Here is a 115,343-nt window from a genome sequence, read left to right as displayed (position 1 = left end):
GCTCCGGTGATTGTTATTCCCAGAGCTTTACCCCGTTCACCAGAAGGAAAAATAGATGCAATGATGGCAAACAGATTTCCAAATATCATGGCACTGCTTGCACCCTGCAAAACCCGAAATACAATGAGCATTTCCACTGAAGAGGACAAAGTAGCCAGAAATGATGCTATGGTGAACATGATTATTCCATAGGTGAAAATCCTTTTTCTCCCATAAATATCTGCTATTCTACCGAATGGTACCAGGCAAACCGCCAGTGCCAGGAGATATGCAGTTGGCACCCATCCTAAAAGTATGGCTGTAGATGTAAATTCAGTTCCAATTGAAGGCAGGGCTATGTTGATGGATGAAGCCACAAATGGAGTTAAAAATGAGGTTAAAATTGCCACAATTAAGGCATATCTTTTGGGGGAAATAAACATGAATAACTACCAAAAAGTTATTTCTTCACTTAAACATAATTATTTAAAGTATTTGTCTTCATTGAGTGATAAAATATATAGAAATTAGATTAAATTATAGAAACCAGATTATGGAAAAAGTAGGATGAATACATGATTTTAAAAAGAGGTGGGGTTCATGGATAATGAAAAGGTGGAGAAAGCCACATTTGGGGCGGGTTGTTTCTGGGGAGTTGAAGATGCATTCAGAAAACTGGATGGAGTGGTTGAAACTGCGGTGGGTTATGCTGGGGGAAATTTTGAGCAACCTTCATATCAAGATGTCTGTACTGGGGTTACAGGCCATGCTGAAGTAGTTGAAGTGACTTATAATCCTACTATCATTTCTTACTCTGATTTACTGGATTTTTTCTGGAATATTCATGATCCCACCACCCGAAACCGGCAAGGTCCGGATGTAGGTGCACAATATCGGTCGGTTATATTTTATCATACTCCTGAGCAGGGGAAATTGGCCCATGAAAGTAAAAAGAACCTGGATTCGTCTGGACGTTACCCTGGGAAGATTGTAACAGAAATTCTGCCAGCACCCCACTTTTGGAAGGCAGAAGAGTACCATCAACAGTACATGGAAAAAACCGGTCAGAAAAGTTGTCGTTTTTAACTTATTGGATCTGATTATTTAAAATCTAGAAATTTAATACTTGGCTAATTCCCTAATCATATGGCTAATTCCTTAATCCTGCAGTTAATTCCCTAATCATATGGTTAATTCCTTAATCCTGCAGTTAATTCCCTAATCATACGGTTAATCCCAATAATTTCTTAAGGTTTCCAATATTATGCTCTTCCTCTATAAAGCGAGGTGGTATACTCCGCTGTATGGAACCTTTTATTCCCAGCAATTCTTCCATTTGAGGCGAAACTGCATGATATCTTCTACCAATTTTATTTATTTTCTTTTGACTGATTAAAATGCCTTTTTCAAGTAATTTACTTTTTCCAGGGTCTCCTACAACCAGTACCATGTCCCTGATATCAACTCGTTTAGGATGGGAGTTGTTGGGGTATTTTTTACGTATGATTCTAACAGAACCAGTTCCCCTCGGTTCATCGATCTTAGCCCAAATCTTCTTGACTGTGAAGTAACCCATAATATAAAGTGCTTCAGGATATCCTGCATCTTTATAAGGTGTTAAACCAGCATAGAACACTAACAAATCTCCCTGGTTAAGTTTACTTAGGTAATTGGCTTTCCTACCTGTATCTCCATAAGTGAAGGTGGTAAACTCTGGATCAAGGTGTACTTTACGATTAGCTAATTTAGTTGGAAGGTAGGTGGAGAGTGGTTTTCCTTTGTGACCAAGTAGGTCATGGTAGGTTCTTATTTCGTTTGAACCATCATCTTTTTCTGATAGAGGGATGTATTCAAAGGTTCCATCTGGGAAGATAGGGGACAGGATTCCGTCACTGGATTTATCAATTCCAACACGAAGTAACATGGCTTTCATAGTTTTGCTCCTTTTTATGAACCATCAGCTGGGATTCTTGATTTGATATTTTATTAGGTTGGCATACTATCCCTTACATGGGAATATTTTGACTCTTGATATCCTTTTTGTGTTTAATTATTCAAGGTACTTTCTCAATGCACACCTTAAAATCATAAAATGTTATAATTAGAACATGTAAATAGTAGATTCAAAGGTTTTTAAAGGTCAGTAATATCCCATTAATATATTATAAACAGAAGGTTAGGTTTTATAATGGAAAAAATCCTTGAATTCTTTGAAAATGACCGTTTCGCTGCTCACAACAACATTGAAGTTGTGGATATCGCCCCGGGAAAAGCCACCACCAGAATGGAAGTCAACGATATTCATCTTAATGGCGTGGGTACTGTGCATGGGGGAGCTCTGTTTACCATGGCTGATTTCACCTTTGCATTGGCTGCCAATTCCCATGGAACAGTTACTGTGGCCATAAATGCCAACATATCTTATCTGAAAGCGGTTAAAAATGGGGTTTTAACTGCAGAAGCCCGCGAACTATCCAGCGGCGGTAGAATAGCTAGTTATACTGTGGACATCTATGATGAATCCCGTGATCTGGTGGCTGTCTTTCAGGGTATGGCTTATCGTAAACGGGAGAATATCAGTGATTTGATGAATGATTTATAATAGTATTTTCATTAAAGATGGTTTGCACTATCCGGAGGTATCAAATTGGATAAACAAGACATAATTGCCATGTTAAATGAGGACTTTGTTGCTGAACTGGAAACCACCATGACCTATGTGTTTAATTCATTTGTGATGGAAGAATGTGACCCTAGCCGGGTTACTGAAGCTATATCTGTGGATGAAATGAGGCACATGTGGTGGTTGGCAGATCTTATAACTAAAAGAGGTGGAAAACCAATCATGGAACATAAAGAACTTAATTTTGGAGGGGAAAGTCTGGAAAAAATGCTCCAAAGGCAGATAGATATGGAATCTGAAGGTATAGATAAATATACCTATCAGATTGGGGTTATTGATGATGAAGAGGTGGTAGGAGTCCTTAAACATATTAGGGATGAGGAAAGACGCCATCGTAAGGAATTCCGTGAACGTCTGGAGAACATTAAATAGATGATTAAAAAAGACTCTTTGAATTATTGACTTGACTGCAAAAATATCATTAAATCCTTTCTTTAATCAAATTGAGGATGCCGGTGAAAATAGTGGATTTAACAAAAAAGGAAATCGAAGAACTTCAGGAAAAACTGATAATTGTCTATCGGTTCGTTTCCCAGCAAAAAAAGCTTAAAAAATTCTTTTATGATGGAATCGAAGTTGAGTATAATTTACTTGATGATAAAGGTTTTTTAAACAAACTCATAGAATTGGATGACTCTGAGGAGCTTTTGAAAAGTTGTATAATTGAATTAGAGGATATGAAGGGTGTTGGAAAATCCTTAAACAACCGAGAATTTCAGGAATTTATGATGAAACAGGATTGGAACAGCCTATATGAAAAGTACAATATGAAAACCATGGATGATGTGAATAAGTTGGACCTTAAAATGTTGATGGAAATATTATAGATGCTTAGATCTCTGTAATTGAATCCGTCCTTACCACCATTTCCGGGGTGACAATCATACTGATCTTTTCATCATGACTTTCAACAGGAACCTGATCAACTATCTGTAACTGATGTACAGGAGTGCAGATTGGTATATCTTCATCAATAGCTTTCTTACTGTATAGGTGTGATATTTCCTGGTCTGCAAATCCTTTTCCTTTACCAAGGCGATTTCCTTTAAGATCAACTGCAAGAGACCCCTCAACTACCAGGTCAATTTGAGGAAAATTCTTGATTTTTTCACCCATCTTCAAAGCACCATTAATGGTTGAAGCAATTTTTTCGCGCCCTGAAACTTTTTTAGGATTTATCAAAATATATCCATTCATGATTTTGGGAGTTGCCATTATGAGTATCTTTTTATCTTCAAGAGCGTGTTCACGCACCTCTCTCAATGCTGAATCTGGACTGGAGAAGATTGTCTGTGAATTTTCCCATTCAAACGTGTTTTTCAATATGAATGCTGCCAGGGAAGCTCCTTTAAAATTTGGAATTCTCCCATAGCATGATTCAGAAGTCCTTATAAGTTCATTCCTTTCTAAAACTCCCCATATTTTCTTCCTAAGTTTTTGCTTATCCCTGTATGTCATTGAATTTAATTTATTGTTTTATATCTTATAAATAATAAAGACATAATGAATAACTGTAAAATACTGATATCTCCAGCCACAACATACATAAGTATATTAACTGGTTTTTGTCTATATTTTATCAAATATTCTTTTTAATATACAGAAGGATAACTAAGAGATATTAGAATATAAACTGATTAACTACAATAGAAAAATCTATATAAAAGCCTATAAATAATTTTGACATGAAATTATAAAAAAAGAATCAAATGTATTAACTAAACGGTTGTGATTTAAAATGGCAGGAATTGTAGGATATGGAGTTTACATACCTTCTTACCGGATAAAAGTTGAAGAGATTGCAAAAGTATGGGGAGACAATGCCCAGGCAGTTTCCCGAGGACTGGTGGTTAATGAAAAATCAGTACCAGCCCCAGATGAAGACACCGCCACTATTTCAGTGGAAGCAGCGCGTAATGCGATGAAAAGGGCAAAAATTGACCCTAAAAAGATTGGTGCTGTATATGTTGGCTCAGAATCACATCCCTATGCAGTGAAACCAACTGCAACCATAGTTGCTGAAGCTGTGGAGGCCAGTCCTGACCTCACCGCAGCAGACCTAGAATTCGCATGTAAAGCTGGAACCGCAGGCATGCAGATATGTATGGGTCTGGTTGACTCTGGCAGTGTGGAGTATGGGCTAGCTATCGGGGCAGATACTGCTCAAGGAGCTCCCAGTGACGCACTGGAATATACTGCATCTGCAGGGGGAGCTGCATATATAATTGGTTCTGAAAACACAGTAGCAGATTTTGAAGATACTTACAGTTTCACTACTGATACTCCGGATTTCTACCGTAGGGAGGGCAAACCATATCCCCGCCATGGAGGGCGTTTTACTGGCGAACCTGCCTATTTCAAACATGTTTTATCAGCTGCTAAGGGAATGTTCGATAAAATGGGTAGTGAGGCTTCAGATTATGATCATGCAGTGTTTCACCAGCCCAATGGTAAATTTTACATAAGGGCTGCCCGAAAACTTGGATTTAATGAAGAACAGTATAAAACTGGACTTTTAACCCCTAATATTGGTAACACCTACTCCGGAGCAACACCTCTAGGTTTAGCAGCCATACTGGACATTGCCCAACCTGGTGAACGTATTTTCGCAGCATCATATGGTTCAGGAGCAGGTAGTGACGCATTCAGTATCGAAGTTACCGATGAAATAGACGAAAAACGTGAACTGGCCCCTAATGTTCAGGACATGATCCAGAACAAAACGTACGTAGATTACGCTATATACACTAAATTTAAAGGAAAATTAAGGATGGCTGGTTTAAGTTAAAGTTAATCAAGAAAACTAATCTATATCACAGGATGAATGGAGGAATATAAATTGAGAGATGTTGCAATTATTGGAGTTTCACAAACTAAATTTGGTGAACTGTGGGATATATCTTTTCGAGATCTGGTTACTGAAGCTGGGCTAAAGGCTGTTGCTGATGCAGATATTGAAGGGGCAGAAATAGAAGCCATGTTCGTTGGAAACATGACTGCCGGATTATTTGTACAGCAGGAGCATATCGCTTCACTCATAGCAGACCATTCAGGGTTAACACCCATGCCCTGCACCAGGGTGGAAGCAGCCTGTGCATCTGGTGGTTTAGCCCTTAGAAGCGGAATAATGGCTGTTGCCTCAGGTTACCATGACGTTGTGATTTCTGCTGGTGTGGAAAAGATGACTGACGTGGTAGATCCTACTCCTGCCATTGCCACAGCTTCTGACCAGGAATGGGAGGCCCAACAAGGAGTTACGTTCCCCTCACTTTATGCAATGATCGCCAAAAGACACATGTACCAATATGGAACCACCAGAGAACAGTTAGCCATGTTCAGTGTGGTTAACCATAAAAATGGAGCTTTAAATCCATTAGCCCAATTCCCAATGGAAATCACTGTGGATCAAGTCTTAAATTCCAGTATGGTAGCTGATCCTTTAAGGCTTCTGGATTGTTCTCCAGTAACTGATGGTGCTGCCGCAGTGATACTTTGCCCTGCAGAAGATGCACGCAAATACACCGACACTCCTATATATGTAAAGGCTTCTGCCCAGGCTTCAGGTACCATTGCACTTCATGACCGCAGGGACATAACCACCATTGATTCTTCTGTACACGCCGCCCGAAGTGCCTATGATATGGCAGGTTTACAACCCAAGGATATTCAGGCAGTGGAAGTACATGACTGTTTCAGTATTAATGGTCTCCTTGCCATTGAAGACCTTGGATTTGTAGAAAAAGGACAAGCTGGACCAGCAGTAGAAGATGGTTTAACTCAGCGGGATGGTAAAATCCCTGTAAATCCTTCTGGCGGACTTAAAGCCCGTGGACATCCATTAGGAGCTACTGGTATTGCCCAGGCTGCCGAAATGGTATGGCAACTCCGTGGAGACGCTGGTAAAAGACAGATCGACGGTATTGAAGTTGGTATGACCCATAACATTGGTGGTACTGGTGGTACTGCTGCAGTACATATCTTCGGTCGTTAGATAAAATAAATAGGTTCAAATAAAAATCAAAGGAAAGTGTCAAAAGGAATCAATTAATGGTTCCAACTTCCTTTTTTTATTAGTTATTTAACATAACTGTATTGTTTTTAACTGTATTGTTACTATAACTTTTTTATAACTGATTTAAATAATTTAAAACTAATTTTGATCATTAAGAATATTCAAATGAAATTTAAATAGTGGGTTGATTTTATTTATTTTACTGGCAGTCCACGGTTTTCCCATCCCATTATTCCGCCAACAATATTATATACATTGATAAAACCTATTTTCATCATTATATCAACACTGGCAGCACTCCTCATTCCAGAGCGGCAGTAAACCAGATAGGTTTTATTTTTATCCAGTTCCTGGACTTTATCACTGAAATCTGGTGATTGGTAGTTAACTAGAATGGATCCTTCAATATGGGATTCATCATACTCTGCAGGAGTTCTAACATCCAGCAGAATGAAGTTAGGATTGTCTTTATTTTTCTGGATCATTTCAAAGGCGGTGCTTGGGTCTAAATCTATTTCAGATTGGAGGGATGATTTTTGTCCTAACATTTTTAAAACCTCTTTAAAAAACCTTTTCAGGATGTTTAATAACTTATCTTTAGATCTTAAAAAATATTTTTATAATCTTCAAATTGAATCAAATTACAAATCGAATTGCTGTAAAATTAAGCAATTAAAGTTCAAAATTCAACTTTTTTTTGGGGTTAATTAACTTTCCCGTTGATAAAAATTCCAATTTAAATGAATTTTTACTTAAAAAAAGACAGGACCCCGATGAAATTAGTGATTTTACTAAAACAGAATCAATTTATTCTAAAAAAAATAGGAAAAAGTGTAAAGTCACTGGGACTTTACATCATTGGTGGCATTCCACCAGGCATTCCGCCCATTCCTTCCATACCACCCATGTCAGGTTCTTTACCTGTACCGGTGGATGCAATGACGTCGTCGATCCTTAGGATCATTTCGGCGGCTTCTGCTGCGGATTGGATTGCTTGTTTTTTAACTCTGTGAGGTTCAATAACTCCGGCACGGTACATGTCGGTTACTTCACCTTTGAATACGTCCAGTCCCATGTATAATGATTTTTCGTGGGCTGCTCGTAGATCTACCAGGGCGTCAATGCTGTCCAGTCCTGCGTTTTCTGCCAGGGTTTTTGGTACAACTTCCAGTGCTTCTGCAAATGCAGAGACTGCTAGCTGTTCACGGCCACTGATACTGTCAGCGTATTCTTTTAATCCTTTGGCTATGGATATTTCAGCTGCTCCTCCACCAGCGACTACTTTACCATCTTCTACTGTAGCAGATACTACGCCGATGGCATCTTCAACTGCTCTTTCGATTTCGTCTACCACGTGTTCGGTGGAGCCTCTGATTAGGAGTGTGACTGATTTTGGGTCTTTGCATTCTTCAACGAAGATCATTTCTTCGCCGGAGATTTTTTTACCAGCTACAGATCCTGCTAATCCCAGATCATCAGGAGTTAAATCTTCGATGTTGGTAACCACAGTGGCACCGGTTGCTCGGGCTAATTTTTCCATGTCTGATTTTTTGATTCTGCGCACTGCCATGATTCCTGCTTTTGCCAGGTAGTGCTGAGCTAGGTCATCGATTCCTTTCTGACAGAATAGTACATTAGCTCCGACATCGTCGATTTTTTCCACCATGTCCTTGATCATCTGTTCTTCCTGTTCAATGAAGGCCTGCATCTGGGCAGGGTCAGTGATACGGATTTCAGCATCTACTTCGGTTTCTTTAACTTCTATAGCGCTGTTTAAAAGAGCTATTTTTGCATCTTCTATTTTTTTGGGCATTCCAGGGTGTACTGGTTCTTTGTCAATGATGACTCCGTTTACGAGTTGGGATGCGTCGATAGTTGCTCCATCTTTCTTCTCAATCTTGATGTGGTCTTTATCGATTTCCCCTTCATCTTCTACCTGTTTGACTGCGCCGACCACCAGTTCTGCCAGTGGTTCTCGTGCTTTTTCAGTTCCCTTACCAGTCATGGCTGTCATTGCCACTTTCATAAGGGTGTCCCTGTCTTCTGCATCTATGGCTATGACGCTTAAGATTTCCTGAGCTTTTTCAGCTGCTTGTCTGTATCCCATAGCCACGATGGTTGGGTGGATGTCCTGGTCCAGCAGGTTTTCTGCTTTTTTGAGGAGTTCACCTGCAATTATAACTGCAGTGGTGGTTCCGTCTCCCACTTCATCTTCCTGGGTTTTGGCTACTTCCACTAGCATTTTAGCTGCAGGGTGTTCGATGTCCATTTCTTTGAGGATGGTTACTCCGTCGTTGGTTACAACTATGTCTCCTAAACCGTCCACGAGCATTTTGTCCATTCCTTTAGGACCTAAAGTGGTCCTTACTGTTTCTGCCAGAACTTTTCCTGCTAAAATGTTCATTCTTTGAGCGTCTCGTCCTAAAAATCTGTTAGTACCTTCCGGTAAAATTAAAACTTGTTGGCCTTGTCCGCCTAATTGTGCCACATTATCACCTCAATTTGTTTATGTAAATGATCAGTGGGTTAGAGGTTATATAAATAGTTTGTGATATGATGGGTCAGATTTAAGAGAAAAATTAATCAATAGCACAGTTAACATTTTAAAGGTATTGAAAACCATGCAATGACTTACCATATAAAAATAATGTAGATGAGTGAATTTCAATCCTTCACTACCTTTTTCCACAAAACAGTACCATTATTGTTCCTTGAACGGAAGTATCCTTTCCTTTCCAGGTTCCGAAGGGCGTGTTCAAAGTTCTGATGTGTCAGTTCATTAAAACCAAGATCAATGATAGAATCAAATAAGTTTTCCAGGTTATCCTCTTTTTCTGGAAGAAGCAGATAAATGTTAGACTGAAAGGATGTTAAATCTTTTTTAGGCTTCTGGGTTAAAAGTTTGAACCTTTCCTTAACTTTCTGGAGGTCTTCTACTTGTTGATCCCTTTCTTCTAATAGTTTGGCCAGGTTCCGGATTTCATCATCCCTTTTTTGAAGTTTTTTCTCCTGGACCACATTCATCTCTTGAAGTTTAACATGTTCGGCAATCATGATTTTAGATGATTCTTTCTGGCATTTTTTAAGTTCAATCTTCAACTTGCTAATTTCCAGGAGACAAGCCTTTACCAGTTGCCTCAACTGTTCCCTCTCTGTATCCTTCAGAATGGCCATGTTATCACTATAAGGTTTACCATAATCTTAAACTAATCCTTAGTTTTAATTGTACTCCCATCCCTTTTAAAAGTTAGGATATAATCCCTATTAAAACATTAATTCCCTAAAAAGAATTTCAAACATTAAAAAATCTTATAATGACTTAAAAAACCATATTTAAATAATAATTACACAAAAATATGAAAATGCTTACACCAAAATATGAAGATCAGTTTTAATTTTAAAAAAAGAAATTGAAAAAATAGAGATAATTAAAAAGGAATCTACATTATCTCCGCAATAAGTTCTGCATTCAATATAGATGCGCCTGCAGCTCCCCTAATAGTGTTATGACCTAAAAGTACATATTTAAGGCTTCTAGGGAAACTTTGATCCTGGCGTAATCTACCCACAGTAACTGCCATTCCTTTTCCTCTCATACGGTCCATGCGGGGTTGGGGTCTGTTATCCTCTTCCCGGACTATGATGGGATTTTTTGGTGCTGAGAAGAGATCTAATTTCTGAGGAATTGCCTGGAATTCCTGCAGAGATTTCTTGATACTATCTAATTCAAAGTCTTCATCCATCTCCATGAAAACCGCTTCTGTATGTCCATCCACCACAGGTACTCGATGGCAGGAAGTGCTGATTCCAAATGAAGCAGGTTCCACAGTTTCACCATCAAAATCACCCAGGAGATAAAGAGTTTCTTCCTCCATTTTCTCTTCCTCTTCTCCTATAAATGGTACCAAGTTATCCAACATGGCCATGGATGGTACTCCGTTGTAGCCTGCTCCGGAAACAGCTTGCATGGTGGATACGTACAAACGATTAATGTCATACTGGTCGTATATGGGTTTCAGGGAGAGTACTAATGCTATGGTGGAACAGTTAGGGTTGGTGACAATGAATCCATCCCATCCTCTCCTTTTTTGCTGGATTTCAATGAGATCCAGGTGTTCTGGGTTCACCTCTGGAATTACCAGGGGAACATCAGGTTCCATACGCATGGCACTGGCATTGGAAGCAACTTTCATGCCTGCTTCAGCAAATTTAGGCTCGACTATAGCCGCATTACTTGCAGGTAGGGCGGAAAAAACGATTTCCACATCTTTAACCTGGCTGGGATCAGTATCCACTACCACAGTGTCCTCAACTGCCTCAGGGATGGGAGTATCCATGTGCCAGGTCACTGCATCCTGATATTTTTTCCCTGCTGAACGCTGGGAAGCTGTGAGGGCTGTGATCTCGAATTTAGGATGATTTTCGAGAAGTTGTATGAACCGTTGTCCTACCATTCCTGTTGCTCCTAAAATACCTACATTTACCATATAATCACCTTCCATATTCCCTTAAACAATACTATTCCATTTCCAATAATCCCTCTTCAATAATTAATCAATCGTGCCATTTTTTTAAAATATTCAAAGATTATATTCCTAAGACATCATCCATGCCACTTATTTTACCCTTATCAGCATTTACCACGTAACGAATGGCTTTAATCACTCCATTGACAAAGGCCTGTCTACTGTTTGCACGGTGGATGATTTCAAGTCGTTCACCATCTCCTGCAAATAGCACAGTATGGTCTCCTACGATGTCTCCTCCACGAACAGCATGGACTCCTATTTCTTCAGCTGTACGTTCACCTACCATTCCATGTCTTCCATAAACTCCAACTTCATCCATTTTACGGTTTAAAGCTTCTGCTATGAGTTCGGCTGCTTTTACAGCGGTGCCAGAAGGTGCGTCTTTTTTGTGTTTGTGATGGGCTTCTATAATTTCCACATCATAATCTGTTAAAATACTTGCCAGTTCCTCTACCACCTTGAAAAAGACATTAACTCCCACTGCCATGTTAGGGGAAATCACTGCCCCCACCTGATTTGCCTCCACAGATTTCTGGTTTTCTGCCATCTGTTCATCAGAAAAACCAGTGGTTCCCACCACCAGGTTGACACCAGACTCTGCTGTTGTTTTAATAGTACCGACTGCTGCGTTTGCAATGGTGAAATCGACCAGAACGTCAGGTTTTTTAGTTTCTAAAACCTGAGAAAGTCTTTCTGCCCCGACTATAGGCACGTTTATGGGTCCGATTCCCATGACTTCACCCACATCTTTTCCTTCCAGGGGAGTGTTGGGGGCTTCTATGGCTGCTACAATTTGCATGTCATCCTGTTGGAGGATGGTGTTGATGATCATGGACCCCATTCTTCCACCAGCCCCGGTTACTGCCACATCTATCATAATTATCATCTCCTGAACTTTAGGTTAACCTGTTAAGTTTGGTTTAATCCTTAAAAAATAAATAAAAAGAAATAGATTAGTTAAAATCCATTAGCTCTGAACAATAGCTGATTATTTAGAAAAATCCACTTAAAAAAAGCGTTTTAGCTTGATTAAGTTCTAAATCAGCTGTAAGTCCAGGAGTACCTTCTTGAGTTTTTCCTGGTTTTCAGTTTTAAGAGGAGCCAGTGGCATCCTAACATGCCCTGATGGTCTGCCCATCATGTTTAGTGCAGTTTTAGCTGGAACGGGATTGGACTCAACAAAAAGGACCTTCATTAAATCATATAACTCATAATGAAGATCTTTTGCTCCTTTGAAGTCTCCTTCCAGGGCTTTTTTCACCATTTCACTCATGCGTGTTGGGTCAACATTACCTACCACACTGATAACTCCTTTACATCCCTGGGATATCATGGGTAGTGTCAGGTTGTCGTTACCAGATAGAACCAGGAAATCGTCCACACCTAACTGGTCAAGTTTGTGAATGATTTGGGATACTTTGTCCATATCTGGATTTGCTTCTTTAAGGGCCACTATGTTATCCAGTTGAGCCACTTTACCAATGGTTTCCACATCTATATCAGTCCCTGTTCTGGATGGGACATTATAAACTATGATAGGAATCTCAGTGGATTCAGTTAACATTTTATAGTGTTCATAAAGCCCATGTGGTTGAGGTTTGTTATAGTAAGGGGTTATTACCAAAGCGTAGTCTGCACCAGCATTTTCAGCATATTTAACCAGGTCTAATGCTTCACTGGAAGAGTTGCTACCTGCTCCGGCCACACAAGCTACCTTTCCCTTCATCTCATCAACCAGGATATCTATCATTTTCTTCTGTTCCTGGTGGGTTATTGTGGCAGACTCGCCGGTTGTTCCGGCGGCCAGTAGGCCATTTACACCGCGTTCTAGGAGATAATTCATGTTCTCCCGCATCCCCTCTTCATCCACGGTGTCTTCGCGGGTGAATGGGGTTACCATAGCAACTGTGGTACCTTCCAATTTCATTCCAAGACTCTCCTTACCAGTTCATAAGCTCTTTTACCATCATTCCAGTCCACAAATATGACAACTGAAGTTTGACTTGATGAGATTTCCACTATGTTAATTTTATTTTTATGCAATGGTTCGGTGATTTTGGTGATTATTCCAGGGGTGTCTATGAAGTCCTGGCTGTTCACACTGATCATTGCAATCTCCCGGCCCAGTGAAAGGGAACTCATTTCCGGATTTTTAACCACTACTTCATGGAGTATTTCATGGGCTTTGTCAGCCATTGCTTTATCAATGAAGAGGGTTATTGAGTTTTGACCAGTAGATATACCATATATATTGACATTATTATTCTTTAGAGTTTGGGTGAGTTCAGCAAGAATTCCCACTTTGGTCAGGAGTTCTTCACCAACCACTGCAAGTACAGAGATGGGTTCGTTACTGAGTGTAGTTGAACGTAACATTTTATCCTTGGATGGTCCCATAATCTCTGTTCCTGGTGCAGATAGATCACCATGTTCGAATCCAATTATTTTGGCGTTAATTTTAGGATCTTTATAACGCAGTGCATGAGGATGCAATACCTGGGCTCCATGGGTTGCCAGATCACGCATTTCCTCCACACTGATCTTTTCCAGTTTCCTGGCAGACTCTAACTTGTTGGGATCAGTGGACATCACTCCCCCAACATCAGTGACAATAATAACCTCTTCTGCATGGAGACAGTGCCCCATCAGAAATGCGGTGATGTCACTGCCACCCCTTCCCAGAGTGGTGATGTTACCTTCAAGGTCCTTTCCCAGGAAACCGCAGAGGACCGGGATCACACCTTGATCCAGGATTTTTAAGATCTCTCTGGATCTGATTTCAGTCTCTGCAAAGTCAATTTTAGCATTTAAATAGTTGCTGTCGGTTATAACTGGCCAAATATCCATATGAGGATCTATATACTCTGATTTGACACCCAAGGATTCTATGGCAGATGAAAAAACTCTTACGCTGGTGATTTCGCCCATGGAGACTATGTCAGCCATTTGTTTCTCAGTTATGGCATCTCCAATAGATTTATTCACAATTTCCAGGATGTTATCGGTGGTCTTGTTGATGGCTGATACTACCACCACCACCTTCTTACCCTGCATGTATTCTTTAACTACTGCACGGGCTGCTTTTTTGATCCTTTTCCCATCTCCGATGGATGTTCCTCCAAACTTGGCCACTATAATCCCCATAGCAACCAACCTTAGAAGTAATTGTTTTTAACCAATCGAGTGACATATCCTGCGATTTTGTTTCGCAAGTGTTTGGTACTTACTGTGGAGAATTCTTGCACTAATTTCTTGTTTTCCTCGAAATCTGTGGTGAATTTACCCGGATAAGTTTCAATCAGCTCTTTGGCTGTTCTTTTAACGAATGATGTTCTAATATTACCCATGCTTATTTACCTCCTTAATAGTTTCTCTTGTTCTTCTTTGCTCAAATCCGTCAGTATCTTAATGATCTGGGTGAGACTGTCTTTATTTATTTCTTGATTGTTAGCTATTTCTCGGATTTTATGGTGAATAACTTCTTCCCTTTCTGGATCATGAATATCCATACCCAGGACCATCTTAGCCCGGGCAATGTCTCCAGCCAGAGAAGTTCTTTCTTTGATGAGTCCTATTATTTCCTCATCCAGTTCATCTATTCTCTTCCGAGAGTTTTTAAGCTGTTTTAAGGCTTCTGCCCTATTCATGGTCAACCACCTCGGTTCCCACATTATCTACTTCAGTAGATATAACTCTGCCTGGGTGCAAACTCCAAACTTCCTCCACGCTATCCATAGCACTGTCTGGAACTATAGCTACAAATGAAGGTCCTGTTCCTGAAAGTCCTGCTGCTAACGCACCAGAATCAAGGGCATCCAGGGCGATTTCTGTATTGAAATTAAGCGCAGCACTATATAAAATCCCGTTAAGGGTCAGAGCATGGTATATGTTACCCCGAAGTGCTTCCTGAAATGCGAGTTTAACCCAGGGGGCCAGGAGTTTCATCCTCGCCACATCAGATTGGGCAGTAAGTGACTTTCTATTGGGCATGTATATTAATATATTTTGCTCCTCCATCTTTTGCATGAGCAAAATATCCCTCTTCTGATTGTGAGTTATGGTCAGACCTCCGAAAAAAGAGGCAGTAGCATCGTCAAAAGCCCCAGTTATGGTAACTCCTGCCTCCAACGAAGCATCTATCGCCATGTTGATTATGTCATGATCATTTAAACTTTCATGAGCCACCAGACCTTCATCAACCAGTGCATGATAGGTAGCCATCACTACAGCATTTGAGGTGGCACTGCTACTGGAAAGTCCAGAAGCCACTGGTAGTGTGGAACTGGTCTGGATCTGGATTCCACTTTCTACATTGAATTTTTCCATAACATTTCTAACGCAAATCTCCATCAATGTGGTGTCAACACCCTTTTCTGTTTTAAATTCCATCTTTGAGGGTTTTAGACTGGCTTCGGCAGTTACATATAATCCTATGCCAAATGCGGATCCGCAACCAGTGGATATGGCATTAATGACAGTGGCAGATCCTGGAGATCGAACAGTTACATTCAAATAATCACCTAAAGAAGAGTTTAACTCCTACATATTATTTCATTCTTTATATTAATAGAAAAACACTAATAAATACATCGATGAAAATTAAATTTGATAATTAATCAATTAATAATGGTCCTGTAAATCTTAAGGGAAATATATGGTTACTTAAAGATAAAATCCATAAAAATTTTACTAACAAATGCATAAAAAAATAATTTTTCATCTAAATTTATAAAAATAAGATTTCTTTGAAAAAGAATTTAAACAATAAACCATGAAAAAGAATTTAAACAATGATATATAAAATTACATGAACATGTCCAATAGAGGTGAAAAATATGGTTGTCAAAGTAGAAGTGTTCACATCTCCTTCATGTCCTTATTGTCCCATGGCTATTGAAGTAGTAAATGAAGTTGAAAAAGACATGCCTGGGGCCCTGGAAGTTGAAAAAATCGATATCATGGTTGACAGGGAAAAAGCCATTGAATATGGTCTCATGGCAGTTCCGGCTATTGCGTTAAATGGAGTGGTCCGTTTTGTTGGTGCTCCTTCCAAAGAAGAATTGGTGAAAGCCATAGAAGATGAGAAGGGTAATGCCTAAAGACACCACCTAAATAAACCTTATGAGTAATTAATGACCATGGAACAAGACCATTCCAGTCAAAAAGACTACACTAATTTTAAACTTAATTCCAAATCTCAGGGGACTGAAACATCCCCACCATCCGTTTCTTTTTCTGTTGAAAGTGATGATTACGGAATCACCACAGGCACTGCAGCCACAGCAGCAGCCTTAGCAGCACTTTTAGCTGTAACCGGAGAAAAATCTTCAAAAAAAGAAACATCCTCAGGAAAAGTACTCCAAAAAAGGAATACCTCCAAGAAAGATACCTCCAAGAAAGATACCTCCAAGAAAGAAAACTCATCAAAAGGGAAAATTTCATCAGTTAACGTCACCACACCACTTGGAGATATAGATGTTTTAATTAAGAAATCCTGTAAAATTGATAACTCCACTGGAAAGGCCTCAGTGGTTAAGATGCCCTACCATGACCCTGATGTGACCATAAACATGGAAGTGCAGGCAGAAGTTCACCTTAAAGACTCACCAGGCATTACCATTAAAGGTGGTGAGGGAGTGGGCAGAGTAACCAAACCAGGATTGCAACTACCCATTGGAGAAGTGGCTATAAACCCGGTGCCCCGTGAGATGATCCGTTCCAATCTGGAAGATGCACTTCCACCAGGTAAAGGTGCAGAAGTGCTCATCGAAGTGCCTGAAGGTAAAAAAATTGCCAAACGAACCATGAATCCCCGATTAGGTATTTTGGAGGGTATTTCCATCCTGGGAACGACTGGTATTGCACGTTCCATGAACACGGAGAGTTTTCAAATGACTAAAAAATGTCAGCTGGATGTGGCACTGGCTGAAGGTTATGATGAACTGGTCTTTGTACCTGGAAATATTGGGGAAAACCTGGCCAGGCAATTGTTAGATGTTGATGATGACCAAATTGTTCAGATGGGTAATCTGGTAGGTTATATGCTGGATGAAGCCCGAAAAAGCAGAATATCCAGTTTAATTATTTTTGGTCATGCTGGTAAACTGGTTAAAATTGCTGGAGGAATCTTCCAAACCGAACATCGCCTAGCAGATGCCAGAAGGGAAATCATAACCGCACACACCGGACTGGTTGGTGGGGACAATAAGTTAATGGAAAAAGTTTTCAATTCAAACACCACTGAAGATATGATTAGTGTCTTGGAGACAGAAAAGCTTACTGAACCTGTTTTCAATTCCATAGCCCAATCTGTTAAAGAACGCTGTCAGGAAAGGTTCGACATAAATCCAGAAGTACTCATTCTAAAAATGGACGGCACCGTCCTTAACAACAACCACCAGGTTAAACTAAAAGCTTAAAACTTCAGTTAAAAAATATATTAATTATTGGAAAATATCTTTAATGAAGAAATGTATTATTGTGAGATATAATGGGACATCTACCATAATTATATGAAAAATATCTCTAATTAAAGAATATGTGTTTAGACTCTTATTCAGGAATGGATTATTAAGGAATAGCTGAGCATTACGGTATTTTACGGTGAAAATCATGCGAGTGTGCATATTAGGACAATATCCCCCCCATATAGGTGGTGTTTCATCCCACACATATCTTCTCTCCCAGGAACTGAAAAAAAGAGGAGATGAAGTTTACATATTAACCTATCCCCACTCTGATATCAAAGATTTAGATGGTATTAAGGTTGAAACTGCATTTGCACCCAACATTAAGGGATTAAGAGGGTTTTTTTTCTTCATATCCTCAATTTTCAAGTTGAACAGTATGGTTCGTCATTACAACATTGAGATCATACATTCCCATTTTCTCCTCCCACCCGGACTTATAGGAGTATTGGTGGGTAAAATTACTGGTATAAAAACTGCAGTCACTGCCCATGGTTCTGATCTTCTCATACAATCCAAAAACCTACTTTTAAGACGTTTAATCAAGTATGTTTTATGTAATGCAGATTATGTGCTAGTAGTCAATAATAAACTAAAAGAAAAGGCTTGTGAACTTGGTGTTGACCCTGAAAATATACATATAACCCCCAATGCAGTTAACATAACAAAATTCAACCCTGAAAACAAGGAACTTCCTTCAGATATCAGGATGAGTCCTGATAAACCAGTTATCCTTTTTGTGGGTAACCTGGTTTTCCAAAAGGGGGTGGAGTATCTTCTAGATGCAAAAAAACTTATGAATTGTGATGCAAAGTTGGTGATTGTTGGTGATGGCCCCTTGCGCAGGAAACTGGAGAAAAAGGTAGAGGAGAATAATATTTCAGATGTGATCTTTGTTGGAGCCCGCAGGGATATTGATAAGATCATGCCATCTGCAGACCTGTTTGTTCTTCCCAGCATTTCAGAAGGATTTCCAATAACCATACTGGAAGCCCTGGCATCCGGTTTACCAGTTGTGGCTACTAATGTGGGAGGGATCAGTGAAGTGGTGGATGATAGTGTGGGTTTAATTGTTAAACCATCAGAACCTCATGAACTGGCTATGGCAATGGATAAAATTTTGGAAAACGGAGAATTAACGAATTTAATGTCAGTTAATGCTCGTAAACATGCCATGAAATATGCTTCCTTTAAAATACCCTACTAAAAATATCTTAAATCCAATCAACTTTAGGTTTAAATTTTCATGTTTATACCGTCATCATTTTAATTTATGCAGATGATCTAATTACAATCAGTTAATTCACCAATCAACATTATCTCATTAAGCCATATTACTTCCCAAGCACTTACCATAATCATTAATTTAACAGATTACTTGAGTATTGAAATATAGGAAGAGAGTTTTAGAAAAGATAGGGAGAGATGAATTTATGGAGAAAAAAGAGTTAACCCATCTCACCAGTAGTGGAGTGCGCATGGTGGAAGTGGGAGATAAACCTGTGGTCCGGCGAACTGCCATAGCCAAAGGCAGAATAAAACTCCAAAAGGAAACCATCGCACTTATCAAGGAAAAAGGAGTTAAAAAGGGCAACGTACTTACTACTGCCCAGATTGCAGCTATCCAGGCTGTGAAAACAACTCCCCAAATGATACCCCTCTGCCATTCTATACCAATAAGTGGGGTGGAAGTAGAATTTGAGGTTGAACATGAACACGTGCAAGTAACCGTCAAGGTGCGCAGCACAGGAAAAACAGGGGTTGAAATGGAAGCCATCACCGGAGTTAGTGTTGCCCTCTTAACCATTTGGGACATGGTTAAAAGTGTTGAAAAGGATGAAAATGGCCAGTATCCTTCTACCTGTATTTCTGATATCGAAGTTATAAAAAAAGAAAAGGAGACCATTTATTAGATGAGTCTTGAATCAATGGACTCTTCAATTGCTAACATAATCAGGAAAGCTTATCCTGAGATTGAAGAGCTTAACCCTGCCCAAGAAGCTGTTTTAGATGCAGGTTTTTTGGATGATCCTGAGAACTTCATTATTGCTATTCCCACTGCCAGTGGGAAAACTCTTTTAGGAGTGATGGCTGCACTAAAAACCATCCTTAATGGTGGAAAAGTGGTTTACGCTGTGCCACTTTTATCCATTCAGAATGAAAAGGTTAAAGAGTTCAAAAAATTTGAAGATCATGGCATTAAAGTGGGTAAACATCCTTCTTCTTCGGATTTGGCAGTGATGGTATTTGAATCCTATGATGCACTCACTCGTTTCAGTTGGAACACTTTATCTGAGTTAGATCTGCTTATTGTGGATGAATTTCACATGATTGGAGAGTATAGCCGAGGACCTACCATTGAATGTGCAATAACACGTTCGCGCATGTTAAATGAGGGTATGAGGATCGTTGCCTTATCTGCAACTCTCCAAAACATGGAGGAACTTTCCACTTGGCTGGGAGCCAGAGTTGTGGAGCATGATTTTCGTCCAGTGCCCCTTTTTAAAGATGTTCTCAATGCTGAGGAGTACGGAACCAAGAATAAAAATGATGTCATTCTCCAAATACTAAAAGAATCCATGGATGAATCCAGCCAGGCCCTGGTTTTTGTTTCCACCCGTCGCTTCACAGAATCTCTGGCTAACTATTTGGCGGGTAAAATTAAAAGAAACTTGCCTCCTGAGAAAAAAAAATCCTTCAAATCTGTAGCTGAAAAGATACTGGATGTTCCCAGACGGAGAGGGTCCTTACCTACAGAGGTATGTTTGAAACTGGCAGAATGTGCTGAAAATGGTATGGCTTTCCACCATGCTGGATTGTTTGACCGGCAAAAAGAGATCATAGAAGAGGAATTCCGTGCCGGGAATCTGTTGATGATCACCGCCACACCCAGCCTGATGTATGGGGTTAACTTACCATCCAAAAATGTGGTTATCAGGGATTACACCCGTTGGACCAGCCAAGGTCCTCAACCCATACCAGTATTTGATTATTTGCAGATGTCGGGAAGGGCCGGGCGGCCGGGATATGACAAGGAGGGTTATTCCTATCTTATTGCCAAAACACTGCCTGAAGCTGAACAGTTACAGTATCAGTATATTTATGGAGATGTTGAAGCCACTAATTCCCGTCTTTTAGAAAACAGGGATGCAGTTTATCGGCAAATCATATCCCAGGTAGCAGCGGGTATGGCAAAAAATCCTGATGAATTGATGGAATTTTTCAAAGACACTTTTTCTGGGTTTCAGATGAATCACTCTGAATATTCATCCCTTTTTGCATCTGACACCATGGAATATCAGATAAAAGAAGCCCTGGATTTTTTAACAGAACATGGTATGATTCAAGCTGTTCCAGACGGACTGCGGGCAACTGCCTTTGGTATGTTAATTGCCAAGAGTAACTATGCAGTGCAGACTGCGGTTCGTCTTAAGGAATTTGCCCGTTCTGGAGGTGAGTTTGACCTGTCCCGTTTGATCTATGAGATATGCCGCACCCCTGATCTTATACCCATCTCTTTTAAGGGTCGGAAAAGCAGGGATCCAGTTAGGGATAAGCTTAACCGTGCTGGTTTATTTGTGGTTGATGTGGGTAATGAAGAGGCCACTGCTGCCACACTTATGGAGTGGATGGATGAAAGGAGTGAATATGAAATTGAAAATGCCTTCAATGTTTATGCTGCATCCACCCGCAGGGCTGCCTATGAAGCATCTTTGCTGGTGAAGTTTCACCGTGAGATCTGTCAGGTTCTGGGAATCTACACTGGACTGGATTTAATGGAAATATTGGCAGCCCGTCTTTACTACGGTGTGAAGGAGGAACTCTTACCACTGGTAGTGGGAATCAAACGATTAGGACGTCGAAGAGCCAGGGCATTGGTGGATGCCTTTGGAAGTGATCTTCGATACGTTTCCCGGGAGGAACTCCTGAGGATTGAGGGTATTGGTCCAAAAACCGCGGATAATATAATGAAAAAATATCATGCCCATGACTAAACTAACTTTGAACGCAGGATGAGTCATTAAATGATTATAAAAGACTTGGATTTATCAGGGAAAATAAAGAAAAATGATCTCTTAATGGCACTGAAGGGGGAAGCCAACCAGTTACACATCAACGACTTTATCAAAACCTGCAGTTTCCTCAAAAAGAGCATGGAACATGTGCACCCCCATTACCAGGAAGAATACATAAAAATGTACACTGAGGGCTATTTAATGGGATATAAGGATGTTAAAAATGATAAAACGTCTTATCAAGGATACGTTGATGGTGAAAAACTGGGAGAATCTATAGAACTTCTGGAAAACCAGGAAAAAAGGATGGAAGAAGAATTTGGTAAACAAAATCGATCTTTTAAACCTTACTTGGTCATGTCACTTTATACAACTTTTATTCTGGAGGAACCAGTACATCCAGTGGGTACGCCTTTCCCTGGAGGTTTGAAGGTTCGCAAAGATAAAGGGATTTATTACTGTCCTGTAAAGGATAACAATGAAAATAATCCATTGGCTGTTTGTGGTTTCTGCATTGCTCAGCAAGAACCTGATATGTGAATAATAATTTGGAGAATACTACATGGAAACTAAACTTACTGAACTGGATTTTGACTGTAAGATTAGTAAAATGGATCTCATGAAAGTTTTGAAAAATGAAGCAAGATCCATACATATTCTGGATATAATGAAAGCTTCCAATTTCCTGAGGGATGATGCCAAGTTCATGCCTACGAAGGAGCGTGATGATTATATTACCAGGTTCACCAGGGCCTTTTTCACCAGGATTAAGGATATAAAAGATGACCAGTTAAAATATTCTGGAGATGTGAATCCCGGGAAACTCATGGAGTTTCTAAAAGTGCAATATGAACAGTCAAAAAACTCCCATAATGAAGATGAGTTATGTTTCCATCACATAGCTCGAGTAGTTTCCACTTACACTACATTTATACGTGAAGAATCCATCCATCCGGTGGGAACCAGATTTCCCGGTGGTTTCACCCTGCGTTATGTTAATGGACTTTACATGTGCCCAGTTAAAGATAAACAGAAGGATACTCCCAGTGCACTGTGCAGATTCTGTGTTTCGGTTCAGGATGAAAGTGTAGAAAGTTGAAAAAAAAACATTACTCTAGTTCATCCAAAAATTTTTATTTTTATTTTAATATAATAAACACTGAAGAAATTTATCTTAAAGAAGATTGATCCTCATTTAAATTAAATTTTATCTTAATATTTGGTGAGTTCAGGATGGAACCTGCATCAGTAATAATCGTGGAAGATGAGAAGATCACTGCCATGGAACTCAAACAGAAACTGGTTGAAGCCGGTTACTTAGTGCCAGCCATAGTGTCCAACGGAAAAGAAGCCATCAATACTGTGGCTGAAATAAGACCGGACCTGGTGCTTATGGACATTGTGCTCCCGGGAAATACTGATGGGATACAGGCCGCTCAAAAAATCAGTTCACTGGACATTCCTGTAGTATTCTTAACTGCTTATTCTGATAAAGATACCCTGCAAAGAGCTAAATCCACTTCTCCTTATGGTTACATCATTAAACCTTACTCTGACAAAGAGTTGCAGTTAGTAATAGGAACTACTCTCCAAAAACATGAAGAATATCGCAAAAAAGTTGAAAGTATTCGGAATAAGGGATTGGGAAGGGGTGTGCCCTCAAAAAGCCCGGCTGAAGAGGTTTCGTGGGAGGAACGTCCTCGAATACTTATAGTGGAAGATGAGATTATCACTGCCATGGATTTGGCTGCAGAATTGGGAGAAATGGGATATCTGGTTGTAGACACCGTGGGCACTGGTTACGAAGCCATTCGAAAGGCAGAGTTATTCCGTCCGGATCTGATTCTGATGGATATTGTATTGGGTGGTGAATTGGATGGTATCGAGGTGGCAGAACAGCTCCGTGACCTGGATATTCCTGTAGTTTATCTGAGTGCTTACACAGATGATGTTACTGTGGAAAAAGTCAAAAAAACTTTCCCCTATGGTTATCTTCCTAAACCATACCAGATTGATGAACTTTACAGTACCCTGGAAACTGCTCTACAACAACATAAATCAGAGACAGAGAAAATAGTAAAAATAGATCATAAAATCACTGTTAAAGAAGAAGAATTGAAAATAGAAAAAAAGGCTGTATTCTTTATAAGTGCAGTGATTCTTTCATTAATTATTTATGGAGTGGTTACTCAAAATATGACCTGGCTCATGTATTTACTATTCATTCCTGCAATTTACAACCTTTTTATAGTCATAGTGAGCCTTAAAAGTCAGTCAGTCCCAGTTGAATGCAGGAATATGCCTTTTGTCAGCATACTTATCCCTGCTCATAATGAGGAGTTCACGATTGAGAGTTGTGTTCGTTCCCTGGCAGAACTGGATTATTATCATGGTGATGAACGTAATTATGAAATAATTGTTATCAATGATGGTTCAACTGATGGAACTGGTCCTCTTTTGACGGGACTAAAGAAAGAATTTGATTTTTTACAGATAATAACCCGAAAACCTCCTAGAGCGAGTAAAGGAAAAGGATATGTCTTGAATGATGGTATAAAAATCTGTCAAGGAGATGTTGTTGCTGTTTTTGATGCTGATGCTCGTATTAAACCTGATTTTCTCAGTAAGATAGTTCCTTACATGGATGAGGAAGATGTGGCTGGGGTGCAGGCCAGGGTGCGCATGTACAATGCTGACCGGAATGTTCTCACCAGGATGCAGGAAGTGGAATTTGCCATTTTTGGTAATGTGATTCTTAAAGCTCGGGATATTATGGGCAAATCCAGTTTCCTGGGAGGTAACGGCCAGTTAACTCGCAAAAAATTTGTTGAAGACATTGAATGTTGGGATGGGTTTGCAGTTACTGAAGACCTGAACCTGAGTATCAAACTAATGTTGGATGGTAGTAAAATACGTTACTGTCCTGAAGCAGTGGTTTGGCAGGAAGCTGTGCCAAAATGGAAAGATTTCTTCAGGCAAAGAGTCAGGTGGGCTACGGGGAACCTGGAAACCCTCTTTGTTTACTTGACCCCCATAATAAATGCCAAAATACCATTTTATAAGAAGATAGACTCTATACAGTACCTGGTTTTCCTCCTATTTACCGCCTTTGTAATGTTAGGTTACGTGGTTTTTTTACTGAATCTGGGACAGATCTACAGATTCACCATGGGCGCTCCACTATTTATCGGCCTCATATCCACTGTAGCCTTTTTCCCAGGAGTTATGTTGGGAATCCATCGAGATAAGGTGGGTATTTTAAGGTTATTGATTCTGGCTGTGGCGTACTGGGCTTACTGTCTTTATCTTATTCCCCTCTTTTTCGCAGCATTCATACACATGATAACCCGTAAGGAAAGGCACTGGGCCAAAACCAAACATACAGGGGATTGAAAAATTTAGTTAAAAAATGATTTTTTTAATAAAAGTTTCATAGCGGTCTTTTTAAAGGTTTACAGGGTGAACAATATCCAAAAAAATAACTTCAGTGAAGGTTATTCTGATAAGAATTATCTTAATACTGGATATCCAGTTATTTCCAGGGAATATCATACCCAACTGAATGAAATTCGGGAAAAGGTTAAACAAGGCCATTGTTCTACTTTGAAAGATTGTTTGTTGCTCTTTGAAGATTTGTGGGATGCGTCCCCTGCATATGAAATCATGTTTTCCCATAGGTTTCAGAAGGAAATGGAAAAACTGTCACATAAAGACCCAGAACAGTACAAACATGTTTTGAAAAAAATGGAACAAATCCAAGCCAAACCCTTGCACTACAAACCATTAAGTGGTGATCTTCATGGTGCTAGAAGGGTACACGTAGGTGATTTTGTGTTGATTTATGAATTCAAGGATGATCTGATAATTTTTCATGATTACAAACATCATAATCAGATTTATATGGATACTATAGACTAAGGCACTTCTGAACAAGATACTCCCCATCTAATAATGAAAAGATATGAAGTTTATAATGAAAAGATACTTTGACCTTTGGATCATCACCCTCAGGATATGACTGAGGAGTGCTGTATTTTCATTTGGAAGTGGACTCTTCTCATTTACTCCTACCCCCAGGGCATTTCCTGTACCTTTGAATTTGATGACATCATCAAGGGGAAGTACTTGTATATCATTCCCTTCAAATCATTCCCTTCAAAGAACAACTTATTCACCAACCGGTTCAGGGGAGGTAATTTCTTGCAGACCTTGGCCCGTAAAAATCCAGAATTGAATAAAAATCCAGAATTGAATAAAAATCCAGAATTGAATAAAAATCTGGAATTGAATAAAAATCTGGAATTGGATCTTAACCTGATAATCATTACCATGACAGTGAAAAATTAATTTTTGACATGTCGAGCTGAATTGTTAAAACCCTTTTTTAATTTTCTGATTTATTCGTTGATTTTTTTTAGTTTACTCATCTGGTTTATCCCTTGGTATATTCATTATTTTATCCATTACTCACTGTTATAGGACTATCCCTAAAGTAAAGTGTAACTTTCAGTAGAAATATCCACACTTTCAGTAGGAATATCCACAATATCTAGAAATCAGTTCAATATTCAGCCAGTAAAGTATATATTTGTAATGAAACGTAATTATATACATGACAAAAAAGAAGAGTGTTTACATCCGTCTGGAACCAGAGTATATTGAAAAAATTGACAGGATAGCTAAAAAAGAAGATCGATCAAGGTCATATATTATACGCAGATTGATCATGAATGGACTGGGGAAAAAGTAATACTTATTCATGTATTTTTATGCATTAATAAGGAACTGGAAAATGTAACTAAAATATAACTACCATTTGTATAACTACATATTTGGGTGATTACTAACTAGCCTAACTATCTAAATACCTGATTAACACACCTCTTAACTCCACACCTCTTAACTCTTAAAAATAAAAGATAATCAGCCTAAATTAGGCCTCAATTTACATCAATTAATAAAATCTGCCGCTCCAATTAGATAAAATACTTGATTGTCCTTTTTTTTATGTTTTAATTCGCGTAAAAGGTTTATTTTTTCTTCAAATTCTTCTTTGTAATCATTCTGAAACTTGTTCCACCGTTGGGGATTCTGAGATAACCAACTGGCTGATTCATTATTTTTAGCAGAACCTTTTATTAATAAAATCTGCCGTGATTTCTTATTACATGTTGTTTGTGACCAAAGTTCAGCCACCATCTTCTTGAATTTGTTCTTCCTTTGAGGATAGTTGTGAGAAAGAATATTTTTAACCATGGTAACCCCTTAATCTTATTATAGGGCTTTTTAGTATATTAATTTATGGTTCTGCAGTTGTCAAAAAATTAATTTAAAATTTAGGAACTATCCAAAAATTGGTTTATAAATTAACACCTATCCAAAAAACATTGTGCCATGTTCCGGGTCTTGGGACTTTTACTATTTAACTGAACTTTCACAAAGTCTTCAATTTTTTCTTTATCATCTGCATCAGGATAAATCTTAATGAGTGCTTCAATGGCGTATGCTTTGATAAGTTCCTTCTGTTTTCCCTGGTGGACATCATCAATACTAATTAATATATCAATGATTTTGGATTGTAGCTCAGGTTTGTTGTGTACTATAACACTGGAATTTAAAGCTACATGAGCGGCTGTCATGGTTTTATCCCCGGCCAGTATTCCATAATAATCATTGAATATGTTTTCAAATTTATTATCTTTATCCGCACGGGTTAAACTGGCTAAAATGTAGATAGCAATGAATTTTTGATAATTGTTTGGACTGTAAAGCATCTCCTGGAAATATTCCCATTCCGAGTATAGAAAATCTGCATCATTTTCAGCTATTATTTCCATGATCTTGAAACAGTTTTGTCTAGTGGCATCATCCTTAGAACGAACACCATTTAACAGTTTTTGGAACAGATCTGCATGGTTCAATGCTTTTTGAGCTAATTCTTCCACATCAATATTTTTCTGGTCTAACTGGTATTCTGACACTGAACATAACCCCCTACACAATATAGGTTATTTTCTTTCTTTTTAAATTCTTTATTGATAAAAATTAACTTTAATTTTCTTATGAATCAATGATGATTCGTTGAAATCAAAAAATTTCCATTGTAATTAGGGATGTAATGATAAAAATAAACTTAATTATGAAAATAAATTTAATCCTTAGATATTTTTATAAAAATGATTCATAATGGTGAATTTCATGAAAATGAATCAACATAAAATATTTTTAAATATCGTGATAACACCAAATAGAAAGAGGGGCCAGATTATAAATTCAAAATCTGCAATATAGCACAGATTACCCCATGACCCTGAATCTATGGCTTTTTTGGACATTTTTAAATAATAAAATGTATAAAAATAAAAAGCCAGCAAAGCGAAAGCATATAATGGAAGAACTTTGAAGTAAACCCCTGCTATTATGGGTATGAAAGATATTAAGTTTATAGAATGCAAAAAATTTATGGTATTGTTTTTTCCCAGGAGTACTGGTAACGTTTTCAGCCCCTCAGCAGCATCACTTCTTAAATCCTTTAAGTCAAAAAATATGGCATCCATTATGGCCCTTAATGTTATACATACAAATACAATTAAGAAAGATAGACTTATTTCCAGTGAATAATAAAAGGGAATGAAAAATGTTCCTCCCAATGACCAGGTTAATCCTGTATAAATGTTCTTGAAAACCGGGATTCGTTTAGTCAAACCTTTTAGAGCTGTTGCGTATAACAAACCTCCCCCAGTAAGTATGACAATGAATATTATGAGTTGGTGGCTGGAAAAAATAAATAACAATGAAATCAGCAGAATAACATAAGATATCAGGAAGACTGGATAGTAACGGGCATTTTTCTCTAAATACATAAATCTTTCCGAGTTTACATTATCTTCTTTCCCTACATCTTGATGATAATCATAACTGTAGACTATTAAAGGAAGTAAATAAGAAATACACAATATAGGCCAATCCACCCGGGTACTGGTAACTAACGATGTCGTTAAAACAAAACAAGGTGCTGCTAAGGCCGTTAAATAGCCCCCGTAAATACTTTCATTTATTAATATTGTTAAATGCCTTGAATAGTCATATTTAATGTTCAAATGAGTCAGCACCCCCAATAGAACTAAAAACACCACCCATAAGATATAATTTTAAGTAATACCCATAATAAACTTTGCATATGCCCAATAAGATAATACTACTCAGTACAATAATCTTATTCAAAAATTATATTATTAACTATGAACAACATATTAATAATTATGTTAAAATCTCCACAAATGGGAAATAGATGACAATATTTAAGCGAAAAATATAAAAAAACGTAGTTCAATACTTATTATAAACTAAATCTCACCATCACAGCATAATAGTATTTAATTACATTCCTATGGAGGAACATGAACCCCTACGCATTAATCTCCCTCACTGCATTCATGGTGTGCTTTTTTCTAGGTAATTTTATTTACCATAAAAATCCTAAAAACCAGTTAAATATAATGATTGCACTATTGGCTATATTTGTTGGATTGATGGCATTTGTAGAATTTGAATACAGGCAGGCTATTGATTTTAGTACAGCCTACTTCTGGCTTAAAGTAAGTGTCCTATGGCCAATAGTTCCTCCAATTGTTTTGCATATTGCACTTATTTTCACTGAGAAAACCTACCTTTTAAAAAATAAACTCGCTTATCTTCTAATTTATGGACCTGCATTCATCATGGCTATTTTGGCCTTATACACCAACTGGCTACTGATAGGAATTGTAAAAGAGTACTGGGGTTGGACTTATTTATACCCAGTTAATACCTTATTATTTGATGCAATGACGGTCTGGACAGTAGTTTGCAGCTTAGTAGCAGCAGGATTATGCTTTGCTTATTATATTAAAGCAAAAAATCTAAAAAGATTACAAGCAAAATATGTGATGGTGGGAATTTATCTTCCCCTAATTATAAGTTTGGTCAGTGATCTGGTACTTCCTTCTACAGCCATTAGAGTACCTGAGATGTCAATGACCATGTCCACAATTGGCATAAGCTTTATCAGCTATGGTATTTGGAAGTACAGATTTCCTGCCTTAACCACTGCTGCAGTTGCCGATGATATAGTTTCTACCATGTCCAACTTTCTAATCCTACTTGACCATGAAAATAAAATTATAACTGTTAACCAGGCTACCGTAGATCTTCTGGGGTACAGTGAGAAAGAAATAATAACAAAACCAGTAAGAATCCTCTTTAGTGATATCAACCAATATAACACATTTAGTGACGCTATTTTAAAAAATAATTCTGCAAATAATATTGAAACCTATCTAAAATCCAAAAGTGGCGAAATTATCCCGGTTTTCCTATCAAAATCAGTTATCAGAAGTGATGATTCTAGAATTGTAGGGATCGTCTGTATTGGTAACGATATTGTGGATATTAAGAAAGCTGAAACTAAGATAAAATCATCACTTCAAGAAAAAGAATTATTACTTAGGGAAATACATCATCGTGTTAAAAATAACCTGCAGATTATTTCAAGTCTTTTGAATCTTCAGTCTGAATACGTTAAAGACCAGAAAGATCTTGAACTCTGGCAAGAAAACATAACTCGTATTAAATCAATGGCAATTATCCATGATGAACTCTATCACACCCCTAGTGTTGCCAATATAAATTTAAGAGATTACTTAACTAGCTTCTTAAATTACATCTATTTCCATTATGATGCAAGGAAAATAAAGATGAATATTGATGTGGAAGATATAAAATTAAATGTGGACACTGCAATTCCATGTGGCCTTATTTTAAATGAACTGGTGACTAATTCCATAAAATACGCTTTTCCAGGAGAAACTAAAGGGGAAATACACACCACAGTCCATTCAGAAGATAATGATATCATTTTAACTGTAAAAGACAATGGAATTGGTTTTCCTGATGATGTAGATTTTAGAAATACCGAGACTTTGGGTTTAAAATTAGTAGTTTCCTTAACTTACCAATTAAATGGGAAAATCGAACTGAATAAGGAAGATGGAACTGAATTTACCATAATTTTCCAGGAATTAAAATATAAAAAAAGGATTTGAAGAAGATTTGAGTAGATCTGAATAAGATTGATTATCTTACCTTAATCATGTTACTTCAAAAACTCTTTGGCTTTCACTGCCTGGTATGTTTTACCCTTGTAGTTCACAGGACATGGTATGGCACCTCTGGGGCAGAATGAAGTGCATCTTAAACAGTACTCACAGTTAAACCCATGTTGAGGGTATTCACCTTCTTCCATTTCTATATTGTTCACTGGACACAGTCTGTAACATATGCCACATTTACGACACTCTTCTTCATCTGTTTCCAGACGCAGGAATTTTTGGTTAATATTGCTTTCAGTTAATTTTAAACTTGCCCTAGAGGCATAGTACATGGCATCCGAAAGTACCGGTACTCTTCCCCATTGAGATTTCCCATTTACAATGTCCTGAGCATATTTTTCAGCCTTTTGTATTCCTTCTTCAACCTTTTTTTTACAAGCACCGGCATCCTGAATGAAGAAGATGTTGGGAGGCATCACAATTTCCTTTGCCCCACAGGGGATATAACCCTTATTTTTTAGTATTTCACGTAGTGGGCCAACTATTCCACCTGAAAACCCAGCCAATGTGTCCACCATGAATATTTCTGTGGACAGAGTAGTTTTTGGCAGTGCTTTAATGAAGTTCCATACAAAATTATAGGTGGACATTTCAGCTATGGGAAATCCCAGACCAACAGTATGGTTCAAATTAATATCCTCTGGATTTGATTCCTCGATCTTATGTAAATTCACCCGGATGCCTTCCAGTGTGAAAACATCCCGCATCTTCTGAACCACTAACAGGGTGTTTCCAGTTCCAGAAAAGTAATAGAAATCGATTACGCCTTTAACCATCCCAACACTTCCATATTTCTTTCAAAGTTGCATTTTTCATTTAGTACCTTTTAGATAATCCTATGGTTTTTAGATAATCCTATGGTTTTTAGATAATTTTGACGCTTTCCAATGGTGATTTGTAATGGTGGTTTATTTCAACAGGGGTGATTTTCAATGGGAGTGATGAATTTCTCCTCTAAATTTTTAACCACATCTTCAAGGTTTAAACTCTCATCCAGTAACATGTAACTTAAAATCCCATCCATTGCTGATACCAACATCATGGCACTAACTTTAACATTGTGTTCTTCAAATTCACCACATTGAATTCCCTTTTTAAATGTTTCTTCAAAAAAATGCATATAATCCTGGGTAAACTGGCGGTAGTACTTTAACAGTTCTGGATTATCCAGTATTTTTCCCAGAGAAAGGAACAAAAAGGCAATTTCCTTGGGATGTTCCAGCCAGTAATTGAGATAGTTTTCAATGTAAAATAACAGCCCTTCCCTAACTGAAGCAAATTTTCCAGCATCTTCCAATAATTTTTCAATTTTTGCACTGATTTTTTCATTGGCCATAATCAGGATCATGTCCTTGCTCTGGAAATGATGGTACAAACCTCCTTTACTAATACCTGCTTTCTGGGCAATTGCTTCCATAGTAGTGCTTTCATATCCTTTTTCCAGGAAAACATTAATAGCTGCTTGGGTTATTTCATTTATTCTTTCTTCTCTGGATTTTCGCTTCACCATAGTAATCTCCAAACCGACCGTCGGTATGTTCAATTTATTTGAGTTTTCTGAGATATAAAGATATCTCCCCAAGAAATTCTAAATTAAAAAATAAGATAAACTACCAGAGATCAGGGGTTTTAAGTCAACAATTCCCAAAAAAATCCTTAAAAAACCAATATCCATCAACATTCCATAGTGTACATCATCATCCTTAGCCATTACCTACCACTTGTACCAAATTTAAAACTTTATGCCCTAAAACAAAATATAATCAGGATGTACTACTATAAAATAGTACAAAATGACATTACCTTATCCAACCGGGAAATCCCTTGATTTAAATGAAAGAGAAAGGAAAAATTCTACTTATAGGTGCAGAAGACGAAGAAAATCTGGCTATAAGATATTTGGGGGCGGAATTAAAAAATAAAGAATATTCCGTTAAGATAGCTCCTTGTTCAAATTATAATCAATTTTTGGAAGTTTTAAATGAAGTAAAATCCTTTGATCCTGATATCGTTGCAGTTTCAATGGCATTCCAATCCCTGGCCACCATGTTTCTAGAACTCATCCAGAAAATAAAAAATATCAAAAAAGACGTGCATATTACTGTAGGGGGCCATTTTCCCACCTTTGAATATGAAAAACTGCTTGAATATGAATCTGTTAACTCAGTAATTCGTTTTGAAGGAGAAACCCCAATATCAAAACTGGTTGATGCGGTTTGTACCCACAAAAGATTATCCAACATTCCTAACCTGATCTACAAATCAGAAGAGGGGAGGATAGTAGAAAATTATTCAATTACAGAATTCATGGATCTGAACCAATTAGCATTCCCCTTGCGTGACGAAAAAGCCCATACCAGATTGGGTGAAACCTTCGCCACTCTGGTTACCAGCCGGGGATGTTTCCATTCCCGTTGCATTTACTGTTGCATAGGCGCCTTTCACCATACGAAAACAGGACTCCCCTATGCATTGCGAGCACCAGGAAACGTTGCCATGGAAATGGCAGAACTTTACAAACAAAAAAATGTAAGGTTATTCCAGTTTCATGATGATAATTTTCTCCTACCCTCAAAAGAAGATTCCTATAATCGTTTGAAATCTTTAAAAAAATATTTAATAGAGGAGGGAGTGGAACTGGAAGATATTGCCCTCCTTATTAAGACCCGGCCAGATGGTATTGATGAAGAAATCCTTTTGATCTTAGAAGAACTTGGTACAGTTGGCGTGTTTTTAGGGGTTGAAAATGCAAGTAATACTGGATTAAAACTCCTGGCACGGGCTACAAGTATAGATGAAATTAATAATTCCCTTAAACTACTGGAAAATTTTAATATGGGAGTTACCTTCAATTTGTTGATGTTCCACCCACGCGCAACCCTGGAAGAGATAAATGAAAACATATATTTCATGAACAGGAACATAAACCTGGCTTTTGACTTTGGAAGGGCTGAAATTGTAGCTGGTTCCCCTCTGGAAAGGTTGGTTAAACGTGACGGTCTTTTAAGGGGCCAGTGGCCTCAATGGGATTACAGGATCAAGGATGATGCTGTTGAGAAGATGTTCCGTGTCAATGTCCACACATTTTACCGGGAAAATTCCCATTATCCTGAACTATCTCACCGGATGATAGCCCTATCTTATCGTTCGGGATTGATACAACGTTTTTATCCTGGTAAAAAGGCACAGAAACTTAAGAACCAAACAATAGATCTCATCAGAAAGTGTAACAGATTCACACTGGATTGTCTGCTTAACATTTACAGCATGCTGCCTGAAACCGAAATTGAAGAAAATATATCTAGTTTAGCTCAAGAAATGGACGCTTTTTATGGAAATCATACTAAGAGAGTGGATGAATTAACTGAAAAAATGTGGAGATTTCAAATGGTGGGGAAAAAGTTTCAGGATAGGGGTGTGGATGATTATTTCCAGAACTCAGAAATCCTGGGAAAAATTTTCAGAATTTGATTTATCTCCACTTTATTCTTATACTACTTTAAAAAAGGATATAATAGGGTAGGGTAAAATGATAACATGGTAAATATCAAAGAATTTTTTTATCCCAACAAATTCAAAATAACCTTGTTCTTATTATTATTCATTCCTTCAATCAGTGTAATCATCATTTTATTAGGTCAAAACTATATTGATTCCTATTACACTTATTTTTATGCCCCCTCCAACTTTATTGATCTTCTGCTCTTTCTAATAAGCATTTTCCCATTTATATTATTGGGAGTAATCCTCAGCTATTTCCTAGGATGTTCTATCGACTATTTCATCCCCAACGAGAAAACAAAAATTACGATTGCCATTGTCTCCGGCATTGTATCTTTGATCATTGTTTATATATTTTATAAGATGATTACCGAACCGGTGATTTGTGACCCGGTGCATGTACCCAGTAACAATCAAACAGTTTGCGACCCAGTACACAAACCTTCAGGAAGTTACAGTGCCGTTGTTTTAGGAGAAGAACTGAAAATAGATAAATTTGCAGTTGAAAATTCATTCAAAGAGTGCACCAATAAATTAAATGATTAAATGAAGTTTAAAAACATAAACCGCTTTTTATGACCTTTAAAAGTAAAAAATGATTTAAATAAGGCTAATTAATTAAAAATTACATGTATTATATTAAAGTTAATACTGATCAAAAAAAAGTAAGTTATGGAGGAGTTTTAGCCTCCACCATCACAGAGCTCACTGCTCATGTCCACACCGTCCAGTTTCTGTTTAACTGAATCAATTTTTTTCTTAATAACTTCCTTCTCATCAGCATCTTCATTGAACTTGTTAGATTTCTTCTTGGATTCTCTGTCTTTGATCTTTTTGTATTCTTTTTCATCCAAGAGTTCTAGGTAACGGCTGTTGTACCAAAGCTGAGTAGTATCTACTTTAGCCCAAATACCATCGTCATCACTACGAAGGGCTAAAACCTCACCTGCACTGCCGGTTCCACTGTACCTTACGTGAACGCCAATTAAAAGTTCGTTATCCTCTCGAGTAGCTGTTTCCACAATTTCACCCCCAGTATAATGAATTCATGCCCATGACAATTTAAATTTATATTGTAAGAATATTTCCAAATCAATTGTTATTTATTTTTTAATATCTAATCGTCTTTTTTCAGCTTTTTTGGCTGATTCGACCCTTTCATCCAAGTCTTCCTGTCCAATATTCAATAAAACGTAGTCTCCAACCTCATCAATATCTGAAGTTTCTATCTCCACATCTTTCCGGGTGAGACCAAAATCACTGGTTGATAGAATCATACTGGTTATGATTCCTTCTTTTGGTTCTATCACCATATCCACAACTTTACCAATCTCGTTAGCCTTTTTATCCAAAACTTTCCGCCCGAAGAAATCACTCACTTTCATTTTAACACCACTTGTTACTCTGTTTTTTGATGTATATAATTATTGTCCATTTTAAAGCGATTCATATCCTTTAAACCTTTTAATCCTCCCAGATTTAAATTGGGGATTGACATGGAAAATAACTACCCCTGGTCCTAGGTATAATATTCCACATGATAGTTATGGTCTTATTTCCAGTTTTCCCATGTCATTTTATACCATTGGAAGTCAACTATAATAATATGAATAAAACGGTGTTGAATAAACAGGTGCAACAATGAAGTACTCCTTTAAAATATTCAGTGCCTTTGGCATCCCCGTGGAATTGCATGTTTCATTTCTTCTTTTAATGATCCTGATTTATGCTGTGGCTATACTGAATCTGGCACCTGGAATTGATTTAAATGCAGCTTTGCTCATCACTTTACTATTTGTTACAGTTGTACTCCATGAACTGGCCCATTCTTATGTGGCTCAAAGATACGGAATTGGAATTGAAAAGATAATTCTCCTGCCCATTGGTGGTGTTTCAGCCATGGAAGAGTTACCAGAAGATCCTGGTGAGGAATTGCGAATATCTATTGCTGGGCCAATGGTGAACTTTGTTATAGCATTGATCTGTTATGGGATTTACTTTGCCTTTGCAGGGTCTGGATATTATCCCTACATTTTTGAATTTCTAAATAATTTCGCACTGGTTAACCTCATTCTGGGAGCTTTCAACCTGATCCCAGCTTATCCAATGGATGGTGGGAGGGTTTTAAGAGCAATTCTTGCCAGGCGTATGAGTTATTTGCAGGCTACACAAACTGCAGCTTCTGTGGGTAAGTTTTTGGCCATGTTCATGGCAGTGGTAGGAATCTTCTGGAATTTTTTCCTGATTCTCATTGCATTGTTCATTTACATTGGAGCAGACGCTGAATACAAGGAAATAATGGTTTCAAACATTCTGGAAGGAGTTAAAGTCGAAGATATGATGACCAGGGAAGTTAAAACTGTTAAAATGGAAACAACTGTGGAAGAAATGCTGAAAATCATGTTAGAAAATAAGCATATGGGTTATCCAGTTGTAGATGGGCAGAATCTCTCTGGGATTATCACCTTCCATGATATCTCCCATGCAAAACAGGGTGAAGAAAACAAGTCAATAACTGAATTTATGAGTCGTGATCTGGTGACAGTTAGTCCCAGTGAACTGTTAATCGATGCCATGGCCAAGTTAAAACAGACCGGCGTGGGAAGACTGCCTGTGGTGGAAAATGGACAATTGGTGGGGATAATATCCAGAACAGATATTATGAGAGCCATGGAAATACTTAAACTTAAAAAAAATGGTTAAAGTTATATTAAATATCAAAATTAGAATTTTATGGTGGATTAATAATCAATTGATAGTAAAAAGATAATCACCACAGGTTATCAATGATTTTATCAAAAAAATATTAAATAAATAATTTTTAATGGGATTTTTGGAGAAAAACAAATGGAAAAAGCGGGAAGATCCATAATAAAGGCCATATTGGCAGGGGATATAAAAAACAGGAATGATCTGGAGAAAGCTAAATTCAGAGTATGTCGTGATTACAAACTGGACAGGTTCCCCCGTAATTCAGAAATACTCCAAATGGCCCGTGCAGATGAAATAGAACAAGTGATTCCTATTTTAAAGAAAAAACCCACCAGAACCATTTCTGGTGTGGCCGTGGTGGCAGTGATGTGCCCCCCACATAAATGTCCTCATGGAAGATGCCTATACTGTCCTGAAAGCACTATAGCACCTCCAAGTTACACTGGGGAGGAGCCAGCAGCATTAAGGGCCAGAATGTATGATTTCGATCCATATAAACAGGTTTACAATCGTTTACTCCAACTGGAGAGTATAGGTCACCCCCTGGATAAAGTGGAACTCATCATAATGGGAGGTACTTTTCCCTCCCGATTCCTGTGTTTTCAGGAGTGGTTCATAACCCAATGCTTGCAAGCTATGGTGAATTTTGGAGTTAAAGAAACTAAAATTGTTCCCAGTGCTGATGAAATAAATTCAGAGACTTTGCAGGAATTCAAGTACTTGGAAGACATTCAAAGAGCCAATGAAAACTCCAGTGTACGTTGTGTGGGTATGACCTTCGAAACCAGACCTGACTACTCCAAGAGGGAGGATGTTGATCGGATGCTTCAGATGGGAGTTACCAGAGTGGAGTTAGGTGTGCAAACCATCTATAACTTCATATATCATCGTATCCAGCGTGGGCACAGGGTTGAGGATACTGTAGAGGCCACCCGGATCTTGAAGGATTCTGGAATTAAAGTGGCCATGCACCTCATGCCAGGTCTTTTCTCAGACCAAGAAAGAGATCTGCGGATTTTCAGGAGAATATTTTCTGATGAGCGTTTCAAACCAGACATGCTGAAGATATATCCCTGCCTGGTCACCAAAGGCTCCAAACTCTATGAATTATGGGAAAATGGGGAGTACGAACCTTACTCTACAGAGGAAGCAGTTGACCTTATAGTTAAAGTGAAAAAGATACTTCCCACATGGGTGCGTACCATGCGTATTCAGCGGGATATTCCCTCTCAACTCATAGAAGCTGGAGTTAAGAAGTCCAATCTGGGAGAATTAGTCTACAAACAACTTAAAAAGGAAGGTGTGCAGTGCCAGTGCATCCGCTGCCGGGAAGTGGGACACCAGGCAGCACAGGGAATTAAACCCAATCATGAAAATGTTCAACTCCTGAAAGAAAATTACCTGGCAAGTGAAGGAGAAGAAATATTCATGTCCATGGAAGATGTGAAGTCTGATGTTCTTCTTGGATTTTTAAGGCTGCGTATGCCATCAACCAAGATCCATAGGCCAGAAATAGATCATGACACAGCACTGGTCCGTGAATTACATGTATATGGTCCTATGATACCCTTAGGTGAAAGAGAAGATGAACTATGGCAACACAGAGGTTATGGTGAACAACTCTTAAAAGAAGCAGAAAAAGTGAGCTATGAAGAATATGATAAAAAGAAAATTCTCATAACCAGTGGAATAGGAGTCCGTAATTATTATCGTAAATTTGGGTATGAGCAGGAAGGACCATACATGGCTAAAAAGTTAATTTAAAAAATTTTCCCGGTTTGAACCTATTTGAAAATATTCCTAATTGAACATAGATAAAAAAAAAAATATGAAAAAAAACACAACAAATGGAGGGATTTGATGAGGATATCAATTGAAGAACTGGCAGGTATGATTGATCACACCAATGTACAGAGGGATGCCGTTGATGATGATATTAAATCTCTTTGCCAGGAGGCAGATAACTATGACTTCAACTGTGTCTGTGTAACACCCACCCAGGCAGCCCTAGCATGGGAACTTCTGGAAAATTCAGATACTCAGGTGTGTGTGGTTATAGGATTCCCCTTCGGTGTGCAGACAACCCATGCCAAGGCTTTTGAGGCTGAGGAGGCTGTGGAGAATGGTGCATCTGAACTGGATATGGTGATGAATATCGGAGCCCTTAAATCAGGCCACTACCCCCTGGTCCAATCAGACATAGCAGCAGTGGTGGGAGCAGCCCGAGGACGCATAGTGAAGGTTATACTGGAAACAGGCCTACTAAGCAGGGAAGAAAAAATAACTGCCTGCCAGCTGGCTAGGGAGGCCGGAGCTCATTACGTGAAAACTTCCACTGGATTCGGAGTAGATGGCGCTACAACCGAAGACGTCAGGTTGATGAGGGAAACTGTTGGTATGCAAATGGGTGTTAAAGCCTCCGGAGGTATTCGCAACCTGGAAACAGCACTGGCCATGATCGATGCTGGTGCCAGTAAGATTGGAACATCCACCGGTGTGCAGATAATGGAAGAACTCCTGAATCAAACTGACTAAAACAAGATGAGAAGAGTGTGTCACTTTAATTAAGAGGATAAGAGAGTGTGACTTCAATGAAGATGGAAATTGAGATTGAAATAATAAAAAAAGGAAAACTCACTGCAATCTTAGATGACCGAAACCCGAAAACTGCCCAAAACTTCTACGATAACCTTCCTATGGAGGGTGAGGCCCAGTTATGGCAGGAAGAAATCTACTTCCCCATACCCTTAGATCATGACTATGAAAACCCCTCACCATCCTCAGATAAGGGAGACATATCTTACTGGCCACCAGGAAATGCTTTTTGCATTTTTTTCGGAGATTCCCAGCCTGCCTCTGATGTTAATCATATTGGACTGGTGGTTGAAGGTTTGGAGATTATGGAAAATGTTGAAGAGGGTGATTGGGTGGTTATAAATAAAATCTAGCTCCCCAATCCCAAATCTACCAGCAATAATCAATATTAATAATCAAATTGAAAATTCAATTGAAAACATAGGTTTACTCGCCAGAAGTCTTTACCATGACGATAATCGTTAAAATTCATTTTCATATTGATCAAAACCCCTCCTCTCAATTGCCACAATCATAAATTATTCCCTATATAAAAGAAAAACAACAACAAAAATACATAAAAAGAATATTACAAAAGATTTATTTTTTTATAAAGAGTATCCCTCTCAGCGGGTATCCTGCCTAAATCCCTGATAATGTATTGTAAATGTTCAGGAGGCGTGTAAACACCATGCTGCGCCCCTGCAGATCGGGAAATGTTTTCTTCTCCCAGTGTTCCACCCATATCATTACCACCAGCAGTGAGACATACCTGTGCGAATTTAAATCCCAGTTTCACCCAGGAAACCTGGATGTTAGGAATGAGATCTCCGAACATTAACCTGGACACAGCATAGAGTTTCAGATCCTCGGTTCCAGTGGTTCCAGGGCTGGAAATACCCTGCTTATATATGGGTGCATTTTGATGCATGAATGTAAGTGGCACGAATTCTGTGAATCCTCCAGTTTTTTTCTGTATGTTGCGCAGGATTTCCAGGTGCTCCACCCGGTGTTCTACGCTTTCCACATGACCATACATCATGGTGCAGGTGGTGGGTACGCCAGTTTGGTGAGCAGTTTCAATCACCTGAACCCATTCTTCAGTTGTGAGTTTACCTGGACAGATGACCTTCCGAACATCATCATTAAGGATTTCAGCAGCAGTTCCAGGCATGGAACCCAAACCTGCATCTTTCAACATCTTCAATGTTTCTTTTAAAGTCAATCCTGATTGTGCTGCCCCATAATATATTTCCATGGGAGAAAAAGCATGAATATGTATGTCCGGGATTTCCTCTTTTACAGACAGGAGTATTTTCTCATAAAAGTAGGCATCAACATCAGGATGTAAGCCACCCTGTATGCAGATTTCAATTGCACCATCATCCCAGGCAGTTTTAGCCCTTTGGACTATCTCATCAACATCTAAAAAGTATGCCCCATCCTGCCCAGGGTCTTTGCGGAAGGCACAAAAACCACAGGTTCCAGTGCATATATCAGTGAAATTGATATTCCAATTCTTAATATAAGTAACTTCATCACCAATCAATTCCTGCCTTCGCAAGTCAGCTGCCCTAATTAAGGCCTGATAATCTGAACCAGTAGTTTTAATAAGTTTTAATGCTTCTTCATATGAAATCAAGTCTCGCGTGGCCTTGCATAGTATCTCTTCAATGGTGGGTGCAATGTCCGGAGTATTATACATGAGAATTCCTATGGGACTATGTAACCTTTAAATTTTTGGTAGGTTGATGATCACACTTGGTGAGTGTGCAAGGTAATTACCATGGCTCATCATGTCATGAAAACCGATATCTTTAAATATTATAGAGTCCTAGCTAAAATAGGAGGTGAAAATATGGCTGAATTACCAATTGCTCCAGTTGGAAGGATCATAAAAAATGCTGGTGCTCAAAGGATAAGCGATGATGCAAAGGAGGCTTTAGCCAAAGCTCTGGAAGAAAGTGGCGAAGAGCTGGCCAAAAAAGCCGTAGAACTTGCAAAACACGCTGGAAGAAAGACTGTCAAATCCGAAGACATCGAAATGGCCGTCAAATCAGCATAAATTTTTTTATTTCTTCTTTTTCTTATTTTTTAGGATTGTGTTCGTTTTTTATCCATTCAACTTAAGGTGTGATCTTCTCTAAAGACATTGAATATGATGATTCTCACAATCCCCTATACAACCAACTACTTTAATGTTAGGACTGATTTTTTGATGGTAAAAATTTACAGTTAATACATGAATCTTCAATATACTAACATCATAATAAAGTTGAAATATATCCAAAGATACACTTTTTATGGAGGTAAAAACTATGAGCACCATGGATAATTTAAAAGAGGCATTTGCTGGCGAATCTCAGGCTAACCGTAAATATTTAGCTTTTGCTAAGAAAGCAGATGAAGAAGGATATCTTCAAGTTGCCAAACTCTTCCGTGCAGCTGCAGAAGCTGAAACAGTTCATGCACATAACCATTTAATGGTGATGGATGGAATAAATAGCACTGCTGAGAATTTAAAGGCTGCAATTTCCGGAGAGAATGAAGAATTTGAAGAGATGTATCCGGAATTCATAAAAGAAGCTAAAAGTGAAGGTAACAAAAATGCGGTGTGGACTTTTGATGTGGCCAACCAGGTTGAAGAAATTCACGCTGAATTATACCAGAAAGCCTTAAAATCTTTAGGGAAAAATGAAAAAGTAGATTATTATGTCTGCGACCACTGCGGAAACACTGTAGAAAATGAAGTTCCTGATGTGTGCCCCATCTGTGGAGCATTGAAAAAGGATTTCATGAAAATTGATTAATAAAACCTATTATTGATTTTCCATAATCAATTCCAATTAGTTAACTATTTTTTTTTCTTTGAAAACGATGTGGAAAGTAGTTCCCGGACTCCTTTCAAGTTCCAGTTCCCCACTAATTTGTTGTGTTAGGTTGTTAACTAATTGCAATCCTAATGATTCTGTTTTATCCAGTTGAAGGTCTTGAGGGAATCCTATTCCTGTATCACTGACTTCTAAAATACAGTTTTCTCCATCTTTATTGAATTTAACCTTAATTTCCCCACTAGTATTATCAGGGAAGGCATGTTTCATGGAGTTAGATAAAAGTTCATTTACAATTAGCCCCAAGGGTATAGCGGTGTCAATATCTAACATTATGTCTTCTACTTCCATTTTAAGTTGAATACGTGATGGGTCTTTAACATATGTTCGGAAGAGATCCAAGGCCAAACTGCGGATGTAGTCACCGAAATCCATCTGTTTCAGGTCTGTGGAACGGTAAAGTCGTTCGTGTATGAGGGCCATGGAATGAGCTCGATTTTGGCTTTCTTTGAAGATTCCTTTGGCTTCTTCATCCTGGATATAGCGTGATTGAAGATTCAAAAGACTGGAAATCACCATTAGATTGTTTTTCACCCTATGGTAGATCTCTTTCATCAGCATGTCCTTATCTTTTAAAGCATGTTCAAGTTTCATTTGGGTATTTTTAATGTCAGTAATATCCCTTGAAATTACCTGCACTCGATGAACTTTGTTATCATTACCATAAAGGGGTTGGACGCTTGCACTGTACCATCTCTCCCTTCCAAAGTATTCTACGGGCATTTCAATTTCTACACCTTTTCCTGTGCGAAATACATGTTTGATTAATTCTATTTGCTTTTTTGCAGCATCTGGGAAAAGTTCCCACAGAGAACTGCCCAATAAATCAGCTGGTTCCATGTTTAAACTATTTGCACCTGCCTTATTTGAGAGTAAAATAATTCCATTTTCATCAAACAAAGCAATGGGATCATTAGCAGATTCAATAAGTGATCGGTATTTCTCTTCACTCTCACGAAGGGCATCTTCCATCTCTTTTTGTTGGGTGATATCCCTACTATTACAAACAAAACCATTAACATCACCTTCATCATTAAAAAGAGGGGTTTCAGTTGTCCCAATCCAAATATAACTACCATCGGCCTTTTTGAAACGATATCTGACTGACTGGGATATGCAGCTACCTGCAGCATCCTGTATGCAGGATGTAAGAATATTAACATCTTCAGAGTGTATGAAGTCGAACATAGATTTTCCAATCAATTCATCAGGTTTATAACCCAGTACTGATTCTACAGAGGGGCTTATGTAGATGTAAACACCTTCCTCATTGGTTTGACATATAATATCCGCCATGTTCGTGGTAACCATAGTTAATTGTGCTTCACTTTCCTCAAGAGCTCTTTCAGCCCGTTTTTCCTGGGTTATATCCCTGGCAATGGACGAAACCCCCATTATATTCCCATAAGAATCTTTAATTGGTGAACTGGTAAGGGAAATATCAATTTTCTCACCACTTTTTGTAATGCGGTGAGTATGGTAATGATGAATTGTTTCTCCACGAGAAATGTTATCCTCTATTTGTTCTAATTCATTTGATCCTGGAGGTAATAATATAGAAACTGCTTTTCCTATCATTTCCTCCGCAGTGTAACCGTATATTTCCTCTGCACCTTGATTCCAACTGAATACAATTCCATTCAAATCCTTACCAATTATGGCATCATTGGAGTTTTCCACAAGGGCAGCTAAGGTGGAACGAGTTTCATCAGCCTTAAGTTTATCCGTGATATCTTTTATTATGGCCGTGTAATAGTGTTGGCCTTCTGCTTCCCACATGGATCCTGTAAATTCAAAGGGGAACTCCTGACCATCTCTTCTGAGAGCTCGAATATTGGGGTTACTCATGGTAAACTTGACTCGTTCAGAACTCACAAAAATTTTCATTCCCTCATTGAAATCATCTTTGAACCGGTTGGGCATGATTTTTGTGATGGATTGACCAATAATCTCTTCTTCATCATATCCAAACATATTTTGAGCTTTTTTATTCCAGAATACAACGTTTCTATCAACATCAATTGTGATTATGGCCTCTGCAGCAGATTCAATCACAGAACGGAATTTTTTCTCACTTTCAGCAAGTTTGATCTGGGATTTTTCAATCTTTTCACTTAAAATAACGGTTATTACACTGACTGAAATGAAAATAATGGCTCGGAAAAAATCATCGGCCCAGGGGTCTGCTTTTAAAGGGTTTATGAAGTCTGTGAAGAACAGAACTCCTGCCAGGAAAAAAGGGACCCATAAACCATTTCGTTTCCACCATATAGCAGAAAGAATAATGGGAATGTAATAGAAATGGGTGAATATTATTCCAATTTTTAAAACAAAATGGAAATAATAGGTTAAAATGCATGCTACGGCAACTAAAGTGAGAATAATAATTGTTTCGTATTTAGTTCCTTGTCTACCCAAATCCAAGTTCAACAGAAATCCTCCAAACCCTTATCAAATTAATATATATTCATTCATTGTTAAAATAATCATATAACATTATCTTAAAAGTAAAGTTTACAGGAAAACCTAAAAAGTAGATTTTAGTTTATAGAAGCATAGTTTTACAATTATAGATCAAATTTTATCATCTTTAGCTTCATATCATGTTCATGAACTCTTCAGGGTTTTCAACCTCATCTAAATGGAACATGTACTTCAAATCTCCTTCAACCACAACCAGAGCTACAGGAGAAACTGAGTAAAACTCACTCTGTTGGTGTTTCCAGTGAAAAATCTTTAATATAGGATAGAAAATTCTTCCGTCAATTTTTTTAGGTTTTCCAACCTTGATTTCTTCATCTATCATTTTTTTTATACCAAATTAACTGCGAATTTCCTTTATGAGCTCTCTTACTGGTTTTTTTGTGTAAGCCCTGATTGCCCCCACAACTATCCTGAATAGTTTCAACTTTACATCAATCTGGAGATTACCATCTAAGACTCTTCGGTTAAATTCCGGTGTCACTAACACATGAATAGGAGTCAAAGCAGTGAGAGGATTGGTAAAAGCCCAAATATAACCTGTGAACAAGGCAGTGTCTGCAGGACTTTCCAGACCCATTACTAAGTCCAAGGAGAACTTTTCCAATGAGAACGAATGATAAATAGTAACCAATAATCTGTGAATATGTGGCCATGCATCTAAAAACAAGTTAAGGATCTTTAAAATACCATCAACATCAAACTTTTCTTTTTTATCCTTTTCTTCTTTTTCTTTTTTCTTTTTTTCATCTTCATCTTTTTCTTCTGGTATTTCCCTGGAAAAAACTCTAATGCCCAACCATATCAGGCTGAACTTGCCTTTAATCTGAGAACCATGCTTTTTAAGATTTAAAGATAACTTTAAAGGAATTAAAAGAAAAGACAATAAAATAAGCACCAAAATAAGTATTATGATGCCTATTATAGTATATATCAAATTTAACCCGCTCGTAGGTTATTTATTTATTAAAAATTTATTCTTTGGCTTCTTTCTCTGTTTTTTCACCCTTTTTTTTACCTTTGTCTTTTTTTCCCATTCCCATTTTTCCTGCTTCGGACATGACATCAACTATGGCGGAGCCTGCTTCCCCTATAGCTCGGGATAGTGGGTCGGCTGATTTTAAGGACATTACTTTAACACCTTCAGGCCCTGTCATGCCTTTGAAGACCACCACAACAGCCACAGGTTCTATTCCGGCGCCTCCACCTGCAGCAGCACCAGCCCCACCTTGGGCATCGGGATTTCTTCCTTCACCCATACCTGCTCCGAAGGCCATTCCCATCCGGGTAACAGGTATCATCACTTTATCTTCACTTTCTATTACTTCCCCAATCACATTTTCAATATTTAAGACTTTACGAATCTCTTCTACGGTAGTTTTTATGGGATCATTGATATCCATTTAGTATCACCCCTACGTTTTAGCGGCTTTATATATAGTAAGTAAAGCATATACATTTTACTGAAATATTGAAATAGGTTTTTCAGATTCTTTATTACCTTCACCCTCAAGAGAAAAGGTTTATATAGTAACAGAACTATAATCAGTGAATGCGGGCCCGTGGTCTAGGGGTATGATACCTCCCTGACACGGAGGTGATCACGAGTTCGAATCTCGTCGGGCCCATTAGCCGTGGTAGTTCAGTTGGGAGAACGCCAGACTGAAGATCTGGATGTCGCTGGTTCAAGTCCGGCCCACGGCATTATTTATTTTACTGTTTTATAGATATCCATTGTAAATATACCAGTTAACAAATAAAACCTATGAAGATTTTGTTTTTAATTAATTCAATTCAAAAATATTAAAAAAAAGAATATCAAAAAAAGTGAGCATAAACTGCATTATTAACATTGATTTAAGAATAGTTGAAGTTCTATGTTATTACTAATGATTGAAAAAACATACTTAATGATTGATAAAAACTTGTCTTCATCCCTAGGAACAATTTTTTGCTGACTTATCCGCCTCATAACAGAAGACCTAACACCATTATAGAAACTACTACAAATGTTAAACCGGCAAATACTTTTGGTTTTAACAAGGATTCTTCATTTTTGACCACAATTTCTCTAGCAGGTTTTAATATTTGACCACATCTACTACAGAATGGTGTGTGGATGTCATTTGGATTTCCACAGGATTCACAAAGAATTCTTGGAGATTGAAGTTGATTTTCTTCATCGTATTCTAAAATGTGAAGTTTACCACCACATTCACAGGACTCATAATCATTGGGGGATTCTCCATCCATCAGAAGGTAGTAACCACCACAATTTTCACATACTAAATATTTCATCATATCAATTCTTTCTCTTTTTATTAAGCTATATATGATTTACTATAGGATTTAAAAGAGCTTTTTTTATAAATAAAAAGAATCAGCGGACAAAAGTTTAATTTACTCCCAAAATCAACTATAAATGAGCATTAACGCATGGTGATTATGATAATCATAAATATGTAAAAAAATTACTACCGATGATAATAATGTTGTATGTTGAGAATAAATGTTCAATTTAAAAATATCATTTATCTAAGAATACCCTTTACAAATTAACTTAAAAAAAAAGAAATATGGGACTATAGGATCTTCCCCTTAAGATAAGTGCTGAGTGAGTGTGTAATCTTTACACTATAAAACTTCCCCAAAGTAGCTTCATCCACAACAACTGTTTTATATGAACTTGTGCGGCCAATATACCCCCCCTTACTTCCTTTATCAGTTATCAATATCTTTTGAGTTGTTCCCAATAGTTCTCTGTTGTTTGAAGAAGCTATCTGAGTTTTAAGATCATTTAAACGTCGAGAACGATTTTTCATAGTTTGATGGTCGATTTCATCCATTGATGAGGATAGAGTGCCAGGACGATGATGATATTTAGAGATGTGAAGAAAATCAGGACGTATCCATTTTATAATATCGAGAGTGTCCTGGAAAGCAGTTTCATCCTCAGTAGGGTATCCTACAATGACATCAGTTGCCAGGGAAAGTTGAGGTATTTCTGATTTAAATTTATCCACTATCTTCAGGTATTCAAAAACTGAATGTCCACGATTCATATCAAATAGAACCTGGTTATTTCCACTTTGTAGAGGTAGATGGAGGAAATTATAGACTTTGTCATTTTTAAAGGAGTCAATAACCGATTTAAGGTCATCAATGATGTTTTTAGGGTGCATCATTCCAACCCTCACCTTGAAATCACCAGGTATGCTGGTTATCTCATTTATAAGGTTGGAAAGTTTTTCTCCTGTGTCTTTTCCATAGGCAGCAGTATCTTGAGCAGTTAACTGTATCTCCACACAACCATCAGCAACAGCTTGTTCGGTTTCCCTCTTTAATAGAGATACTGGGTAACTTTGAAGTGATCCCCTTGCAAATCTAGTGCAACAATAACTGCATTTGCCCAAACATCCCTCACAAATCTGAAGGATGTGTATTAATGGATTGAAACGTTTACGAGGAAGACATGTCTTTATCTGATTATCCTGGCCAGTTTCCCTTCTAATATCTCCATTCGCAATTGAATTTGCTACTTCCAGAACGGATTTTATCCTTCGAGCCCCAATCCACCCTGCCTCTGGTGCTAATTTTTCCAACTTCACTGGGTCAATATCCACCATGCACCCGGCAACTAAAAACTTTTTATGAGGGAATTGATCCTGTAATCTCTGAATATGGTTAATAATCTTCTGTTCCGTGGGTAGTTTAACGTAACAAGTATTCAAAAGAACAATATCCGCATTTTCAATTGATTTGACGATTTTAACCCCGTTTTCTTCCAGTAAACCCGCCATTATCTGGGAATCTGCCTGATTGAAGGTGCAACCAAAAGTTTCAATATATAATTTCATTTTTGATCATGATTTAACAAGTTTCAATATTTTTACACTGATCTCATAAAATTTTATTAGATATAATCAGTCTTTTTGATGTTTTTATTAGATTTATTAAAATTTCTGGGTTGATTAATTAAGTATAATAGTTTAATTTATTTAAAGTTGAATTTATAATTTCAATAGGTGTTAATCCTTGGGCCAACCATGTTTTCCAATCATTGGGACAAATGCAACTCCTCCCAGGTCCTGGAACTTGAAATCGTCCTCGGAAATTCGCAACACAGACACCAGTTCCTGGTAATAGTTATGAGAACCCATGGGTATAATCAATTTTCCACCAATTTTTAACTGTTTTTTAAGTGGTTCTGGAATTTGTGGTGCGCTGGCAGTCCCATAGATTCTATCGTAAGGTGCTTTGTCTGGATATCCTAAAGTTCCATCCCCTATTATTACAGTTACCTGATCACCAAAACCTGTGTTTTCAAGGTTTTTTCTTGCCTTCTCTGCCAGGGAAGGTATTCTTTCCACTGTATAAACATGACCATTACTACCAATAATTTCAGACACCACAGCAGCGTTGTATCCAAATCCGGTTCCAATTTCAAGGATATTCATCCCTTCACACAGATCTAATTTTTCAGCTATTATGGCCACCATATGGGGAGCAGATATGGTCTGTCCCTCTCCAATAGGTAAAGGCCTATCCAAGTAGGCATATGGTCTGGTTTCAGGAGGCATAAACTTTTCTCTGGGAACACTACCCATGGCTTTTTTTACTTTTTCAGTTTTAATGTAACCATGGCTTGTGAGTTTTTCCACCAGATCTTCTCTTTTGTCATTCATCAAACCACATATCCTGAATAGAGATATAGTTTATTTAAGGGATAATAATTTGATGTTTTAAGGGATGATAATTTGATGTTTTAAGGGATGATAATTTGATGTTAATGGTTATATTTCATTTTCAACAATTTTAGAGGATAGATCATATTGGAATTTATCATTACGATCTGCAGGTCTTCCATAAACCCTTTTGGTTTGTTCTGCAATGGCACTTCCCCTTCTGATCTTGGAGGTTACAGTTTTCATGGATTTTATACGAAATACTGCGCTTCCCATTTTCACTACATCACCTACTGTGAATAAGAAATCCCTTTCAACTTCAACCTTCTTAGAGAGAATTCTACCCCCATAATCTACAGATACTCCTACCCTTGTGGGTCCTGCCAGTGATGTTGCCCAGATGGTTTCCAGTTCCGAAACCGGGCTTTTTGAAACTCTGCCTCCCCTTTTGTTTTCCAGTGAGGTTATCTGCACTTCCTCTCCATCTACCACCAGAACTTCTCCGACCTGAAGAATTTCATCAGGGTAGATTTTGACCTGGTTTTTTTCCGATTCAGAAAATTTACTGATGATGATTCTACATTCTGTCATCTTAGGGATGTTAACAGTTTCCCTGAAGGTGTTTCCGCATTCATTACACCTTAAAAGGACTTCTTTAGTATTTTTACCCTTAGTCTTTAGTATTTCATGAGATTCAGATTTACAAATTGGGCACTTCATTGTTTTTTTCCTCACACAAATCAAAAATAAGAAAATATTTTAAAAATTCTAAAATTTTGATAAATATTGTTATTATAACATAAATTTTATAAAAACTGTTAAATTATACTTTGTATTGTCCTGGCCTTAAAGTTAATTACAATTGCCCCCGACTCTTTAAGACTAACTTTTTTGCTCTTTTTCATTTAAATAATGTTTAACCAGACCCCCATCCTGGAGTATTTCCAGCATGAAACTATGAAATGGTTGTATGGTAACAGTTTTACCAGTGTTGATATTTTTAATGACACCTTCCTCCAGGTTAATCATTACTTCATCCCCTTTTTCAGCATCTATATCTGCCACTATCAACGGCAGACCTATATTGATAGCGTTACGATAGAAAATACGTGCAAATGACTTGGCAACGATTGCACGTACGCCTGCATGTTTCAAAGCCACTGGTGCTTGTTCTCTGGAAGATCCACAGCCGAAATTCCAGCCTGCCACAATTATATCACCTTTTTGGACATTTTTTGAGAATTCAGGATCTTCTCCTTCCATTACATGGCTGGCAAGCTCATCTAAACTGAAAGTTCTCAGATAACGTCCCGGAATAATTACATCAGTATCTATGCTATCCCTGAATTTCCAAACCTTACCCTTTATGTTACATGTCATTTTAATCACAAGATGATTGATTTAAATGTATACTACCTTTTAGTGGCACCATAATTTTGGGCCGTGGTTTCAATAATATTACCCCCGACCTCATCAAGGGCGTCATGCGCAGCACTTACTATATCCTTAGGACTGTCAGTGATCGCATATATGGTAGGTCCAAATGAACTCATACCCACACCTGGAGCACCGGCATCCCGAAGAATAGTGATTATTTCGGCAATCAAAGGTTTTTGAAGCTGGTTTTCTATTTTTTTAAATCCCACACTTTGTATTGTGTTAACAGTTTCTCCAAATGCATCCAGGTCTTTTTCAAGTACTGCTGGCATCATTTTCATGAGAATAAGATGAGAAAGCTGTTGCACCTCCCTTAACGGTATGGGACAGTACTTCTGGAAAATGTTCACTTCTTTTGTTCCGGAAACATTCTTCATGATATTGGGAATTACCAGGACAACTTTCCAGTCATCAGGAAAATCATACCTAGCAATAATTGGAGGGGGTGATGCTTCTGAAGCAGACGATGGTAAAAATGTGGTTTTTTCTCCATGATGGTGGCCCCCATCAATTATAAAACCTCCCTTATCAAATGATGCTACACCTATCCCAGAAGTGCCCCCACGACCTACAATGTGTGCTATTTGAGGTACTTCCATCTTGTTACCTGTAGAATCGGAAATGAGCTCGCCCGTAGCCAGGGATAGTTGGGTTCCAGAACCCAAACCAGAATGGGATGGGAAATTTTCATGAACAATGAACTTGTAACCCTCTCCATTTAACTGGAGGTGTTCCATCATTAGATGAGCTGAAGTTCTAATTTTTTCTTCGTAGTCATTTAAAGTATCTTTAGAAAGATTCTGAAAATTATTAAATTCCACATCAATTCCACTGCCCTTGTGTTTCATCTCCAAAATTAAACAGGGTTTTTTAAGGGTGAGTCCCACCCCGCCATCTATCCTGCCTAAAGAGCCATTAAGATCCAGTAGAGTTAAATGTAGACGTGAAGGAGTTTCGATTATCAATTCTAAATACCGTTTTTATTTTTTCAGTGGTTTTGCAAATTTCTTTTCTATTTCTTGGCGGTAAATTGTGTTCATAGCACAAAATGGAATTATACGTCCATCTGGGACTGCGTAATGTATCACACACCGTTTAACTCGGTCACAGTCAAAGTTCCAGGGATCCATGAAGTGCATACAGGATATCAGTAGAGTTTTATGGTGGAAATCTCCCAAAGCACTGTATGAACGTTCTTTGAACACCTTGGTTAATATTCCAGTTATATCCAGTGAATCTGGTTTTTTGTCGCGGTCAATGGTTTTGGGTAGTTCCACAGTGGCCCTGCTAATGACTTTAGCCTTACCCACTATTCCTCCATCTTTAATATCATCACTACTTTTAGAAAGGAGGTTGAAAAACCGATCAACATCTACAAACTCAGTTATGGGGATAATCTCATCATTATCAATAAAAATATAGGTAGCAGCACCACAGTGAGGATGACAGGTAAAAGATACCTGATCTTCTCCTTCAATAGCTTCCACAAAATCAGTTATAGGTATAACTGAAGAGGCAGGGTAGAAATCATCACGACCGATATCACCATCAGTCTGTTCTTCCACTAATTTCTCAAATATGGGTATGGTTATTCTACGCTCTTCCACTTCATCAGAAGCTGTTCTGCCTGCAAAGGAAACTGGTTGGAAGTTCACTCCACGGATGATGTCCAGATTTTCAATGGCAAATCTTATGATGTCACCAACTTGATGATCATTGACTCCTTTAACCAGGGTGGGTACAAGAACAATTCCTAGATCTGCCTTACGACAGTTTTCAATGGCTTCTAATTTAGTTGGTAGAAGATTACGGCCCCGGGCTTTGATGTATGGTTCTTCAGTAACTCCATCAAACTGAAGATAAATCGTGTTTAAAGTGGCATCTTTAAGTCTTTGAGCGAATTTGGGATCTTTGGCAAGTTTAATTCCATTGGTAGCTATTTGTGTGTGACTGAATCCTTCTTCACGGGCTAACTTCACCAGCTCTACAATGTCCTTTCGTACAGTGGGTTCACCACCTGCGTACTGAATGGCAGGAGTAGGTACTGGTTGGTTTGCACGAAGATTGCGTAACATTCCACGTATTTCCTCATAACTGGGCTCATATAAATATTTAGACACCGCTGCATTAGCAAAACAGATAGGACAACGAAGATTACAACGATTAGTAACATCAATAAGGCCCAATATGGTTTGACTCTCATGTTCAGGGCACAGACCACAGTTAAGAGGACATTCCTTTTCTATAGTGGTTCTGGGGTTGTCAATACCATCACCCCTGTAATCAAAATCAGCAGCATAATTGTAAGCTTCTGAATTTTGCCAGTAAGTGTTTTCGAATTCACCGTGCTCTGGGCACGTTTTTTTTATCATTACTTTTCCCTGGTCTTCAAAGACTTCTGCATCCACCACGCGAAGACATTCCGGACACAGGCTTTTTGTTTTCTTTATGACCATTATCTCACCTTATTTTAATAATTGAAAATTTAGTTATTATCCAAGTATAATCATTATATATACTTGAGCGATCAATCAGCTTTATAGTATTTTATAGTTGAGTACATAACTATTATCCTGTTTTGAATCGGAGGTAAACTATGGACCCTAGTGTTTTCAGTGTTTTGATTTTATCCGCTTATGCTATATACTTTATGTTACCCGCTTACCTAGCAAATGCCAGTGCCCTTACTTTCGGAGGAGGAACACCCCTCGATATGGGCCGATCCCTAAAAGACGGCCGCAGATTACTTGGAGATGGTGTCACATGGAAAGGAACCATTATAGGCATCTTAATTGGAACGGGAATAGGTCTATTTCAAGGGATCATAACCGGTGATGTTGTACAGAACTTATTGATGATTGGAGATCCAGGAATATTTAAAATGGTTCAAGGAACCATAACCCTCACCATGATACAAGGCATGTTATTGGGCCTTGCACTGAGTAGTGGTGCAATTATAGGAGATGCCTGTGGCAGTTTCGTGAAGAGAAGATTCAAGGTAGAAAGAGGACATCCAGTGCCACTAATGGATCAACTCGATTTTGTGGTGGGTGCCCTGGTATTCGCATCTCTGATAGTAATTATCCCCCTTAATCTAATAATTACAATAATTATAATCAGTGTGTTTCTGCACCTTGGAGCCAATATAATTGCATATTTACTGGGTATGAAGAACGTATGGTACTGATAGTTGTTTTAACAGTTAAATGATAAGTTAAATTTGGATGATAAGCTAAAGATTTATTGGCTAATGTTAATAATTGTTAACTGAGATATCTTCAATTTTTCCATGAATCTTCAATTTTTAAATTCAAATTTTTAATAGGGTTTTCACATAGTGTTCTCCATCACCCAATTATCTGCCCAATTAGTCTCATTCACCATGTCTACCCAATTATCCACATACCACTTTTCTTTTTTTTAACTATTGTTTTCTATCTTTTTGCTAATTTGAAACTTGAAGCACATTAAAACTGGCACTGAATAATTGGTAAGTGTTTATTGCTGCCTCCAGTTGGTTGTTCCATTCTGGAATCTCATAAACGAAAACTGGATATCCTGCATTGGCCAAAGGTCTATCCACTTGGGATATGGAACTACTCTGCGTGCGTCGGGTGGATGAACCAGGATAATAATTGAACTGGGGCAGTAACTGTGATACAGCTTCACCCAGTGTAACTGATTTGGAGTCATGTGTGGGGGTGGCTATGTAATAATCTTCACCATAACCACTTTCATGGTCATGGGCAATAATCACCAGCTCATAATCTGTGGTTTCAATATCCGGAATCACGTATTGGGCAACCAGATCCTGACCATTCTCTCTGCCTACATCAAAGTCCTGTGGTTGATCTGTGACGGTCACATGGTAGTCAACTATCTCCACTTTATTCAAAAGAGCAAAGATTTTCACAACATGAGGTACCAGGTTAGTGGCCAAGTCTTCCCTTGGATGCATTCCCGTCACCACTGCGATCTTTGCATTGGGAGTTCCGTAATGGGAATAAACATCTTTAGTAACATATCCCTGTTGGTTAGAGCCTAAAGTAGAGTGTTGACTATAATTGGCAAAGAGATAAATTCCACCTACTACCAGTATTACAATCAATATAATTGAACTTAGTTTCATGCTTGATGACCTTGTTGGTAAGCTCTATGGACACATTACTGACCCGATAATATTCTAATGGATATTTATGGTCTTTTATACCAGATAATCTTATCTAATTGGGATTAATTTATTTATTGAACTGTTCCCTGAGATAGTTTTCCATTAAAAGAGCAGTTCCCACTGCAGGTGCCACCACACAATCTTGTCGGGTTAGAATCTCGTCCATGGTCTTAACCTCAAGTCCCAGAAGTTCAGCGGCTTTAAATCCAATGGTATTCATTCCTAATCCAGTAGTAACTACTAATTCCAGATTTTCCCTATCTGTAACCTCTTTAAGTGCTTCAGCAACTTGAGCTACTTGTTTTTTGTAAATAAACTGGGCCATTTCCAGAATATCTTCATGACTTAATAAATCCAGATCTCCGCACACTACCCTTGATAATCTTAAAAGGCAATCGTTCAAGGAGGTGCCACAACCATCCGGTGTTTGGGATGTGTAATCTTCTGAGGCGATATTTCCCAGTGCCAAATGCACATCCGCAGTTTGTGCGAAAAGTTCAGATGCCACTCGCACCCATTCTGCCTTCAGTGGCACTTTATCTACAATAGTGGCCACGTTAGTTCTTAAAGTTCCAGTGTATACCAATTCACCTGTTGCCAATCTTTCCAAGTCAGATCTTCCCATTGCAGATTCTTTACCATTTTTAATGGGAATTATATCAGTGGTAGTGCTTCCGGTATCAATCAACACACAATCAGGTGACATGTATGCAGCTAATGGTGCCGTGGCAATCCAGTTGGCAGCGGCCAGATCAAGAGGACTGTTTTTTACTCCTTCGTAATCTATTACACCATTAAGACCCACAAAACCTACTGGAAGGTTAAATGATTCCATGACCATCCCACTAATATCCAATACACCCTCACTTTTGTTTTGGTAGCTGTCAGCAAGTTCTGCTGTCATACAAACACCTACTGCAACTATTTCATCCATATCAGGACATAATAGGTCTATCAAAGTTTGGGATAGTTCTTCCTTTTTCAACCACATGGGAAGGTAACGAAAATCAGTTCTTATATCAAGAATATTCCCCAATTCATCAAATTCTACCACAGCTAAATCGGTGTTTGCTCCCCCAATATCAAAACCAGCAACCTTCAATCTATCACCTTTAATTGCAGATTGTCTGCTTCCTTTTGAAATTCAATTTCACCTTTTATGTTCACTTCCTCGGGAAGGTGACCCTTCACAGATTCCACAATGGCTTCACCTAAATTAAAGTTGAGCATCTGTCTTAGTGCCACATAAGGAGTGGTAATTCTGGAGTTAATCTCCACCAAATAAACCTCATCTCCTAAGATCAAATCCACCCCCACATAACCCTTCAATCCTTTAATGGATTCTACTGCTTTTTTTGCGATTTTTTTGGCTTCATTTTCTTTACTATGATTCATGGGGACTTTTCCACCATCGTATATTATGCTTCCATTATTTTGAGTGTTGTACTGTTTATTTAGACTTAAAGGTATGGCTCTTTTCCCATTGGTGAGCAAACTCACACTGGCACTGGCACCCTCAACATAATCCTGGAGGAGAAAATAAGGAAGATTGGTAACATTCTTCACATGCATTGCAGCATCTCTAAATGATTCAGCAGAATCAACTACCTGTACTGCCAAGCAAGAAACTCCATCAACAGGTTTAACCACATATCTATCGGAAATTCCATTGGCATACTCATCAATCTGTTCCCATAAAACTTTACGAGTGGGAACAACCGGAACTTTCTCTTTGAGAGCCTGATAAGTTAAGAATTTATCTGAACAGATGTTCACAGCATTAGAAGAAGAACCCACAACCTGAACTCCATTTTTCTCAATTAAACTGGTTAATTCAAATAAGATAAAATTTTCTTCAGGAGCTATTGGTAAACAAAGATCATAAAAGGAGATATTATTCTTAAGCCATTTTTTCAAATCCTGTTCTATTTCTACACGGCGACAGTTTCCCCCTTCCACCTGAACAGAATCTTTGGATATTATGAAATTAGTATCCAAACCATCTAAATCATTTGTAATGGCATTAAGCATCGCCTGCCCCTCGGCAGTTAGAGATGGGTCCTTAACACCCAGTGCAGTAGCATACTCAAAAACTAGTAGATTCAAGACCTGCCAACTCCTTTAAACACCACACCTGCCTTCCGGAAGGTTTCCGGGTCAAGTACTGGCCTGGTGCATACCAGCAAACCTTTTTCAATCATTGATGGTTTTATGTCTTTGTAAATATCATGATCCGTTACCAAAACCACGCAATCACAGGAAAGAGCTTTTTCTAAGTCTACTACTTGAGCCCCCCATGCAGTTATAGTATCAGGTGAAACATAAGGATCATTAACGAGAACTTCTGCTTTCTTCTGGAGTAAATCTTTAATCAATGGTTTTGCAGGTGTTTCTCTGGCATCAGCCACATTTCCTTTGTAAGCCACCCCTAAAATTCCAATTTTGGATCCGGCAATGGTTTTCCCCCTATCTTCTAAAGCAGATTCCACGATTTTGGAGACCGCTCTAGGCATTCCTTCATTAACCTCTCTTGAAGCTCTTATTAAAGGTGTTTCCACACCATTTTCCCGGGCAATTTCCACGATGAAGTAGGGATCTATTGAAAGGCAGTGCCCCCCTACACCAGGTCCTGGCGTGTGAATATTAACCCTAGGATGATAGTTGGCAGCCTTGATTGCTTCGATGGCATCTACGCCTAAAGTATCACATACCAAAGCCAATTCATTGGCTAATGCAATGTTAGTATCCCTGTAGGTGTTTTCCATTAATTTAACCATCTCTGCTGTTACCAAGTTCTGCACCATGATGATTTTACCACTGGTAATTCTCCCATAAAGTGAAACAGCCATTTTAGTACTTTCAAGGTCTATTCCACCAATTACTCGTGCATTATGACTCATTTCATATAATGTGTTGTTTGGAAGGGCTCTTTCAGGAGTATAAGCAACTTGGAAATCTTCACCTGCTTTCAGTCCACTTTTCTCCAGTAAAGGAATTATCAAATCCTCACAAGTACCCGGAGGTACAGTACTTTCAATTATAACCAGATCTCCCCTTTTTAAACATTCAGATATTGATTTAGAAGCAGATATAACAGCAGAAAGATCTGATTTTTTGTCATTATCCACAGGGGTAGGGACGATTATCATGATTATTTGCGACTTGGCCACTGCATCATTAGCATCAATGGTGGCAGAAAGAAGACCTTCCTCAACGCTTTTTTTAACCAGTTCATCAAGGCCAGGTTCCATTATTGGAGAGCGACCTGAGTTAACGAATTGGACATTTTCCTTGTTTATGTCCACCCCACACACCTTAAGGCCACTTTGTGCAAGTAGGACCGCCGTTGGCAATCCCATGTGACCCAGACCAAATATTGCTATGGATGAATCTTCTTTAATCATTTAGTTATCTCCTAAAATTAAATTAATATGATACAATTATTGTTTTGCCCTTCAGTGAAATGTTTGGGTGAGGATAAGTGGGAGTATCATCATCAAATACAAGATTAATCATGAATTTTGGATTTTTATTCTCAAATTCAGCCACAGTGATATCCGCATCCACCCTTAACAATTTTTTCGAATGATCTGTTGCTATCTCTTCTGGTGGTTTAATTTCCAGTTTACCCTGATTATATGAATCAAGTATAGCATCGAGAATCTTTTCTGATGTTTTTCCATCACCATAGGGGTTGGGGGCTTCCCTCATCCTACGATACATCTCATGATCATTTAATATTTGGGATACGTTGTTAGTTATCTTTTTAGTATCAGAACCCACTAAAATGTTGCCTCCTGCCTGGACAGTTTCCGGTCTTTCAGTGTTGTATCGGAGGGTTAAACATGGTACATTGAGGGTTATTGCTTCCTCCTGGATTCCTCCAGAATCAGTTATCATCATTTTAGAATGTGATTGAAGTATTAAAAAGTCCAGATACCCCACAGGTTTAATCATTTTAATGTGTGGTGCTTTCTTGAGTTTTGAATACATTCCAAATTCTTTTAGAGTTTTAACTGTACGTGGATGGACTGGAAAAACAATGGTAAGATTTTCAATATTTAAAAGAGCTTCAATGATGTTTTCAAGTCTTTCTTTATCATCAACGTTCTCAGCACGGTGGAGAGTTAAGGATAGAATGTCTCCTTCAAGTCCCAGTTTGGACATGATACTGGAATTTTTTCTGGCAATTTTCAGGTTTCGGTAACAAGCATCCACCACTGTATTGCCTGTGATGAAAATGTCTTTGGGAGATATGCCTTCAAATAATAGGTTAATGGCTGTTTCTTCAGTAGGTACGAAAAAAAGGTTGGTGCATACATCTGCCACCATCCTGTTTATCTCTTCAGGCATGGTTTTATCATATGAACGGAGCCCAGCCTCAACATGTCCAACCGCAATGTGTAATTTGGCTGCTGCCAGGGCACCTGCTAAAACGGCATTTGTGTCTCCCTGTACCAGGACAATATCTGGCTTTTCAGAGGTTAAAACATCTTCAATACCCTTTAACATGGTGGCAGTTTGTTTTCCATGGGAATCTGATCCCACACCTATGTTATAGTCTGGTTCTTTAAGTTCCAGGTCCAGGAAAAACTGTTGTGACATTTCATGATCATAATGTTGTCCAGTATGTACTAAAATGTAATTTATTCCTCTTTTATCCACTTCGTCAATTAAAGGGGACATTTTAATAATTTCAGGCCGGGTGCCTATAATAAATGCTATCTTCATATTTTACTCCCATAAACTTCTTAGATTATCAAATAAAAGCCAATTAATTTAATAAATTATCATGTTTTAAATTGGAATTTATTTCCTTAAATTAACATTAATCCATTAATCTTTTAAGATTTACTCTTTAAAAGAAGATATTGTCCAGTCAATTACTGTATTATCCATTAATTAATATAGCTGAAAATAAAATAGTAAAAGTTCTGTTAAAAATTATTAGATGACCTCTTCCTTTGTGCCTTATAATCATCCATTATTTTTAAAAGTTTATTTCTGTCCTCTTTTTTCTTTTTCTCTTGTTGATTTTTTGCCCATTTATTTATTTCATGGTCAAGATCATTAGTAATGATAACTGCAAAGTCATCGGCCATTTTTAAATCAACATCCTCTTCATCCAATAATGGAACCATATTCCTTTCAAATTCATCTTTAGCATGGTGTGACATTTTATCCACAGTTATAACTGCCTTAACACCCGAATCAACAAGTAAAGCTGCAGTCTGGGACCCGCCTCCTTGGGAACTTCTCAAGAAAACCACGTCCCCTTTTTTTATGTTTCTGGAATTAACAGCTTCCCTGATCCCATCCTTTGAAAAGGAATCTATTATTTTTACTGGTGTTGTCTCCCTGGAAAGTTCCATGACCCTTATTCTTTTTATTGATTTTAGTTGCTCCTCTAAATCTTCCTTTAATTTCTTTTCGTGGTGATATTTCTCCTGAATCCCCCGTATAATAGCTGTTTTAGTAGCGATTTGCCTCTGGTGTAGGATGTTCTGGGAGTACTGATACTGCATCTTATCTATTTTATTTTCCAGTTGAGATATTTCGTTCTGATATTGTCGAATATCCTTTTCTAAAATGCTGTTTTTTTTCTGTAAATTGATAATCTGCTTTTCCTGAGATTTCATTTTATTCCGTAATCTGGAAAATGCTTCCGGAGAAATTTCTGCATCGAAATCATTTAAGGTTTCAGATGACATATCTTCTTCAGAGGATTTTTGTGTATTTAACAACCTTCCCCCAGATACATTACCATGTGAACTATCCTCAAAGGTAGCTGGTGATTCGATGTCATTAGAAGGATTTAATCTGTCCAGGGTTCTGTTGATAGCCTTGGTGATGGGAATTTCATTTATTACCGAAATTTTGATATCATCAACTATTTCTGGTGTTAAGCCGAGATTTTTGGTTCTTCTTTCAATTTGTTCCAGTTTTTTCTGATATTTTTTATAACACTGGATTGCCGCGGCCAGGGCATCTCTTTCATGGGCATTTTGAGGAATTAAATCATTATTATTATCCCGGGATCGGTGCAGGGAAGGGTTTTGATCCTGCTGATAAATGTATTCATCCACCAATTCATTTTTAGCATTTACTGCCATGTCCCGGTCAGGAAAGTATATCCTGGAGTTAAGAGATGCTGCCATCTTTTTCACCATCTTAGGAGTCTGGTGGACATCGGTGGCCACTAAAATTGTCCTACCATAACTGATAATATGTTTGGTTATCTTTGCCCGGGAAGCTTCCTTAAAACTGTTAACATTTAATATTTCACCGGAAAGATCCAGGATAGCTACACCCACAGTCATTCCAGGATCAAGGCCTACAATTATGCCCTTCTGAATTTTAGATGATACTTCCTGCCCATCTGAATTTAAAAATAGTTTTTCTTTAAAATTATGATGGTAACGGTGAACCAGACGATTTCCTCCTTGTGGATACCAGTTCTAATTATTACTTTATATCTTTAATTTGTATCTAGATATTTTTTTTGTATCAGTAACTATTTATTGTTTTCCTTGTCTGTTAAAAGAAATTAAGGTGGTATGAAAAAGTCAAATGATTTAATGTGCCAATTCCAGATTAAGGGGATTGATTCAATCCTCATTCAATTCATTAATCATTTCCCGGGTTGCCAATATAATTCTCTGGTGGTTTAGACATTCTTTGTTTAACGTTTGCAGAAACCTTAATCTGGCGTATTCATCCCCTTTAAACTGCACGTCTTTGTATACGACATCCATCAGGATAAGGCTTTCCGGTGGCAGTGGAGTAATAAATGCCTTGTATTGAGGATCCAAAAATTTTTTAACCTCTTCAACCTCAAATTCACCTTCCCCTACACTTAATAACACTGCCACCATCTTTCGAACCATGTTCCACAGGAAACTTTCACCCACCACATCCACCACCAGGGCCTGATTTTGGGGTTTTACAATGACACTTTCCACTTTGCGCATGGGATTTCTCTCATTTCTCTTGGAAAAATTAATGAAATTATGAGTTCCTTCCATTATATGGGCTGCTTCATGCATTTTCCCAACATCCAATCTTTCCCCTACCCTGTACATTACGTAACGATAATGCCTTCTATGGGCAAATCGGGTTTTAAATCCCATAGGTACCTGAGCAGATCCTAAAATTCTTATATCCTGGGGAAGAATGTCATTGATTTGATTAACTATTGGCATTTTCTCTGTGCGGAAAGAAACCACATTCCCCAGAGCATGAACTCCACGATCAGTGCGTCCGGCGATTGAATAATTGGATCGGCCAATATTGTCAATGGAACCTACTTCTTGTAGGGCTTTTAAAAGTTTTCCCTCCACTGTGCGTAGGTCTGGTTGTCTTTGGAAGCCGTAGAAATCTGTTCCCAAGTATGCCAGCTTCAATGCCACGGTTATCATAACAATCATCCTTATAAATCTAAAGGTATGCGATAATAGGTATGCAATAGATCAAATGTATACAATATTTAATATTTCAGCTTTTACTATAATTCACTATTGTCAATTGTCGCTTTGTTTAGAATAAGATAAATAAATGATTAAAAATCAAATTTAATAAAAATAATTAATATAAATGATTTAAAATGAGAATGGTTAAAGGATTTAAATTGAGAATGGTTAAAGGATTTAAATTGAGAATGATGATATAAATCATTTAAGAAAAAGTTTAATAAAAAGGATCGAAATCATTTAATAAAAAAATCATTTGTAGACCCCAAAAAACTTTTGGAGGTAATGAGATGTTTATTATTCCTGCAGTTGATATAAAAAATGGTAAATGTGTGCAGCTAGTGCAAGGAAAGCCTGGAACAGAACAAATTGTCCTTGATAATCCTGCGAAGGTTGCTCGTAAATGGCAAGGTAAAGGAGCCAGTATCCTACATGTAATTGACCTGGGTGGGGCACTGGAAGAAGGTGGTAATTTAGCAGTAGTGGAGGAAATTCTTAAAGAAGTTTCCATACCTGTTCAAATGGGTGGAGGCATCCGTTCTCTGGACTATGCCACTAAATTACTTGATATGGGTGTTGAAAGGATTATACTTGGAACATTAGCCATCATGAACCCTGAGACCGTGAAAATTTTGTCCAGTGAATTTGGAAGTGAACGTATCATTGTGGCTCTGGATAGTAAGGACTCCCAAGTGGTGGTAAGGGGATGGACTGAAAAAACTGACCAGAATGCTCCTGAACTGGGCAAGATCATGGAAGATAATGGGGCCGGTGGGATATTGTTCACCAATGTAGATCATGAGGGGCTTCTAGGTGGATTTAATATTGAACCTCTTTTAGAGCTTTTAAACGCTGTGAACATACCCATAATTTATTCTGGTGGGGTGAGTACCCTGGAAGATTTATCTATCCTCAGCAAAACAGATGTATATGGAGTAGTTATCGGATCAGCACTTTATAAAGGCACTATAAACTTTGAAGATGCTCTTAATTATGAAAAAATTTCATAACAGAGTAACAATCATTGGTTAATTCTATGGATTATCAAATTCTGTTTCTTTAAAATCAAATTCCATTTTTTAAATTTTTCCCAATTTTCAATCTTTCTCAATCTCAAACATGCCTGGTAAATCCCCGGCTAATTATGGTCTTCTCAGCAATATCTACGACTTTACGTATTTTAAGAATTTGATCGGGGTTGGTTGATATGGAACTGATACCTGAATTCACCAGCCAGCGTACAATTGCAGGATCTGATCCGGCATGGCCACAGATGCAGCTTTCAATTCCTTGCTGGTTGCATTTTTCTATGACCCTTTCAATCATCCGTAAAACTGAGGGATGGGTTAAATCAAAATGTTTGGCCACTTTAACGCCCCTTCGATCCACTGCCAGAGCACACATGGCCATGTCACTCATTCCCAGGGTCACAAAATCCATTCCAACACCAATAAGATCATCTAAAGTAAAAACAGCTGATGGAGTTTCAATGGAGGCTCCTACAGGTAGGTCACGGTGGGGTCTGATTCCTAACTCGCGCATGATATTTTTAGCTTCACTATACTCAGAAACATCCCGCACAAGCGGTATTTTAACACCTAAATTATCATAACCTTTATTTATGAGCTCAGATATGGCTTCAAACTCTGCTTTGAGGATTTCTGGATTTTGAAGATCTTTATGGATGCCCCTCAAACCCATTAATGGATTAGCTTCGTCTGGTTCAATGTTTCCACCATCTAAACGTTTCAGTTCATCAGTAGGTATGTCAAATGTACGGAACCATACTGGTTTCGGGCAAAATGCATCGGCAATGAGCTCAACAGAGTCTTCAATAACTTTACTGAGTTTTCCCTCCTCAAAAAGTACATGGGGATGTTTTCCTGTGCGGATTATGCTGTTTTCAATTCTAATAGATCCCACACCATCAGCCCATGGTGCCACCTTCAAGGCAATTTCAGGAATATTAAGGTTGACCTTGATACTGGTTGCAGGATAATAAAACGCAGCAGAATCATGTTTTTCCTCTTTTTCAATGAAACCTTCATATATGTTGCCTGTTTTTCCATCCACAGTTACAATAGTTCCTTCTTCCAGTTTTTGAGTCCCATTACCAGTCCCTACCACACAGGGGACCTTCATCTCTCTGAGAACAATGGCCACATGGCTGGTGAGACCACCATAATCTGTAACTACTCCTCCAGCTCGGTGAAGGTAAGATAACATGTCCCGGGAAGCATGGGATAAAACTACGATCTCTCCTCCTTTAAGTTGCTGGAGATCTTCATCTGACTCTATCTTCTTAACCTTCCCTACACCAACATAAGGACCGGTTCCAATTCCTCTGATGATAATCATATATTACATATTTCTTGTAATTAATTTCAGAAGTATTTTTGGAACTGCCCTGGAAATGTATTTTAAAATCTAAAAAAGAAGATTTGAAAAGAATTAATGAGCATACTTTTCCAGCAATGAAACTAATTTATCAAACATGGATTTTAATGGGCCTGTTTTACTTCCCAATTGGCGCATAGCCTTTATATCGTTATGTTTAAGGCCTCCGACCAAGATTAAAGCAACTAAATATACAACAACAGCCAATATCATAACTAATAAGAAAACAAGGTAATTCAAAGGTATGGATATCAGTAAAATACTCTTAGGAATTAGTAGAAGTATTCCTCCCATTATTGCCGTTGCTAAAACGATTTTTCCCAAATCTTTGTATTGTAACTTTACATCAGCAACTTGGAGAGTTTTCCAAACTATTGAAACCATTATTAAAAAAGCAGTTATGGCAAGTGAGATTGCAGCACCGTTAATTCCATAAATTGGTACTAAGTATATGCTAACTGCCACATCAAAAATAACTCCCAGAGTTAAAATTGTCATTGGGAGGTACGGTTTTCCCAATCCCTGGGCTATGCTGGAGGAGACTGTGTAAATGGTGAAAAACAACATTCCTATCGCAAGGATCTGTAGTGCTGTTGCCCCATTCATATAAGCTGGATTAATGTAGAGTAATTTCAGTATAGGAGCAGCCAGAACCATAGTTCCCACAGACATTGGGAAAACAACCATGGCAACATACCGGTATGATTGGTTCACGTAGCTGTGGAGAACATTTCTATTGTTTAAACCCATTGCTTCGGCTGTGGCTGGTAATACTGCAGTGGCTACAGCCATGGAAATTATTAAGGGGAGACGGGCAACTGGGGTGGCTGCACCATAATAACCTATGTACTGGCTGGCCATATATGCCCCAACAACATAGTTCCCAATCGCATCAAATAGTAAAATTTCAGCAAGTCCAGTTATGAGAACCGGGAATGCGAAAATAAGGAGCGCCTTAGCCAATGCTAATTCCTCTTTTGTGGTGAAAGTTAACTTCACATTTTTAAGGCGCTTGCCTAGTCCCTTTCGATATAAATAGTATCCTGCCAGAAGAGAGAAGATAAAACCTATAGATGTTCCAATCACTGCTCCGGCAACGTAAAAACCCAGCAAAATAAGGACGATGGCACTGGAGATCATGAATATTTGTTCAAAGGCTTTGGTGATGACAATGTTCCCCATCTGGAAAACACCCTGAAATGCACCCCTGAAAACACCCACCAAAATACTGAAAGGAGTTATTAAAGCCACAAGCTTTAAAGGAAGTGCTGCTTCAGGTTTATGAAAAACGTTGTATGCTAAAGGATCTGCAAGTAGGAAGATCGCTACACTGATAAACAATCCCATTACAACTACGATTTTAATCGAAGTATGGATTACCTGTTTCACCATCTCATCTTCGCCTTTCGCAGAATATTCGGAGACGTGTTTGGCAATAGCGGGTGGCATGCCAGCAGCTGCTATTTGAATCAATATCCCCTGCGTAGGAAGGGCCAAATTGAGTATACCGAATCCCACCGGACCCAATAGAAATGCAGTGGCAAATCTGTATAAATATCCCCCAATACGGAATATAAAATACCCAATCATCATAATTAGGCTTCCTCTGGCGATTTTAGAACTCATATTAATTACCACAACATATCGGTCTTTAGATAGAAATTGTCTGGACTTAACTATCTGGACTAAAACTTCCCACACATAGAAAAATTTCAGTACATGAGAAAATTATTTTTTTTTTATCTAGAGATTCAATTCACTAATTCCTTATTTATAAAACTAACGTTATTAAATCCCACCCCGGACTGTGCCATAGTCCATAAAAATTATACTTTTTTCATGATACACAAACAACCTATTTAAAATGGAAAAATGAATAATATGTGAATAGTTTTTTATCTGCAAAAGAACATTTAATTAATGAGAAAATCAATGGGATCTCCTTAAATTTAACCAATGATTCACAGTTTATATTATATTTCACAAGAGGTGTTACTATTACAACTATAATGGCAACCGGAACATTCGATCTAATACATCCTGGTCATGGATATTACCTTGAAGAATCAAAAAAGCTGGGAGGGAAAGATGCCCGTCTGGTGGTGGTGGTGGCCAGAGAGTCCACAGTACGTGCCAGGAAAAGGGTACCTATTGTACCTGAAAAACAACGCCTGGAAGTTGTTCAGATGCTCAAACCAGTTGACGAAGCTGTGTTGGGAAGCGAAATTGACATGTTCATCACTGTTGAGAAGATTAAACCCGATGTTATCACAATAGGCCCAGATCAGAAATTTGATCTGGATTGGCTGCGGGAAGAACTCAATAAAAGAGGTCTTAAGTCAGAAGTGGTAAAAATAAATGGTTATCATCATACTTCCCTAGACAGCTCCTGCAAAATCATTAAAAAGATTAAAGAATCCGATTTTCCGTCAGGGAGCTTCAAACACTGCTGATAAAATCATTTACGAGTTAACTTTTATGAGTTAATAATAGTTTATGAATCAATTTCTTTTATGATTCAATTTTAAAATTTTTTTTTTAATTCTAAACTTTTTTTTACAATTCCAAATCGAAACATCATACCATTCTAAATTGAATCAACATAGCTCCAGCTAAGGGAATTAAAAAAAAAGAAAAAAAGAAAGGGTTAAAATGGCAGCTCAGCATATCTGCCTTTAAGTGTCCACGAGCTTGTGTCCCAGTTTTTAATTGTCCCTAAGGAATTTCGGTAACTGACTGCATCTGCAGTATACCATTTCCCATCGACGTATATTTCAGCCCATACATGACCATACCAGGCTTTACTGGTAGTAAAGTAACAGTATCCGTGCACATATCTTGTTGGAAGTCCAGCCGCTCTACAAAGGGCCACGAGTAGATGTGAATGGTCGCAGCAATTTCCACTCTTGGAAGAAAGCGTTTTAACGGCTCCTTTCTGAGTGTTGTAGTAGTATGAATATTCAAGGTTGTCTCGCACCCAGTTATAGATGCTTTGGGCCTTTGTGTAGGTGGTTGTTGCACCGGAAGTTAGGTTATTGGCCAACGCAACTATAGCAGCGTTGGTAACCTGGCAGTTGTCAGTTGTTTGCAGGTAAACTTGCAGGCTACTCGGTATCGTTGACGAACTACTAGAGCTCGTTGATGAACTACTAGAGCTAATTACGGTTGTCCATGGTTTCATCACCGCATAGTTTGGTAAATACGAATTGTCTCCATAGAAAGCCATCACCCTGCTGTAGAGGTAGATCAGTGATTCGTAACGAATTTTCCCTAGAGTAGTTGACCCATAATTAGGGGCCACGCCATTTGAATCCATAAAGGACTTTATACGGCTGGCCAGGTCAAGATACCCTGCTTTGTCTAAGTTACCACTGGTCATGCTCTCATAAGGATTGGTGGCTACCGTGGGGTTTCCCAACGCTATAGGAGTGGTGATTCCATTTTTTAACTGCAACGTGCCGGTTACGAGTAACTTCAGGAACTGGGGCATGGTGATTTTCACTGATCCCATCAACACATAATTAGGAAGAGTATGATAAGTCTCCACATACGTTTTAACTCTTCCTGCTGCGTCAATGATGTCAGCAAGAGTGTACTTAGTTGGTGAGGTAGTAGTTGTATTGTTAGTTGTAGTCGAGTTAGTGGTACTTGTAGATGTGTTGGTGGTTGTATTGATTGCCTGGTTGAAGAAGGCTTTATCAACCAATCCATATCTAAACAGAGCATATCCTGATGCTCCATTGGACATGGCAGATTGTATATCTTCAACAAGTTCAGATGCCGACAGTTCTTCCACGTTACTATCACTCTCATAAACCTGCAAACCAACCACTACTGGCTTGGTTGAATGTGCAACAATCCATTGGGTGGTGGTTCCGATCCATGATGTATCCTTGTTGTAGTTTCCCTTGTAAACCATAGGAACAAGGAAATCAAGGTATTCTGAGAGCGCCGCATAATCCTGACCATAATAATAACCATTAACACTACACTCCGGCATGAGAGCAGCTGAAAGGGCTATTTTCGGGCTGATGGAGTACAATTTTTCATCCACCGTCTTTACAAAGTTGGTGATGGCATCTGTTCCACCAGAATGCAAGTAAGCAGTTCCAGGATAACGCACGTAATCCAGGTGGATTCCGTCAATATCGTAATCTGTGGCGAGTTTTGCAATATATTTTACCAGTGCATCGTTGAAATTTGTGTCTGTTGATGTTACAGTCGTTGTGGTATAGTATGTGCTGGTTTTGTAACTGTAGGACCAGTAATATTTCCAGGAATACTTCCAACTATATTTCCAACTATATTTCCAGTAGGATTTCCAGTAGGATTTCCAGTAATATTTCCAAACCCCACGAGATTTATACCAGGATTTATACCATTTTTTATACCAGACCTTATACCAATTTTTATACCAGCTTTTATACCAGCTTTTATACCAGTTTTTAGTGGCTACTTTCACTGTTTTGGTGTGGGGTACCTTTACCGTGGTGGTGGTAACCTCTCCTAGAGGATCAACCCAATTCCCATCTTCATCTATGAAGCAGGAAACCCAGGCATGTACCCTTATTCCAGTTCCATTTAAGGTACTTAGTAGGGCTGTCAGGACAGTATCATAATTGGGAGAAGAGAAGCGATTCGTCTTAACGAATACGTCCGTTATTCCAGCATTTAATAATTCGCTAAGATTCACACTTGAAGCTTCATCCGCACTGATCCATAATGCGTGGACATTTTGGTATCCATCTGATGCTGCCGCAGTGTAATTTTGAATAGTTTCTGTTTCATTACTGTCATCGGATGAACTATTCTCGGTGTTATTGTAAGTTTCTGTAGTCTGGTTTTCTTGCTGATTAATATCTGAATCATTAACCACCATGGTGGTTGTATTTTGAATGGTAGATGTGTTGGTGTTGTTTTCTGCTATTTCACTGACATTGGTTGTGTTCGTGAAATTTTCTGTTGCTGACTGGTTTGGGGTGGCATAGTTTATACTAGGGGCCAACATTGCAACTCCAATTAGGAGCAGCATAGCTAGCAGCGTTTGTTGCTTAATTAGTATGCCCCCTCATTGTCTGCATGTCAGTTGAACACAGATAGATGTTCCTGACACATTAAGATCGTCCTTTTGAGCATATAAATGTTTTCATAGATTCCTAGCAAAAAAAACCTTTAAATAGCCTTTTTTAGACAAAAAACCCTTAAAATATAGATTTTTCATCATGATTCACTGTGATGATATCTTATTACTGACAACTCCCCCACCCAACTCGTGATACACCATACCTGGAAAGATTTCAAGTTAAGATGTGAATATCATCACATCCTAAAACTCCACTTGGATTTAGGTCTGACTTATTTTTCTATTTTAAGAAAGATAATAGCACTGATTAGCAAACATTTCCTTAAAAATTAACAAGTCTTTGATCAAAATTATATTAAAATTAATGTAAAATTTATACATTTGAAAAAAAATGTCAAGACTTTGCACTTAGAGGGTCTTTTATACATTTTCAATATTTGATCTGGATAAGATAAATCGATGAAAATATCGAAACAAGTTTAATCCATCTAATAAGTATAAATAGGCTTAAATTATCCGTGTTTATAACCAAGATTAATATGTGGATTAATGGGCTTAAGAAAAGTTAAGATGGATTTTTTAGGTAGGAATATTTGGTATACCAAAATTTATATTCAACTGCAGTTAAAATCTTCTTGTATGATTATAGAGAAGCTTGAGATGGCTGTTAAGATTCTGGAACAGTCCCCTGAATTTGCAGAAATAATCCCAGAAGTCCGTAGCAACATTGTAATGGCTCGAAAAAACGCCCAAACAATACAGGATGTTGCAGGAATACCGGGACGAATAACTACCTTGAATGGTTTGCCCAAAGCCGTTGCCCGACCAGATTATGGTGCTTCATCTCATATGGCCCGCCTGGTTTTAAGTATGATGAAACACGATTCAAAGATGCGCAGTGCTATTAACATAAAATACCATCCCCAACTAGTGGAGATTTGTAAAAAACTGGGTTTAATAGTTTCCAGCTATGATCGCAACCATGAACCCGAAAATATCAAAATTAAAGAGGGTAGTAGTATATCATGGGGTGTTGAAATGGCGTTGGCAAGTTGTGGAACAATTCCTGATGTTATATATCACACTGGTGGTTGGGGGAAGGAACCTATGATTGTACTGGTGGGAACCGATCCAGAAGAAGTGGCTCAAATGGCCATATGCTTGGCTAAACTTTTTATAACTTCAAAAAAATGAAATACCGTATCTAAATTAATTTCCAGATAAAATCAATGATAATTTTATATTTAATAAGTACTTAAGTATCTACTAAAAGATCCAGACAATAAATTTCACTTACAGCAGGAATACTAAAGAATTAAAGAGAAACTAAAGAGAATACATTTAACAAATAGATAAAAATTAAAGAATAAAAAATTAAAAAGATAAAAAAAACTAATATTAATTAGAAAACTGAAATAGGATATAACTGTAAATCTTATAATATTATTAAGGATAGGATAACTTTTTTACTACGAATTCACTGAATATTGAGGGATAAAATGCATTATAAAATGTATGAAGAGATGATGGAACAGCCTCGATCTTTAAAAGATACCCTAAAGATGGAAAAATCTCACATGGAACAGATAAGTGAGAAATTTAAAGAATTTGATAAAATATATTTGGTGGGGTGTGGTAGTTCCCTATCAACATGTTTTTCAGCTATTGATGCTATGAAAATGGTTTCTAACCGTAACTTGGAAGTTTTCACAGGTTATGAATTTTTTTACCATAAAAAACTAGATGAGAAAAATACCGGGGTGATTTTAACCTCTCAATCTGGAGAAACAGCTGACACCCTGGCTGCCCTTAGAAAAGCCCAGGATAAAGGTATGTGCACTGTTTCCATTGTTAATGAAATGGAAAGTACCATGATGAATGAAGCTGATGATGCAGTTCTAACCCGTTGTGAACGGGAAACTGCTATACTGGGTACCAAAACCTATATGACCCAGTTAATGAGCCTTTACCAAATATTATTCCGCTTGGAAGATTCTCCTGACGCCCAGAATGTCATTAATGATCTGGGAAAAATCCCCTCACTCACTGAAGACCTTCTAAAGAAAACTGAACATGAAAATAAAGTTTTAGCCAAAAACTATGCAGACTACGATATATTTTACGCCATGGGAAGTGGTCCTAACTATGGACTGGCCTACAAACTGGCCATGACCATGTTCATGGAAGGAGCTCTTAAACACTCCTGCCCCCTTTATTCCGGAGAATTTCGCCATGGACTCATCGAAAGAGTGGAAAAAAATATTCCTGTGGTTTTTTTAGATGCAGGCTACCCTGGAGATGAATTAACCAATAAATCAATAGAATTCTCCAATAAAATTGGTGCAAAAAACATAGTATACCGAATGCAGGATTATGCGAAGGTTAACCCACTTTTATCACCATTTATACTGGTGGTGCCGCTGGAATGGTTGATTTACTACCTGGCTCATTACAATGGAGAGGATCCAGGCAGCACCAGACATATTGGAAAGGTTAGGTACTGAATTTCTTTTTTTTACCCAAATTTTCCATATTTCACAATAACCTAAAAAAAATGAACCAACTAAAAAAAATGAATAAAATAAATAATTTAATCCTTTAAAAAAATAATATTATCTGGGAAGAGTAAAAAGAAGAGTAAATATTCCCAGATCTATTTAATTTCCAGTTTTTGAGACTCTGCAACTTTTTTAGGCAGTTTTACTGTTAATATTGAACCTTCAAAGTTGGCTATGGCTGCTTTTATTTTAATCTCATCCGGTAGTTCAATAGTTCGTGAGACTTCACCAAAACCTCTTTCCCTTTTTATGTAATTAACATCTTCACCATCCATACCCTCTGGGAACGATACGCTTATGGTTACAGAATTCTGAGTGATGTCAACCGAGACTTTGTCTTTTTCAACACCAGGAAGATCCGCGAGAACAATGAATTCAGAGTTTGTATCAATTAAATCCACGTAGGGTGTTGTTGGGGCAGTGTATTCAGTTATGGTCTTTCCTATGTCTTCATGTTTTTCGCGTAATGTTGATAACATGTCATTAACCATTTTTTCAGCAGTAGAACGCAGTTCTTCGGTTCTTTCGGTTGCATTTTCTTTGAATTCTTTACTCCGATCAGAGACTGTATCTTTAGCTTCAGAAGCTTTTTGTTTTACTTCTTCACTTTTCTCAGAAACTGAGCCCTTTACATCATCAGCTTTGGACATAAGTTCTTCTGCGGTACTTTTCTTTTTGGATTCCAGTCTTGCTTTTTTTTCGTCCATCAAATCCCTCACATCTAACTATCAACAAATCACGTTAAAATATTTATTGAATCATAAATTTTTTACATGAAAATCGATTATTTCTAAATTTAATAAGATATTATGGCTGAATTTAGTTAAATTCATATACTTATGGAATTAGTATAGATCATCACCACAATAATCTTTTATTATTTTTTTAACTCCGATAAGATGTCGATTATCTGTGTTATGCCACTACCATCTGAAGCAGAGACCATAAGAGGTTTATCACCTTTATTTATATGTTCTTCAATGTACTTAACATTTTCTTCATCTTCCACCAGATCCATTTTATTGAATACTGACTGGACAGTTGTGTGGCTGAATATTTTTTTTATCTCCCAGTAAAGGTTAACCTGGTTTTCAACTGGAAATCCAGAAGTTTGTGATGGATCGAAAATGAACAGTATCAGATCAGCCAGATGCTCCAGTGCTACCATGGCATTGAGCTCGATCTGATTCATCTCTTGCACCGGACGATCCAGGAGACCGGGGGTGTCGATTATCTGGTATTTCTGCCAGCGCTTCTCATAGTGTCCAATTTGGATTCCTTTGGTAGTGAATGGATAATCAGCAACTTCTGGTTCAGCATTAGTTATCTGTCGAAGCAGGGTGGATTTTCCTACATTGGGAAATCCGGCAATCACTGCAGTGATGGCTTCAGGATCTACAGTAGGCACGTTACGCAGCATCTGCCTGGAATAATTTAAAAAATCAAGTTCATCCCCTATACGGTTCACCACCGAAGCTATTCGGCCAAATGCTGCTTTTCTGATTTGTGCAGCGTTTTCTGGAGGTGATCTTCTGATACGGTGAGTGTACTGGTTTTGCAGTTTTTCCAAAACTCCATTAGCCCAGTTCAGTGCTCCCATGGATTTCTTAAACTGATCAACACCCACAGCCACGTCAATATAATCCTGGTAGAACATAGGTAGTTCTTCCACATGGGGTGTTTCCTCCAAAATGCCCTCGAAGGTTTCTCGGATAACCTGACATGCAGTCTGGACTCTTACTTCTTCTATTCTTTTTGATTTCTGCTGGCGGTGGATTTTGGACGTGCGGACCCTGGCCGCAGCCTTTTTAGCCCTACGAAATCCCTTGTCAAGCACTTCATCCGGGGTTGGTATATTAGGTAAAAACATTAAATCACATTTTTTATAATTTTGTTTGCAAGTAACATAACAGAGTAAATTTATTCAGTATCTGTATTATTATTCTCCAGATATCTTTAATTACTATTCTCCAGAGATCTCTAATTACTAATTCTTCAGAGATCTCTAATTACTATTCTTCAAATATTTGGGATTGGAAGCTGTAAATTTTAACTTCTTTCTGTAACCAACAATCGGGTGATAAACCTGCTTTCATACAAGTGTTAGCCAGGAACTCTTCAATATCCCATTTCCATTCAATAGGGACTTGTGGGAGGAGTAAACCTCGATAGATTCCCATTTCCACAATAAGACCATCTTTTCCCACTTCAATCTTTTCCAGGTACTCGGCAGGGTTTTGAACTTCAACCAATTCAGGTTTGCTGAGCACACTAACTTCCACACGAATATTATCCAATTCTGATGGCGTTACAGAGGGGAAACGTGGATCTCTAGTAGCTGCACTTATAGCCACTTCGATCACTGCTTGAGCCAGTGGTTTCACTGGTTCGGGATAACCAATACAGCCCCTTAAATCTCCATCAAGGTTTAGTGTTACAAATGCACCCATTTCCTCTTTTAAAATGGGGTTAACATCATCAGGGACATTTATAACCTTGCCCTCCTTAAGGTAGGTTTCTATAGATTTTCTTGCAAGTTTTACCAGGAATTCTCCTTCTTCTTTGCTTATTATCAATCTGCACCCCCCACTGTTGCCTCACTGACTCGGGTGTGTGGTCCTCCATCACCTACAGGTGCGGTTTGACCTGCTTTACCACAGAATCCAACTCCCAGATGGAAATCAGAACCCACAGCATCCACTTTTTGCAGGATCTCCAGAATGTTACCTGAAAGGGAAACATCACGAAGTGGGTCTTTAATCTCACCATTGCCAATGATAAATGATTCAGCAGCATTAAACTGGAAAACACCTTTGCCTGTGTCCACCTGACCGCCTCTTGAGCCTTTAAGGTATATTCCATTACTTATATCTTCAATTAACTCTTCAAAAGTCATTTCTCCAGGTTTAAGATAGGTGTTACTCATTCTAACTATGGGCTGGTCACCAATTCCGGAACGGGCGTTTCCACTGGAACTTATGTCAAGTTTAGCAGCAGTTTCCCTGGAGCTTAAAAGTGAAACCAGAACACCATCTTCCACTAAAACATTCTTTTTGGTTTTTACACCCTCTGCATCGTATGCATAGTAGCCAAATGCATCCATACTGGCATCATCAATTATGGTTACCAGAGATGATCCTATCTGAGCATTCATTTTTCCCTTGAGAATAGAATCATTCTGCAGTATAAGGTCCGCCTCTGAAGCATGACCTAATGCCTCGTGGATGAAAACTCCAGTAAGTTCAGAGTCCATTACTATGGGGAAACGTCCAGATGGGGGTGGACTTGCATCTAATAACCGAACTGCCTTAGTGGCAGCAGTTCGCCCCAGTAGTTCCAGGTCTTCTTTTTCAATAACTTCAAAACCTTTAGCCCCACCCGTACTTTTGTGTCCAAATTGGATTCCGGTTTCAGAGGCTGCCACTGCATTTAAAAAGAGTGCAACCCTGTTTTCTTCCATGGTTATGGAGGACCCTTCTGAGTTCATGAAAAGGGTGGTGCCCTCACCATCAACGTAGTTTACCGTGGTGCTTATCACTTTATCCAGGTTAGCTGCATCTTCAACCTCACACATGGCTGTTTTTTTATCTTCTAATGATACATCAGATAATTTGATCCTGGCATTGGATTTTACCTTATCAGATCTTGTTTCTACAGGGGCTAATTTCACATCACTGGAAAGATTATCTGCAAGTTTAATGGCAGATTCAACCATGTGATCCATGCGGTCTAACTGATTAGTGTAGGAAAATCCCCATGCACCTTTTTTCAAAACACGGATGCATACCCCGGTATCCAGACCCGATCTGATTTCCTGGATTTTGCCATCTTTCATGACGATAACAGTGTTTTCACTCTCATGAGCCCTTATATCAGCATAATCCACGTATTTTTCCACTGATCTCAGTGTTTTTTCCAGTAATCCCAGATCTAAATCCTCTTTCATGTTATCTCCACTTTTTAATATGATCTTCCTGACATATACATTTTAAAGATTAATTAATTTAGGGATTTAAAATATAAATAAACCGTGAAATGATAAGAAAATGGTGTATGGATTGATCGAAAACAAGACAACTGCAATTATCATGGCAGTTTTAACATTCATATTAACAATAGCAGTATTTATTGGTGTTATATTCTATTTTGCAGGATATTCAATTTCATCAGTTTCTGAACATCAATTATACGTGTTTTCTGCAGTTTTAATAGCTGCGGTGCTTGCTTCTATGGTTTATGGCCGTGGTAGCAATGAAAGAGCAGTGAAGGCAAAAAGATGTGTGGAAGAATCACTGGGAGTACAAGTCAAAACCACGGATATGTGGAGAATACTGCGGGGTGTTGAGCAACTACCCCCTTTTGTAATAGAAGATTATGTCAAACAGAATATAAATGGAGTAGAAGCTTACGAAGAGGGAATAAAAGAATTTAAAAAGAAATTATCTGATGAAAATCTGTCAGAAATAAGAAGAATAATTAACCAACCAGTTCCAGAACTTCAGAATCTACTAGGTGAACTTTACCTAGAAACCGATTTAAAACAGTTCAAAATATTGGCAGAACCCAGTGCAGAGGATTTAATAAGATTGAACTTAAAAGAACTTAAAAGAGTTCTATTTAAAGAAGATCCTTAATTGAATTTGTTATGTTAAATAGGAAAATTTTCCGCCTACTAGTATTTACTAGATTTTAGCATTTATATGGGAAAATAGATATATAATGTTCTGGTTAAATAGCTTAGAAATTATTATTCCTTTCCAATGAAAACTAATTTATTATCATTTCCAATGAAACTGATCAAACAATAACAAAAAGCACCGGATGTGAAAAAATTGAAGACCATAGAAGAAATAAACCAAAAAATTAGAGACGGGGACGCAGTAGTGGTCACTGCTGGTGAGATGACCCGTATTGTGCAGGAAAATGGTGTAGAAGAAGCTGCAAAAGAGGTGGATGTTGTAACCACCGGTACATTTGGTGCTATGTGTTCTTCCGGTGCATTCATCAACTTCGGACATTCTGACCCACCCATTAGGATGAGTCGAGCTTACCTGAATGGTGTGGAAGTATATTCTGGCCTGGCTGCTGTTGACGCCTACATTGGAGCCACACAAGCCCACCGAAACCCTGACATTGGGACTGATTATGGTGGAGCCCATTTATTGGAAGATCTTGTGAGGGGAAAAGAAGTGGAACTTGTGGCGGAATCTTTTGGAACCGATTGTTACCCACGTACAGAAGTTAACACTTTCATAAGCCTGGAAAGTGTAAACCAGGCCGTCATGGTTAATCCACGGAACTGTTACCAGAACTATGCTGCAGCTACCAATTCCACTGAAGAAACCATTTACACCTACCTGGGCACCCTGTTGCCTCAGATGGGTAATGTGGGTTATTCCAGTGCTGGGGAACTCAGTCCACTTTTAAATGATCCCTACTTCCAGACCATTGGTGTTGGCACCAGGATTTTCCTGTGCGGAAGTCAGGGTTATATTCTGGGGGAGGGAACTCAACATGCAACTGATGGTGAGCGCAAGAATGGTGTTCCTGTGGGTTCTGCCGGTACCCTGATGCTACAGGGTAACCTTAAAAATATGGATGCTAAATTCCTGCGTGGGGCAACCATGCCCAAGTATGGATCCACCCTATATGTGGGTGCTGGTATCCCTATTCCTATCCTCAATGAAGAAATAGCCCAACGTACTGGTATCAGTAATCATGACATCCACTGTAACATTTATGATTATGGTGTTCCCCGACGTAGCCGGCCAGTAATTATGGAAACCAATTATCAGGAGCTTCGGAGCGGAAAAATTGAGATTAATGGAAGGGAAGTTCAAACATCCCCACTTTCATCTCTTAAAAAGGCATTGGAAGTTGCTGAAGAACTTAAAAAGTGGATTGATAAGGGAGACTTCCTTTTAACCAACCCGGTTCAGAATATTCCCAATAAAGGTTGTACTGTAAAGCCACTTAAGATCATAAGACCATCCATACTGGTTAAAGACCTGAAAATTAAGCCAATCATCACTGCTCGGGCAGAAGAGGATATTTCTGGTGTTGCCCGTAAAATGGTGGATAACAATATCAACCATTTACCAGTGGTGGACCATGCTGGTCGATTGATGGGTATTGTAACCAGCTGGGATATTGCCCATGCTGTGGCCCAGGATAGTCAGAAACTGACTGAGGTTATGACCAAAAAGGTGATTGTAGCCCTGGAAGATGAACCCGTAGAGCTTATTGCCCGGCGCATAGATAAACATGAGATATCAGGAGTTCCCATAGTTAACCGCGAAAACCGGGTCAGGGGTATGATTACTGCTGAAGATATCTCTCGACTTATTTGCTCCCAAAATAACAAGGAAGGTGATTCACAATGAAAGCATGGCTCAACTTCTCTCCCAGCATAGTAAATAAAACTGTGATTTCAGATCTTATCAAACATTACGATGTGAGCTTTAACATTCTAAGAGCAGATATCACCCCCAAGGGTGGTAAAATGCTCATTGATATCAGTGGCGATGAAGCAGATAAGGGCATAGAATACCTGGAAAAAGAGGGAATCCAACTTAACCCCATTAAAAAAGTGGTTAAAAAGGATGAAGAAAAATGTATGGACTGTGGTGAGTGTGTCAGCCTCTGCCCTGTGGAAGCCATCACCATAGACGAAGACTGGACCATCAACCTGGATGACCAGAAATGTATTGGCTGTGGATTCTGCACATCATCCTGCCCTACCAAGGCCATTAAAATCGCTGATTAAAAAAACCCCTCTTTTTCATTTTTTTATTTTAACTTCTTTTTTAACAAATCCGCATGGTTTTTCACTAAATCTAAATTGGAGATAAGTTGAATGGTTAAATGTAAACATTGCACCAGTGAAAATGAAGATAATGCAACCCATTGCCAAAATTGTGGGAAAAAACTCCCTAATAAGACTAAAAAAGGGATCAACAAAATCGTTTTAGTTGGAGTCGGAATACTGATACTGATGGGAGTGGTAATGGCCATGCTAATGTTTACTGGCACTTCAGGGGTTTCTGAATTTGACCAGGAACTAATTAATTCAGTTAGAAATGATGAGTCCAGTGAAAGCCTTATTGTGGAAATAAAAGAATATTCTGAGCTTAACCAGCAAGGTTCAAAAGAAGCATATGAACACATTGTTTCTGGAAACCAATCCCATGATAATTCAGCATTCAAAGAGGAAGCTAAAGTCAATTATGAAAAAGAACTTGCATATATCCAGAAAATCGAGGATCTGCAAATAAGATTTGCAAAAAGAGAAATAAATGAAGAAACATTTATCACAGAACTTAAAAAGTTATACCAGCAACAGCCAGAGCTTGATTACTAAATCCTCTTTTTTTAAATAAATCTTCATCTGATTATTATATAATTTTTTTAAAAAATATTGTAAAAATTTACTATAACGATTTATTATCCTTAATTTTATCCGTTATTTTATCTTTAGCCTCGTTTACTGTGAGGGGGTATGATCTTCCAAATGATATTTCGTCTTCTTTATGGAGCCTCTCGAAAAGGTGGGCTATGTGTGGGAGTCTCAAATTTGCATCCCTAATGGTTTGAACATCTTCAAATATTTCATGAGGACTTCCTTCTTTAATGATCTCTCCTTTACTTATAGCGTAAACTTTATGGGCATAGATAGGCACGATATCCACATCATGAGTGGCTATGACAATGGTCATACCCTCTCTGTTAAGTTCAATGAGGAGTTTCATGATCTGGAAAGCTCCCTTGGGATCCAGTCCACTGGTGGGTTCATCCAGGACCATGATCTCCGGACGCATGGCCAGGATACCTGCTATGGACACCCGTTTCTTCTGACCTCCGCTAAGGTGGTGTGGTGGTTTATCTTCATATCCTGCCATACCTACCTTCTCCAGGGATTCAGAAACTCTTTTTTGCACCTCTTCTGGATGGAGACCTATGTTTAGGGGTCCGAAAGCCACATCTTCTGAGACTGTGGGAGCGAATAACTGGTCATCAGGATTCTGGAACACCAGACCCACTTTCTGACGAACCTGCACTAACCCATTTTTATCATAATTCATGGGTTTACCATCAACCACAACTGTTCCTGAGGATGGTTTGAGTATTCCATTAAAATGGAGGAATAGAGTTGATTTACCCGCACCATTAGGACCCAAAAGGGCTATGATTTCTCCTTTAGGTGCCTGGAACTTGACCTTATTTAAGGCCAGTGTGCCATCGGGATACTGGTAACTGACATCTTTAGTTTCTATGACGTTCGTGGATATTTCCCCTTTTAATTTTTTTAAAAACGCAATGCAATCAAATGAGCAAATATGACTAAATTTTTTTTGTTAATATGGATATTTAAGAGTTTTACACATATAACCTTTGGGCTGGACTAATTAACTGGACTTTTTATTATCGTGACATTATTACCATGAAATTTCACGATATCACGAAAATTCACATCACCATAACACTTTACACCTTGAAATAAATTTTTGCCCAAAAAAAAGGTTAGTGATAAAATATAAATCAAGCCTTCACCATAAATAATAAAGGAGATACCGTTGGTATTGTTAATTTTAAAGTTTCACCAATCTCTATGATTACCATCGGATTCCCCATGTAAATTATTGGATGTTTGATAACATAAATTCAATAATGGATTTGGAAAAAAGGGTTGAAAACCTTCGTGTAACGGATGCAACCGCCTATTCTACCTTTAAACGAATTTACAGATTTGATTCTGGATTAGGATCTCAAATAATTCCTGATTCTTTTAAGGCTAAAACATTAAAATATTTTGGACGGCGTGACTCCACTGGAAAGATCATTGAATCTGCTGAGGAAACAGTAGCCAGAATTGAACATCAAAAAATAATAAATATTCACAACCAATGGACGGGTGAAAGTACTCTTTTCAATTCCCTAAGGGCTGACCGACCTGGAATTAAAGGAAAAGATCTCAAAAAAGAAAAAAAATACATTTCCAAGTTGGTCGCAGAATCAGAAAATGGATGTGATTTCTGCCAACCGGAAAAATACACTCCTGAAGATGTTTTTGGACGCCTAGTGGGAGAACATTCCATTACTGCGGCTAATCTGGCAAAATATGATGTTTGGAGCAGTTTAGTTATATTCAACAATCATAACCCACTCAAATTCACTCTGAAAGAATTATCAGATTACATAGACACAAGTTTTGCCTGGTTTGAAGCTGTAAACAATCATAGCCCTCAATTTGAATTTCCATTTTTTGTCTGGAATTGTCTGCCTCGGGCTGGAGCATCCCAGATACACGGGCACTGCCAGATCCTGATGAGTAAAGAACCATATGCAAGAGTAAAAACTCTCATGGAAACATACCAAAAATATAAAAAAGAATATGGTGCCGATTACTTCCAGGATATTTACCTAGTTCACCATTCCATGGGACTTTCTGCCCAGCATGGAGATATCAATTTTTTTGCAAGTATCACCCCCATCAAAGAAAAAGAAGTTATAATTATATCACCCAGAAACCCATCAGATGATATCATGGCGAAAGATACTATTTTCAGAGTATTAAGGTGTTTTATTGATACCCTTGGAGTTTTTAGTTTTAATCTATCCATATCTATCCCTCCTTATTATAAAAAAGGAGGTTTTCCCTACATAATTCGGATTGTGGATCGTGGAAGCCTCTTGAAGTCCACTGCAGATATGGGTGGTATGGAACTTTATGGAAGTTCAGTTGTGGCAGATGATCCATACAAAACAGTCGATGCTTTGAAAAGTGTTTTTTAACTCATATGACGAGTACCATGGTGTTAATAAGCAGAAAGGCTGTTATATTAAGTTTCTGGATGGAGTTGGAGGTTTTTATGTGACAAAATATCTTTTTAATAATCTCAAAGATCTTGAAACCTTTAAGAATGATCCTTCTACTGCTTTATTGACTGATATAGATGGAACCATTAGTGAAATAGCCCCAACACCGGAAACCGCTGTAGTAACTAATTCTGTGCGGGAAAAACTGGTTCAATTAAAGGAAAAGTTCTCATTAGTGGCGGTGATCAGTGGTAGATCTGTAAAAAACGCCAGGGAAATGGTGGGGGTTGAAGGACTCCTTTACGTTGGAAACCATGGAATGGAATTTTTAAAGGATAATCATCTCATTAGAAATCCTGAAGCAGAAAAATATCGTTTTCAAATCAAAAAAGTAGGTAAAAAGGTCAAAAATAGTGATTTATCCCATATAAATGGTTTGATATTTGAAGATAAAGGAATTTGTTATTCCATTCATTACCGACTCTCTAATCCCTCAGAAAATCCTCGGGATAAAATATTAAACTCACTCCATAATGATCCAGAATGCAGGGAACTGGAAATATCAGAGGGACGCCAGTTAGTAGAGCTTAAACCCCCTGTTAGCTGTGATAAAGGTACCATAATCAATAATATTATCGAACAATATAATTTGCAAAAAGTTATCTATTTAGGTGATGATATCACTGATTCAGATGCCTTTAATAAACTGAACGAACTGGAAAAGAAAAGAAAAATTAAGAGTGCAAGTGTTTTGGTACTCTCCAGTGAAATACCTTCCTATGTTAAGAAAGGATCATCTTTTTTTGTCAACGGAGTAGATGATGTGCTTAAATTTTTTCAATGGTTGTTAAACTAATCCAGCTATTTTTATGCATTAAAAAAGGGAAAAACAGCTTAGAATCAACTTTTCACCACCTACTATATCTACTATAAAAAATATAATTACAGTGGTATAGGCACCTATAGCGTGGCTAAGAGTGATATAATATGATAAAAGCAGTTTTGATGGCAGGAGGCAAAGGAAGTAGAATTCGCCCATTGACATTATCCAGACCAAAACCCATGATTCCTGTGGCTAACCGACCCATGATAGAATACATAGTCGAAAAAGTGAAAAAAGCAGGGTATGATGAATTAATAGTAACTTTAAGCTATTTAAAAAGCCAGATAAAAAATTTACTTGAAGAAGACTACCCTGATATGAACATACTTTATTCAGTAGAACAAAAACCATTAGGAACCGCGGGAGGGGTTAAAAAAGCAGCTAAATATATTGATGATACTTTTTTTGTTTTAAGTGGAGACGTGTTAGTTGATGTGGACTTAAATGAACTTCTACGCTTTCATAAGGAAAATAAGGCCCTTGCCACACTGGTGCTGACACCAGTTGACAATCCCAGTCATTTTGGTATCGCAGTACTGGATGATGAAAATCAGATCATTAAATTTTTAGAAAAACCATCTCCCCAGGAAGTTTTCAGTAAAATGGCCAACACTGGCACATACATCCTGGAACCAGAGATACTCGACTACATAAGTACTAAAAAAGGTGAAGTTGACTTTTCTCAGGATGTTTTCCCTCAACTAATCAAAGAACAAGCAGGGATATATGGATATGTTCTTGACGGTTATTGGAATGATGTGGGAAGGCCTAAAACATATCTTCAAGCAAATTACGATGTCCTAAACAAAAAGATTAAAACAAAACCCTATGGAAGAAAATTACCAGAAGGAGTGGGGAGACTGGGCGATATCTGGATTGGTAAAGGTGTAAAAATTGGAAACAAGGTCAGGTTAATCGGACCCGTGGTAATGGGGGATAACTGTGTTATTGAGGAAAACTGCGTGCTTGGTCAAAATACCGTTATCGGTGATAATGTGCATTTAGAAAAGAAATCAACCATAAAAGGATCGGTAATTTTCCCAGATAGTACCATAAAAGAAGATTCTTATCTAAAAGATTGTATTGTGGACTCTGATTGTGTTATTGAACGGGGAAGTTATATAGAAAAAGGGGCAATTTTAGGAAGCCATGTACACCTAGGATCCCATAGCCGGGTACGGTCAAAAAGATCCATATACAACAGTACTGTAATTTTACCTGAATCAATTGTTGACTCGGATTATCCCATTGTAACATGATCAAAATTTTTTTTGAAGCATTAAACAATTATTGAGGAAATATCATGGCAAAATATGTGCAGAACATTAGAGGCATAGTTAACACAGAGATCACCAATAAATTTGCTTCACACTTAGGCACCATAGTCGGCAATTTCATTGGTCCTGGGAAGCCAGTTGTGGTGGGCAGAGATTTTAATGTTACCTCTCAAATGATAAAAAGATCATTGACTACCGGCCTGATGGCAGCCGGTACAGATGTGGTTGATTTTGGAATTGCCCCCATACCAGTAATACATTATGGGAAGGATTTTTATAACGCCACAACAACCATCAGCATCAGCAAATCCCATCTAAGACCTGAAGATGTGGATATTAAAATATTCAGTGACCATGAAATTCCCCTGGAATCCCATCCCAAACAAGTACCATGGAACCAGATAGGAGCTTTGCAATATGTTTATGAATACAGGGATATTTATGTGAGAGCCATTCTCAAACAAGCAGCCAGCGATATCCTAAAAAATAAGGGATTTTTAGTTGTTTTGGATAAAACAAAGGATGTTGATAAACCATTCACCCCCCAGATACTGGAAAAAATTGGTTGCGAGACCGTGCAAATAGGTAGTATGGATGGTGAATCTGCCGGTGATTTCCCTCAACCGAGCCCTAAAAGGATTTCTTTAGTATCAGAACTGACAACATCAATAGGTGCGGATATGGGTATTGTGTTAGACAATGATTGTGATCGGGTTGTTTTCATTGATCACGAAGGAAACATAATTCGGGAACAAACTGTGCTGGGGATTTTTGCCAAGTATGCTCTTCAGGATAACCCTGGAGGTAACATTGTTTCATCAATAGTTGCATCTCAGTCCCTGGAAGAAATCGTAACAGATGCCGGAGGTCAACTTATAAAAACTTCAGTCAATAATGTTTTAAACGAAATAGAATCCAATAATGCAGTTTTCGGAGGGGATGAACCAGGTATGTATGTTTTCCCAGAATTCCAGACCTGTTTCGATGCCATTTATGCAGTTGTTAAAATGCTGGAAATTTTAGCCAAAGAAGACACCACATTATCTAAACTGGCAGGGAATGTAAAAGAGTATAACCGAACTGGATTCACCATAGAATGTGAACATGAGAAAAAAGATGAGGTTATCGAAACTTTTATGGATAAATTCGAATCAGGAGATAATATTAACACCATAGATGGGATTAGGGTTGATCTCGAAGAATCTTTCATATTAATCAGGCCTTCCCGATTTGAACCATTGGTAAGAGTTTATATTGAATCAAAATCTGCTTCAAAACTGCAAGAATTAACTGAAAATGTGAAAAAAATCATAGAAAATGTTTAAATTCAGAGTTAATGCTGATTTCTTCTCATTAAAAATAAGTAATGAAAATCTGGAGAAAACTGTGTACTGATAGGTAATATATGAAAAATCATTGTTATCTGAGGGTGTTAGAGTGAATTTTCCAAACCAAAAAAAAATTTTAGATTTTTTAAAGGATAAAAATTTAATTGTGGTTTCAAATAGGGGTCCAGTGGAATTTTATAAATATGACAGTAAAATAAAGATGAAAAGAGGGGCGGGTGGTCTTGTTTCTACATTACTGCCTCTGATGGAATCCTTAAACGGAGTTTGGATTGCCAGTGCAATGACTCCGGGAGATATGGAAATAGCCAAACGATTTCCAGACAACAGAGTGCCAATTCCTGAGAAGGATCCCCTTTTTTGGGTGCCATTTGTGGTGGTTGACCCGGAACAGTATGAATTTTATTACAGTACAATAAGCAATCCCCTACTCTGGTTTGTTCAGCACTACATGTGGAACAGCCCCTACACCCCTGATATTGATGATAATATACATCAAGCATGGGATGAGGGTTACACATATGTGAATAAAAAATTTGCAGAAAAAGTAGTGGCAGAAAGTAAAAGGAACAATAAAGAACCCCTCATAATGTTGCAAGATTACCATCTTTATTTATGCCCCACCTACATCCGGAAAAAAATGAAAAAAGCATTTTTAAGCCAGTTTATTCACATACCATGGCCCCAATCAGAATATTTTAGCATAATACCTGAATATATGAGGAAAGCCATTATTGAAGGATTATTATCCAACGATCTTCTTGGATTTCATATTCCCCGTTACGCCACCAATTTCCTTCAGACCTGTGAAGAATACGGTGCCCAAGTTGATTATAAAAAGGGAATTGTCTGGTACAATGGACAGGCCACTCATGTTAGAAGTTATCCAATTTCCATAGATTATGAAGGAATTAAAGAAATGGCCAGTTCAGATGAAGTTCTCAAAAAAGAGAACCTGATAAAAGAAATAAAGGAGGATTGCTTTCTTTTCTACCGGACCGACCGTGCAGATCTGAGTAAAAATATTATCCGGGGATTTCAGGCCTATGAACTCTTCTTACATAAATATCCCCAATATCAAGGTAAAGTAAAATTTTTAATCACTGGAAAACCCACCAGACAACAGATTAGAGAATACCACAACTATTATCATGATATTGAGGATGTGATTAAGGATATAAATGTTAAATACGGTACTGAGGATTGGAAACCAATAGAATTTATATTTAAAGCCGATTATAAACTGGTAGTTGCTGCTTTCAAAAATTATGATTGTATGATAGTGAATCCCATTGCAGACGGTATGAACATAGTACCCAAGGAAGCATCTGCAGTCAACCAGAAAGAGGGTGTTATAATCTTATCAGAGAAAGCAGGTTGTTTTGAGGAGCTTAAAGATAACGTGCTGGTAGTGAACCCCTTCGATATCAGTCAAACGGCTGAAGCTTATCACGATGCACTGGAAATGGATAAAAAAGAAAGATGCCAACGATTCGAGAATTTGCAGAAGATTGTGTCTCAAAGAACAATATACCACTGGATCAGTGAACAATTTGAAGATATTGAAAAATTAAAAAGTGCTGGAGAGTTTGAAACTTAACTTTCAATAGATTTTCTCTTAGTTTAATCCTAATGCTGGGTATCACTTCAATAATTTTCCGTAATTTTTGTATTGCTGATTTCATGACCCTTTGATCGTATTTTAAAGGGGATTTCACTGTAAATACCAGTAAGATCGTCACGCAATTTGTCCAATGATTCTGGGTTAGGAGAAAATAAAAGTACTCCCCCACCTCCACCAGCACCCAATGGGAAAACTGTACTGTTACAACTTTTAGCACGTTCCAGTAAGTCCCATGAACTTTCCATATAACCTTCACACAGTTTTGTCCGTATTTTACGGTATTTTTCTATGGATTCAAGGACATGGTGCCATTTTTGCAGCCTTAAACCTTCACGATACATGTATGCTAGTTTCATCTTCTGTGAATGTAATCTATATCCCTCTTCAGTCAAAAAAGAATTCATCCATGACCGGTTAACTTCTGAACTTTGACGATGCTGCCCTGAATGGAAAATAGCCATTCTTCCCTCTAAAAGCCCGTAATCATCTGGTGGTACGAGTTCGTAACGTAAAGATTCACCATAACCTGTGCCTGGATGTTCGGGTTTTCCCCAGGGGAACCAGACATAATCAGTTACTCCCCCAAAAAGAACATTGGATTGTTCCTGAGTTCCAGTAATACTTAATTCCAAGCCCTGTTCAATGCGGGAAGCCATAGATATCAGCTGAATCTTTTTAAATGGTCGTCCGGCCAATTCATTTGCAAGTATACACACACCAATTGTGGCAGTTGATGATCCTCCCAATCCTGAAGAGTGTATACCTTTGCGAAGATTTTTCAAAACAAACATAACACCCGAAAGGTTGAATATTTCAATTATTTTAAGTAACCAATTCTCACTAACTGGGACTACTTCACCTGGATGAGCAATGACTTCAGTTTCATATTCAACCGATTTCACACCGATAAGATCCGGATCAAAAGGATGAACTTCAATTTTAGTTCCAGTGTTTATGGTTATTCCCACAGTTCTTGGAAGGTTCTGGGTCCATTTCCAGGCAGGATCATCGTCATCTGGGATGTGAGGCAGCCTCCAAAAAGCCTGCTGAAATTTGTCTAAATCTAAACTAGAGCCTGGACCATCAATTCTGTTATATGCAATAACTTTAGGTAAAGCTTTCTTTTTTTCGGCAGTTTTTAAGAAGTCATTGAGTTGAACCAAAACTAAACACTGTCCTTTTCATGGTTACCAACGGAAATTTATAATCTGATTTTATATGTTCCATTTGTATCTCCCATGGAAATATTCATTTTTATTTATCCAACATCCATTGATTCTATTTAGTTCATACGAACCGCTTCTTCACCATCTTCTGATCTGATTTCCTGTCTATCGTAGATTACTGCTTCGATATCCCTTAATTGATCAGATACCCATTTATTCAGGTCATTGCGCCCAATAGCTGCCTTTGCCTCGTTGAGCAAGAGAGATTTGGATTTATCATCCATTAACAGTGCCATGTCCAGTGATTCTGCAGTTTGTCTTATATCATAGGGATTTATGCAGATTGCTCCATCTTTTAATTCTTCATAACATCCTGCCCCTGTTGAAAGAACCAACACACCATTATTTTCGTTTAAGATGCTTCCTTCTTTGGCCACAATGTTCATACCATCCAATATAGGGTTAACCAATAGAACGTTGTATCGTTTCAGGAGGGCAACCACTAAATCATAATCTCCCCTGCAAATATATTTGATGGGCTCCCAATCTGTAGTGGCGTATTTCTGGTTGATGGTTTCAACTATATCCTTTATGTTATCAGTGTATTCTCTGTAGATCTTTATATCCTGTCTTGATGGCATTAAAGTTGCCACAAACTTAACTTTCCCTCGCCATTCTGGATATTTATCTAGGAACATGTCGTATGCCTGGAATCCTCGGATGATATTCTTAGATAAGTCTGTTCTGTCTGTTCTGTAGATTAATTTGCAGTTTCCTACTATTTCATCAACTTCTCTCATTTTACTCATGACATTGGAGTTTTTCCCATGCTTCTGGAGTGTTTTTATGTCAATGCTGATGGGGTAGGTTCTTACATGGCAGATCTGTCCATTGTATAAAATGTCTCCTGAAACATGATCCACTGAAGCCGTGGGTAGGATCTGTTTAACTGTTCGCAGGAAATTATCCATGTAACGTCGAATATGAAATCCCAGGATGTTGTTGGTTAGCACACTTTCCAGGATCTCCACTTGCATATGGTTAGGTAACTGCTGGAATATTTCCGGTGAAGGGAAGGGTATATGGACAAACTGGCTCATTAAAACATCGGGATGCTGTTTTCTTATCAGTTTAGGTGTAAGATAAATATGATAATCCTGCAACATTACTATGGGGGTTTTTGCTGATTTAGAAACATCTTCACTTATGGCTTCTGCGAACCGGGAGTTCACATATTTGTATGAATCCCATGCTTGATGCATTTCGTCATCTGCACATGGTGAGTATGGGGAATTCCACATGGAATGATGAATAAACCACAATAGTGGATTTGCAAATTTGCCATTGAAATTGTTATAAACATCTTCTTCTGTTTTGATAAATTGAACATAATATTCAGGGTTTTTTAGGGGTATAGGTACTTTGCCATGATACCTGTTGTTCATATAATGGTCACATTCTCCTATTGCAGAAGAAACCCATGTTCCATGCGTTTTTTGAAGGAAGGGTATCATTGATCCCACTATTCCTCCTGCACCCCTTATCAATTCAATTTCATCACAAGATTCATCTGGTTTGAATACCACTGGTCCCCGGTTAGAGGCTACGATTATTTCTTTGTCCTGTAGAAATTCAGAGTTCATTTTAGTGTCTCCTGTAATCATTGGTTAGGGGATATTAAATTAGAAACCAATTGAACAGAAGACAACAGCTAAAACTATGTGTGGTACCTTCAATTGGAACTATATTTATCCCTTATTTTTATAATAGTGGTTTTATCATCCCCTATTTAAAGATTTACCCTATTATTAACTATTTTAAAAAAATGGACATTGAAAAAAAAATCTTAAAAATTAGATGCATAAAGGGTTGGAAAATCTGCTAGTTTTTTCAGCAATCAGATTATTTCAAAAGATTCTGAAACTTCCAGTAAGGTATACGCCCACCAGTAGGAGTGCTTCGAAGCTGATGAACAGACATAAATTGCGTGCTCCAATACTTTTCAAGCTTGTTGGTTCTTTCAATGTCTTTATAGAACCATTATAACATCGGGATTGCATGGCCAGATATGATTTTTCACCCTTATACCATGTTCTGATAAACAGGTTGCTGGTTAACATGCCCATGGATTTGAAGCTTTTTTTAAGGGATATATAACCTAAACGTGTTTCCTGGGCATGGTACATGTTCATTGCCTCATCTAAAAATACGAATATGTAACGGTACATGAGCATTGCTATTTCCAGGACTATCTGGGGGATCTTTAAACGTTCCAGTTCACTGAAAAGTTCAGTCATGGGAATGGTCAATGCCAGAAAGGCCAAACAGGTGAAACCACCCATTATCCTTGCAAAAACCAGCAAACCTCGGTTAAAACCATCAACAGTCACTGCCAGGTTGAATATTCCCAGTTCCAGAATGTGTTGTCCCACCCCAAAAAAAATAGACATGAATACGAAAGTTATAATTGCAAAAATGAAAGGAATGAATAGAAATTTCAGGTAGAACTTCCAGGGGATTTTAGCCAGGAAGATGATCAAAAACGACATCACTAAAGTTATTATCAGGGGTACAACTGGAGAAGTGGATATCAAACTCACCAACATGGTTGAAATTCCAAACAAAACCTTGAACAAAGTGTTTGTGTTTTTCAAACCATTGTTGTGAGCATAGTTATCCAATGTGTTTTCAAACATGTTTTTGTTACCAGCTGATTTTTGTACCCCAATAACTTTTACTTTCTAAATATTCAACTTTCCTTTATTTTAAATTTTACTTAATGTTTCTTATTGAATATTTAGTTTTTCATTTTTCCTGAAGTAGTTCACGCATCAATTTATTCTTTTTGTTGTTTGCGTCTTTCTTTGGCCTGGCCATTGTAATATCCAAAGACGTATCCTATTATTATGGCTCCAATGGCTGCCTGAAGGGCAAAAAGTAAACTTTCAATTTCACCACTAGGCGGTTCCCAGATAGAGCTGAACCATGGTTCATATCCAGTTTCTTCCACTGCTTCACCAGCTGCACCATCAGCCCCACCAAAGTAGCCCTCATCTTCACCCATACCACTGTACATGGCCAGGGGAAGAATGGCAATGATGGCCACCAGGGCAAGTATGACAATGTAGTATTTACTATCCATCTATACCACCGCCTGTACTTTTTCTTTCACTTTAGGGGGGATGACTTTCAAGCTTTCCAGGATGTCTGGTTTCAGTTTCATGATGTAATCAAATATTACCACAGTTAACAGTCCTTCGGCAATGGCCAGAGGTATCTGGGTAATTGCGAATATATACATGAAATTGTTGAAAGCTACAGCAAAGCTGGGTACTGGGAATGCCAGGGATAACTGGATGGCAGTGGTTACGTAGGTCATGAGGTCAGCTAAAGCAGCTGCAAAGAATACACCTAATAGTGTGTGTCCTCCTGCCTTTTGAAAACCTTTGTAAACCAACCAAGCTACCACAGGACCTACAATTCCCATGGAAAATGTGTTAGCTCCCAGAGTGGTTAGTCCACCGTGTGCTAAAAGCAAAGCCTGGAAAATCAGGACAATGAATCCCAGAACACTGGCCACAGCCGGTCCAAAGAGCACTGCACCCAAACCAGTACCAGTAGGATGAGAACAGCTACCTGTAACTGAAGGTAGTTTTAATGATGATAGAACAAAAACGAATGCTCCTGAAACTGCCAATAACGGTTTTGATTCAGGATTCTCATCAGTTATCTTTTTTAACTGTATAATACCGTAAGCTACCACAGGCAAGGCTATAATATACCAGAATAAACACCATTGCCATGGCAAGAAACCTTCCATAATATGCATTTTAATCCTCCTTTATTCTTTAATAGAGTTAAAAACTCTTTTTTTAGAGATTTTCCAATAAATGACATAATTGGAAGTATTTTTCCCTTTGAAATAATTGAATACTCATATTACACGACTCAAAAGTCATACATTTCCATCATGTCATCTCTGGTTACAATTCCATTTAGAAGAAGGACCTTATAAACTTTTCACTTTTACTTTAAAAAAAATCATCTAAAATTGATATCTTTTGGGTTATCCGTAATAAAAATAATCCCAAGATTTTATACATGATAAATTATCCTAAAAAGGCCAGTTAATCCAACAATTCATCCCACACTAATACATCAATTCTCAACAGAGTATTTGCTGCCATTAAATAAAGTAGGGCAAAGTATTATAAAAAAATATTTAAAAAAAAAATGAGGTGATTATATAAAATTAATTAAGGGGGGGGGGCGTGTAGTGTTATAAAACACCACACAATAACTAAATTCACTGTCATAACTTAAATGAATTTTCCCAAATTTATACCAATTTAAACCAAAATTGTGTATAAACAGATAATATCCTATGAACAGAACTATAATAGTAATTACATACTAAAACAATTAATAGAATATAAAAAGGAATTCAACTTAGAAAAAAAATTGTAGTATAACACAAATAAAGGGGAGTAACAGATCCATCACCATAAATTGGGGGGTTTTGATTATGAAATGTGAAAAATGTGGACATAACAACAAATTAGATGCCACCTACTGCGAAAAATGTGGTGCTAAACTAAAGGCAACCACGTCCTTTGGCAAATCTCAACGTTCGAAAACAAAAAAAGGCATGAGCACAGGAAACAAGGTTTTGATAGCTGTAATAGTAATATTAGTTGTAGTATTAGCTGTTTTTGTTGGATATCTCTTAACCGCACCCAGCTCCACAGGAACAGATAGTAACTCAAACACTAACACTGGCACCACTGAGAATCCCGTGTCACTGAGCAATGGATTCCCAGTTTCTGAACTTCCACAACTTGCCGAGGCAGTAACATACGCAGGAACAGACTTTAACAGCATTGAATACTCTGGAGTTAACCTTGACAAAAACCAGTGCCTCTACATTCTTTCAAGGGGAATTATAATGGTGAACAATGGAGAAACAGGTAACATCCCCATTGGTCAGTATGGAGATGCTGAAAATCCATACGGAACAGTCACATCCACCACCATCACCAAAGCAGAATATTTGGATATGGCACAGCGAACCTACACTTGGATGGACAATAATGGACAATCTCCTAACTATATAGGAATAAAAGTATCAGGACAACCCGATTTATCCCCCAATACTTTATTAACCCTGTATTCAAAGGCTTTAACCCAGTATGGATCCACTGGCGAGTTACCAACAAGTGTAACCATCGTTTAAGAGAGTGACTATAGCTCCAGTTATGAGATAATTTCCAGTTACGAGGTCCAAAAGATGGGAAAAAATGCTAAACTAGTGATTATTCTAGTGATTATTTTTTGTGTCAGTGTTTTTTCCTCATTTACTTTTTTTAAAATATTTCAATCAACTGAAAATGGCACCTCCACATTCAGCAGTTTTGTCCTGGGAAAAACTGAATATGGTTACGTCATCCGTGACGGACCATATGGAAATGCCAACTCCCCCCACAGAGTAGCCTACATAGTTGGTGTGCATCCCCTGGAATACCAATCACACAACGCCATCGTAGAATCAGTGATAAACCAGAATGAATCCCTTAAAAATTGTTACTACATTTATCGGGTTAATGTCACCCAGAATGCAGAGGATTACAATAAAGGCAGGAATAATGGCCAATTATTAGCCAACCAATATGTGGTTCCGGATATTAAGAACATATCCATGGATTTAGTGATTGATGTGCACTCCAATGAAGATAATGGAGGTTACCAGTACACACGATTCCTTTACATACCCACAAAATCTGAAAAAGCCGAAAATGCCGCTCTTCAGATAAAATCTCAGGCTAACTGGCTGGTTATATATTCTCCTCCGTCACCAACCAGTCCTGCTTATGTCACAATTCCACTGATAGACGCAGGGATCCCCTCGATCATATACGAAACCTACACCTATGAATCCTACAATCAGACTCTAAAACAAGCCGAAGAAATCGTTTCAGTGGTTGATAACTTAAACCTGAACTAGAAAAACAGGGAATGATTATAAAAAGGAGTATAAATCTCAAAAAGGGTTGTAAATCTATAATGGTTGTAAATCTATAAAAATGACTATGAATCTCAAAAAGAGTTATAAATCGATAAAAAATGGTTGTAAATTTCCAGATATAAAAAAACGATTGAATAAATTCTCATGATTGATGAATTTAAAAAAGGATCCAAAGGGAATAAAAATAGGATTTTTACCCCTTTTTAGTTTTTGAAGATTTGATTTTTATTTATTCTACAACTTCTGCAAAGGCAAAGTTCCTTCGTACAGAGTTGACTTTGATTTTGACTTCGTCACCGACTTTAGCTCCGGAAACAAAGACAACAAAACCTTCAACACGAGCTATGCCGTCGCCATCTCTTCCAGTATCTTCAATTTTAACATCATATTCGTCCCCTTCATTAATAGGGGCAGAATTTTCTCTTTCATCTCTACCGTAACTATTTCCAAACATTTATATTCACTTCCAAAATTGCCATTAGAAATGGCTTTAAATTTAATAATTCTTAAAAAATAATAAAAATGAGTTTTATTTCTTTCAAGAATGATTCTTCATGTCACATTTATTCTACTATATCTGCAAAACCGAAATTCCTTCGGACAGAGTTGATTCTGATTTTGACTTCGTCACCGACTTTAGCCCCGGAAACAAAGACAACAAAACCTTCTACACGAGCTATGCCGTCACCATCCCTACCTAAATCTTCAATTTTAACATCAAATTCGTCCCCTTCATTAATAGGAGAAGAATTTTCTCTTTCATCTCTACCGTAACTATTTCCAAACATTTATATTCACTTCCAAAATTGCCATTAGAAATGGCTGAGTTAATATTGGTGTGGTTGCTTATAAAGGTATGCTAAATTCTCAGCCTATTTTGACTAATTTTTGGGATTTATTATTGTAATAAGTGTAAATATTTGATATTAACTTCAATGAAATTTTTTAACTGAATGATTTGGGATTTAATAAAAAATCATTTAAAGATCAAAAATCTAATTACTTCCATGGAGGTTAAACACAATATCATCCTGGCACTGGATGTTTCCAGTATTGCTGAGGCCATGGCATTAATGGATAAAATTTCTGATTTTCTGGATACTGTTAAAATAGGTTATCCCCTTGTTTTGGCTGAGGGACTGGAATCTGTGAGTAAGATTAAGGAAGAATATGGTTCTAAGATCATCTGTGACTTTAAAGTGGCAGATATACCTGCAACCAATCAGAAGATTGCTGATGTTACTTTCAAATCTGGTGCAGATGCACTCATTGTCCATGGATTTGTGGGATCAGATAGTGTGAAAAGTTGCCTTGAATCCGCCCAAAAACATGGAAAAGAAATATTCCTTCTGACTGAAATGTCCCATCCTGGTGCTACAAATTTCCTGCAGCCAGTATCCATGAATATAGCCAGCATGGGTGTGGAACTGGGCATCAAAAACTATGTAGGTCCTTCCACGCGCCTGGATCGGTTGAAGATGATAAGGGATATTGTGGGAGAAGAATCATTCATCATATCTCCAGGTGTGGGTGTGCAGGGAGGTAATCCCCGGGAAACACTTCAGTTTGCTGATGCACTTATTGTTGGTCGCAGCATATACCTAGCTGAAGACCCGGTAGATGCCCTGCAGTCCATGATAGATTCTATCAAACTTTAACCCGGCAAGTTCATAGGCCAGATCAAATAACATGAAATAAATAAAAGTTACTGGCTGGAAAAAATTCAAACCAGGAATTTGAGATGTTAATGGGAGGCCTCCTAAAATAGATAGGATCAACACTGTGATTTTCAGGGCGCAGCGATAGTTGAAGAATGTTTCTAGTATTTTTTTCCCTTCAAAACTTTCCCTATCATTTCCCACTTCATCCAGCCATGCTGCCAGGGTGCATATTGCCAGAGTGATAATTCCAATGGTAGGTATGCCCCATATAAACAGGATGACCAGAAACACAATTAAAGTTACCATATGACCTATTTTATCCACTTTGGCTGATAATACAGTTCCCAGGAGTATGGCCAGGAAAATGGTGGCTGCATCAGAGAAATTCACTGCCAAATATCCTATTCCTGCAACACAGAGTAATCCACTGGCAACGCCCAGTAAGGTGTTATCTTTCTGGTCAAGGGCATCATCAGAGAATTTCATGAAAAATCCGGATAAAGCATATAAAACTGCCTCTAAGAACATAAACTGTTAAACCCCTTAAATTTAAAACTTCTAGAATTTTACAACCACTTATATCTTCAAAATAATTTAATCGCTCTTAAAATAATTTAATCATCCTTATTTATTGATTCCATGGCCCCTGCTACCATCAGGGGGAATATTATGGTTGCATCTCCAATAACTGTAACCAATCTGGATCCGCACTTGGCTTTGGCCCATGATTTGGCTTCTTCCAGGGGTGCTCCACCTAAGCTGCCGGCTTCACTGCGATCCATGGTAACCTGGATAGCTGCATCTACTCCTCCAGTTAGTATGTTGGAGGCCAGGGCATAATGTTTGGGTAATCCTCCTCCCAGTATTACGGTGGCTACCTTCTGGGAGCCATATACAATGTCTGAGAGTTCGTGCATGTCTCCGGCTGCATCCAGGGTTAACTGGTTTTCTTGGGTGAACATCCAGAGTTGCAATCCCATCATACTGTCAATTAGTCCAGGGGCATATATAGGGACGCCTCTTTCTGCTGCAGTGTGGAGTATGGAATTATTATCATCAATTAGGTGGCCTATCTGGGTTAGAAAATCTCGAATATTGATTTTATTGTTTTTTTCTGCTATTTGGCCCATTATCATGTTTATTTTGGATTCAAACACTTCAAAATCTTCTGATTTAGTGTAGATATCTCCTATCCGTCCCATTCCCATCTGACAGAGTTTTTCATCATCATGGTGTTGGTCACGGTAGTGTGCACCTCCAAATGCCTCTAGTAAGTCATGGGTGAGGTTGGCCCCACTGGTTATAAGGACGTCTACGTATCCAGCATCAATCAGATCATGGATGACTTTTCTGAGACCTCCTGGAACCATGGGTCCGGCTACACTTAGAAATACTGTGGTTTCATCATCCTGTATTACTTCTTCCAGGAGTTTAGTGGCCCTGTATATTCTACCTGCTCCCAGTACTCCGCTTTTTCCCATTTCCTCTATTAACTGGAGGGTGGTCATTTTAGGGCCTATGTTCATGTGTTGGATTTTCAGTTTTTCATACTTCCTTTAGGTTAAAAGTAGATCTAATAGGTATTAGAACTGTTATTGTAAAAATTACAGTAGCATACTGTAAAAGTAGTGTACTGTAAATAATTTCAGTTAAAAAGTATTGGTTTAGTTTAGTTTATGTGCTGGATTTATTTAAAATTAGGTTTTTTTTATAGATTCATATTTGAATTTTGCAGATCTCGATCTGCAATGAATCTTCACTGATCTCTATTTGAGGCCAGCGATTTTGTCGAGAAGATCAGTTCGGGTGACAATTCCTTTGGCTTTTCCTTCCTTATCCACCGCTATCAGGCGGCCGATGTGTTTTTTGTTCATGAGTTCAATGGCATCGGCGATCATCACGTCTTCGTGTATGGTGACGATGTTTTTGCTCATGATGTCCAGTACTGTCAGTTCTTCCCGTGATTCTGCCAGGGATTTGCTGATGTCGTATAGGGTTACCATTCCCCTGACTTCGTCATCATCCATCACTGGTGCTCCTTCAATTCCATTGGAAGATAGTACTCTTGCTGCATCTCTGATGGTGCTGAGTCCGTCCAGTGTTATGAGATCCGTTGTGGCCACGTCTATTACTCTTTTTTTGGGGATGCTGCGGATTCCAGTAGTGTCCAGGAGTATGATATTGTCCATGTCATCACGGCCAACTACCACGCCGTCGATTACCAGTTTGTTAACTGGAGTTGGTCCCACTCGTATTTTATCTCCCAAGTCCAGGGTTTTAATGTTTCCCACGGCTTTGATGGCTGCTTCACATTCTCCAGGATGGGGTATGCTGGTGAATTCGATTTTGGCCACTGTGATATCATTTAAACGTTTTCCCTTTTTGAATACTGGCACAAAAGCCTCTTTGTCAGTGTCCTGAATATTTAGGGTATGGTAAGCTTCAATAGTTGGCTTATATCCTCCTCTGGGTCCTGGAACTCCTTTAACAAGACCTAAACTACGTAGGGATTGCATTTGATTACGGATGGTTCCGGGGTTGCGGTTCATCATTTCTGCTATTTCTTCCCCTTTAATGGACATACCTTCCGCGTTGCGGTACAAATTTATGAGACTCTGTAGTATTTCTTTCTGGACCGATGTGAGCATGACAATCACCCTATGTTAAACATGAATACATTATATGGTATTAGTTGTAATTTACCATTATTTATAATTATCATTATCTGTCATTTGTGATAATATATATAGTTTTGGTATTACTCCTTATTTTTTAGTATATCCCTAAGATATTACTTAGTCTAAGTTAAAAAATCGGGATTTTTTAGTTGAATTATGGGGAAGAAAAAATAAAAAGTTAGGGAAAGATTAACTTTTAGTCTGTTTGGTTTTTAAGCGATAAACTTCAAACCTTGTTGAACTATTTTTTCAATTATTCGTAATCTTTTAATATAACATTTTCTTATCTAATTATGAGGATATTCTTATGGGTGATATAATTAAGGAGCTAAAAATACCTAATGATTCTTATTTTTTTATCTCAGATGAAGGAAAAAAAGGAAAAAAATTAATGAATTTATCCAAAATTAACATTTTTATTGGTGAGAATAATTCTGGTAAAAGTCGATTGCTAAGACATATTATCAAAGAAGATGTAATTCATTTTGTACCTAGTAACAAAGACTTTGATAAATTAAATTTGTTTATTCCTGAAATAAATACAAAAATGAAAAAAGAATTTAAAAAATATCAAAATATAGATATTTTCAAACCTATTTTTGATAATCTTCCTAATAAAAAATTAGATTTTTTAATTTCAGGTGAAGATCCTTGTTATTCAATTGTAAATTCATATAATGCGATTAAAAAACTTGAAACTGAAAAAAGTTCATCTTTAGATGGTACTCGTTTACCAGTATTCGGAAAGCAAATGAAAGAACTCTTTGAGGTTTATTTCAAGGAATATTTTAAGAAATATCGTTCAATAGAAGAATTACAACTTAAATATGAATTTATTAAAGTTTATATTCCTATTTTAAGAGGGTTAAGACCCATAAATTATGGAGAAAGTGCAGTTAGTCTCAAAGGAGAAAAAATTTACCCTCCAGAATACATAGACAGAGATGTATATAAAATTCGCACTATAGCCGATTACTTTGTTTTAGACGAAACTAATATTAAAAAACAGAAAGAGTTCGATGATAATATAGTGTTCTCAGGATTAAATGCATATCAAGAAATTAGAAAACACATGCTCAATGAAAATGACAAAGACCGAGAAATGATCGAAGAATTTGAGGTTTATTTATCTGAAAATTTTTTTGGTTATGAAAAAGTTAAATTAACCCCTGCTGAAAACCAAGACGGGACCAAAAAAGATGTTATCTTAGTTAAAATTGGTAAAGAACAGGGAAAACCAATTTATGATCTTGGAGATGGAATACAATCCATTATAATAATTACATTGCCTTTATTTCTCTATAAAGATAAAATTAAAGATAATAAAAAAGTATTAATGTTCATAGAAGAACCTGAACATCTTTTACATCCCAGTTTACAACGCAAATTGATTGAAACCTTTAACCAAAAACGTTTTGAAGACTTTCAATTCTTTTTTACAACACATTCCAACCATTTTTTAGATATCTCTTTAGATTTTGAAGGTATTTCAATGTTCACGGTGAATAAATATTTAGATGATGACAATAACCCTAACTTTTTAGTTGAAAATGTTGATTTTGGAGATAATAACCTATTAAATTTATTGGGCATTCGAAGTTCTTCTGTTTTTCTTCCCAATTGTAATATTTGGGTAGAAGGACCAACGGACGCTTTTTATATTCGACGATATTTAAATATTTATCAAGATTATATGAAAAGGAATAATAAAAATTTTATAAAATTCGATGAAGATCGGCATTATTCCTTTTATATATACAACGGAAGTGATCTCAGCAATTTATTAGATTTGAGTTTGAATAATGAAGATAGGAGAATTAATAGGTTGTTATTAATAAGAGATGGTGATACTGAGAAAGATAAGAAAAAAAAGGAATATAATGATAAACTAAGAGTTAAATTAGGTAATAATTTTGAATTACTAAGTTGTTGGGAGATAGAAAACCTTTTATCTAAACCAGTTATTCTTGAAACTCTTAAAAATGATAAAAGATACAGAAATATCCAATTAGATGAAAATTTCAGAGAAGAAGATTATAAAAATGTAGATCTAGGAGATTTTATTAAAGAAAAGATTTGTGGAAATCAAATCACATGGAATCCAATTAAAAAGAAAAAGAAATTCTACGAAAAAGTTGAAAGGAATATTGTAAGTTGGAATAACCTATCCAAAGATTCAAAAAAATTATGTGAGAAAATATTTGATTTTATAAAAGAAAATAACTCTTAATTCATTCTATTTAAATTCTTGAATATAATTTATTTATATTGCTCTTTTCAGATTTTTTTTCGCCTTGCATTGGGACTCTACTAATCAAAAAAAATAACCCTTAACCTTCACCCTTAAGTTCCTTTATTTCCTTTTTCATCTCTGCAACTGTATCGCATAACTTGTTATTCTGCCGTTGCAATTCCCTTATCTCATCCAGTGTATACTTTACAGGAGAACTTTTCACAGACAGATCTTAAGTAGATTTTTCTTAACTCGTCTGAGTCGGCTAGGAAGTATGCCTCACTTAACCTATCCTTCAACTTGTGCCCCACTATGTGCTCCAGGATTTCCTCTGGCATTCCTGCGTTTATTAGTGGGTGTTGTGAGAATTTACGCATCATGTGACTGTTGACGTGGTAGAATCCATCCTCATCCTGCATTCGGTTAAGGAATTTGTTTATCCATAGGATGCATGTTTATGATAAAATACGAATAGAAAGTAATAAATATAACTTTGAAACAATTACCTACGATGATCAAAGAAGTTTATTATGAGGCTCTATGACTTATGATGGATATAATATGGACTGAAATTTGGATATGGATATAAATAAGTGATAGTTGGAATGAATTTATGAATTAAAATAAATTTATTAAATTTTGGAGTCAAATATAGGCTAATTTAATTGTGTTATATGTTTAACACAATATTACTCTTTTAATCATGCTAAGTAGAAGGAGAATAAAAAAAATGTTTGTACCACCAACTTGGGTAGAAGGACTTTTGATACAAATAGGCATGTATGTAGTGCTCCCTTTAATTATCGCTATAATTTCTGTGATAGTAATATGGAAAAAATCGAACCACAAGGAATCACTTCACAATGAACCACAACACAAAGAATCAAACCACAATGAACCACAACACAAAGAATCACATCATAAGAGATCAAAGCACTGGGGATCAAAAATTATAACATTTATTTTTGTTTTTATTGTAGCAATCATAGTAATATATCCAATTGGTTGTGTATACTGGTTCAATGCATATGAAGTACCATCTATACAAGAAAAAACAATCACAGTTCAAGGATGGGAACCTAGACCTGGAATAATTCCCAATAATAATGGTATGATGACGATAAGCAATGCAGACCAACTATTACTAGTCACAACGGAAAATGAAGGTTTTTTTAATATGGAAAATTTCTTGTTTGGTAAATTTAATACAAGGGATATTTTTAACCAGTTAAAAGTAGGGGGAACCTACAAAATCAGATATTATGGGTGGAGAAATGGATTTAATAGCGGATTTCCAAATATACTGAGTGTTGAACAAGTAGTAAATGAAACAGGTGCCAAAAATAACACTTATGGTGACTATTTCGGCACCAAGTTATGGTGACTATTTCAGCACAAAATTTGCAAGCTAACAAAGAATTTATAATCCTTTTCTTTTTAAATGAACAAAAACAGTTCATCAAAGACCTCATTACGATCTTATTGGTAAGATATTCCATTAAAATTGGATAAAAATAGTACAAAAATATATAACAAGATAAATGGTAGTTAAATGGAGCTTAATAGATACTATAAACCATTGTGCATAATTGTAGCAATAGGCGTGCTTTTATCATGGATATTTAAATTAAATCCACTTTTTTATTTGCTGATTATGATTTTAGGCGGATTATCTTTGGGTAAATATGAGAATAAAGAAGGAAAAAGTGGATTTTTTTATTTAGGCTTATTAGGACTAATGTGTCTTATACCATTTTTATTTATTTTATTACTTATTTTCATCCAAAAACTCTTACAATACTTCATTTAACTTGATAAATACTTTTTTTATTTGATTAAACATTGCTCCTCGTTTTTGAGTCTATCCCAAAGATATTAATTAGTCTAAAAAAAATTCATGATTTTTAGATTGAATTTCCTCATAGGAAAGATAAATTGTTAGGGAAGGAGTAACCTTTGTTTAGTTTTCTTATTCTAAAAATAAATGGGTAGCAGGAGTTTTGTATTTAAGCATAATTATCCATTGAAAAATATTATTAATGCTGTGCACCAATCTATCATTGATTCAGATTTATTACAAAAGGGATAAAATGAGTTATTTAGTGTGTGATCAGTGCGGAGGATACTATGAACTCCATGAAAATGAATCTCCTGATGACTTTGAATCCTGTGAATGTGGGGGTAATTTAAAGGAAGTTGAAAACCTCAAAAATTTATGGCAATGTATCAACGTGGAATGTGACTACAAAGAATATGGGGAAAAAGATGATACATGTCCAAAATGTGGTAAATCATTTTATAAAGTAGATATTGACGAAAGTAGAAGAATATTCACATTAAAAAATAAATGCAAAGCTGATCCAGATTATCTAAATAAAAATAAACGATTTAATACAGTTGGCGCCATAATAATCGCTTATCTTGTAACTGGTTTTTTAATATTTCTCCTACGTTTTATACCAGACATACTTCTAGGAAACGTCTTAACAATATTTATAACTATTTTTGGGGGATTCGTTGCAACCTACCTAGCTAAATCTAATGAACCAATTATCGGATTATATTATGGTTTAGTAGATTTAGTGGGGAGAATACATCTGATTATAATCTTTAAATTTCAATACACCTTTTTATTTATATTATTTTTGATTTTAATCCCAGTATTTGGATTATTTGGAGGATACTTAGAAAAAATGTTAAGTTCAAGATTAAAAAAAAGATAAAACACTGAATTTAGATAAAAAAAATGAAATTACATTATCAAATCCAAAAAATAATCCATAACCATCACTTTTTAACTCTTTTTTCATCACCCATACTACACTACATAACTCTGTGGTTTTTATATTGGTAGTTCTCGAAATTCAGCAGCTGAATAACTGGCCTTAGAGTCTTTCATGGAGAAGTGTTCAATGTACCCCAAGACACAGCATTAGAGTAAAAAAAAGTTCCAGTTAGAGATTCACACCGCGAATCTCCAAAATTATAATAAGCATTTAACCAGTTACAAAAAACTTAGAAAAAATCCAAATATCATTCCACTTTACGGATAATAGCTACCCAAAGCCCATCTTTTTTTTGTAAATCCCACTCTAAGGAATCACCGGGACATAATTTCAAATCATTGCCTACTCTTGATGGAATATTAGTATTAATCTTTTTTTCATTAGTAGTTTCTATTTTCACTTTAGTTATCATAGGACAATCTTTTAGCCATTTCTATTATTAAAAGTTTTAGGAAGCCCTTTTCCAACGGTTTGTAATAAACACAAGTACGTACAGTTTCAATTACTTTATGGGAGCATTGATATTATTCTATAAAAACTCTCTAGTTTAAAGATAAAGTTAAAAACAAGTGTGATTAAACCTTAAACCCGTGGCAACTGGAGGAAAGGTTAGTTTCAACGAATTTCCATTGAAATAAATCAAACCCCACCTTAACAATTTTTATTTCCCCATTAAAAGTAGCATTGGTATATTGGGGATTAAAATGACTAACATTTTCAGTCCAAAAAGCGGTTTATTAAGATTAACCTTTGGTTAGGTGTTCATGGCCATTTTGTGATTCTGGACTTCCAAAAAAGTAGGTTTTAGGTATCAAACATGACTTTAAACCAATTTATTATTCTTTTTTTGGAATCATTTATTATAGCTCAAGGAATCTGGAATAGTAAACATTATAATGTAATTTAGAACTTAAAGTATGGGTTTGTGGAATTCCTCCTTATTTAACATCCAGTTAAGGTAATGTTTCAACTCCCATGGGATTGCTGGATTTATGGTATCAAGTTAGCACTATACCAGATTCCGTTAATTTTATATATCATGATTAATAATGTTAAATTAACCATCATGTTTAATCATGATAAATCTGTTGAGGTGATTATGAATGTTAAGACTGAAAAGTATAAACGAACTCCCCCAAGAAGAAGATGGATTCAGAATATTAATAGATGAATTCTGGCCTGAAAACTTATCCTCAAAAGAAGTTAAAGTTGATTTATGGCTCAAAGAAATAACACCCCCTACAGAACTTGAAGAATGGTCGGGAAGTGACAATTTATACTATGAAAAACTCGAAGCAGGGAGCATTGACGAACTTCAAAGGAAAAAAACTTTGATAAAATTTATCAGGGAGACTGAAAAAGAAAAAGGAACTGTGACCTTTTTATATTCAACTATAAAAAGTATAAATGAACTACCAGTTTAAAAAAAAAGTATCCTATCCCCCCACTTGAAAAAATAACGAGTAACTTAACAAATTTAAACTCTTAATTTTATTCTTTTAAAGTTAAATGAGAATTTATGGGCAGAATTTAAATTTAGCAACGTTGAAAACTGGTAATTTATTGCGAAAAATGATTCAACAACAGTTATTATCTTTAGAAAAATCATACTAACTTCAATTTTAGAACCTCCATACTGATTTCAAGGTTTTATACCATTTACACCAAAGTTAATCATTTTTCCATAATTGTGCTAATTAAAATAATTGCAGGATGTGGTATTGATTGAAAAGAATTAATTTTGAAGAAGAAACTAAATAAGATCAGTAACAAATGAGGTATTAAATGTTATACGGAATCGTAGATATTGGCTCAAACACAGTTAGATTAAATGTTTATAATTACAAAAATAATAAATTAAACATTATTTTTACTAGAAAAGAAAATTTGGGTTTAATTTTTTACATCAAAAAAGATAAACTAACTAAAGAAGGTATTAAAAAGTTAATTACTCTTTTAAAAGAGATTAAAGCTGATCTAGACCATTTGAATGTGAAATGTTACAGTTTCTTTTCCACGGCCCCCCTCAGGGTAATCAAAAACCGTGCCCAGGTTATCCAAATTATCCAAGACAATGTAAACATTGAAGTTGATGTACTTTCTGGTGAAGAAGAAGGAGCAATGAGTTTTTATGGCTCGGTATCCACCCTCAAAAAGGATAATGGAATTTTAATTGATGTTGGTGGAGGCAGTGTTGAAATTGTACTTTTCAAGAATAAAAAAATAATTAAAAGCTGTAGTATAGGTGTGGGTTCCCTAAAAATGTACAATGAATATGTATCTCTCCTTATACCCACAGAAAAAGAATGTAAATTAATTAAAAATGTAGTTTATTCTGAATTAGATAAAATCAACTTCGAAACTGACGAAAAAATCCCTTTTATGTGTGGTGTGGGCGGAAACATTCGCGCCATGGGCAAAATATTGGTAGATTTAAAGTTAATTAAGTCCAAAAAGGGTTTAATAGATATTAAATTGATAAAGAAGCTAAAAATGGAATTTAAGCCAGAAAAAAAGGATACATATACTGAGATATTGCAGGTAAAACCTTCCCGGATTCATACCTTTGTTCCGGCTTTGATCATAGTGGAATCCATTTCATCTTACTTTGGATGTGAAAAACTGCAGATCAGCAAATATACCGTTAGAGAAGGATATTTATATGAAAAATTGTTAAAACGGTGCTGAAATGTCTAAAGATTACAGTTATACTCAAAACCGTGAATTATCCTGGCTAAAATTTGATGACCGAGTTTTAGAAGAAGCAGAAGATCTTTCAGTTCCTTTACTGGAACGTTTGAAATTCATATCTATTTTTACCAGTAATCTGGATGAATTTTACATGGTTAGATGTGGAAGTCTCTATGATTTATCCCTTATCGAAAACGACTACTATGATAACAAAACCGGTTTAAATGCCCATGACCAGTTAGGTGCCATATTTGATCAGACTAAAGTTTTATTCAAACGCAGAGACAAGATATTTAAAACTGTTGATTCTCTCCTAAAGCAAGAAGGTATCTGTGATCTGAATTTTGATGATTTGACTAAAAAAGAAAAAAAATACTTGAGTAAATATTTCTCTGATTATATTTTCCCGGTTTTATCCCCCCAGATTATTGATATTCAACATCCATTTCCCCATTTGTTGAATAAATCCCTTTATGTGATGTTGATACTAAAAGATAAAGGGGAAAAAGTCTTTGGACTCATCCCCATACCCTCATCATTACCCAGGTTACTTTATATTCCAAAAAATGGGATGCGTTTTGTTTTATTGGAAAAAATAATACTTGAATATGCAGACAGAGTCTTCTCCAACTATGAAGTGGAGTTCAAGACCATTCTTTCTGTAACCAGGAACGCAGATATTGTCTTATCCAATTATCAAATGGATGAAGATGAGGACTACATGGGTTATATGAAAAAAATTTTAAAGAAAAGAACCCGTTTAGCTCCAATTAGATTAGAATTTTACAAGTACACCCATCCCAAATTAACCAATTTTCTGTGTAATAAATTGAATATTAATGAAAATCAGGTGATGGTTTCCAGTACTCCGCTGGATATGAGCTATGTAGATAAATTATTTGACCATGTTGAGGATGTGGATACAGTACTCTTTCATAAATTATCCTTCAATCCATATTATCCCAAGATCCCCAAAACCATTGGTAACGGGAAAATAATTCCCCAACTGAAAAAGAAGGATATTTTACTTTACTATCCCTATGATTCCATAGACCCTTTTTTAAGGTTATTGAAAGAAGCTGCCAATGATAAAAATGTTATATCCGTTCAGATCACTATTTACAGGCTGGCGAGATCTTCTTCTGTGATAAAATATTTACTGGAAGCCTGTGAGAATGGGAAGGATGTTACGGTTCTCATTGAACTCAGGGCCAGATTTGATGAGGCAAATAACATCCACTATGCAACCTTACTAAAAGAAGCAGGTTGCCGTGTTTTATACGGATTTGAAGAGTATAAGGTCCATTCCAAGATTTGTCTTATTACCCGAAGGGAACGAACTAAAATTCAGTATATCACTCAACTGGGAACTGGTAACTACAATGAAAAAACCTGTAAATTATACACTGATCTATGTTTCATGACCAGAAACCCGGAGATTGGAAAAGATGCCATGTTGTTTTTTAAAAATATGGCAATTTCCAATTTAAACGGGGATTATCAAAAGTTACTGGTGGCACCTTTCGGCCTGAAACAGGGATTAATAAAAAAGATCAATGAAGAAATTGATAACGCCCAGAAGGGGCTGCCTGCAAACATCATTATGAAAATGAATTCTCTAACTGACAGAGAACTAATTGACATGTTACAAAAAGCATCACGCGCAGGGGTTAAAATTAAATTGATCATTAGAGGGATCTGCTGTATTGTTCCAGGATTACCTGGGAAAACTGAAAACATAAAAATCATCAGCGTGGTAGGCCGATTCTTAGAACACTCAAGGATCTACTGCTTCGGTAACAAAGATAAAAATTCCATATACTTATCCAGCGCTGACTTGATGACCAGGAACACTGAAAAAAGAGTTGAAATTGCTTTCCCAATTGAAAATAAACTGTTAAAGGAAAGAATAATGAGTATGTTAATGATAATACTCAGTGATAATGTTAAATCCAGAAAAGTTAACAGTAAAGGTGATTATGAACGAATAGATACTGAAGGGGCAGAGTTAGTTGATTCTCAGGATTATTTTATGCATTATGAACCTCCAAAAATTAAAGAAAAAAAAGATCTAAGAAAAGAATCATTTTTAACCAGGTTAAAACAGTTTTTAAAGATGTATATTTTTTAAATATGAATTAACAGGTATTAACAAAAAATTTTAGAAAAATTCACCACATATGCACCATTAATTCCGTGAGGAATTCTAATGAATGATGAGGAAATGAAAAAAGCCGTTGAACATTATCGTTTACTGATAGAAGAAGAACTGGAACAGGAAAAAACTGTCAATGGCCAACGAATGGGCCCTAGAAAGTTTGTAAAAAAGATGAATATTGATTTAACGGATATAATTCATCCTAAACGGCCATTTTTAGGTAAAAAGGCTACAGATGAACTTGACACACTTTACGTCACCACGTTTAGGATTGGAAGCTCAAAAAATCCAGTTTCTTTGACTAAAGCAGGATATGGTACCGACATGGTTGGTGGAATAGAACTTGGGACAAATTTAGTCAAAAGCGGCCTAATAAAAAGTGTTGAAGATATTGTTCCTTTTTTAGCCAAATATAAAATAGGTATTCTCGATATTTTCAAGGAAGAAAAAATAGAAGATGGTAAAAGGCTTGATTTAAGAGTTTATGAATGTATTGAATGTTGTGGTTTGCCTAACATAGGAAAACCAACCTGCTACTTCGAAACAGGTATGATCATTGGCCTGTTGGGGGAATTTACAGATAAAAAGGTTTTTGCAGAGGAGGTAAGGTGCTGGACCAGTGGTTACTCCTTCTGTCAATTTAATGTTGAAATAAAGGAACCAGGAAATGAATAAAATGTTTGTGAAATTTGGCTAAAAACAGTGAGAAAAAAACTCTTTATACAGTTCATGTAAACTCTGGTTTCCTGATTTTTTGCTCCTAAATTAATATAATCATTTTTTCTCAAATTCTTTAAACTTAATTTTAATTTCTGCACCATTAGTTCCACCAACCTCGATCTCACCATCAATTTGGTGAGTAAGGTTGTTTACAATTTGTAAACCCAATGAACTAATTTTTTCTAAATCTAAATCATCAGGTAATCCTATACCATCATCAGCTACTCGCAAGATTAAAGTTTCATTTTCTGGGTAGAATTCAACCGTGATTTCTCCAGTTTCATCCCCGGGAAATGCGTATTTCATACTGTTGGTTACAATCTCATTAACTATCAACCCTAAAGGAACTGCAGTGTTAATATCTATCATTAAATCTTCTACTTTTAAATTTAGTTTTATGCGATTTGGATCAGGCACATAAGTGTAGAACAAATTTTTGGTTAGAGAGCGGATGTAATCACCAAAATCTATTTGCTTTAGATCAGTGGAACGATACAGGCTTTCGTGTATAAGAGCCATGGATTTTGCCCGATTTTCGCTCTCACGGAAAACACTTAAGACATCTTCATCTTCAATATGCTGAGACTGCAGGTTCAATAGACTAGATATCACCATTAAATTGTTTTTAACTCTGTGGTGTATTTCTTTAATAAGCATCTCTTTTTCTTCCAGAGCAATTTCTAACTTTTTCTGAGTCTCTTTAATGTTTGTAATATCTTGGTTTGTGCCGTAGACATTGATAAGGTTACCTTCCTCACCTTTGACAAATTTAACATTTGAAACTATATAACGGGTCTCACCATCTCGACGAATTATCCTGTACTCCAGATTAGTATCTGATTTGGTGATGGCATCTTCAACAATTTGAGCATCGTCAGGGTGTACAAATTCTTTTATATAGTCATCCACAGACAGCAAATAACCACCCTCTTCTTCTGCTGTTGTGCCACACATGGTATAAAAACGATCATTAAAGGTGAAACTTCTCTTAAATATGTCAAATTCCCAGTTAGCCAAATTAGCTAGAGAAATAGCATTTTCCAAGCAAAATTTGCTTAATTTTAAGTCTTCCTCTGCCTTCATTCGCTGGGTAACATCAGTTAAAAACCCTAAATATTTCTTTTTTGGAAGTTTAACACATTTTATGGTCCCATTTCTCGTCTGACCATTTTTATGCAGGAATTTGAATTCTAAAGCAGCCTGTTCTGTCAGTTGTGAATTCAAAAGTTCTTTGGTAACTCCTTCCAGATATTTTAATGGGACTAAACCAGGAATACCCATTTTAAAAAGTTCTTCTTTGGAATATCCTGTTATGTCACTGACCATTTCATTCACTTCAAGATAACGGCCGTTTTCATCAGTTACGATAATACCATATGGGGCATTATCTACATAACTGCGGTATTTGGCTTCATTTTCTAAAATTTTAGTCTCAGCTCTTCGCCTCTCTATAACCACTGCCGCCATCTTAACTAAAACTTCTATAAACTCCTTATTTTCAATTTTAGTGCCCTTTTTTAAGCCTATGTCCACAGCTCCATACATTCTTCCTTTACAACTTAAACCAATGTTGTAGATCCTCCCAAGACACAATGATTTTTCAATGGACTGACAAATATTCCTGGATACTCTGCCTAATAAAAGTTGATGCAAGCCTTCATCCATCTTATTAAGATGACCCGTTAAAAAAAGACCATAGTTTATACTGCGTGGAATATTCAAACCAAACATGCTTCGACCTAAAACTTTTTGGGATAATTCCTCCACAGTTTTTCTTTGACCTGAAATTGAACAAATTCTGAAACTATCAGAATCTTCATCATAGGCACTTACCAAGATGATAGCATCTTTGAATAATCCTTTCAACTTTTCAGCCAAAAAATCGTATATGTCCATTTCTAAAGGAATTTCTACAAATTCCATAACAATTTGAGATAAAAATCGTTCATTTATGACTAGTTGACCATCATATTCTTTTTCAATTTTTAAACCAGAGTTTAGTTCGATATAATCCTCTTTTAACCTTTCTAATTCATTTCCAAGTACTTCTCTGGATTTGTTTTTAGATGACATTGTAAACCTTCAATAAAATTACAATACACTACCAAATTGTACAATTATCCTATTCTGTAGCCTTCTTATCACACTTTTGTATCATGGCTTATTAATAGCTTTACAATTATGGGATTCGGAAAAATTTATAAACTATACAGTTTAATTTATATTAAGGTGAAATAAGCTGTAATAAGATAAAACTTTTATTTTATTATGAATTCATTACCACTCTTTTTATCTGAAAAGTTTATTTTGATCCTTAAATAGTTATTTGTGACCGATTGAGGGGTGCATGAAGTGACAAATGACGTTGAAAGAGAAGATGATGCTGATCCATCCGATGATAATTTAGAAAGTATGATAGGTACTTTCGAAAGTATTGCTAATAATCCATTTTCCAGATTACTTCTTAAAAAAACATTAGAACACTGCGAAAAGGATGGTACCAATCGATTAGAAGTTGGTTTGGAACTATTTTTAGGTAAAAGGGAAGATGCATGCATAATCTGCAGGTTACTATCTAAGATCATAACTTACCTTATAAATAAAGGATTTGCTAATTTTAGAGTCTCAGAATCTGAATTCAGGGAAGTAATGGAAGATCCATACTGGGTAAAAGGTTTAAGTAGCGTTATTAAAGGCATAGCCTTATTCGGAGTTCAGAAACCATTTGTACCGGGTGCACCATTCCAGGTGGTGTGGAACATCACCAGAAGATGCAATATGAAATGTGAACATTGCTATGAAAACGCAGGACGTAAAGATAAAGACGAACTGAATTATCAACAAATTATTAAAGGCCTTGACATTCTTGCCGAATCGGGTGTAACTTCTGTGGCATTTTCCGGAGGTGAACCAACCATCCATCCTTGCATCCATGAATTCATCCAACATTCAAAGGATCAGGGAATGTTTGCAGCCATGGCCACCAATGGATATTCCCTTTCTAAACAAAAAAATGTTGATAAATATGTTGATTCTGGGTTAGAGTTTGTACAGATAAGTCTTGATGGTCTGGACCCTGCCACACATGATTCATTCCGGGGAGTTAACGGTGCCTGGGATAAGGCTGTTCAGGCTATTAATAACTGTGTTGAAGCTGACCTATTTGTGGAAGTTGCCACCACAGTAACTGAACATAATTTCAATGAAATACCCTTGATGATGGAGTTTGTAAGGGAATTGGGTGTCCAGTGGTTCATGCTTTACAATTTCATACCCACTGGAAATGGTAGCAAAATCATGGACATGGACATTTCGCCAGAAATGAGGCAGAGTTTACTGGAAGATGCATATTCACAAAATGGGAAAGGGGAAATGCAAATCTTATCCACTGCACCACAATATGCAAGGATTGCAAAATCTTTAGCCTCCCAAAAATCTAATATTATTCCAACACATTTCTACAATCCAGAGTATATCAATAACTCTTTGAAAAAACTCGCTGATTTTATAGGAGGTTGTGGGGCTGGAAGGTTTTATCTTAGCTTAGAACCCAATGGAGACATATTCCCCTGCGTTTTTTTCCCTCACACCGAAGAGGTGCGTCTAGGCAACATTCTTTCTGATGATTTTAATGTTTTATGGAAAAATAATGATCTATTACTGAAATTACGTGATAAAAACATCCTACATGGGCATTGCGGGGTGTGTGAATCCCAATTTATTTGCGGAGGATGCAGAGCCAGAGCATACAACTATTTTAATGATATACTGGCACCGGATCCAGGATGCATCAACAACAATAACGAATGGATGAATATTAAAAAAAGACTTAATGCTGCTCAAGAACTTCCAGATGGTAGAATTTTAATTGATCTTAAAGTTGAAGGCTGATACGATGGATGTGATATTAATAAACCCCTATGATGAGAATGCTGTGAAAAATAGTTTAGGATTCATCACTCCTCCACTGAATCTGATGTACTTGGCATCTTCCCTGGAAAATGCTTCATTTTCTGTTAAAATAATTGATGATGATTTAATGCAGATGGGATATGAGAAGGTATCTGAAATTGCAGCCAAACTAAATCCTCAGATAATGGCAATTACCGCAACCACTTCCACCATAAACACCGCCCTGAAGTATATGGAGTTTGCAAAAAAATTCCTACCTGACTCTTTATTCGTGATAGGTGGCCCTCATCCAACATTCATGCCTGAAAATATTTTAAAAACTTCGGAGGGCATTGATGTGGTTGTTAGGGGTGAGGGTGAAAAAACCATGGTTGATCTGACTGAAAATCAGATTGATAACCATGGCAGAGATCTGGAAGAAGTTAGTGGAATTGCATACAAAGATCTGAAGGAAGGAAACATCAAATTCACTCCCCCCAGACCTCTTATAAAGGATCTGGATTCCCTACCTTTACCTGCTAGACACTTGGTGCCATTCGATTCTTATGGTGTTTCTCGAGAACAATCCGGAGGGATGATCACCAGTAGAGGATGTGTTTACTCGTGTGGATACTGTTCTTCGTCGTTGATCATGGGTAAAAAATTCAGATCCCGCAGTCCTGAGAATGTAGTTGACGAAATCGAGGAATTACTGCATAAATATAAACTAAGGGACATAGCATTCATGGATGACACATTCATGCTCAACAAAAAAAGAGCCTCTCAAATAGCCCAGGAAATTGAAGATAGAAACTTAGATGTGAGTTTCGTTGCCTCCTCTCGAGTGGATATGGTTGATAATAATTTGCTCAGGAAACTGAAAAAGGCAGGTATGAGCACCTTATACTACGGTGTTGAATCAGGATCTCAGCGAATTTTGGATTTGATGAAAAAAGGAATTACCCTTCAAGAAGCAGAAACTGCTGTTAAAAGTGCCAAGAATGTAGGTTTAGAAGTTTTAACTTCATTTATACTGGGTTATCCTGGTGAAACCAAAGAAGACATAGATCAGACCATTGATTTCTCCATAAAGTTAAATCCAGACTACAGTCAATACTCCATTTTAACACCATTTCCAGGGACCCCTATCTATCAAGAACTTCACAAAAAAGGATTGATTGACACCAACAACTGGGATAAATATACCGTTTTGAAGCCGGTTTTGAAGTATGAACAGCTAGGTTTAACCAAGGCGATGGTTGAAAGAAAACTGGCAGAAGCATATCTAAAATTTTATTCAAGACCTAAATATCTGATGAAACATCGCCATATGATAAGCGTGATCTTCCAGATCATTCTGCGCAGTTTTATACTTCCCAGATTAAAGGGAAGTACTGGTAAAGGATGGTATCAAAAATTAAAGGAATCTTAAAATTTGAACAAAATAAATCATTTACTCCCTAATTAAATTGATTTTAACATATTTTTTTGTATGAATCATCAGACACTGTCTGATTTTCTAGTGATATGATGATTTTTTTTGTTTTGGTTATAAAATTTTTTTGGTAAATTTTTAATTTTTAGAAGGTTGTTCTTT

At 37.3% G+C, this 115,343-nt stretch carries 113 protein-coding genes and 2 tRNA genes (1 of these 115 running past the window's edge); 54 read left to right on the top strand and 61 right to left on the bottom strand.

From position 1 onward, the window contains the following. Window positions 1-422, bottom strand: the 5' portion of a protein-coding gene (locus J2743_RS02615; protein ID WP_209625003.1) for an MFS transporter. 943 nt of this gene lie to the left of the window's left edge; only the first 422 of its 1,365 coding nucleotides appear in the window; its start codon is at window positions 420-422; its stop codon lies off the left edge, out of view. A 157-nt stretch (window positions 423-579) separates the two neighbouring features. Between J2743_RS02615 and msrA the strand changes: the two genes are divergently transcribed. After that, complete coding sequence (gene msrA / locus J2743_RS02610; RefSeq protein ID WP_209625002.1) at window positions 580-1,065, top strand: peptide-methionine (S)-S-oxide reductase MsrA; 486 nt, start codon at window positions 580-582, stop codon at window positions 1,063-1,065. Window positions 1,066-1,201: 136 nt separating this feature from the next. Here msrA and J2743_RS02605 read toward each other — a convergent pair whose 3' ends face one another. Then, the gene (locus J2743_RS02605) at window positions 1,202-1,912 is read right to left on the bottom strand and encodes an Nmad3 family putative nucleotide modification protein (protein WP_209625001.1); all 711 of its coding nucleotides are present in this window, start codon (window positions 1,910-1,912) and stop codon (window positions 1,202-1,204) included. Window positions 1,913-2,167: 255 nt separating this feature from the next. On the opposite strand from J2743_RS02605, the gene J2743_RS02600 reads away from it, so the two are divergent. The 3 genes from J2743_RS02600 to J2743_RS02590 all read left to right on the top strand — a co-directional run bounded on the left by J2743_RS02600 (window position 2,168) and on the right by J2743_RS02590 (window position 3,489). Next, window positions 2,168-2,581 (top strand): PaaI family thioesterase, encoded by a 414-nt coding sequence (locus J2743_RS02600; RefSeq protein WP_209625000.1) that lies wholly within the window; start codon window positions 2,168-2,170, stop codon window positions 2,579-2,581. 45 nt (window positions 2,582-2,626) lie between these two features. Next, the gene (locus tag J2743_RS02595) at window positions 2,627-3,034 is read left to right on the top strand and encodes a ferritin-like domain-containing protein (protein WP_209624999.1); all 408 of its coding nucleotides are present in this window, start codon (window positions 2,627-2,629) and stop codon (window positions 3,032-3,034) included. 92 nt (window positions 3,035-3,126) lie between these two features. After that, window positions 3,127-3,489, top strand: a complete 363-nt coding sequence (locus J2743_RS02590; protein ID WP_209624998.1) for a hypothetical protein — start codon at window positions 3,127-3,129, stop codon at window positions 3,487-3,489. Between the two features lie 4 nt (window positions 3,490-3,493). Here the strand turns inward: J2743_RS02590 and J2743_RS02585 are convergent, their stop codons facing one another. Then, window positions 3,494-4,120 carry a 5-formyltetrahydrofolate cyclo-ligase gene (locus J2743_RS02585; protein WP_209624997.1) on the bottom strand — a complete coding sequence of 209 codons (627 nt, stop codon included), beginning with the start codon at window positions 4,118-4,120 and terminating at the stop codon, window positions 3,494-3,496. Between the two features lie 280 nt (window positions 4,121-4,400). On the opposite strand from J2743_RS02585, the gene J2743_RS02580 reads away from it, so the two are divergent. Both J2743_RS02580 and J2743_RS02575 read left to right on the top strand, forming a co-directional pair. Further along, entirely contained in the window at window positions 4,401-5,450 is a 1,050-nt protein-coding gene (locus J2743_RS02580) for a hydroxymethylglutaryl-CoA synthase (protein WP_209624996.1), read from the top strand. A 51-nt stretch (window positions 5,451-5,501) separates the two neighbouring features. Continuing rightward, window positions 5,502-6,653 carry an acetyl-CoA acetyltransferase gene (locus tag J2743_RS02575; RefSeq protein WP_209624995.1) on the top strand — a complete coding sequence of 384 codons (1,152 nt, stop codon included), beginning with the start codon at window positions 5,502-5,504 and terminating at the stop codon, window positions 6,651-6,653. A 215-nt stretch (window positions 6,654-6,868) separates the two neighbouring features. Here J2743_RS02575 and J2743_RS02570 read toward each other — a convergent pair whose 3' ends face one another. The 10 genes from J2743_RS02570 to J2743_RS02525 form a co-directional block, all read right to left on the bottom strand. Continuing rightward, complete coding sequence (locus tag J2743_RS02570) at window positions 6,869-7,222, bottom strand: rhodanese-like domain-containing protein (RefSeq protein WP_209624994.1); 354 nt, start codon at window positions 7,220-7,222, stop codon at window positions 6,869-6,871. A gap of 302 nt (window positions 7,223-7,524) precedes the next feature. Then, window positions 7,525-9,162, bottom strand: coding sequence for a thermosome subunit alpha (thsA, locus tag J2743_RS02565; protein WP_209624993.1), 1,638 nt, complete (start codon window positions 9,160-9,162; stop codon window positions 7,525-7,527). Between the two features lie 176 nt (window positions 9,163-9,338). Beyond that, window positions 9,339-9,848, bottom strand: coding sequence for a hypothetical protein (locus J2743_RS02560; RefSeq protein ID WP_209624992.1), 510 nt, complete (start codon window positions 9,846-9,848; stop codon window positions 9,339-9,341). Window positions 9,849-10,114: 266 nt separating this feature from the next. Next, window positions 10,115-11,161: an aspartate-semialdehyde dehydrogenase gene (gene asd, locus J2743_RS02555; protein ID WP_209624991.1), complete on the bottom strand. Its 1,047-nt coding sequence runs from the start codon at window positions 11,159-11,161 to the stop codon at window positions 10,115-10,117. Between the two features lie 100 nt (window positions 11,162-11,261). Continuing rightward, window positions 11,262-12,080, bottom strand: coding sequence for a 4-hydroxy-tetrahydrodipicolinate reductase (gene dapB / locus J2743_RS02550; RefSeq protein ID WP_209624990.1), 819 nt, complete (start codon window positions 12,078-12,080; stop codon window positions 11,262-11,264). Window positions 12,081-12,239: 159 nt separating this feature from the next. Then, entirely contained in the window at window positions 12,240-13,130 is an 891-nt protein-coding gene (gene dapA / locus J2743_RS02545) for a 4-hydroxy-tetrahydrodipicolinate synthase (protein ID WP_209624989.1), read from the bottom strand. Further along, window positions 13,127-14,347, bottom strand: a complete 1,221-nt coding sequence (locus J2743_RS02540; protein WP_209624988.1) for an aspartate kinase — start codon at window positions 14,345-14,347, stop codon at window positions 13,127-13,129. The genes dapA and J2743_RS02540 overlap by 4 nt, the downstream gene beginning before the upstream one ends. Before the next feature lie 11 nt (window positions 14,348-14,358). Beyond that, the gene (locus J2743_RS02535; protein ID WP_209624987.1) at window positions 14,359-14,550 is read right to left on the bottom strand and encodes a 30S ribosomal protein S17e; all 192 of its coding nucleotides are present in this window, start codon (window positions 14,548-14,550) and stop codon (window positions 14,359-14,361) included. Between the two features lie 6 nt (window positions 14,551-14,556). Then, window positions 14,557-14,850 carry a chorismate mutase gene (locus J2743_RS02530; protein ID WP_209624986.1) on the bottom strand — a complete coding sequence of 98 codons (294 nt, stop codon included), beginning with the start codon at window positions 14,848-14,850 and terminating at the stop codon, window positions 14,557-14,559. Continuing rightward, window positions 14,843-15,715: a shikimate kinase gene (locus J2743_RS02525; RefSeq protein ID WP_209624985.1), complete on the bottom strand. Its 873-nt coding sequence runs from the start codon at window positions 15,713-15,715 to the stop codon at window positions 14,843-14,845. Before J2743_RS02525 ends, J2743_RS02530 begins: the two co-directional genes overlap by 8 nt. Window positions 15,716-16,038: 323 nt before the next feature. On the opposite strand from J2743_RS02525, the gene J2743_RS02520 reads away from it, so the two are divergent. From J2743_RS02520 to J2743_RS02470, 11 genes are all read left to right on the top strand, one after another. Further along, complete coding sequence (locus J2743_RS02520; protein WP_209624984.1) at window positions 16,039-16,302, top strand: MJ0307 family thioredoxin; 264 nt, start codon at window positions 16,039-16,041, stop codon at window positions 16,300-16,302. Between the two features lie 39 nt (window positions 16,303-16,341). Continuing rightward, window positions 16,342-17,622 (top strand): cobalt-precorrin-5B (C(1))-methyltransferase CbiD, encoded by a 1,281-nt coding sequence (cbiD, locus tag J2743_RS02515; RefSeq protein ID WP_209625116.1) that lies wholly within the window; start codon window positions 16,342-16,344, stop codon window positions 17,620-17,622. Between the two features lie 193 nt (window positions 17,623-17,815). Then, window positions 17,816-18,877: a glycosyltransferase gene (locus J2743_RS02510; RefSeq protein ID WP_209624983.1), complete on the top strand. Its 1,062-nt coding sequence runs from the start codon at window positions 17,816-17,818 to the stop codon at window positions 18,875-18,877. 226 nt (window positions 18,878-19,103) lie between these two features. Then, window positions 19,104-19,583, top strand: a complete 480-nt coding sequence (gene moaC / locus J2743_RS02505; RefSeq protein ID WP_209624982.1) for a cyclic pyranopterin monophosphate synthase MoaC — start codon at window positions 19,104-19,106, stop codon at window positions 19,581-19,583. Next, window positions 19,584-21,665, top strand: a complete 2,082-nt coding sequence (locus tag J2743_RS02500) for a DEAD/DEAH box helicase (protein ID WP_209624981.1) — start codon at window positions 19,584-19,586, stop codon at window positions 21,663-21,665. 30 nt (window positions 21,666-21,695) lie between these two features. Beyond that, window positions 21,696-22,226 (top strand): DUF2115 domain-containing protein, encoded by a 531-nt coding sequence (locus J2743_RS02495; protein ID WP_209624980.1) that lies wholly within the window; start codon window positions 21,696-21,698, stop codon window positions 22,224-22,226. Between the two features lie 22 nt (window positions 22,227-22,248). Next, window positions 22,249-22,785 carry a DUF2115 domain-containing protein gene (locus tag J2743_RS02490; RefSeq protein ID WP_209624979.1) on the top strand — a complete coding sequence of 179 codons (537 nt, stop codon included), beginning with the start codon at window positions 22,249-22,251 and terminating at the stop codon, window positions 22,783-22,785. Between the two features lie 134 nt (window positions 22,786-22,919). Further along, window positions 22,920-25,079, top strand: coding sequence for a response regulator (locus tag J2743_RS02485; protein ID WP_209624978.1), 2,160 nt, complete (start codon window positions 22,920-22,922; stop codon window positions 25,077-25,079). A 66-nt stretch (window positions 25,080-25,145) separates the two neighbouring features. Then, on the top strand, window positions 25,146-25,604 hold the full coding sequence (locus J2743_RS12220) for a type II toxin-antitoxin system RelE family toxin (protein WP_337971981.1): 459 nt from the start codon (window positions 25,146-25,148) through the stop codon (window positions 25,602-25,604). 75 nt (window positions 25,605-25,679) lie between these two features. Further along, a complete protein-coding gene (locus J2743_RS02475; protein ID WP_209624977.1) occupies window positions 25,680-26,033 on the top strand; it encodes a hypothetical protein in 354 nt (117 codons plus the stop codon). Between the two features lie 265 nt (window positions 26,034-26,298). Next, entirely contained in the window at window positions 26,299-26,436 is a 138-nt protein-coding gene (locus J2743_RS02470) for a CopG family ribbon-helix-helix protein (protein WP_209624976.1), read from the top strand. A 200-nt stretch (window positions 26,437-26,636) separates the two neighbouring features. Here J2743_RS02470 and J2743_RS02465 read toward each other — a convergent pair whose 3' ends face one another. From J2743_RS02465 to J2743_RS02455, 3 genes are all read right to left on the bottom strand, one after another. Beyond that, window positions 26,637-26,942 (bottom strand): hypothetical protein, encoded by a 306-nt coding sequence (locus J2743_RS02465; RefSeq protein WP_209624975.1) that lies wholly within the window; start codon window positions 26,940-26,942, stop codon window positions 26,637-26,639. A gap of 110 nt (window positions 26,943-27,052) precedes the next feature. Then, window positions 27,053-27,667 (bottom strand): hypothetical protein, encoded by a 615-nt coding sequence (locus J2743_RS02460; RefSeq protein ID WP_209624974.1) that lies wholly within the window; start codon window positions 27,665-27,667, stop codon window positions 27,053-27,055. Window positions 27,668-27,895: 228 nt separating this feature from the next. After that, the gene (locus J2743_RS02455; protein ID WP_245247963.1) at window positions 27,896-28,786 is read right to left on the bottom strand and encodes a UbiA family prenyltransferase; all 891 of its coding nucleotides are present in this window, start codon (window positions 28,784-28,786) and stop codon (window positions 27,896-27,898) included. A gap of 300 nt (window positions 28,787-29,086) precedes the next feature. On the opposite strand from J2743_RS02455, the gene J2743_RS02450 reads away from it, so the two are divergent. After that, entirely contained in the window at window positions 29,087-30,769 is a 1,683-nt protein-coding gene (locus J2743_RS02450; RefSeq protein ID WP_209624973.1) for a sensor histidine kinase, read from the top strand. Window positions 30,770-30,819: 50 nt separating this feature from the next. Here the strand turns inward: J2743_RS02450 and J2743_RS02445 are convergent, their stop codons facing one another. From J2743_RS02445 to J2743_RS12125, 3 genes are all read right to left on the bottom strand, one after another. Then, a complete protein-coding gene (locus J2743_RS02445; RefSeq protein WP_209624972.1) occupies window positions 30,820-31,611 on the bottom strand; it encodes an EFR1 family ferrodoxin in 792 nt (263 codons plus the stop codon). Window positions 31,612-31,748: 137 nt separating this feature from the next. After that, a complete protein-coding gene (locus J2743_RS02440) occupies window positions 31,749-32,345 on the bottom strand; it encodes a TetR/AcrR family transcriptional regulator (RefSeq protein WP_209624971.1) in 597 nt (198 codons plus the stop codon). A 78-nt stretch (window positions 32,346-32,423) separates the two neighbouring features. Next, window positions 32,424-32,546, bottom strand: coding sequence for a hypothetical protein (locus J2743_RS12125; RefSeq protein WP_280904187.1), 123 nt, complete (start codon window positions 32,544-32,546; stop codon window positions 32,424-32,426). 122 nt (window positions 32,547-32,668) lie between these two features. On the opposite strand from J2743_RS12125, the gene J2743_RS02435 reads away from it, so the two are divergent. Together J2743_RS02435 and J2743_RS02430 are read left to right on the top strand one after the other, a co-directional pair. Beyond that, a complete protein-coding gene (locus J2743_RS02435) occupies window positions 32,669-34,306 on the top strand; it encodes a B12-binding domain-containing radical SAM protein (protein ID WP_209624970.1) in 1,638 nt (545 codons plus the stop codon). Window positions 34,307-34,372: 66 nt separating this feature from the next. Beyond that, a complete protein-coding gene (locus tag J2743_RS02430) occupies window positions 34,373-34,882 on the top strand; it encodes a hypothetical protein (protein WP_209624969.1) in 510 nt (169 codons plus the stop codon). Between the two features lie 137 nt (window positions 34,883-35,019). Here the strand turns inward: J2743_RS02430 and J2743_RS02425 are convergent, their stop codons facing one another. Both J2743_RS02425 and J2743_RS02420 read right to left on the bottom strand, forming a co-directional pair. Then, window positions 35,020-35,358, bottom strand: coding sequence for a DUF2098 domain-containing protein (locus J2743_RS02425; RefSeq protein ID WP_209624968.1), 339 nt, complete (start codon window positions 35,356-35,358; stop codon window positions 35,020-35,022). 81 nt (window positions 35,359-35,439) lie between these two features. Then, a complete protein-coding gene (locus J2743_RS02420) occupies window positions 35,440-35,721 on the bottom strand; it encodes a PRC-barrel domain-containing protein (protein WP_209624967.1) in 282 nt (93 codons plus the stop codon). A 256-nt stretch (window positions 35,722-35,977) separates the two neighbouring features. On the opposite strand from J2743_RS02420, the gene J2743_RS02415 reads away from it, so the two are divergent. From J2743_RS02415 to J2743_RS02400, 4 genes are all read left to right on the top strand, one after another. Next, window positions 35,978-37,039, top strand: coding sequence for a CBS domain-containing protein (locus J2743_RS02415; protein ID WP_209624966.1), 1,062 nt, complete (start codon window positions 35,978-35,980; stop codon window positions 37,037-37,039). Window positions 37,040-37,183: 144 nt separating this feature from the next. After that, window positions 37,184-38,812: a tRNA uridine(34) 5-carboxymethylaminomethyl modification radical SAM/GNAT enzyme Elp3 gene (locus tag J2743_RS02410; RefSeq protein WP_209624965.1), complete on the top strand. Its 1,629-nt coding sequence runs from the start codon at window positions 37,184-37,186 to the stop codon at window positions 38,810-38,812. A 96-nt stretch (window positions 38,813-38,908) separates the two neighbouring features. After that, window positions 38,909-39,583 carry a deoxyribose-phosphate aldolase gene (deoC, locus tag J2743_RS02405; RefSeq protein WP_209624964.1) on the top strand — a complete coding sequence of 225 codons (675 nt, stop codon included), beginning with the start codon at window positions 38,909-38,911 and terminating at the stop codon, window positions 39,581-39,583. A gap of 56 nt (window positions 39,584-39,639) precedes the next feature. After that, window positions 39,640-39,996 carry a cyclophilin-like fold protein gene (locus J2743_RS02400; protein ID WP_342451627.1) on the top strand — a complete coding sequence of 119 codons (357 nt, stop codon included), beginning with the start codon at window positions 39,640-39,642 and terminating at the stop codon, window positions 39,994-39,996. Between the two features lie 215 nt (window positions 39,997-40,211). Here the strand turns inward: J2743_RS02400 and cofH are convergent, their stop codons facing one another. Continuing rightward, window positions 40,212-41,327 carry a 5-amino-6-(D-ribitylamino)uracil--L-tyrosine 4-hydroxyphenyl transferase CofH gene (gene cofH, locus J2743_RS02395; protein ID WP_209624963.1) on the bottom strand — a complete coding sequence of 372 codons (1,116 nt, stop codon included), beginning with the start codon at window positions 41,325-41,327 and terminating at the stop codon, window positions 40,212-40,214. A gap of 153 nt (window positions 41,328-41,480) precedes the next feature. On the opposite strand from cofH, the gene hfoA2 reads away from it, so the two are divergent. Both hfoA2 and J2743_RS02385 read left to right on the top strand, forming a co-directional pair. Beyond that, window positions 41,481-41,687, top strand: a complete 207-nt coding sequence (gene hfoA2, locus J2743_RS02390) for a histone HfoA2 (RefSeq protein WP_209624962.1) — start codon at window positions 41,481-41,483, stop codon at window positions 41,685-41,687. Window positions 41,688-41,940: 253 nt separating this feature from the next. Continuing rightward, a complete protein-coding gene (locus J2743_RS02385) occupies window positions 41,941-42,432 on the top strand; it encodes a rubrerythrin family protein (RefSeq protein WP_209624961.1) in 492 nt (163 codons plus the stop codon). 36 nt (window positions 42,433-42,468) lie between these two features. Here the strand turns inward: J2743_RS02385 and J2743_RS02380 are convergent, their stop codons facing one another. The 4 genes from J2743_RS02380 to J2743_RS02365 all read right to left on the bottom strand — a co-directional run bounded on the left by J2743_RS02380 (window position 42,469) and on the right by J2743_RS02365 (window position 46,397). Next, window positions 42,469-44,943, bottom strand: a complete 2,475-nt coding sequence (locus tag J2743_RS02380; protein ID WP_209624960.1) for a PAS domain S-box protein — start codon at window positions 44,941-44,943, stop codon at window positions 42,469-42,471. A gap of 166 nt (window positions 44,944-45,109) precedes the next feature. Continuing rightward, the gene (locus tag J2743_RS02375) at window positions 45,110-45,319 is read right to left on the bottom strand and encodes a hypothetical protein (RefSeq protein WP_209624959.1); all 210 of its coding nucleotides are present in this window, start codon (window positions 45,317-45,319) and stop codon (window positions 45,110-45,112) included. 15 nt (window positions 45,320-45,334) lie between these two features. Further along, window positions 45,335-45,880 (bottom strand): DUF2953 domain-containing protein, encoded by a 546-nt coding sequence (locus tag J2743_RS02370; protein WP_245247960.1) that lies wholly within the window; start codon window positions 45,878-45,880, stop codon window positions 45,335-45,337. 88 nt (window positions 45,881-45,968) lie between these two features. After that, window positions 45,969-46,397 carry a GerW family sporulation protein gene (locus tag J2743_RS02365; RefSeq protein WP_209624957.1) on the bottom strand — a complete coding sequence of 143 codons (429 nt, stop codon included), beginning with the start codon at window positions 46,395-46,397 and terminating at the stop codon, window positions 45,969-45,971. Between the two features lie 153 nt (window positions 46,398-46,550). Here J2743_RS02365 and J2743_RS02360 point away from each other — a divergent pair. Then, a tRNA-Val gene (locus tag J2743_RS02360) sits at window positions 46,551-46,622 on the top strand. A gap of 3 nt (window positions 46,623-46,625) precedes the next feature. Continuing rightward, window positions 46,626-46,698: transfer RNA gene (locus J2743_RS02355), tRNA-Phe, on the top strand. 264 nt (window positions 46,699-46,962) lie between these two features. Here J2743_RS02355 and J2743_RS02350 read toward each other — a convergent pair. From J2743_RS02350 to tes, 7 genes are all read right to left on the bottom strand, one after another. Then, the gene (locus tag J2743_RS02350; RefSeq protein WP_245247958.1) at window positions 46,963-47,247 is read right to left on the bottom strand and encodes a hypothetical protein; all 285 of its coding nucleotides are present in this window, start codon (window positions 47,245-47,247) and stop codon (window positions 46,963-46,965) included. Window positions 47,248-47,576: 329 nt separating this feature from the next. Next, window positions 47,577-48,851, bottom strand: a complete 1,275-nt coding sequence (locus tag J2743_RS02345; protein ID WP_209624955.1) for a tRNA (N(6)-L-threonylcarbamoyladenosine(37)-C(2))-methylthiotransferase — start codon at window positions 48,849-48,851, stop codon at window positions 47,577-47,579. Between the two features lie 171 nt (window positions 48,852-49,022). Continuing rightward, the gene (locus J2743_RS02340) at window positions 49,023-49,679 is read right to left on the bottom strand and encodes a protein-L-isoaspartate O-methyltransferase (RefSeq protein ID WP_209624954.1); all 657 of its coding nucleotides are present in this window, start codon (window positions 49,677-49,679) and stop codon (window positions 49,023-49,025) included. Window positions 49,680-49,787: 108 nt separating this feature from the next. Next, on the bottom strand, window positions 49,788-50,399 hold the full coding sequence (locus tag J2743_RS02335; RefSeq protein WP_209624953.1) for an HVO_0476 family zinc finger protein: 612 nt from the start codon (window positions 50,397-50,399) through the stop codon (window positions 49,788-49,790). Window positions 50,400-50,561: 162 nt separating this feature from the next. Next, on the bottom strand, window positions 50,562-51,059 hold the full coding sequence (gene hacB / locus J2743_RS02330) for a homoaconitase small subunit (RefSeq protein ID WP_209624952.1): 498 nt from the start codon (window positions 51,057-51,059) through the stop codon (window positions 50,562-50,564). A 32-nt stretch (window positions 51,060-51,091) separates the two neighbouring features. Beyond that, entirely contained in the window at window positions 51,092-52,081 is a 990-nt protein-coding gene (locus tag J2743_RS02325) for a beta-ribofuranosylaminobenzene 5'-phosphate synthase (protein ID WP_209624951.1), read from the bottom strand. A gap of 15 nt (window positions 52,082-52,096) precedes the next feature. Beyond that, the gene (tes, locus tag J2743_RS02320) at window positions 52,097-53,572 is read right to left on the bottom strand and encodes a tetraether lipid synthase Tes (RefSeq protein WP_209624950.1); all 1,476 of its coding nucleotides are present in this window, start codon (window positions 53,570-53,572) and stop codon (window positions 52,097-52,099) included. Between the two features lie 140 nt (window positions 53,573-53,712). Between tes and J2743_RS02315 the strand changes: the two genes are divergently transcribed. Next, a complete protein-coding gene (locus J2743_RS02315) occupies window positions 53,713-54,303 on the top strand; it encodes a CDP-2,3-bis-(O-geranylgeranyl)-sn-glycerol synthase (protein WP_209624949.1) in 591 nt (196 codons plus the stop codon). Between the two features lie 258 nt (window positions 54,304-54,561). Here the strand turns inward: J2743_RS02315 and J2743_RS02310 are convergent, their stop codons facing one another. From J2743_RS02310 to truA, 7 genes are all read right to left on the bottom strand, one after another. Beyond that, entirely contained in the window at window positions 54,562-55,245 is a 684-nt protein-coding gene (locus tag J2743_RS02310; RefSeq protein WP_209624948.1) for a hypothetical protein, read from the bottom strand. A gap of 109 nt (window positions 55,246-55,354) precedes the next feature. Further along, complete coding sequence (locus J2743_RS02305) at window positions 55,355-56,389, bottom strand: hydantoinase/oxoprolinase family protein (RefSeq protein ID WP_209624947.1); 1,035 nt, start codon at window positions 56,387-56,389, stop codon at window positions 55,355-55,357. Beyond that, window positions 56,386-57,393 carry an ATP-grasp domain-containing protein gene (locus J2743_RS02300; RefSeq protein ID WP_209624946.1) on the bottom strand — a complete coding sequence of 336 codons (1,008 nt, stop codon included), beginning with the start codon at window positions 57,391-57,393 and terminating at the stop codon, window positions 56,386-56,388. Before J2743_RS02300 ends, J2743_RS02305 begins: the two co-directional genes overlap by 4 nt. Next, complete coding sequence (locus J2743_RS02295) at window positions 57,390-58,691, bottom strand: nucleotide sugar dehydrogenase (protein WP_209624945.1); 1,302 nt, start codon at window positions 58,689-58,691, stop codon at window positions 57,390-57,392. Before J2743_RS02295 ends, J2743_RS02300 begins: the two co-directional genes overlap by 4 nt. Window positions 58,692-58,713: 22 nt before the next feature. Beyond that, window positions 58,714-60,018 carry a non-hydrolyzing UDP-N-acetylglucosamine 2-epimerase gene (gene wecB / locus J2743_RS02290; RefSeq protein WP_209624944.1) on the bottom strand — a complete coding sequence of 435 codons (1,305 nt, stop codon included), beginning with the start codon at window positions 60,016-60,018 and terminating at the stop codon, window positions 58,714-58,716. A gap of 206 nt (window positions 60,019-60,224) precedes the next feature. Continuing rightward, a complete protein-coding gene (locus J2743_RS02285) occupies window positions 60,225-61,607 on the bottom strand; it encodes a DUF460 domain-containing protein (protein WP_245247956.1) in 1,383 nt (460 codons plus the stop codon). Between the two features lie 288 nt (window positions 61,608-61,895). Continuing rightward, window positions 61,896-62,705 (bottom strand): tRNA pseudouridine(38-40) synthase TruA, encoded by an 810-nt coding sequence (gene truA, locus J2743_RS02280; protein WP_209624943.1) that lies wholly within the window; start codon window positions 62,703-62,705, stop codon window positions 61,896-61,898. A 341-nt stretch (window positions 62,706-63,046) separates the two neighbouring features. Between truA and hisA the strand changes: the two genes are divergently transcribed. Further along, a complete protein-coding gene (hisA, locus tag J2743_RS02275; RefSeq protein WP_209624942.1) occupies window positions 63,047-63,766 on the top strand; it encodes a 1-(5-phosphoribosyl)-5-[(5-phosphoribosylamino)methylideneamino]imidazole-4-carboxamide isomerase in 720 nt (239 codons plus the stop codon). 103 nt (window positions 63,767-63,869) lie between these two features. On the opposite strand, the gene J2743_RS02270 is transcribed toward hisA, so the two are convergent. Together J2743_RS02270 and J2743_RS02265 are read right to left on the bottom strand one after the other, a co-directional pair. After that, on the bottom strand, window positions 63,870-65,114 hold the full coding sequence (locus J2743_RS02270) for a putative PEP-binding protein (protein WP_209624941.1): 1,245 nt from the start codon (window positions 65,112-65,114) through the stop codon (window positions 63,870-63,872). A gap of 93 nt (window positions 65,115-65,207) precedes the next feature. Further along, window positions 65,208-66,779 (bottom strand): flippase, encoded by a 1,572-nt coding sequence (locus J2743_RS02265; RefSeq protein WP_209624940.1) that lies wholly within the window; start codon window positions 66,777-66,779, stop codon window positions 65,208-65,210. 383 nt (window positions 66,780-67,162) lie between these two features. Between J2743_RS02265 and J2743_RS02260 the strand changes: the two genes are divergently transcribed. Beyond that, complete coding sequence (locus J2743_RS02260; RefSeq protein ID WP_209625111.1) at window positions 67,163-67,606, top strand: FAD synthase family protein; 444 nt, start codon at window positions 67,163-67,165, stop codon at window positions 67,604-67,606. 194 nt (window positions 67,607-67,800) lie between these two features. Here J2743_RS02260 and J2743_RS02255 read toward each other — a convergent pair whose 3' ends face one another. Further along, a complete protein-coding gene (locus J2743_RS02255; protein ID WP_209624939.1) occupies window positions 67,801-70,161 on the bottom strand; it encodes a transglutaminase domain-containing protein in 2,361 nt (786 codons plus the stop codon). Between the two features lie 735 nt (window positions 70,162-70,896). Here J2743_RS02255 and J2743_RS02250 point away from each other — a divergent pair. Continuing rightward, on the top strand, window positions 70,897-71,430 hold the full coding sequence (locus J2743_RS02250) for a thiamine-phosphate synthase family protein (protein WP_245247955.1): 534 nt from the start codon (window positions 70,897-70,899) through the stop codon (window positions 71,428-71,430). A 305-nt stretch (window positions 71,431-71,735) separates the two neighbouring features. Further along, window positions 71,736-72,740 (top strand): SIS domain-containing protein, encoded by a 1,005-nt coding sequence (locus J2743_RS02245; protein ID WP_209624937.1) that lies wholly within the window; start codon window positions 71,736-71,738, stop codon window positions 72,738-72,740. A 149-nt stretch (window positions 72,741-72,889) separates the two neighbouring features. On the opposite strand, the gene J2743_RS02240 is transcribed toward J2743_RS02245, so the two are convergent. From J2743_RS02240 to J2743_RS02225, 4 genes are all read right to left on the bottom strand, one after another. Beyond that, window positions 72,890-73,501 (bottom strand): Hsp20 family protein, encoded by a 612-nt coding sequence (locus J2743_RS02240; protein WP_209624936.1) that lies wholly within the window; start codon window positions 73,499-73,501, stop codon window positions 72,890-72,892. A gap of 170 nt (window positions 73,502-73,671) precedes the next feature. Next, on the bottom strand, window positions 73,672-74,664 hold the full coding sequence (locus J2743_RS02235; protein WP_209624935.1) for an NOG1 family protein: 993 nt from the start codon (window positions 74,662-74,664) through the stop codon (window positions 73,672-73,674). A gap of 142 nt (window positions 74,665-74,806) precedes the next feature. Next, the gene (locus J2743_RS02230) at window positions 74,807-75,367 is read right to left on the bottom strand and encodes a TIGR00296 family protein (RefSeq protein ID WP_209625110.1); all 561 of its coding nucleotides are present in this window, start codon (window positions 75,365-75,367) and stop codon (window positions 74,807-74,809) included. Further along, window positions 75,367-76,740 (bottom strand): TldD/PmbA family protein, encoded by a 1,374-nt coding sequence (locus tag J2743_RS02225; protein WP_209624934.1) that lies wholly within the window; start codon window positions 76,738-76,740, stop codon window positions 75,367-75,369. Before J2743_RS02225 ends, J2743_RS02230 begins: the two co-directional genes overlap by 1 nt. Window positions 76,741-76,852: 112 nt before the next feature. Between J2743_RS02225 and J2743_RS02220 the strand changes: the two genes are divergently transcribed. The 4 genes from J2743_RS02220 (at window position 76,853) to J2743_RS02205 (ending at window position 80,154) form a co-directional block, all read left to right on the top strand. Beyond that, window positions 76,853-77,428: a hypothetical protein gene (locus J2743_RS02220; protein WP_209624933.1), complete on the top strand. Its 576-nt coding sequence runs from the start codon at window positions 76,853-76,855 to the stop codon at window positions 77,426-77,428. Window positions 77,429-77,626: 198 nt separating this feature from the next. Further along, on the top strand, window positions 77,627-79,177 hold the full coding sequence (locus J2743_RS02215) for a homocysteine biosynthesis protein (protein WP_209624932.1): 1,551 nt from the start codon (window positions 77,627-77,629) through the stop codon (window positions 79,175-79,177). Continuing rightward, window positions 79,174-79,560 carry an NIL domain-containing protein gene (locus tag J2743_RS02210; protein ID WP_209624931.1) on the top strand — a complete coding sequence of 129 codons (387 nt, stop codon included), beginning with the start codon at window positions 79,174-79,176 and terminating at the stop codon, window positions 79,558-79,560. Before J2743_RS02215 ends, J2743_RS02210 begins: the two co-directional genes overlap by 4 nt. A gap of 90 nt (window positions 79,561-79,650) precedes the next feature. Continuing rightward, on the top strand, window positions 79,651-80,154 hold the full coding sequence (locus J2743_RS02205; protein WP_209624930.1) for a zinc ribbon domain-containing protein: 504 nt from the start codon (window positions 79,651-79,653) through the stop codon (window positions 80,152-80,154). Between the two features lie 70 nt (window positions 80,155-80,224). Here J2743_RS02205 and J2743_RS02200 read toward each other — a convergent pair whose 3' ends face one another. Continuing rightward, window positions 80,225-81,082 carry an ATP-binding cassette domain-containing protein gene (locus J2743_RS02200; protein ID WP_209625109.1) on the bottom strand — a complete coding sequence of 286 codons (858 nt, stop codon included), beginning with the start codon at window positions 81,080-81,082 and terminating at the stop codon, window positions 80,225-80,227. Window positions 81,083-81,437: 355 nt separating this feature from the next. Between J2743_RS02200 and J2743_RS02195 the strand changes: the two genes are divergently transcribed. The 5 genes from J2743_RS02195 (at window position 81,438) to J2743_RS02175 (ending at window position 87,716) form a co-directional block, all read left to right on the top strand. Then, entirely contained in the window at window positions 81,438-82,586 is a 1,149-nt protein-coding gene (locus tag J2743_RS02195; RefSeq protein WP_209624929.1) for a hypothetical protein, read from the top strand. A 79-nt stretch (window positions 82,587-82,665) separates the two neighbouring features. Next, entirely contained in the window at window positions 82,666-83,466 is an 801-nt protein-coding gene (otsB, locus tag J2743_RS02190) for a trehalose-phosphatase (protein WP_209624928.1), read from the top strand. Between the two features lie 131 nt (window positions 83,467-83,597). Then, window positions 83,598-84,752 carry a nucleotidyltransferase family protein gene (locus J2743_RS02185; RefSeq protein ID WP_209624927.1) on the top strand — a complete coding sequence of 385 codons (1,155 nt, stop codon included), beginning with the start codon at window positions 83,598-83,600 and terminating at the stop codon, window positions 84,750-84,752. Window positions 84,753-84,796: 44 nt separating this feature from the next. Then, window positions 84,797-86,095: a phosphomannomutase gene (locus tag J2743_RS02180; RefSeq protein WP_209624926.1), complete on the top strand. Its 1,299-nt coding sequence runs from the start codon at window positions 84,797-84,799 to the stop codon at window positions 86,093-86,095. A gap of 112 nt (window positions 86,096-86,207) precedes the next feature. Beyond that, complete coding sequence (locus tag J2743_RS02175) at window positions 86,208-87,716, top strand: alpha,alpha-trehalose-phosphate synthase (UDP-forming) (RefSeq protein WP_209624925.1); 1,509 nt, start codon at window positions 86,208-86,210, stop codon at window positions 87,714-87,716. 47 nt (window positions 87,717-87,763) lie between these two features. Here J2743_RS02175 and J2743_RS02170 read toward each other — a convergent pair whose 3' ends face one another. From J2743_RS02170 to cbiM, 5 genes are all read right to left on the bottom strand, one after another. After that, complete coding sequence (locus tag J2743_RS02170) at window positions 87,764-88,903, bottom strand: GHMP family kinase ATP-binding protein (RefSeq protein ID WP_209624924.1); 1,140 nt, start codon at window positions 88,901-88,903, stop codon at window positions 87,764-87,766. 119 nt (window positions 88,904-89,022) lie between these two features. After that, window positions 89,023-90,549 (bottom strand): alpha,alpha-trehalose-phosphate synthase (UDP-forming), encoded by a 1,527-nt coding sequence (locus tag J2743_RS02165; protein ID WP_209624923.1) that lies wholly within the window; start codon window positions 90,547-90,549, stop codon window positions 89,023-89,025. A gap of 264 nt (window positions 90,550-90,813) precedes the next feature. Next, window positions 90,814-91,602 (bottom strand): cobalt ECF transporter T component CbiQ, encoded by a 789-nt coding sequence (gene cbiQ, locus J2743_RS02160; protein ID WP_209624922.1) that lies wholly within the window; start codon window positions 91,600-91,602, stop codon window positions 90,814-90,816. A 140-nt stretch (window positions 91,603-91,742) separates the two neighbouring features. Further along, window positions 91,743-92,048: an energy-coupling factor ABC transporter substrate-binding protein gene (locus J2743_RS02155; RefSeq protein WP_209624921.1), complete on the bottom strand. Its 306-nt coding sequence runs from the start codon at window positions 92,046-92,048 to the stop codon at window positions 91,743-91,745. Then, window positions 92,049-92,735, bottom strand: a complete 687-nt coding sequence (cbiM, locus tag J2743_RS02150; RefSeq protein WP_209624920.1) for a cobalt ECF transporter S component CbiM — start codon at window positions 92,733-92,735, stop codon at window positions 92,049-92,051. Window positions 92,736-93,431: 696 nt separating this feature from the next. On the opposite strand from cbiM, the gene J2743_RS02145 reads away from it, so the two are divergent. Both J2743_RS02145 and J2743_RS02140 read left to right on the top strand, forming a co-directional pair. Next, the gene (locus J2743_RS02145; protein WP_209624919.1) at window positions 93,432-94,139 is read left to right on the top strand and encodes a pseudomurein-binding repeat-containing protein; all 708 of its coding nucleotides are present in this window, start codon (window positions 93,432-93,434) and stop codon (window positions 94,137-94,139) included. Window positions 94,140-94,193: 54 nt separating this feature from the next. Beyond that, the gene (locus J2743_RS02140; protein ID WP_209624918.1) at window positions 94,194-94,907 is read left to right on the top strand and encodes a hypothetical protein; all 714 of its coding nucleotides are present in this window, start codon (window positions 94,194-94,196) and stop codon (window positions 94,905-94,907) included. A 250-nt stretch (window positions 94,908-95,157) separates the two neighbouring features. On the opposite strand, the gene J2743_RS02135 is transcribed toward J2743_RS02140, so the two are convergent. Together J2743_RS02135 and J2743_RS02130 are read right to left on the bottom strand one after the other, a co-directional pair. Continuing rightward, on the bottom strand, window positions 95,158-95,382 hold the full coding sequence (locus tag J2743_RS02135) for a TRAM domain-containing RNA chaperone (protein WP_209624917.1): 225 nt from the start codon (window positions 95,380-95,382) through the stop codon (window positions 95,158-95,160). Between the two features lie 109 nt (window positions 95,383-95,491). Beyond that, window positions 95,492-95,716, bottom strand: a complete 225-nt coding sequence (locus tag J2743_RS02130) for a TRAM domain-containing RNA chaperone (RefSeq protein ID WP_209624916.1) — start codon at window positions 95,714-95,716, stop codon at window positions 95,492-95,494. A 219-nt stretch (window positions 95,717-95,935) separates the two neighbouring features. Here J2743_RS02130 and pyrF point away from each other — a divergent pair, with 219 nt between their 5' ends. After that, the gene (gene pyrF / locus J2743_RS02125) at window positions 95,936-96,586 is read left to right on the top strand and encodes an orotidine-5'-phosphate decarboxylase (protein ID WP_209624915.1); all 651 of its coding nucleotides are present in this window, start codon (window positions 95,936-95,938) and stop codon (window positions 96,584-96,586) included. Here the strand turns inward: pyrF and J2743_RS02120 are convergent. The 3 genes from J2743_RS02120 to J2743_RS02110 all read right to left on the bottom strand — a co-directional run bounded on the left by J2743_RS02120 (window position 96,530) and on the right by J2743_RS02110 (window position 99,237). Beyond that, on the bottom strand, window positions 96,530-97,117 hold the full coding sequence (locus tag J2743_RS02120) for a hypothetical protein (RefSeq protein WP_209624914.1): 588 nt from the start codon (window positions 97,115-97,117) through the stop codon (window positions 96,530-96,532). The genes pyrF and J2743_RS02120 overlap by 57 nt on opposite strands. An 86-nt stretch (window positions 97,118-97,203) precedes the next feature. After that, window positions 97,204-98,115, bottom strand: coding sequence for a deoxyhypusine synthase (locus tag J2743_RS02115; RefSeq protein WP_209624913.1), 912 nt, complete (start codon window positions 98,113-98,115; stop codon window positions 97,204-97,206). A gap of 240 nt (window positions 98,116-98,355) precedes the next feature. Then, window positions 98,356-99,237, bottom strand: a complete 882-nt coding sequence (locus J2743_RS02110; RefSeq protein ID WP_209624912.1) for a CBS domain-containing protein — start codon at window positions 99,235-99,237, stop codon at window positions 98,356-98,358. A 337-nt stretch (window positions 99,238-99,574) separates the two neighbouring features. Here J2743_RS02110 and J2743_RS02105 point away from each other — a divergent pair, with 337 nt between their 5' ends. Continuing rightward, window positions 99,575-101,497, top strand: coding sequence for an AAA family ATPase (locus J2743_RS02105; protein ID WP_209624911.1), 1,923 nt, complete (start codon window positions 99,575-99,577; stop codon window positions 101,495-101,497). A 100-nt stretch (window positions 101,498-101,597) separates the two neighbouring features. On the opposite strand, the gene J2743_RS12120 is transcribed toward J2743_RS02105, so the two are convergent. After that, window positions 101,598-101,723 carry a hypothetical protein gene (locus J2743_RS12120; RefSeq protein WP_280904172.1) on the bottom strand — a complete coding sequence of 42 codons (126 nt, stop codon included), beginning with the start codon at window positions 101,721-101,723 and terminating at the stop codon, window positions 101,598-101,600. 507 nt (window positions 101,724-102,230) lie between these two features. Here J2743_RS12120 and J2743_RS02095 point away from each other — a divergent pair. Together J2743_RS02095 and J2743_RS02090 are read left to right on the top strand one after the other, a co-directional pair. Continuing rightward, the gene (locus tag J2743_RS02095; protein ID WP_209624910.1) at window positions 102,231-102,884 is read left to right on the top strand and encodes a DUF1523 family protein; all 654 of its coding nucleotides are present in this window, start codon (window positions 102,231-102,233) and stop codon (window positions 102,882-102,884) included. Window positions 102,885-103,590: 706 nt separating this feature from the next. Continuing rightward, complete coding sequence (locus J2743_RS02090) at window positions 103,591-104,223, top strand: YrzE family protein (RefSeq protein WP_209624909.1); 633 nt, start codon at window positions 103,591-103,593, stop codon at window positions 104,221-104,223. A gap of 310 nt (window positions 104,224-104,533) precedes the next feature. On the opposite strand, the gene J2743_RS02085 is transcribed toward J2743_RS02090, so the two are convergent. Continuing rightward, window positions 104,534-104,698: a hypothetical protein gene (locus J2743_RS02085; protein WP_209624908.1), complete on the bottom strand. Its 165-nt coding sequence runs from the start codon at window positions 104,696-104,698 to the stop codon at window positions 104,534-104,536. A 691-nt stretch (window positions 104,699-105,389) separates the two neighbouring features. On the opposite strand from J2743_RS02085, the gene J2743_RS02080 reads away from it, so the two are divergent. The 4 genes from J2743_RS02080 (at window position 105,390) to J2743_RS02065 (ending at window position 109,810) form a co-directional block, all read left to right on the top strand. Then, window positions 105,390-105,710, top strand: a complete 321-nt coding sequence (locus tag J2743_RS02080) for a DUF488 domain-containing protein (RefSeq protein WP_209624907.1) — start codon at window positions 105,390-105,392, stop codon at window positions 105,708-105,710. 361 nt (window positions 105,711-106,071) lie between these two features. Continuing rightward, window positions 106,072-106,974, top strand: coding sequence for a Ppx/GppA phosphatase family protein (locus tag J2743_RS02075; RefSeq protein ID WP_209624906.1), 903 nt, complete (start codon window positions 106,072-106,074; stop codon window positions 106,972-106,974). A 1-nt stretch (window position 106,975) separates the two neighbouring features. Next, window positions 106,976-109,108, top strand: coding sequence for a polyphosphate kinase 1 (gene ppk1, locus J2743_RS02070; protein WP_209624905.1), 2,133 nt, complete (start codon window positions 106,976-106,978; stop codon window positions 109,106-109,108). 78 nt (window positions 109,109-109,186) lie between these two features. Then, window positions 109,187-109,810 carry a V4R domain-containing protein gene (locus J2743_RS02065; RefSeq protein ID WP_209624904.1) on the top strand — a complete coding sequence of 208 codons (624 nt, stop codon included), beginning with the start codon at window positions 109,187-109,189 and terminating at the stop codon, window positions 109,808-109,810. Between the two features lie 99 nt (window positions 109,811-109,909). Here J2743_RS02065 and J2743_RS02060 read toward each other — a convergent pair whose 3' ends face one another. Then, a complete protein-coding gene (locus J2743_RS02060) occupies window positions 109,910-111,928 on the bottom strand; it encodes a PAS domain-containing sensor histidine kinase (protein WP_209624903.1) in 2,019 nt (672 codons plus the stop codon). 279 nt (window positions 111,929-112,207) lie between these two features. Here J2743_RS02060 and J2743_RS02055 point away from each other — a divergent pair, with 279 nt between their 5' ends. Then, the gene (locus tag J2743_RS02055) at window positions 112,208-113,746 is read left to right on the top strand and encodes a radical SAM/SPASM domain-containing protein (RefSeq protein ID WP_337971963.1); all 1,539 of its coding nucleotides are present in this window, start codon (window positions 112,208-112,210) and stop codon (window positions 113,744-113,746) included. A gap of 4 nt (window positions 113,747-113,750) precedes the next feature. Then, entirely contained in the window at window positions 113,751-115,178 is a 1,428-nt protein-coding gene (locus J2743_RS02050; RefSeq protein ID WP_209624902.1) for a B12-binding domain-containing radical SAM protein, read from the top strand. Window positions 115,179-115,343 lie beyond the last annotated feature (165 nt).

It is taken from the genome of Methanobacterium petrolearium, from assembly GCF_017873625.1.
Lineage (GTDB): Archaea > Methanobacteriota > Methanobacteria > Methanobacteriales > Methanobacteriaceae > Methanobacterium > Methanobacterium petrolearium.
The sequence above is the reverse complement of the archived record's forward strand: the minus strand, read 5'-3'. Positions and strand labels throughout refer to the sequence as shown.

What these genes read in the sequence shown, in the direction of transcription:
- msrA (WP_209625002.1), top strand. Translation starts at nt 580, where the DNA reads ATGGATAATGAAAAGGTGGAGAAAGCCACATTTGGGGCGGGTTGTTTC.
- J2743_RS02605 (WP_209625001.1), bottom strand. Translation starts at nt 1,912, where the DNA reads ATGAAAGCCATGTTACTTCGTGTTGGAATTGATAAATCCAGTGACGGA.
- J2743_RS02600 (WP_209625000.1), top strand. Translation starts at nt 2,168, where the DNA reads ATGGAAAAAATCCTTGAATTCTTTGAAAATGACCGTTTCGCTGCTCAC.
- J2743_RS02585 (WP_209624997.1), bottom strand. Translation starts at nt 4,120, where the DNA reads ATGACATACAGGGATAAGCAAAAACTTAGGAAGAAAATATGGGGAGTT.
- J2743_RS02580 (WP_209624996.1), top strand. Translation starts at nt 4,401, where the DNA reads ATGGCAGGAATTGTAGGATATGGAGTTTACATACCTTCTTACCGGATA.
- J2743_RS02570 (WP_209624994.1), bottom strand. Translation starts at nt 7,222, where the DNA reads ATGTTAGGACAAAAATCATCCCTCCAATCTGAAATAGATTTAGACCCA.
- J2743_RS02560 (WP_209624992.1), bottom strand. Translation starts at nt 9,848, where the DNA reads ATGGCCATTCTGAAGGATACAGAGAGGGAACAGTTGAGGCAACTGGTA.
- asd (WP_209624991.1), bottom strand. Translation starts at nt 11,161, where the DNA reads ATGGTAAATGTAGGTATTTTAGGAGCAACAGGAATGGTAGGACAACGG.
- dapB (WP_209624990.1), bottom strand. Translation starts at nt 12,080, where the DNA reads ATGATAGATGTGGCAGTAACCGGGGCTGGTGGAAGAATGGGGTCCATG.
- dapA (WP_209624989.1), bottom strand. Translation starts at nt 13,130, where the DNA reads ATGAAATTGGAAGGTACCACAGTTGCTATGGTAACCCCATTCACCCGC.
- J2743_RS02540 (WP_209624988.1), bottom strand. Translation starts at nt 14,347, where the DNA reads ATGGGGATTATAGTGGCCAAGTTTGGAGGAACATCCATCGGAGATGGG.
- J2743_RS02535 (WP_209624987.1), bottom strand. Translation starts at nt 14,550, where the DNA reads ATGGGTAATATTAGAACATCATTCGTTAAAAGAACAGCCAAAGAGCTG.
- J2743_RS02530 (WP_209624986.1), bottom strand. Translation starts at nt 14,850, where the DNA reads ATGAATAGGGCAGAAGCCTTAAAACAGCTTAAAAACTCTCGGAAGAGA.
- J2743_RS02520 (WP_209624984.1), top strand. Translation starts at nt 16,039, where the DNA reads ATGGTTGTCAAAGTAGAAGTGTTCACATCTCCTTCATGTCCTTATTGT.
- cbiD (WP_209625116.1), top strand. Translation starts at nt 16,342, where the DNA reads ATGGAACAAGACCATTCCAGTCAAAAAGACTACACTAATTTTAAACTT.
- J2743_RS02510 (WP_209624983.1), top strand. Translation starts at nt 17,816, where the DNA reads ATGCGAGTGTGCATATTAGGACAATATCCCCCCCATATAGGTGGTGTT.
- moaC (WP_209624982.1), top strand. Translation starts at nt 19,104, where the DNA reads ATGGAGAAAAAAGAGTTAACCCATCTCACCAGTAGTGGAGTGCGCATG.
- J2743_RS02500 (WP_209624981.1), top strand. Translation starts at nt 19,584, where the DNA reads ATGAGTCTTGAATCAATGGACTCTTCAATTGCTAACATAATCAGGAAA.
- J2743_RS02495 (WP_209624980.1), top strand. Translation starts at nt 21,696, where the DNA reads ATGATTATAAAAGACTTGGATTTATCAGGGAAAATAAAGAAAAATGAT.
- J2743_RS02490 (WP_209624979.1), top strand. Translation starts at nt 22,249, where the DNA reads ATGGAAACTAAACTTACTGAACTGGATTTTGACTGTAAGATTAGTAAA.
- J2743_RS02485 (WP_209624978.1), top strand. Translation starts at nt 22,920, where the DNA reads ATGGAACCTGCATCAGTAATAATCGTGGAAGATGAGAAGATCACTGCC.
- J2743_RS02470 (WP_209624976.1), top strand. Translation starts at nt 26,299, where the DNA reads ATGACAAAAAAGAAGAGTGTTTACATCCGTCTGGAACCAGAGTATATT.
- J2743_RS02465 (WP_209624975.1), bottom strand. Translation starts at nt 26,942, where the DNA reads ATGGTTAAAAATATTCTTTCTCACAACTATCCTCAAAGGAAGAACAAA.
- J2743_RS02450 (WP_209624973.1), top strand. Translation starts at nt 29,087, where the DNA reads ATGAACCCCTACGCATTAATCTCCCTCACTGCATTCATGGTGTGCTTT.
- J2743_RS02445 (WP_209624972.1), bottom strand. Translation starts at nt 31,611, where the DNA reads ATGGTTAAAGGCGTAATCGATTTCTATTACTTTTCTGGAACTGGAAAC.
- J2743_RS02440 (WP_209624971.1), bottom strand. Translation starts at nt 32,345, where the DNA reads ATGGTGAAGCGAAAATCCAGAGAAGAAAGAATAAATGAAATAACCCAA.
- J2743_RS12125 (WP_280904187.1), bottom strand. Translation starts at nt 32,546, where the DNA reads ATGGCTAAGGATGATGATGTACACTATGGAATGTTGATGGATATTGGT.
- J2743_RS02435 (WP_209624970.1), top strand. Translation starts at nt 32,669, where the DNA reads ATGAAAGAGAAAGGAAAAATTCTACTTATAGGTGCAGAAGACGAAGAA.
- J2743_RS02430 (WP_209624969.1), top strand. Translation starts at nt 34,373, where the DNA reads ATGGTAAATATCAAAGAATTTTTTTATCCCAACAAATTCAAAATAACC.
- J2743_RS02420 (WP_209624967.1), bottom strand. Translation starts at nt 35,721, where the DNA reads ATGAAAGTGAGTGATTTCTTCGGGCGGAAAGTTTTGGATAAAAAGGCT.
- J2743_RS02415 (WP_209624966.1), top strand. Translation starts at nt 35,978, where the DNA reads ATGAAGTACTCCTTTAAAATATTCAGTGCCTTTGGCATCCCCGTGGAA.
- J2743_RS02410 (WP_209624965.1), top strand. Translation starts at nt 37,184, where the DNA reads ATGGAAAAAGCGGGAAGATCCATAATAAAGGCCATATTGGCAGGGGAT.
- deoC (WP_209624964.1), top strand. Translation starts at nt 38,909, where the DNA reads ATGAGGATATCAATTGAAGAACTGGCAGGTATGATTGATCACACCAAT.
- J2743_RS02400 (WP_342451627.1), top strand. Translation starts at nt 39,640, where the DNA reads ATGAAGATGGAAATTGAGATTGAAATAATAAAAAAAGGAAAACTCACT.
- cofH (WP_209624963.1), bottom strand. Translation starts at nt 41,327, where the DNA reads ATGTATAATACTCCGGACATTGCACCCACCATTGAAGAGATACTATGC.
- hfoA2 (WP_209624962.1), top strand. Translation starts at nt 41,481, where the DNA reads ATGGCTGAATTACCAATTGCTCCAGTTGGAAGGATCATAAAAAATGCT.
- J2743_RS02385 (WP_209624961.1), top strand. Translation starts at nt 41,941, where the DNA reads ATGAGCACCATGGATAATTTAAAAGAGGCATTTGCTGGCGAATCTCAG.
- J2743_RS02375 (WP_209624959.1), bottom strand. Translation starts at nt 45,319, where the DNA reads ATGATAGATGAAGAAATCAAGGTTGGAAAACCTAAAAAAATTGACGGA.
- J2743_RS02365 (WP_209624957.1), bottom strand. Translation starts at nt 46,397, where the DNA reads ATGGATATCAATGATCCCATAAAAACTACCGTAGAAGAGATTCGTAAA.
- J2743_RS02350 (WP_245247958.1), bottom strand. Translation starts at nt 47,247, where the DNA reads ATGGATGGAGAATCCCCCAATGATTATGAGTCCTGTGAATGTGGTGGT.
- J2743_RS02345 (WP_209624955.1), bottom strand. Translation starts at nt 48,851, where the DNA reads ATGAAATTATATATTGAAACTTTTGGTTGCACCTTCAATCAGGCAGAT.
- J2743_RS02340 (WP_209624954.1), bottom strand. Translation starts at nt 49,679, where the DNA reads ATGAATGACAAAAGAGAAGATCTGGTGGAAAAACTCACAAGCCATGGT.
- J2743_RS02335 (WP_209624953.1), bottom strand. Translation starts at nt 50,399, where the DNA reads ATGAAGTGCCCAATTTGTAAATCTGAATCTCATGAAATACTAAAGACT.
- hacB (WP_209624952.1), bottom strand. Translation starts at nt 51,059, where the DNA reads ATGACATGTAACATAAAGGGTAAGGTTTGGAAATTCAGGGATAGCATA.
- tes (WP_209624950.1), bottom strand. Translation starts at nt 53,572, where the DNA reads ATGGTCATAAAGAAAACAAAAAGCCTGTGTCCGGAATGTCTTCGCGTG.
- J2743_RS02315 (WP_209624949.1), top strand. Translation starts at nt 53,713, where the DNA reads ATGGACCCTAGTGTTTTCAGTGTTTTGATTTTATCCGCTTATGCTATA.
- J2743_RS02310 (WP_209624948.1), bottom strand. Translation starts at nt 55,245, where the DNA reads ATGAAACTAAGTTCAATTATATTGATTGTAATACTGGTAGTAGGTGGA.
- J2743_RS02295 (WP_209624945.1), bottom strand. Translation starts at nt 58,691, where the DNA reads ATGATTAAAGAAGATTCATCCATAGCAATATTTGGTCTGGGTCACATG.
- wecB (WP_209624944.1), bottom strand. Translation starts at nt 60,018, where the DNA reads ATGAAGATAGCATTTATTATAGGCACCCGGCCTGAAATTATTAAAATG.
- J2743_RS02285 (WP_245247956.1), bottom strand. Translation starts at nt 61,607, where the DNA reads ATGACTGTGGGTGTAGCTATCCTGGATCTTTCCGGTGAAATATTAAAT.
- truA (WP_209624943.1), bottom strand. Translation starts at nt 62,705, where the DNA reads ATGATAACCGTGGCATTGAAGCTGGCATACTTGGGAACAGATTTCTAC.
- hisA (WP_209624942.1), top strand. Translation starts at nt 63,047, where the DNA reads ATGTTTATTATTCCTGCAGTTGATATAAAAAATGGTAAATGTGTGCAG.
- J2743_RS02270 (WP_209624941.1), bottom strand. Translation starts at nt 65,114, where the DNA reads ATGATTATCATCAGAGGAATTGGAACCGGTCCTTATGTTGGTGTAGGG.
- J2743_RS02265 (WP_209624940.1), bottom strand. Translation starts at nt 66,779, where the DNA reads ATGAGTTCTAAAATCGCCAGAGGAAGCCTAATTATGATGATTGGGTAT.
- J2743_RS02260 (WP_209625111.1), top strand. Translation starts at nt 67,163, where the DNA reads ATGGCAACCGGAACATTCGATCTAATACATCCTGGTCATGGATATTAC.
- J2743_RS02255 (WP_209624939.1), bottom strand. Translation starts at nt 70,161, where the DNA reads ATGTTGGCCCCTAGTATAAACTATGCCACCCCAAACCAGTCAGCAACA.
- J2743_RS02250 (WP_245247955.1), top strand. Translation starts at nt 70,897, where the DNA reads ATGGCTGTTAAGATTCTGGAACAGTCCCCTGAATTTGCAGAAATAATC.
- J2743_RS02245 (WP_209624937.1), top strand. Translation starts at nt 71,736, where the DNA reads ATGCATTATAAAATGTATGAAGAGATGATGGAACAGCCTCGATCTTTA.
- J2743_RS02240 (WP_209624936.1), bottom strand. Translation starts at nt 73,501, where the DNA reads ATGGACGAAAAAAAAGCAAGACTGGAATCCAAAAAGAAAAGTACCGCA.
- J2743_RS02235 (WP_209624935.1), bottom strand. Translation starts at nt 74,664, where the DNA reads ATGTTTTTACCTAATATACCAACCCCGGATGAAGTGCTTGACAAGGGA.
- J2743_RS02225 (WP_209624934.1), bottom strand. Translation starts at nt 76,740, where the DNA reads ATGAAAGAGGATTTAGATCTGGGATTACTGGAAAAAACACTGAGATCA.
- J2743_RS02210 (WP_209624931.1), top strand. Translation starts at nt 79,174, where the DNA reads ATGAAAGCATGGCTCAACTTCTCTCCCAGCATAGTAAATAAAACTGTG.
- J2743_RS02205 (WP_209624930.1), top strand. Translation starts at nt 79,651, where the DNA reads ATGGTTAAATGTAAACATTGCACCAGTGAAAATGAAGATAATGCAACC.
- J2743_RS02195 (WP_209624929.1), top strand. Translation starts at nt 81,438, where the DNA reads ATGTTTGATAACATAAATTCAATAATGGATTTGGAAAAAAGGGTTGAA.
- J2743_RS02185 (WP_209624927.1), top strand. Translation starts at nt 83,598, where the DNA reads ATGATAAAAGCAGTTTTGATGGCAGGAGGCAAAGGAAGTAGAATTCGC.
- J2743_RS02180 (WP_209624926.1), top strand. Translation starts at nt 84,797, where the DNA reads ATGGCAAAATATGTGCAGAACATTAGAGGCATAGTTAACACAGAGATC.
- J2743_RS02165 (WP_209624923.1), bottom strand. Translation starts at nt 90,549, where the DNA reads ATGAACTCTGAATTTCTACAGGACAAAGAAATAATCGTAGCCTCTAAC.
- cbiQ (WP_209624922.1), bottom strand. Translation starts at nt 91,602, where the DNA reads ATGTTTGAAAACACATTGGATAACTATGCTCACAACAATGGTTTGAAA.
- J2743_RS02155 (WP_209624921.1), bottom strand. Translation starts at nt 92,048, where the DNA reads ATGGATAGTAAATACTACATTGTCATACTTGCCCTGGTGGCCATCATT.
- cbiM (WP_209624920.1), bottom strand. Translation starts at nt 92,735, where the DNA reads ATGCATATTATGGAAGGTTTCTTGCCATGGCAATGGTGTTTATTCTGG.
- J2743_RS02145 (WP_209624919.1), top strand. Translation starts at nt 93,432, where the DNA reads ATGAAATGTGAAAAATGTGGACATAACAACAAATTAGATGCCACCTAC.
- J2743_RS02140 (WP_209624918.1), top strand. Translation starts at nt 94,194, where the DNA reads ATGGGAAAAAATGCTAAACTAGTGATTATTCTAGTGATTATTTTTTGT.
- J2743_RS02135 (WP_209624917.1), bottom strand. Translation starts at nt 95,382, where the DNA reads ATGTTTGGAAATAGTTACGGTAGAGATGAAAGAGAAAATTCTGCCCCT.
- J2743_RS02130 (WP_209624916.1), bottom strand. Translation starts at nt 95,716, where the DNA reads ATGTTTGGAAATAGTTACGGTAGAGATGAAAGAGAAAATTCTTCTCCT.
- pyrF (WP_209624915.1), top strand. Translation starts at nt 95,936, where the DNA reads ATGGAGGTTAAACACAATATCATCCTGGCACTGGATGTTTCCAGTATT.
- J2743_RS02120 (WP_209624914.1), bottom strand. Translation starts at nt 97,117, where the DNA reads ATGTTCTTAGAGGCAGTTTTATATGCTTTATCCGGATTTTTCATGAAA.
- J2743_RS02115 (WP_209624913.1), bottom strand. Translation starts at nt 98,115, where the DNA reads ATGAACATAGGCCCTAAAATGACCACCCTCCAGTTAATAGAGGAAATG.
- J2743_RS02110 (WP_209624912.1), bottom strand. Translation starts at nt 99,237, where the DNA reads ATGCTCACATCGGTCCAGAAAGAAATACTACAGAGTCTCATAAATTTG.
- J2743_RS02105 (WP_209624911.1), top strand. Translation starts at nt 99,575, where the DNA reads ATGGGTGATATAATTAAGGAGCTAAAAATACCTAATGATTCTTATTTT.
- J2743_RS02095 (WP_209624910.1), top strand. Translation starts at nt 102,231, where the DNA reads ATGTTTGTACCACCAACTTGGGTAGAAGGACTTTTGATACAAATAGGC.
- J2743_RS02090 (WP_209624909.1), top strand. Translation starts at nt 103,591, where the DNA reads ATGAGTTATTTAGTGTGTGATCAGTGCGGAGGATACTATGAACTCCAT.
- J2743_RS02085 (WP_209624908.1), bottom strand. Translation starts at nt 104,698, where the DNA reads ATGATAACTAAAGTGAAAATAGAAACTACTAATGAAAAAAAGATTAAT.
- J2743_RS02080 (WP_209624907.1), top strand. Translation starts at nt 105,390, where the DNA reads ATGTTAAGACTGAAAAGTATAAACGAACTCCCCCAAGAAGAAGATGGA.
- J2743_RS02075 (WP_209624906.1), top strand. Translation starts at nt 106,072, where the DNA reads ATGTTATACGGAATCGTAGATATTGGCTCAAACACAGTTAGATTAAAT.
- ppk1 (WP_209624905.1), top strand. Translation starts at nt 106,976, where the DNA reads ATGTCTAAAGATTACAGTTATACTCAAAACCGTGAATTATCCTGGCTA.
- J2743_RS02065 (WP_209624904.1), top strand. Translation starts at nt 109,187, where the DNA reads ATGAATGATGAGGAAATGAAAAAAGCCGTTGAACATTATCGTTTACTG.
- J2743_RS02060 (WP_209624903.1), bottom strand. Translation starts at nt 111,928, where the DNA reads ATGTCATCTAAAAACAAATCCAGAGAAGTACTTGGAAATGAATTAGAA.
- J2743_RS02050 (WP_209624902.1), top strand. Translation starts at nt 113,751, where the DNA reads ATGGATGTGATATTAATAAACCCCTATGATGAGAATGCTGTGAAAAAT.